The sequence below is a fragment of the Diaphorobacter sp. MNS-0 genome, assembly GCF_019602835.1.
In the GTDB taxonomy this organism is placed as follows: domain Bacteria; phylum Pseudomonadota; class Gammaproteobacteria; order Burkholderiales; family Burkholderiaceae_C; genus Diaphorobacter; species Diaphorobacter nitroreducens.
In genome coordinates this window covers 777,283-889,247 of sequence record NZ_CP080761.1, presented here as the reverse complement: position 1 = coordinate 889,247, position 111,965 = coordinate 777,283, and the positions used below count along the sequence as shown (strand labels likewise).

Here is a 111,965-nt window from a genome sequence, read left to right as displayed (position 1 = left end):
CAGCTGCCGTTCATATCGGTCACCCCGCAAAACCCCACGCCAAAGGCCGCAAACCCCAGCCGCGCCCGATCACGGCTGTAGTCCAGACAGTCATGGTGGTGGCCGTGGAACGCCTTGCCCACACGCAGGCTGCGCGCCAATTCGTCAATGGCCTCAAATCCATGCGGATGGGCGCTGGGTGCCTCGTGTATCACCAGAATGTCGGCGTGCTGTGAAACCAGGCGAAAGTAATCCTCCGGGAAGATGGAGCTGCGGTGCTTGCGCGGCAGCCCATCGCGCCAGCGATTGCCACTGCCGCAGCGCGCAGTGAACTCCTTGGAGCTCTCGTACAGCCAGTCCACCGGCGGCGTCCATACCTGCCCTCGGAACACACCGCCCAGCCCGGCAATGCGCACACCATCGACCAGGGCAACGCGCCCATGCAAGTTCCTGTCTGCCAAGGCCGATCCAAACAGGTGGTCGTATTCGGCATCGGAATCCGTGTCGTGGTTTCCATGGATGAACCAGACTTCGGTCATTCCCAGGATGGAGTCCAACTCGGCATCCAACGGGCGCTGTGCCTGCAAGTCGCCCAGGAAGACGATGGCTGCCGGGCGATCTCTGGAGACGATCTCCAGCACATGCCGGAAGTGGCCGTGGGTGTCGCCAAAGAAGTAAATCATTGCGCTCCCCTTGGCGGGACAACGTCCACGTTGACCAGCACTTCTCGCCGGGTCAATCCCCGAGGCAGAGCCTGGCCCACGTGCAGCAGCAGAGCGGCGATTTCATCCTGGCGCGCCATCTTCTGTGCGGGCGACCATTGGCTGGCATAGCCCATCTTGAGCAGCAGCGCCCACTCCTCACACAGGGCGTCTGCCTGCCTTTGGCTCATCGGCTGGGCATCGTTGGCTGTCATGTTGATCTCCGGCCAGGGATTGTTGTCACAAGCACGAGCTTGCATGGAGCGGCAATTTCATGGATAGTTAGTTTAACTAGTGTTGTTAATTAAACAAGCATGGCACGTCCACGAACCGGCAGGCGGTCGTCCGCCGAATACCAACGTCGCTACCGCGAGCGCAAGAAGGCCCAGGGTGCCATGGCGCAAACCAACTGGATGCTGGACGTGCGCCTGACGGATGCGATCCGGCACGAGGCCAAAGCTCGGGGCCTGCGCGAATCTGAACTCGCCACGGAAATCCTGGGCGAGTGGTACGAGGCCCGGTTTGGCGGCCGATTACCACCGGCGCAGGCCGTTCCGCCCCAAGACACCGCTGCGCCTCCCCCACCACCGACGCCCATAAACGCCACGGTCGAACTGTTGCTGGGCAAGCTGGAGGAGCTGGGTTTCGTCATTCCGCTGCAGGGCATGGCTACGCAGTGCCTGCATGGGGACGAACGCAATGGCCTGTGGGCCACGGTCTCCCTCAACGGGCTGGATGCCATCGAGTTCGGCCTGGTCGAGCGCACCGACAGCGTGGCGCAGAACATCCTGCATTGCGTAGTGGACACGGTGACACGCCATGCCTGGCTGACCAGTGACGTCTATGGCGAGCTGAACCAGGACAGGGACATCGGCACCAAGATCAACACAAAAGGCCTACAGGCGCTCGACGATGCATTTATGCAACTACGCGAGTTCATCATGGCCAAGCGCAAGCCACTGCACTATGAAGAAACGCTGGCCGCTCTGCCGGGCTATCTGGACCAGGAGCCGTCACGCTCGCTGCTGGCTCTGGCATTTCAGCGGGTGGGTCTGGAGCTGGTGCATGTGCCCTCTACCGATCTGGTGATTTCTGCGGCAGAGCCGCCGCAGAACATTGCGCTGCATGACCTGGAAGCACTGGCGCAGTACGTGCGGCAGGAGTTTTTGTGCATGGGGCGAACGATCTACACCGTCCCCCTCTGGGATGGCGGAGAACTCATCGCCTACGCACCCGAGGCCCGCGCCACCGTGTATGCAGGACTACGGATGCTCCCCTGATGCAGAGAAAGGACAGCCATGAACACCACCGAGGCCGCTGATCTGGCTGCCGAGCTGCGCAAAGCAGCGCAAGACCTGCTGCTGTGTGTCAACGCCATCGTGGGGCAGGAGCAATCCCTGGCCACTGATTTGCTGAGGCATTTTCCGGGACGATTGGAGTTGTTGGCCTTGCGTATCGCGCCACGCCCACAGGCCGATATGCCACCTGATTGGCCACAGTGGAATGCATCCGGTGAAGACCATTTTCAGGCCCTGCTGGAGCGCCAGCGGTGGCGGTTGCAATGTCGTTCGGAAAGGCGCGCTCTGTGAATCGGAATCTTCGCACCCTGCGCCACTGGATTGCTTGCGGCCTGGCCTTGTCTGGCGTTGGCCTCGCGTGTGCACAAATGCCCGTGCCGCTGCTCGATACCGCTGCCGCACCAGCCACAGTGCAGCAGCTCGAAGCCTTGCTTCAATGCAAGGCCGGAACGGTGTTGACGACCGATGAAGTGGAATCCAAGCTCCGCGCCATCGGCCTCATCAAAGGGGCGGATGGCTTCTTGATGCCTTCACAGAAAGGCCCTCTGCCATCGCTGTTCGGAGACGAGGTGGTGGCAGCGCTGGTCACAGCCGCTGACGGTGAAAACAGGGCAACCGTCTATCTGAAACGCCTGGCAGGCAAGCAGCTGGCCAAGCGGCTGGGCGTCAGCCAGATCGACGAACAGGCGGACACTAACGAGCCGTCGTACTTCAAGCAAACCAGCAAAAAGACGACCTTGCTGGTCGGCGCGGCATCTGAGGTTTTTGTGGGCATCGACGGCGTCAGGTACCAATCGGCGGTGGCTTGTCAGCAGGTCAGATGAACATCAACACGCACATATTGGATGCATAGACACTTCGGATTCCTCGCTCATTGGCTTAGTTTGCTAAAACGCAGATCAGGATCGACAGCCAGGGTCTTTCTGGATACCGAATTCACCGGGCTCGACTGGCGCTATCCACGTCGCCTGATTTCGATCGGACTGGTGGCCAGCGAGGAGAGTCTGGGCGAATGGTATGCAGAGGTCGATGGCTGGTCAGTGGAGGATGGCCCTGCCCGAAGTCTTGCGCGCGAGCCACGCCAAACCCTGGGCAGAGTGCGCCAACGATGCCGAGCGGCTGGACGTGTTCAACGGCTTCTTGCTGGTCGCCAATCTGGATGCGCTGTTCGACCGTTTTTTGATCAACTTTGACGACACGGGTCGGTTGGACGGCTTTCAAGAAGCCACCGTGAAACTGGCGCTGCAGCTCCGGCAAATGGGCAGATCTTTCCGCGAATACCTCAAGGGCCTGGTGTTGTAACACTGCGGCACCCTGCCGCGACACAGTCTGTCGCGGCTCACCAGACAATCCCCTCATTCAGCCCAAACAGGCTCTTGCGCGTGCCCCAAAAAGCGCAAGCAGCTATCAAGAGAGGAGTATTCATGCCCACAGGCGCGTTGCCCGACCCGCTATACCACCTGGCACGCCAGCACTTGCTATTCTCGGGTGACACCCGCATTTCCTCCCCGGCGGCCACCCAAACTCCCCCACTGATGGCCACCTCAAACTCCCCCACCTGAGTTGATCGGGGACAGGGGGTAAACGCCGGCGCCGCTGGCACCTGTTGGCAGGACAGTAGTTCTGGTCTTCCCCGAGGGGAGGCCAAGGAGTGAATGTCTTGAAACCCAACCAACGGGCCACCGTCTACACGCTGCTCGAGCGTGGCAGCACCCAGCGCGAGATCGCGCGCATCACCGGAATCGACCGCAAGACCGTCAGGAGTTACCAACGTCGCCGGCAGGCCGAGCAGTCAAATTCCCCCGGGGTGGCCACCGGCCCTGATGCCATGGCCGCTCACGTGGCCGCGCAAATTCCCCCACCCTGGCCACCGGCTCCCACGTCAGTGGCCGCCTCCCTATGCGAGCCGTACCGCGACTTCATCGAGGCCCAACTGCGTCTCAAGCGCAACGCCACGGCCATCTACCAGGACCTGGTCGATGTCCACGGCTTTGCCGGCCAGTACAACTCGGTCAAACGCTTCGTGGCCCGGCTGCGTCACAAGGAGCCCGAACAATTCGACCGCCTGTCCTTCCTGCCCGCAGAGGAGATGCAGGTGGACTACGGTGAGGGTGCACCCACCCGGGTGCCGGGCAGCAACCGGTACCGCAAACCGCGCCTGTTCGTGGCCACGCTGCGCTACTCGCGGGCCAGCTTTCGGCACGTGGTCTGGAAGTCCAGCCAGCAGGTCTGGGCCGAGCTGCACGAGCGCGCGTTTCGCCACTTCGGTGGCTGCCCGCAGTACGTGGTGCTGGACAACCTCAAAGAGGGCGTCATCAAACCCGACCTGTATGAGCCCGAACTCAACCCGGTCTATGCCGCCACCCTGGCGCACTACGGCGTGGTGGCCGACCCGGCCCGGGTGCGTGACCCCAACCGCAAGGGTACGGTAGAGCACGCCATCGGCCACACCCAGGCCACGGCCTTGAAGGGCCGGCGCTTTGAGTCCATCGAAGAGCAGAACACCTTCCTGGCGCAATGGGAGAAGAATTGGGCAGCCAAGCGCATCCACGGCACCGAGCGGCGCCAGGTGCAGGCCATGTTCGCGGAAGAACGCCCCCACCTCAAAGCTTTGCCACTGCTGGGCATGCAGTATTTCGAAGAGGTCCAGCGCACGGTGTGCGACGACAGCTGTGTGCGGGTGGAGCACAGCAGCTACGCCGCGCGCCCGGCGGTCATCGGATCGAAGGTGCGGGTGCGCATCTTCGCCCAGCGCATCCAGATCTTTGATCTGCAAACCGGCACCTTGCTGCGCAGTCACCCCAAGGCTGAACGCCCCGGCACCGTGGTGCTGCCCCAGGATGAGCGGGTGTTCAACCCCTCGCGTGAGACCCGCCTGATCCTGCGCCAGGCCGGCCAGATTGGCGAACACGCCGCCCGGCTGTGCCAGTTGCTCTTTGCCATCGAGGGCCGGGTGGGCCAGCGCAAGCTCTGGGGCATCGTCGGCCTGGTGCGCCGATATCCGGCGCATTGTGTCAACGCCGCTTGCGCCCAGGCTCTGGAGCAGGGCATCTACAGCTTCAAGCGCGTCCAGGCATTGACAGAGGCGCTCTTTGCCGATGCGCTTGAAGCCATCGAGACCCAGGCCGGTGGCGAGCATGTAACGCCCACCACGGCGACCCTGACCCAGCAGCACGAGCTGATCCGCGATGCCGATGAATACGGTGACCTGTTTGCCCACGCTGCGGCCACCGCCGCAGTTGGGAGCCAGCCATGAACATGGTCGAGATCGAGCGCGCGCTGCGCCAGCTGCGCCTGTCGGGTATTGCCGAGACCCTGTCGACCCGCGTGATGCAGGCCCAGGTCGCCCAGGAGCCATTTCTGCAGACCTTCGCCGCCATGCTTCAGGATGAGCTCGACCGGCGCCGATCGCGCCTGACAGAGCGCCGCTACAAGCGCTCGGGTCTGGACGAGAAGGTCAGCCTGGCCGACTTCGACTGGCGTTTCAACCCCAAGCTGCCCCGCGCGGCCTGCTTTGAGCTGCACACCCTGAAGTTCATCGCCGAGGGTTCCAACGCGCTCATCGTCGGTAAACCCGGCACCGGCAAGTCTCACATTGCCAAGGCCATCGCCTACCAGGCCACGCTGGGCGGCCACGATGTGCGTTACCTCGAGGCCGACGCCGAATTCGCCCGCTACGCGCTGGCAAGTGCCACCGAGCGCATCGGCCTGCTCAAGGAGTGGGTGGAGCCTGACCTGATCATCTTGGACGATCTGTTCCTGGCCAGGCGTATCAGCGAGCACGCCGCCGAGGTCCTGCAGGCCATCGTGCATCAGCGCTACAAGCTGCGCCGCGCCATCGTGGTGACCTCCAACCGCGTGGTGCAGGACTGGGGTCGCTATCTGGGCGACGCCACAATGGCGACCACCATCCTGGACCGCCTCATGCACCGCTGCACGATGCTGGAATTCGAGGGCAAGAGCTACCGGCTCAAAGAGGCCGCCGCACGCATCGCCATCGGCACTGAGTCGTCATAATCCAACCGGTCTTGCCTGGGGAATTTGGGGTGGCCACAGGTGGGGGAATTTGGACTGGCCATCGGGGCATTTCCTCTTTACAGCGACGGCTGCGCATAGGATACGAACACGCCCGTGCCCTACGTGAGGCTCTGCGAGGCGACGCATTGGACTACCACGCAGACACCGACACCTGGCATATCCATCCCAACGCCGACCGACAGACCGACTATCTGTTGGCCGACAAACTCCAACGCGCCGCACACTTGCTGCAAGGCTCCAGCGCGCTGATGATCGCTACCGGCGAGGGCATGGCTGCCGACAGCGGCCTGCCAGACTTGCGCGACGCAGCCACCTTTTCGCACACCTGGCCAGCGCTTGCCAGACAGGGGCTCGGCTTTGAAAAAATGACCTCGCCTCAAGCCTTCGATGAACACCCCGCCACGGCGTGGGGCATGTATGGCCAGCGGCTGAACCTGTGTCGCACCACAGAGCCCCACGCCGGATACACCCTGCTGCGCCAGTGGGGTCAGCGCATGCCGCACGGCTGCTTCGTGTTCACCAGCAACGCCGACGGGCACTTTCACAAAGCCGGTTTCCCGGCCGCCCGCATCTACGAATGCCTCGGCTCTATCCACCGGCTGCAATGCACAACGGCCTGCGGTGCCCACCCATGGCAGACCGGCCGCCTGCACCCACAGGTGGACAGCGCCACCTTGGAGTGGCAAGGCGATTTGCCTCACTGCCCCCGCTGCGGCGCTCTGGCACGGCCCAACCTGTTGATGATCGATGACGGGCAATGGAACCCCATCCGCAGCACCCAGCAACGGATGCTGCTGGACATGTGGCTCGACAGCACCCCCTCCCCGCTGGTGTTGGAGATAGGTGCCAGCCGTGCCGTTGCCACCGTACGCAACTTCACCCGGCGCATGCAGCGGCGCGGCAGCCCTCTGATTCGCATCAACCTGCACGAGGCGAACATCCACAACCCCGGCGACATCGAGCTGGCGCTGGAGGCCAAGGAGGCACTGGAAGCGATTGCGACGCACCTTCCTCAGGGCGGCTGAGCATGCCCCCAGACATTTTTCTGCAAAGCGTTCGGGCATTCACTCGGGCAGAACCGCCACCGATTCCTGCACCGGCCGTCACCACGATTCGATACGCTGCTGGATCAGCATCACATCCGTCCAAATTTTTCCAATGCCCAAGAGCGCGCCCCAGTCGTAGCCCAGAACATGATCGCAAAGGTCATGGAAAAGCCAGCAGTGGTATTCACCCTGCAAGGGGAGGCCATCCCATTGCGGGTATTCGTTCCAGTTGCGCCGGGGGTTGCCTTCGTCCAGGCAAGTCACCCACGAAAAGCGACACATTTTGTCGCAGCCACGCCGGATGATGCAGCCATACAAGGAGTTGAACCATGCCCCAACTGTTCCACACCATCGACCACATCGCCCGCACCTAACAGCGTAGCGTGCTGATGCTCTCGTTCCACGACCGCGCACTCAAGGAGCGCCATCCGCCAGCTAATCATCAGCTGGCTGAACGCCAAGGGCATTGCCTGGCAGCCCTGCGCGCCTTTCATGTCAAGCGGGGTGATGATGTGCGGCTACATGGGGGATATTTACCTTGACATTCCTTACGACAAGGATTTACCGCTATACCAAGAGTTGGAAGCATATTTGCAATACTCGGACGACCGCATGCGCTTCGACAATGTGATGTTCCGCTACATACCTCTGGAACTGGCAATGGAAAACGCCGAGCAGGATGAACCAGGCTTCCTTGACAATATGTGAAAGAAAGAAAAATGAGAAACCCCGAACGAATTCCTGCAATCCTTCATACGCTCCGAGAATTTTGGGAGAAACATCCTGACTGGCGGCTTGGCCAACTACTGGTCAACATCGCAAAACCCTCTGAGCCATGCCCTCAGATTTTCTACCTTGAGGATGACGTCTTCTTGGAGCGGCTCCAAGAAATGTCAAAATCTGATGACAGCAAATCCAAACTTTGAGACATGGGCCACATCCTATTCGGGCTGCGACGGCGGGGACATTGGCAATCCTGAACGGCGCGCCATATGGCTATGCGGCATCGAGTGGGGCGGTGCCTGCACCGCCGAGCAACTCCAGAACGAAATGCGGCGCGGCGAGCCCTGTCCGCCCAGAGGCTATGGCGATGCCTCGGAAAACCTGACTTACATTTTCAACCGGCAAGCCATGAAGATACTCGCTGCCATTCATGGCCGCCCCGTGTCTGAATACCGCGATTTTTGCCAACAGGCCAAACCATTTACCCAAGGTTCATCGGGTTACTTCAAGATTAATCTCTACCCCATCGCCTTTAAGGACACGAACCAGGCCCGGTGGCATTCCAATTTTGCAGAAGCGACCGGCTTGGAGAACAAATCCGACTATCTCGATTGGTGCAGAAAGCACCGTTTCCCACGCATGCGCCAGTGGGCTGCAACGGCACGGCCCAAGCTTATCCTGTGCCTTGGCAAGAGCTACCGAGATGACTTTCAAAAGGCGTTCCATGACAAAAACTCAACTTTCACTCACGAACCACCCATCGACGGTCGCGACCTGTGGTGGGGCGTCAATGCCGAGAGCACCCTGGTCGCTGTCATTCCTTTCATGGTCAACCGCTATGGGCTGACCCGCAACGACAGCATCCAAAAATTCGGCTACCGGATTGCACAACTGATGCAGCAGCATGGCTGCCGACAGGCGCAAATACCTGAACTCAATACATCAACGATCCTATGACCCCAGCACTTGACGCGCTTCTGTGCCAGCGGTACCCGCAGCTATTCCAGCACCGTCACGCCGAGCCGCAGACCTGCGCCATGAGCTGGGGCCTGCAATGCGGTGATGGCTGGTTCGACCTGATCGACATCCTGTGTGAAAGCCTGCAACAGGAAACCGAGCACGGCGACGCACCACAAGCGGTCGCCATGCAGGTCAAGCAAAAATGGGGACGGCTGCGCTTTTCCGTGGAATCCGCCTCCGAACGCCAGCAAGCCATGATCGACCTGGCCGAAGCGCTGTCCGCACGCCTGTGCGAGCAGTGCGGCAAGCCCGGCAAGATGCAATCCATCAAAGGTTTCCGCACTGTGCGCTGCGAAGAACATGCGTCGACTCAACCATGACGGGCGGGAGCTCACCCACTCGAGGGACCAATTGCAATCGTTCCCATGTATGAGCGTGATGGCCGACTGCTCCACGTTAGTCTTGAGGACGTTCCCCAGCCGGAGCTGTATCAGTTTTGGACGGCGCTGCGCGATCGCAGCGCAGTAGATGATGAGCCCATCACCACACCAGCCACACAATCTGCCATGCGCGTGCTGTCCAAATCCAAGCTATTGGCTTTTCGCCAATGCCCCAAGCGCCTGTGGCTCGAAATCCACCAGCCTGAGCGGCGCAAGGACTCCGGCGCCGCCTGGCCAGCTACGCCACGGGCCACCAGGTGGGGGACATTGCACGGCGGCTGTACAACCCGTTCGAGCAGGGTCAGTTAATCGACCCGCAGGCCGAAGGCTTCGATGCAGCTTTTGCCCGCACCCAGGTACTGCTGCGGTCCGCACAGCCAATCTTCGAGGCAGGTTTTCGTGCCGAGGGCGCACTGGCCTTTGCCGATGTGCTGCTGCCCACCGCCAAGGGCTGGCGCATGGTGGAGGTCAAGTCCAGCGCGAGCGTGAAGGACTACCACCGCGACGATGCCGCCGCGCAGTCCTTCCTGGCCCGTGCCAGTGGAGTGCCGCTCCAATCCATCGCTGTCGCACACATCGACAGCGGCTGGAGCTACCCTGGCGGCGGCGACTACCGGGGCCTGCTGATGGAGGTGGATGTGACTGCTGATGCATTGGGCCGCGACCATGAAGTGCGCAGCTGGATCGCCAGCGCACAGGCCGTAATGGCCCTCGAGAAAGCCCCACCCATCGCCACCGGCGGCCAGTGCCATGCGCGCCCTATGAGTGCGGCTTCATCACTCACTGCCAAAGCCAGGAGCCATCGGCGGAACACCCCATCCACTGGCTGCCGCGCCCCAGCAACACGCTCAAGACATACGTCGCGGAGCACGGCATCCGCGAACTGCGCGACGTGCCGGACGATCTGCTCAACCCCACGCAGCAGCGCGTGAAGGCTGCTACCTTGTCGAGCCAGGCGTATTTCGACCGTTGCGCTGCCGCGCAGGCACTGGCGGCACACAGACTGCCGGGTTATTTCATCGACTTCGAGACCATCCAGTTCGCTGTGCCGATCTGGGAAGGCACCCGGCCCTACCAGCAAATTCCCTTCCAGTTTAGCGTCCATCGCCTGGGGCGCACGGGACGGGCCACGCACCATGCGTTCCTCGACCTCTCTGGCGGCAACCCCGGACGTGCTTTTGCCCAAGCCCTCATCACCGCCTGCGGCGAATGCGGCCCTGTGTTCGTCTACAACGCCGCGTTCGAAACCACCCGCATCCGCGAACTGGCCGACCGCTACCCAAGCCTGGCCCCTGCGCTGCACGCCATCAACGACCGCGTGGTCGATCTGCTGCCCGTGGCACGCCAGCACTACTACCATCCCAGCCAGCAGGGCAGCTGGAGCATCAAGGCCGTTCTGCCAGCCCTATGCCCTGATCTGGGTTACGACCAACTCGATGGCGTGCAGGACGGCGGTATGGCCCAGCAGGCCTATCTAGAGGCCATCGCCTCCACCACCAGCGCGGGGCGCAAGGCCGAGCTGGAACGCCAGTTGCTCGCCTACTGCTGCCTCGACACCTGGGCCATGGTGCGCCTGTGGGCAGTCTTCACCAACACCCCCTTGAAAGGCTGACGCACTCCATGGCCAAGCGACCCGACACCCTGGACACCGCACTGCTCATGGTGGAGCTACTTCGCCGCATACCGCGCGGGCGCAAGATCACCACGGCAGAGCTGCACCAGCAGCTGCAGAGCGCGGGTTTTGAGCGCGATCTGCGTACCATCCAGCGCCAAGTGGAAACTCTGAGCGAGCATTTCGACATCGAGCGCGACGACCGCAGCAAACCCTACGGTTACCGCTGGCGCGAGTGCGCTCAGGGCCTAGCCGTGCCCCAACTGACCCCCCAGGAGTCGCTGCTGCTGCAACTGGCCGAAGAACACCTCAAACATCTGCTGCCAGCGCGGCTGATGCAGTCCATGGACGGCTTTTTCAGCCAGGCCCGGCGCAACCTGGGTGACAGCCACAACCAGCGCAGCGACACAGCGGCTCTGGAGCGTGAATGGCCACGCAAGGTGCGGGTTGTGGCCACAAGCCAGCCGCTGCTGCCGCCGGCCATCGCCCCTGGCGTGCTGGAAGCCGTGAGCGATGCGCTGTACGCCAACCGCTGGCTGCATATCGACTATCAAAACGCTGCAGGCAAGCGCCGCCAGGCAAAGGTCATGCCCCTGGGCCTGGCCCAACAAGGCCCGCGCCTGTATTTGGTGTGCCGCTACGAGGGTTTTGCCAACGAGCGCAGCCTTGCACTTCACCGCATTAACCAGGCCGAGGCATCCACTCTGGCTTTCGAGCGCCCTGCGGAATTTGATCTACAGAAGTACGACGAGGATGGGCGATTCGGCTTTGGCGAGGGGCAGAGGGTGCAGCTCACGTTCTGCATTGATAACGACGCCGGTTTCCATCTGCGGGAAACACCGCTGTCAAAAGACCAGCAGGTGCATGACCAGGAGGATGGCTGGATGAAAATTACCGCGACGGTGGTGGACAGTGCGATGCTGGACTGGTGGCTGCGCGGGTTTGGGCAAGCATTACGCGACGTGCAGAAAACGCCATTGACGACCAAGGAACAATGACCCGATGAGCTACAAACTCGAATACCGAACCATCTGCTTTGGTGTTGATTCAGCAAGCCGCCTGCCCACCCAGGGCATAGAGGGAACCTTCTTCATCCCCTCCTACCAACGCGGCTATCGCTGGACTGCGGACGAAGTCACCAAGCTGCTGGACGACATCTGGGAGAGCGCAGGCCAGCGCTACAGCCTGCAGCCTATCGTCGTGAAAAGCCTGGGCACCGGCGCATGGGAGCTGATCGACGGCCAGCAGCGCCTGACAACCCTGTGGCTGCTGCTGCGCTTCATGAACAAAGGTGAGCCCCGCTACCACCTGGAATACCAGACCAGGGCTGGCAGCCAGGCGTACCTGAGAGAACTTGATGCCGCGCAAGCTGAGGAAAACATCGACTACTTCCACATGCACCAGGCCTATGCAACGATTGCTGGCTGGTTCGCAAACAAGATGGGGCTGCAGTACCAACAATTTCTGGTCGATGAGATGTTCCGTTTTCTCTCGACCTCCGTGCGCATCATCTGGTACGAAGTTCCAGAAAACGAAGAGCCCATCCCACTGTTCACCCGCTTGAACCAGGGCCGCATTCCGTTGACCGATGCGGAGCTGCTCAAGGCGGTCCTGCTGTCGAAAGTGCAGGAAAAGCACCCTGGCCGCGAGACCGAGATCGCCGCGCAGTGGGACGGGATTGAGCGTGATTTGCAACGGCCGGATGTCTGGGCCTTCGTCACAGGCCAGGCAGCTGCACAGGGCCGCGTCACCCTGCAGCACGGCACGCGCATCGACCTGTTGTTCGATACCCTGGCAAAGAAGCCCGCCACGGGCGCGCCGGCGTATCACACCTTTGACCAATTGCGCCCTCAGGCCGAGGGCGATTCACTGGCCTTCTGGGCGAAAGTGGAAGCACTGCACGCGCAAATCCTGGGTTGGTTCGAAGAGCCGCTCTGGCACAACAAAATCGGTTTCCTGGTGACCTGTGGATTGTCCCTGCAGGCCATTTTCGACCTGGCCCAGGGGCAAGGCAAGAAGGCCTTCGACAATGCCCTTACCTCACGCATCAAGGCCACACTGAATACCCGCGCCGACGATCTCGACGGCACCCTGCACTACGAGAACAGCAGCCATAAAGTCACATTGCAGCGTCTGCTGCTATTGTTCAACATCGAGGTCCGCCGTGACCGCTTTCCATTCAAGGAGCACGTCGGCGCCACATGGTCCCTGGAGCATATCCATGCGCAGAACGCCCAGGACTTGATCCGCGCAGAGCAATGGGAGACGTGGCTTGCAGAGCATCGCCAGGCCTTGAGCGACATCCGGGCAACAGGCAACATGGCCGCTATTGACCCGTTGCTGGCCGACATCAACGCAGCTACTCCGCACCTGCATACCAAGCAGTTTGGTCTGGAAGAATTCAAGGCGCTGGCAGGGAGGGTTCTCGTGGAACTCAATGACGGCGTGGAAGAAGAGGCGGACCACAGCATTGCCAACCTGGCATTGCTATCCCTCGGCGCCAACGCCGCGCTGAGCAATGCAGTTTTTGAAGTCAAACGCAGCAAAGTGCTGGCGATGGACAGGCGCGGCGACTACATCCCGGCCGCCACGCGCAACGTGTTCCTGAAGTACTACGCGCCTGCAGACCGGCTGCAACCTCATTTCTGGGGAGACGCCGACAAAGACGCCTATCTCCGAGAAATCAAGAAAAAACTGGCCGCATACCTGCAATGACCGATACCCCCATGACCACACCGCCAGCACAAGGCGACGGCACCCTTACCAGTCTGGCACAACTGTTTTCCCGGCCCATCAATGGCACGCAAGTGCAAGCCATCGAGATCCCACTGTTCCAGCGCGACTACGCCCAAGGCCGCAAGAACGAGCAGGCACGCCAAGTGCGCGAACGCTTTATTGCCGACCTGTGTGCCGCGCTGGACAGCGATGGCAAGAGCCTTCACCTCGACTTCGTCTTTGGCGACGTAGTGAACAAGGAGGACGGCGGCAAGCAAATACCTACGCTGTACCCGCTGGACGGCCAGCAGCGCCTGACGACCCTCTTTCTGCTGCACTGCTATCTGGCCTGGCACCAGCCACAGAGCAGCGCAAGCGCGCAGCCGTGGCACGCATTTCAATACGCCACGCGCCCCGGCGCGCGGGCGTTCTGCCAGTTCCTGACCCAATGCAGGCCCCGCATGGATGCTCAGCCGGTTTCAGCATGGCTGTGCGACCAGGCCAACTACCTGCCCACCTGGAAGCACGACCCCACCATCCAGGGCATGCTGGTGGTGCTGGATGCTCTGCACCGGCACTACCAAGATCAACCCAGCGAACTCCTGCATGCCGCCTGGCTACGGCTGACCGACCCTGTAAACCCGGCGATCCGCTTCCTGCTGCTGCCCGTGGCCGCGCAAAAGCTCGACAACACGTTGTACGTGAAGATGAATTCACGCGGCAGGCCCTTGACCGGGTTCGAGAACTTCAAGGCCGACCTGGAAGCCCTGCTGCACAAGAACCCGGCACTGCTGGAAGCGGACGGCGCAGCCGTGAAGGCGTTCTCGCACAAGATCGACACAGACTGGGCCGACCTGTTCTGGCCCTACCGGGGCGACAACCACCTGATCGACGAAGAATGCGTGCGCTACCTGCGCTTTCTCTTCGAGGTGCGGGCGTGGAAACAAGGCCTGTCCGTGCAGACGAGCCTGGGCGACCTCAGCGCCCTTTCAGTTCTTTCGAAAGCTCTGCTGGGCAACCAGGCGTCAGCAGCCCACGACAACCTCGATTGGATTGCACGCGCACTCGATGTCTGGCTCACCGTGCAATCCGCTGGGTTGTCTGGCCCCCAAGCCATTGCCCCGCTGTTTACCAGCCTTTTTACCCGAGATACCGAGAGCATCGCTTCAACGCCCCTGCGCATCTTCAACTTCCGCGACTTCGGGGACGCCCCGGTGGGCGTGAACATGTTCCATGCCTGCTGCCGCCTGTATGGCACGCGCCCCTGGTCGCTGGCGCACACCGTGCTGCTGTATGGCGTGCTGCACGGCCTGATGCAGGGCACGCCGCTGGCAGACATGCACCACCGGTTGCGCATTCTGCGTAACCTGATCGAAGCCTCGCGCAGCGAAATCCGCGCCGACTCCACCCGCAACAATATGCCCGCTTTGCTCGCGGAGGTGGAAACCATCATGGCGGGCGGGCCGCTACATGCCGTGGAAACCTTCAATCAGGTTCAGGTTCGCAACGAGCAGGCCAAGCAAGCCCTGGTAGGGGCCCACCCCACGCTGCACGAATCCGTGTGCCAGCTCGAAGACCATGAACTGCTGCGCGGGGGATTGACAGTGTTCGACCTCAGCCCCGCACAGGATCCTCGCGCCTTTGCCAGCCGCGCAAGGCAGTTTTTCACGTTGTTCAAGCACCCTTACCACCAGGTCAGCGCCGCCCTTCTGGCCAAGGGCCATACAGGCAGAAGCCGCCAGCGCAGCTCGGGCCATCGCCTGACCTATATCGGAGCCCCGCGGCAGCGGCAGGCAGGGCTGTGGGAAAACCACTGGCGTATTCGCTACAACGAAGCCATCCACCCCAGCGCCGCTGCCCTGCAAGGCCTGCTGGACGACCTGGCCTTCGGACAAACACCGCAAGCCGTCATCGACACGTTCGTGCAAGCCCCTTCCACGCCAAAAGACTGGCGCTACTACATCGCCAAATACGAGGTAATGCGCGGTGCGAGCCTGGATTTCGCTGGCAACTACGTTCTGGGGCCCGGCCCAGGCTACGCCATCTGTATGCCCTTGAGCGACTCCTGCGACAACCGCAGCAACCACCATGACGCCTATTTGCTGGCTCTGGCCAACGAAGCGGGACTGCCCACATCAGACATTGGCAACCACGGTTGGCCGCGTTGCTTTCCAGGCCACGAAACCAATGAACGCCATCTAATACTACGACGCAGCGGGCTCAAGATCCGCTGTGTGGAAAACGGCTGGGCACTGAGCGATATCCCCAGCGAACCGGCACTGCGCAACGCCTTCGATACCGTGGCAAGCAAGTACGCCATTCAGGATGGCTTATTTGCCGTGCCGCAAACCCAGGGCATAGACATTGAAGACCGCATCATCATAGGCGCGCAGTTACTGCATGAGTTGATCGAAGCCGGACTTTGAGACTTGGCTTGCGCCCGAGAATACCCACCGACATGGCAAGCGCTACCAGCAAAAATTAAAGGAATGCTATAGGAACACCCTATAGGTATAGAGAAGGGGTAATCTAACGAACCGACAAGGGGCGATCTAACGAACCCCGCCCCAGCACGCAATCAGGGGCGATGTATCGAACCATCAAGGGGCGATGTAACGAGGACAACCCGAGCAGAACACAGCCTTGTCCACAGCCCAAGCAGCCGATCTACCCCAGCTTTTTCGCCAGGTCTTCGGCACGGGGATGGTAGTAACGCTTGAGCATGCGCAAATCCTTGTGACCTGTCACGGCAGACAACTCCAAGACGTTGCTCAGCTTTTCCGACAAACGAGACGCGGCTTCGTGGCGAGTGTCATGGAAATGGACATCCTCCAGAAAGCCGCGAACAGGCCGCTTTCCGGCTGCTCGGCAATCTTCCTTGTACTGCTGCTGGGCGCGTTCCAAAGCACGCTTGAATCCTTTGCGCAAAGCCATGGCCGTCGTGGGAAACACCGGCCCTTCAAGGACATCGCCTACACCAGCCAAAGTTTGCAGCTCCTGCAGGATAGCCACCGCCTTGCGTGACAAAGGCACCATGCGCGAATCGCCATTCTTGGTGTCTGGCAAAAAAGCTGTCTGCCGAGCCAGATTCACACACTCCCAGCGCAAGGCCAACAGCTCCCCCCGGCGCATCGCCGTCTCCACGGCTAATTCGACCAGGGGTTGCAACCATGGGTTGCGCGCCCCCTTGCTGAACGTGCCATCGGCCAGGTGCTCACCGCCCGTCAAGGCTGCGAGCAAATACACCATCTCCTCATCCGTAAAGCGCCTGTCCCTGGCTTTGGCCTTCTCCGGGCGGCGCACCAGGGGTACGGGGTTCTCGATATGGATGCCCCACTCACGCCGCGCGTGGTTGATTGCCGCCGACAGAACGTCGATTTCGCGGTTGACCGTCGCCCCACTGACCTGCTTGAGGCGACGGTCACGCCAAGCAGCGACAATCGAGCTGTTCAAAGCCGAAATCTTGATCTGGGTTAGAGCGGCATCCTTGAGCAAGACCTTGATCTTGGTGGACTCGATCACGGCTGACTTTTTCTGCGGCGTGACTTCCTGCTGGTACCGCAAGAGGATGTCGGCCAATGTGTTGCGTTCGGCCTCCCGACGGTCGATGAAGCCGGTTGTCTCCAGCTCTCGCTCCATCGCGCGAACCCAGCGTTCGGCATCCTCCTTGTAGGAGAAGGTTCTTGACTGAGCAGGGAAGCCACGGCGCCTGACCTTGGCTTGCCACTGCAGTTCTCCGCGTTTTGTGATCGTACCCACCGGCCCGTGTCCCCGAAGTGTCCCAAATAATGGATTTCATCATACAACCCATTGATTTCATTGGCAACGCAAAGGCGTTCGGGACGTAGAGGCCGGAGGTTCGAATCCTCTCACCCCGACCAGTTATTTTCATGCCCAAGCCCTGCATCGCGGGGCTTTTTTGCATCTGGACGCCGCCCGGAATGCCAAGGAACCGCAGATCTTTAATGCGGTTGCCCTCGCAGAGCCCATGCTGCCCTTAAGCCGCCGGCTGGGCAAATGTCACTCACACAACGCTTGCGCCATTAAGCCTGTACACACCTTGGGCGATCGGCGATGATTGAAGAGTTTCCCTTCCTTCCATAAGAATCCGCTAGTTACATGGCTGCTATCGACACACAGAAAGAAGCTCAACCCATTGCCCTACCCGGACTGGCGCGCGCGTTGATGTCTGTGGGCAAATTGGACCAAAAAGCGGCGGAAGAGATTTACAAAAAGTCACAAAATAGCCGCAGTAGCTTTATTGCAGAGCTCACGGAATCGAAAATCATCACGCCAAGTGATCTGGCCCATACGGTATCCACCGTATTCGGTGCTCCCTTGCTAGATGTCGATGCGATCGACCGGCAGCGCATCCCCAAAGACCTGTTGGACGTCAAACTTTGCCAGTCCTACAAAGTCATCGCTCTCAGTAAGCGCAATAACCGGCTCATCGTCGCCACCGCGGATCCGACATTTCAAGAGGCCGCAGAAAAGATCAAGTTCACCACACAAATGGGGGTGGACTGGATCATCGCGGAATATGACAAGCTGCTCCGCTTGATTGAGGCGAGCACGAAGAGCGGTACAGAAACGCTCGACGGCATTAACAGCAGTAATGATTTTGAGTTCGGCGATATTCCCGTTGATGAAGCTCCGGACGAGGACGCTGACAATCCCGCGGAAGTCGAGGATGCTCCCGTTGTCAAATTTCTGCACAAGATGCTGCTGGATGCTTTCAATATGCGTGCATCCGATTTGCATTTTGAGCCCTACGAGCACCATTACCGTGTCCGCTTCCGCATAGATGGCGAATTGCGCGAAATCGCATCGCCGCCAATTGCCATCAAGGAGAAGCTGGCCTCGCGCATCAAGGTGATCTCCCGCCTGGATATTTCGGAAAAACGCGTGCCCCAGGATGGCCGCATGAAGCTCAAGGTTGGGCCGGACCGGGTTATCGATTTCCGCGTCAGCACCCTGCCTACGCTCTTTGGCGAGAAGATCGTGATCCGTATTCTCGATCCGAGCAGCGCCAAGCTGGGTATTGACGCACTGGGATATGAGCCCGAGGAAAAGGAGCGTTTGCTGCAGGCCATCAACCGCCCTTATGGAATGATCCTGGTGACCGGACCCACGGGCTCCGGGAAGACCGTGTCGCTCTACACATGTCTCAATTTGTTGAACAAGCCCGGCGTCAATATTGCGACCGCTGAGGATCCCTCGGAAATCAACCTCCCGGGTGTGAACCAAGTCAACGTCAACGAAAAAGCCGGCCTCACGTTTGCCGTCGCGCTCAAGTCATTCCTTCGCCAAGATCCGGACATCATCATGGTGGGTGAAATCCGGGATCTGGAAACGGCAGACATTTCGATCAAAGCCGCGCAGACGGGTCACTTGGTGCTGTCCACCCTGCACACCAATGACGCCCCCACGACATTGACGCGCATGCGCAATATGGGTATCGCGCCCTTCAATATCGCATCCAGCGTGATTCTTATTACGGCGCAGCGACTGGCGCGTCGCTTGTGCCCCAATTGCAAGGCGCCCGTGGACATTCCACATGAGACGCTGCTGGAGGCCGGCTACCGGGACGAGGAGATCGACGGCTCATGGGTCACCTACCGACCGGTGGGCTGCTCCGCCTGCAATAACGGATACAAGGGGCGCGTGGGCATTTACCAGGTCATGCCGGTGTCCGAAGAAATCCAGCGCATCATCCTGCGCGATGGAAGCGCACTGGAAATCGCCGAACAGGCACGCCTGGAAGGCGTCCGTTCTCTGCGTGAATCCGGGCTTCACAAGGCAAAAATGGGATTGACCTCCTTGGAAGAGGTCTTGGCTGTCACCAACGAATAAACAATCGAGAGAGAAAACAATGGCGACCGTTGCATCGAGGGGCATCAAGGACTTTGTCTTCGAGTGGGAGGGCAAGGATCGTAGCGGCAAGATCGTACGCGGCGAAGTACGCGCCGCGGGAGAGAATCAGGTCAAGGCGACGCTGCGGCGGCAGGGCGTTCTGCCAACGAAGATCAAGAAGCGCCGGATGAGCGCGGGCAAAAAGATCAAGCCCAAAGACATCGCGCTGTTCACGCGCCAGATGGCCACGATGATGAAGGCCGGCGTTCCACTGCTTCAGGCATTTGATATCGTGGGCCGGGGTAATACCAATCCCAGTGTGACCAAGCTGCTCAACGATATCCGCGGCGATGTGGAGACAGGAACGTCCCTGAATGCCGCGTTCCGTAAATATCCGATGTACTTCGACAGCCTCTACTGCAACCTCGTAGAGGCCGGCGAAGCCGCCGGTATTCTGGAAGCGTTGCTCGACCGGCTGGCCCTGTACATGGAGAAGACCGAGGCCATCAAATCCAAGATCCGGTCGGCGCTGATGTATCCGATCTCAGTGATCATCGTTGCGTTTGTCGTGGTGACGATCATCATGATTTTCGTGATTCCCGCGTTCAAAGAGGTTTTCACCTCGTTCGGAGCCGACCTGCCCGCCCCTACCCTGTTCGTGATGGCCATCAGCGAATTCTTCGTGGCTTACTGGTGGCTGATATTCGGCGTCATCGGCGGGGGGTTCTACTTCTTCATGCAGGCCTGGAAGCGCAGCGAAAAAATGCAGCGTTTCATGGACCGTTTCCTGCTGAAAATGCCCATCTTCGGTGCATTGATCGACAAGTCCTGTGTTGCCCGTTGGACCCGCACCCTGTCGACCATGTTCGCTGCCGGTGTGCCATTGGTGGAGGCACTGGACTCGGTGGGCGGTGCATCGGGCAACTCGGTCTACGCCATCGCGACGGAGAAGATTCAGCAGGAAGTCTCCACAGGTACCAGCCTGACGGCCGCCATGGGGAATGCCAACGTATTCCCCTCCATGGTGCTGCAGATGTGTGCGATCGGCGAGGAATCCGGCTCCATCGACCACATGCTGGGCAAAGCCGCCGATTTTTACGAAGCCGAAGTGGATGAAATGGTGGCCGGCCTGTCCAGCCTGATGGAGCCCATCATCATCGTGTTCCTGGGCACGCTGATCGGTGGCATCGTGGTGTCCATGTACCTTCCGATCTTCAAGCTCGGGCAAGTGGTTTGATGTCAGGCTCGCTAGCAGTGGACGCCGTGCTGGTGGGCGTCCTGGGGATGCTGATCGGAAGCTTTCTCAACGTCGTGATCCACCGCCTTCCGCGCATGATGGAACGGCAATGGGCCGCAGAATGCCGGCAGTACGGGCAGGATGTAGGGCTGCTTTCCTCGGCGGCGCTTCCTGAGGCCGACAACGAGCCCCTCAGCCTGTCCAAGCCGCGTTCACGCTGCCCCTCCTGCGGCCACGCGATCCGCTGGTACGAAAACATTCCGGTCCTGAGCTATTTAGCCCTGCGAGGCCGGTGCGCGGGTTGCAGCACGCGCATCAGCCCCCGGTATCCGCTGGTGGAGCTGGCGACGGGTGCCTTGTTCTATGCATGCGCGCTCCGCTGGGGCTGGAGCCTCTCGACCGCCGCCTGGTGCGGTTTCTCGGCCGCGCTGGTCACGCTGGCATGCATCGACTGGGACACCACGCTTCTACCCGACGACATCACGTTGCCGTTGCTGTGGGCGGGCCTGCTTGCGGCCGTCTTGCGCTGGATTGAAGTGCAGCCCGTGGATGCCGTCATCGGCGCCGCGGCGGGCTACCTGTCCCTCTGGTCCGTGTACTGGGGGTTCAAGCTGGCCACAGGCAAGGAAGGCATGGGCTATGGCGACTTCAAACTGTTTGCCGCGCTGGGCGCCTGGTTTGGCTGGCAGGCGCTCGTGCCGATCATTCTGCTGGCCTCGGTCATCGGCGCCATCGTCGGTATCGCCATGAAGCTGGCCAGCACCCTGCGCGAAGGCAAGTACGTCCCCTTCGGCCCGTTCCTGGTGGGAGGAGGCATGGCCGCCATGCTGTGGGGCCCCGGGCGCATCATGCAGGCCGTCTTTTCCGTGCTGGGGCTCTAAGGTGGGCTCTGGGCAGGCCGGTCCCCGCTCGGTGAAACTGGGCGTGACGGGCGGCATCGGCAGCGGCAAAAGCACGGTGGCCGGCATGTTGCGACAGAACGGCGCGGCACTGATCGACGCCGATGCCATCGCCCGCTCGGTGACCGAGGCGGAAGGCGCCGCCATCGCGGCCCTGCGCGACGAGTTCGGCCCCGACTACATCACCGACGGCGCGCTGGACCGGGCACGCATGCGCACCCTCGTTTTCAGCGATCCCACGGCGAAGCAGCGACTGGAAGCCATCGTTCACCCCTTCGTGGGACGCGAGATCGCACACGCTGCGGCACAGGCGCACCGCGCGGGCCACGCACTCATCGTGTTCGACATTCCGCTGCTGACGGAGTCGCCCCGTTGGGCCCGGCAGCTGGACGCTGTCCTGGTCGTAGATTGCCGGGAGGAGACGCAGATCCAGCGTGTGCAGATGCGCAGCGGTCTGACCGCCGATGCCGTGCGCGCCATCATGGCCACACAGAGCCCACGCGCCACGCGCCGCGCGGCCGCCGACCTGGTGATCTACAACGACGGGTTGGCGCTGTCAGATTTGCAAACAAAGGCACGCGAGATCGCCGTATTCTTCGGGCTATGATGTGTTCGCACCGGCGTGGTGTGCAATGGTCTGCCGCAGCGCAGCGCTCGCACCCCGCCCCACACCGTGCGCACTCAGGAACCCCGTAGCGTGATCCTTTACGAATACCCTTTCAACGAACGCCTGAGAACCTATCTGCGGCTTGAGCAGCTGTTTCGCCGGCTGGGCGAGCTCATCGCGCGCCCGCATCCCCTGGACCATCACTATGCCCTCGTGACCATGTTCGAGGTCATGGACGTGGCGGCCCGGGCCGACCTCAAAGCCGACGTGCTCAAGGATCTGGAAAAGCACAAGCACCAGCTGGATGCCTATCGCGGCAACCCCTCCATCTCCGAGGAAGCCCTGGACGGCGTGATCGCCCAGCTCGACCAGTGCTTTGCCGCACTCAACGCGCAAAACGGCAAGGCCGGCCAGGCGTTGACCGAGAACGATTGGCTCATGAGCATTCGCAGCCGCGTGGGCATCCCCGGGGGCACCTGCGGCTTTGATCTGCCCGCCTACTACGCGTGGCAGCACCGTCCGCCCCAGGACCGCCAGCACGACCTGCACCACTGGGCCGCCACGCTGGGGCCGTTGGCAGAGTCCGTCTACGTGTTGCTGCGCCTGCTGCGTGATTCGGGGCTGCCGCAGAAAGTGGCGGCCGAGCGCGGGCAGTTCCAGCAGAACCTGCCCCAGGGCCGCACCTTCCAGCTGCTGCGCTTGGCAATCGACCCTGCACTGCAACTCATCCCGGAGATCAGCGGCAACCGCCTCATCGTTTCGGTGCGGCTGATGCGCCAGGAAGAAGGCGGCCGCCTGGTTCCCAGCACCGAGGACGCGGCATTTGAACTGACTCTGTGCGCCTGACACGACATGACCGGCACACCCTCCCGCTCCGACACACCTGCGCCCCAAGGCAAGCGAGTGCCTTGCCCGACCTGCGGCGGCCCGAGCCTGTACAGCCCGGCCAACCGCTTCCGCCCGTTTTGCAGTGAACGCTGCAAGCAGATCGATCTGGGGGCCTGGGCAGCCGAAGATTTCCGCATGCCGGCCGAGGCGCCGCCGGAGGATGCGGAGTTCGGCGATCCCAAGCGCCAGCCGTGATATTTGAAGAAAAGGCTGCTAGCGCTTATCCAGCAAGCGCAAGCAGCTATGTATTTTGAAGCAACGTCTCACGCCAGCAGCGAAGCGTCGAACACCTCGCCACGCTCCTCGGCCAGCCACTGCAGCACGGGGTAGGCGCCCGGCAGCACCGGCTTGACCTGCAGCGGCCAGTGCTGCCAGGCCATGGTCTGGCCCTCGCGCATTTCGAACGCACCGCTCCATTCGCGCACCTTGCACCAGTGCAGGCGCACGAGGGCATGCGGGTAGTCATGCTCGGTCACCTTCCAGGCCTCCACCGGGCCGATGGTCACGCCCAGTTCCTCGATGAGTTCGCGGCGCAGCGCCTGCTCCACGGATTCCCCGGCTTCGATCTTGCCGCCCGGGAACTCCCAGTAGCCCGCATAGGGCTTGCCCGGGGGGCGGGTGGACAGCAGCATCGCCCCGTCCTCCCGCAGCAGAATGCCCACGGCGACCTCGGTGTGCTTGCGCTGTGGCGTGCTGGTCGATTCGCTCATGCGCCCTCGCCCTCCCGCCCTGCGAAATCCCGGGCAAATTGATAGGCCACGCGGCCGCTGCGTGAGCCGCGCTCCAGCGCCCACACCAGCGCCTGCGGGCGCGCGGCCTCGATAGCCTGGGCGGGTACGCCCAGCGCAGCCAGCCACTGCGCCACGATGGCCAGGTACTCGTCCTGGCTGAACGGGTAGAAGCTCACCCACAGGCCGAAGCGCTCGGACAGGGAGATTTTTTCCTCCACCGCCTCGCCCGGATGGACCTCGCCATCGTCGGTGTGGGTGTAGCCCAGGTTCTCCTTCATGTATTCAGGGAGCAGGTGGCGCCGGTTGCTGGTGGCATACACCAGCACATTGGGCGTGGCCGCGGCGACCGAGCCGTCCAGGATCGACTTAAGGGCCTTGTACCCGGCCTCTCCATCCTCAAAGCTCAGGTCATCGCAGTAAACGATGAACTTCTCGGGCCGGCCGGAGACCACGTCCACAATGTCGGGCAGATCCGTCAGGTCCGCCTTGTCCACCTCGATCAGACGCAGGCCCTGGGGTGCATAGCTGTTCAGGCATGCCTTGATGAGCGAGGACTTGCCCGTGCCGCGCGCACCGGTCAGCAGCACGTTGTTGGCGGGCTTGCCTTCGACGAACTGCTGGGTGTTGCGCTGGATCTTTTCCTTCTGCGCATCGATCTCCTTGAGATCGGACAGCTGCATGGCGGCCACATGGCGCACCGGCTCCAGCACACCATGGCCGCCGCTGCGTTTGCGGTAACGCCAGGCGATGGAGGCCGCCCAGTCCGGCGCCGACAATGGCTGCGGCAAGACCGCCTCGATACGGGAGATGAGCTGCTCCGCACGCGCGATCAGCTGGTCGAATTTATCAGTCATTTTCGGCTCTAGCGCTTATCTAACAAGCGCTGACAGCTATCAAAAGGGAAGCATTCAAGAGCGGTAATCCGCGTTGATGGTCACGTAGTCGTGGCTCAGGTCGCAGGTCCACACCGTGTCCACCGCCGTACCGCGGCCCAGCACCACGCGCACGGTGATCTCGCTTTGCTTCATCACGCGCTGGCCGTCTTCCTCGCGGTAGGCCGGATTGCGCCCGCCCTGCACGGCCACATGCACGTCGTCCAGGAACAGGTCGATCTTGGTCTGGTCCAAGTCCGCAATGCCTGCGTAGCCCACGGCCGCCAGGATGCGGCCCAGGTTCGGGTCGCTGGCAAAGAAGGCCGTCTTGACCAGCGGCGAATGCGCGATGGCATAGGCCACCTGCCGGCACTCTTCGCCTGTCTGGCCGCCCTCTACGCGCACCGTGATGAACTTGGTCGCACCCTCTCCATCGCGCACGATGGCCTGTGCCAGCTTTTGCGCCACTTCCAGCAACGCGGCCTTGAGCGCACGGCCCTCGGCGCTGTCGAGCGAGGTGATGGGCGCGTGCCGCGCCTTGTGCGTGGCCATCAGCACGAACGAGTCGTTGGTGCTGGTGTCGCCGTCGATGGTCACGCGGTTGAAGGACTGGTCCGCCAGCTCGCGCACGAGCGGGCGCAGCAACTCGGGCGCGATGCAGGCATCCGTGGCCAGGAAGCCCAACATGGTCGCCATGTTGGGGCGGATCATGCCCGCGCCCTTGGAGATGCCGGTAATGGTCACTGTTGCACCGCCCAACTGCACCTGCGTGCTGAACGCCTTGGGCAGCGTGTCGGTGGTCATGATGCCTTCGGCCGCGCGCGCCCAGTGGCCGGGCTGTGCATCGGCCAGCGCGGCGGGCAGCGCGGCTGCAATGCGCTCGTGCGGCAGCGGCTCCATGATGACGCCGGTGGAAAACGGCAGCACCTGGCTGGCCGCCAGACCCAGGTGGCCGGCTAGTGCCTCGCAGGTGGCGCGCGCACGCGCGAGGCCGTCCGCGCCCGTACCGGCGTTGGCGTTGCCCGTGTTCACCACCATGGCGCGAATCGCCTGGCCGCCGTCCAGGTGCTCACGGCACACCTGTACCGGCGCGGCGCAGAAACGGTTCTGCGTGAACACGCCCGCGACGGTGGTGCCTTCGTCCAGCAGGAACACGGTCAGGTCTTTGCGCTGCGCCTTGCGCACACCGGCTTCGGTCACGCCGATGCGCACGCCGGCCACGGGGTGCAAATCCGATGCAAGAGGAGCGGAGAGATTCACGGGCATGCGTCGTATTCCTTCAGAAAGAGACGTCGGGGAAACAGGAGAAAAGGCACTGCCAAAGTGCGAACACGGGCCGCAGCCCGTGTTCTTCATTGTGCCGGCATCACGCCAGCTTGCCGTGGCACTGCTTGTACTTTTTACCGCTGCCGCAGGGGCAGGGGTCGTTGCGGCCCACGCGCACGCCGGCGGCGGCAGGCTGCGCGGCGGTGGCGGCATCGGCCACCGTCTCCACTTCGCCGGTCTCGGTGGGCGAGCTGTAGGTAACGTTGCTGATGCCCTCACCCCGGTCTTCCATGGCCTGCGTGGCCTCGTCCAGTTGGGCGCTGGATTGCACCTGCACGGTCATCATGAGGCGCGTGACTTCGTTCTTGACCTGGTCGATCAGCTGGCGGAAGAGCTCGAACGCCTCGCGCTTGTATTCCTGCTTGGGCTGCTTCTGCGCATAGCCGCGCAGGTGGATGCCCTGGCGCAAATAATCCAGCGCGGAGAGGTGATCGCGCCAGTTGGTGTCGAAGCTCTGCAGCAGCACCATGCGCTCGAACTGCGTGAAGTTCTCCGCGCCCACCTGCCCCACCTTGGCCTGGAAGGCCTCTCGGGCGGCCTGCTGCACCTTCTCCAGAATCTCTTCGTCGGTGATGGCGTCCGAGCCTTCCACCTCTTTCTGCAGCGCCAACGACACTTGCCAGTCGTTGGCCAGCGCCTTTTCCAGGCCTGCGAGGTCCCACTGTTCTTCCACGGACTCGGCAGGCACGTACTGGCGCACCACGTCGGCCAGGCAATCGTCGCGCATGGCGTCGATCAACACGCCCAGGTCGGGGGCGTCCAGGATTTCATTGCGCTGCTGGTAGATCACCTTGCGCTGGTCGTTGGCGACGTCGTCGTACTCCAGCAGCTGTTTGCGGATGTCGAAGTTGCGCGCCTCAACCTTGCGCTGCGCCGACTCGATGCTGCGCGTGACAATACCCGCCTCGATCGCTTCGCCGTCGGGCATCTTCAACCGGTCCATGATGGCCTTGACGCGGTCGCCCGCGAAGATGCGCATCAATTGGTCATCCAGACTTAGATAGAAGCGCGAAGAGCCCGGATCGCCCTGACGGCCCGAGCGGCCGCGCAGCTGGTTGTCGATACGGCGGGATTCATGGCGCTCGGTCGCGATGATGCGCAGGCCGCCGAGTGCCGTCACCTTCTCGTGGTCGAGCTTCCACTGCGCGCGCAGTTCCTGCACACGCGCGGCTCGCTCGGCTTCTGACAGCGACTCATCGGCCTCCAGCGCGGCGATCGCCTTTTCCACGTTGCCGCCCAGAACGATGTCGGTACCGCGGCCCGCCATATTGGTGGCGATGGTGATCATGCCGGGGCGTCCCGCCTGGGCCACGATATCGGCCTCGCGCGCGTGCTGCTTGGCGTTGAGTACCTGGTGCGGCAGGCCTGCCTTGTTCAGCAACTCGGCGATGATTTCCGAGTTCTCGATGGAAGTAGTACCCACCAGCACCGGCTGGCCACGCTCGTGGCATTCGCGGATGTCGGCAATCGCAGCCTCGTACTTCTCACGCGTCGTCTTGTACACGCGGTCGAGCTGGTCGTCGCGCTTGCTGGGCCGGTTGGGCGGGATCACCACGGTTTCCAGACCGTATATTTCCTGGAACTCATAGGCCTCGGTATCGGCCGTACCGGTCATGCCCGAGAGCTTGTTATAGAGGCGGAAGTAGTTCTGGAAGGTGATGGAGGCCAGCGTCTGGTTCTCGGCCTGGATGTTCACGCCTTCCTTGGCTTCGACGGCCTGGTGCAGGCCTTCGCTCCAGCGGCGGCCGGCCATCAGGCGGCCCGTGAACTCGTCCACGATCACGATCTCGCCGTTCTGCACGACGTAGTGCTGGTCGCGGTGATAGAGATGGTTGGCGCGCAGCGCCGCGTACAAGTGATGCACCAGCGTGATGTTGGCCGGATCGTAGAGCGACGCCCCTTCCGGAATCAGCCCCTGGCTGGCCAGGATGCGCTCTGCATTCTCGTGGCCCTGCTCCGTCAGGAACACCTGGTGCGTCTTTTCGTCGAGGGTGAAATCCCCCGGTTTGGTCACGCCCTCGCCCGTACGCGGGTCGGCCTCACCCTCCTGGCGCACCAGCAGGGGCACCACCTTGTTCATGGCCACATACAGCGCCGTGTGGTCCTCTGCCTGGCCGCTGATGATCAGGGGGGTACGCGCCTCATCGATCAGGATGGAGTCCACCTCATCGACGATGGCGTAGTTGAGGCCGCGCTGCACGCGCTCGCGCGCGTCGTACACCATGTTGTCGCGCAGGTAGTCGAACCCGTACTCGTTGTTCGTTCCGTAGGTGATGTCCGCCTGGTAGGCGGCCTGCTTTTCTTCGCGGGGCATTTGAGGCAGGTTGATACCCACCGTGAGGCCCAGGAAGTTGTACAGCCGCCCCATCCACTGCGCGTCACGGCCCGCAAGATAGTCGTTCACTGTCACCACGTGCACGCCCTGGCCCGACAGGGCGTTCAGGTAAACGGGCAGCGTCGCCGTCAGCGTCTTGCCCTCGCCCGTGCGCATCTCGGCGATCTTGCCGTAATGCAGCGCCATGCCACCCACCAGCTGAACGTCGAAGTGGCGCATTTTCATGATGCGCTTGGAACCCTCGCGCACCACGGCAAAGGCTTCGGGTAGCAGAGCGTCCAACGATTCGCCCTGTGCAATGCGATCCTTGAATTCCTGCGTCTTGCCCCGCAGCGCCTCGTCACTCAGCTTCTCATAGTCGGGCTCCATCGCATTGATGCGAGCAACCGTCTTGCGATACTGCTTGAGCAGGCGGTCATTGCGACTGCCGAATATTTTGGTGAGGAAGTTGGTGGCCATGCGAACACGACCGCACTACACGCCAACGAGCGGCAGAGCGACCGGAATCCCTGTGATGATGTGAATCCAGATGGAGACCCCCGTCCACCATTGCAAGTACCTGCAATCCGAGGTGGCGGGCCTGATCGAAAGATTCTACCTGTGCGCCAGGTGCCCAATGGCAGCGCGCCCCGTGAGGGCGTGTGGCATCGGTGCGGGCTCTCCCGCGAAGAGGAATTTCTGCGGATCCTGCGGCACGCCTTGCACCCACACTTCGAAATGCAAATGCGGCCCCGTGGAGCGGCCCGTACTTCCCACTTCCGCGATTTTCTGTCCCCGGCGCACGATGTCTCCCGCCTTCACCAGGGTTTTGGAGGCGTGGGCGTAGCGGGTGACGAGTTGGCTTCCGTGGTCTATCTCCACCATGTTGCCATAGGCGGGGTGGTACTCCTGGGCGATCACCACGCCGCCGGCCGCGGCCACGATGGGCGTGCCGGTTCCGGCCGAGAAGTCCAGCCCGGTATGCAACGCGGACTGGCCGGTAAAAGGATCAATGCGCCAGCCGAACGGCGAACCAACAGCCGTGTCGCGCACGGGAACCTGGGTCGGGATCAAGTGCTTGCGGATGTGCTGGTCAAAGAGGCGTGACTCTGCCACCGTCATCAAATCCGTCCGCCGGCCGGTGATGGCGACCAGGTCGTCCAAGGCCGCATTCAGTTCGTCGAGCCCCAGCGGGCGCCCAGCCACCAGCATGCCTCCACGGCCCGGCAGGCTCTGCACCTCGGACCCAGGCAGACCGGCCAGGCCTCGAACACGCTCACCCAGCGATTCCAGTTGGAGCACACGGGCTTGCATGTCTCCCAGCTTGCGCGCCATCGCATCGATGTTGGCGCGCATGAACCGCTCGCGCTGGGCTTGCTCATCCTGCACAGCCAGTCGTGCCATGGAGCCCACTACGGGCCAGCCCTCGCGCACGCCATGCATCAGCACCCAGTGTTATGCCATCACGGCCATGAACAGCAGTGCCATGAAAATCCCAGCTAGAGCGCAGATCAGTTGCACACCGCTGAGGTGTATGGCGCGGCTTCGCGCGAGCCACGCATCCGTAATAATCACCTGCACGTTTTTCCCTCGTCGCTGGTTGGACCAGTCTCTGTATGAATCGTCGTCACCACGCCATCTCACTCCAGCAAGCCTCGCAGGAGTCGCCGACGTTGGCGAAGCTGACCGCGCTCACCCAGGAGTCCAGTGCCCGGCTGAAAGCCATCGAGGGCTTGATACCCCCGATGCTGCGCCCCGCCATTCAGGCAGGGCCGATTGAAGGCGCTTGTTGGTGCCTGCTGGTCCGCAGCAATGCCGCCGCCGCAAAAGTCCGGCAATTGCTGCCCGCATTCGAGGCACATCTGCGCAGTCGGGGATGGGAGGTTAACTCCATACGCCTGAAAGTTCAAACCTGAGCACTCAGGCGAAAGACGCCAGCTGCGCCGCAGGCATGGCGTCGCAAAAGAAAAGGCCGCACGCAAAAGAAAAGCCGCATGTCCCTGCGAACATGCGGCCTGTGCAATGGTGCCGATTGTCGGATTCGAACTGACGACCTACCGCTTACAAGGCGGGTGCTCTACCAACTGAGCTAAATCGGCGAATTCCAGATTCTAGCGTTCAAAACGCACGGCTCAAATTGATGCACCTTGAAAGATGTCTCATTTGATGCGTTTGAGCGAAGGACGCCCTGCCCCCCCTGTGGGCGGAGGCGGTCGCGGCGCCTCCTCGTGCGCATCGCTCACAGAGCCGTCAACCGATTGCAACTGAACAGGTCCACGCTCGGAAACCGTGGAGGCCGGGACACCCGGTCCAGCGCCCGAGTCCTCGGCTGACACTACAGTAGCGGCCGGCGGCACGGACACTTCTTCTTCCAAGGGGAAGGCCATGCCCTGTCCGTTTTCACGGGCATAGATGGCGACGACCCGGCGCACCGGGACCATGATGTCGTGCGGCCTGCCGCCGAAGCGTGCCTTGAACTCGATGAAATCGTTGCCCAGTTGCAGCCCGCTCGTCGCGTCGTAGCTTGCGTTCAGGACAATCTCGCCGTTGTTGACGTACTCACGCGGTACCTGAACGGATTCGTTCACACGCACCACCAGATAGGGCGTGAAGCCGTTGTCCGTGCACCACTCATACAGAGCACGAATGAGATAGGGGCGCGTGGAGGGAAATTCCTGGGGCTTCATCGTACGCAAGCAAAAGAAAAAGGCGCAGCAGCTTACTTGCGCATGACTTTCTCGGAAGGCGTCAGCGCCTCGATATATGCCGGGCGGGAGAAAATGCGCTCGGCATATTTGAGCAATGGTGCAGCGTTCTTGCTCAACTCGATACCGTAATAGTCCAGGCGCCACAACAAGGGTGCAATGGCCACATCAAGCATGGAAAAACCCTCGCCCAACATGTATTTGTTCTTCAAGAACACCGGAGCGAGCTGCGTCAGCCGGTCGCGGATGTGCGTGCGCGCCTTCTCCAATGCCTTTTCATTTCCCTTCGTGGCGCGCGACTCCAGCGCGTTCACGTGAACGAACAATTCCTTCTCGAAGTTCAGCAGGAACAGGCGCACGCGCGCGCGGTCCACCGGATCACCCGGCATCAGTTGCGGGTGGGGGAAGCGCTCATCAATGTACTCGTTGATGATGTTGGACTCGTACAGGATCAAGTCGCGCTCGACCAGGATGGGAACCTGGCCATAGGGATTCATCACGCTGATGTCTTCGGGCTTGTTGTACAGGTCCACATCGCGGATCTCGAAATCCATGCCTTTTTCGAAGAGGACGAAACGGCAGCGATGGGAAAAGGGGCAGGTCGTACCCGAATAAAGCACCATCATGGTGAGCAGCTCCTAAAAATCAAAAGAGTGGGTGCCAGGGCACCCACTCTGTACATGCTCGGCAGCGCAGAAATGCGCGGCAAAGAACCTAGCGTTTACTTAACGTCTTTCCAGAAGGCGGCGTTGAGCCTCCATGCGATGAGCGTGAACACGCCAAGGAAGATCAACACCCATACGCCAATGCGAACACGTGTATTTTGCGCTGGCTCGCCCATCCACTGCAGATAATTCACGAGATCACCTACAGCTTGGTCGTATTGCAACGGCGTCATGCTGCCTGCAGTAACCTGCTCCCAGCCCTTGAGCACATGCTCGGTCTTGCCGTGGCTTTCACGCTCTTCGAAGATCGGGCGGCGCTCGCCTTGCAGTTGCCACAAGGCATGGGGCATGCCCACATTGGGGAACGCCAGATTATTCCAGCCCGTGGCCTTGGTGTCGTCCCGATAGAAGGTGCGCAGGAAGGTGTAGAGATAGTCGGCGCCCGTTCCGCCAGCGCCTGCACGCGAACGTGCAATCACCGTGAGATCGGGCGGGTTGGCGCCGAACCATACCTTGGCCTGCTTGGGATCGATGGCGGACTTCATGGTCTCGCCCACCTTATCGGTCGTGAACAGCAGGTTGTCCTTGATCTGCTGGTCCGTGAGACCGATGTCCTTCAAGCGATTGAAACGCATGAAGGCAGCCGAGTGGCAGTTGAGGCAATAGTTGACGAAGAGCTTAGCACCGTTCTGCAAGGACGCCGTGTCGCTGGTGTTGACAGGCGCCTTGTCCCAGGCCATGCCACCACCGGCGGCATGCGCCCCAGCCACCAGACCCAGAGCTGCAACCAACGTGAGGATGAGTTTTTTCATTGTTGTCGTCTCCAGCTCAGTGCGCAGCAAAAGTCACGCGGTCCGGCACGGGCTTGGGTGTACCCAAGCGGCTCCACCAGGGCATGAGCAGGAAGAAACCAAAGTAGAACAGCGTACCCACTTGCGAAACCCGCTCGCCGATGGGCGATGGCGGTTGCACGCCCAGGTAGGCCAGGATGACGAACACAACCACGAATACTGCGTACAGGTACTTGTGCCAGGTCGGGCGATAGCGGATCGAGCGTGCAGGGCTCTGGTCCAGCCAGGGCAGGAAGAACAGGATGATCACGGCACCACCCATCACCACCACGCCCCAGAACTTGGCATCAATAGCCAGCATGAGGGCGATGGCCACGGCGGCTGCCAGCGCTACGCCACCCTTGATGAGCGCAGGCAAACGGGCCTTGAATACACCGAAGCCCGCACCCAGCACCACACATGCGATCAACACGTACATCATCTCGGTGGTGATGGCGCGCAGCATGGAATAGAAGGGCGTGAAGTACCACACCGGGGCGATGTGGGCAGGCGTCTGCAGCGGATCGGCCGGGATGAAGTTGTTGTACTCCAGGAAGTAGCCACCCAGTTCGGGAGCGAAGAACACCACCGCTGAGAAGATGAACAGGAACACGCACACGCCCAGGATGTCGTGCACCGTGTAGTAAGGGTGGAAAGGTACGCCGTCCAGCGGGTGGCCATGCTCATCCACGGGCTTGCCGGGGCCCTTGATTTCGATGCCATCAGGGTTGTTGGAGCCCACGTCATGCAGCGCCAGCAAGTGCGCCACCACCAGGCCCAGCAGCACCAGCGGCACGGCGATCACGTGGAAGCTGAAGAAGCGGTTCAGCGTCGCATCGCCCACCACATAGTCGCCACGGATCAGCAGCGCCAGATCGGGGCCGATGAAGGGAATGGCGGAGAACAGGTTCACGATCACCTGTGCGCCCCAATAGGACATCTGGCCCCAGGGCAGCAGATAGCCCATGAACGCCTCGGCCATCAGCGCCAGGAAGATGGCGCAGCCGAAGATCCACACCAGTTCGCGCGGCTTGCGATAGGAGCCGTACAGCAGGCCGCGGAACATGTGCAGGTACACGACCACGAAGAAGGCCGACGCACCGGTCGAGTGCATGTAGCGGATCAGCCAGCCCCACGGCACATCGCGCATGATGTACTCGACAGACTCGAACGCCTTGGCAGCGTCGGGCTTGTAGTGCATCACGAGGAAGATGCCGGTGACGATCTGGATCACCAGTACCAGCAGCGCCAGCGAGCCGAAGATGTACCAGAAGTTGAAGTTCTTCGGAGCGTAGTACTCCGACATGTGCACCTTGTAGGCATCGAAAGCCGTGGGGAAACGGTTTTCCAGCCAGTTGGTGACCTTCACGCCCGCGGACGCGTTGGGCGAGACTTCCTTGAATTCGCGATAAGCAGCCATTTGTCAGTGCCTCCCTCAGGCCTTCTTGTCTTCACCGATCAGGAGCTTGGTCTCCGACAGGTACATGTGCGGCGGCACTTCGAGATTGTCAGGCGCAGGCTTGTTCTTGAACACACGGCCCGCCATGTCGAATGTGGAGCCATGGCAAGGGCACAGGAAACCACCCTTCCAGTCGTCAGGCAGGGAAGGCTGCGGGCCCGACGCGAACTTCTCCGTGGGAGAGCAGCCAAGGTGGGAGCAGATACCCACGGCCACGAGCACCTCGGGTTTGATGGAGCGCCATTCGTTGCGCGCATATTCCGGCGTGAGCTCCGCAGGGTTGCGCGCCGACTTGGGATCGGCAAGCTGCGCATCCAGCTTGGGCAGCTCGGCAAGCTGCTCGGGCGTGCGCTTGACAATCCAAACAGGCTTTCCACGCCATTCCACGGTGATTTTTTCGCCGGGCTTGAGACCCGAGATATCCACCTCGACGGCAGCACCTGCTGCCTTGGCCTTTTCAGACGGTTGGAAAGTGCTCACAAAAGGAACGGCAGTCGCCACGCCGCCCACCGCACCAGCGCAGCCGGACGCAATCAGCCACGTCCGCTTGCTGGAGTCGATCGGAGTTTCACTCATGGGGATCCTCGGTATGCTTCGCTAAGGGGTCAACCGCAAATTGTAGCGGAGTGAAAATGGTTATTCCAACGCTGCTGCTGGACTTAAGCTAGGCAATAGTTCAGTGTTTTCATCTATATCAAAGGAGAAACGAAATGGGCATTGCCAAAGAGTTTCGGGAGTTTGCCGTTAAGGGCAACGTCATTGACCTCGCGGTCGGCGTGATCATCGGTGGTGCCTTCGGCAAGATCGTCGACTCCGTCGTCAGCGACCTCATCATGCCGGTCGTGGGCTTGGTGTTCGGCAAGCTGGACTTCTCCAACCTGTTCATCGTGCTGGGCAGCGTGCCGGAGGGCACGCCCTATACGCTGGAGGCGATTCGCAAAGCGGGCGTGCCGGTACTGGCTTACGGCAATTTCATCACCGTCGCGGTCAATTTCGTGATCCTCGCGTTCATCATCTTCGTGATGGTCAAACAGATCAACCGGCTCAAGCGTGAGACACCCGTCGAGCCGCCCGCCCCGCCCGCCACTCCCGAGGACATCCAGCTGCTGCGCGAGATCCGCGACAGCCTCAAGCGCTGACAGCACGCCAGAGGGCGCGTAAAAAGGCCCACCGCCCTTCCCGGGGCGGCGGGCCTTTGCATTTCAGGGAGACGTTCAGGGCCGCGCCAACTGCCGCGCCATGCGCACGGCTTCGATCAGGCTCTCCGCATCCGCCGTCCCCTGCCCCGCGATGTCGAAGGCCGTGCCGTGGTCGGGGCTGGTGCGCACGAGCGGCAACCCGAGCGTGACGTTCACCCCCTTGTCCACGCCCAAGTACTTCACCGGGATCAGGCCCTGGTCGTGGTACATGGCCAGCACCACGTCAAACTCGCCGGCGCGCTGCGGCGTGGAGCGGGCGCGCATGAAAATGGTGTCGGGTGCAAACGGGCCGTGGGCATCGATCCCCTCACTGCGCGCCTGCGTCACGGCCGGCGCGATGATTTCGAGCTCCTCGCGGCCGAACAAGCCCCCCTCGCCCGCATGCGGATTGAGCCCCGCCACGCCAATGCGCGGAGCGCGCCCCAGGCTGCGCGAGAGCGCGGCATGGGTGATCCGCAGCGTCTGCAGCACGCTGTCCTGCGTCACCGCGGCGATGGCATCGCGCAGCGCGACGTGGATGCTGACGAGCACGGTGCGCAGCTCGTCATTCGCGAGCATCATGCGCACGGGCATCTGCTGCAAGGACACGCCCGCATGGACCGCCGCCTCGGCTTGCAGCAGTTCCGTGTGACCGGGATGGTGCACGCCCGCGGCCGCGAGCGCCTCCTTGTGCAAAGGCGCCGTCACCAGCGCCGCAACCTCGCCACGCAATGCAGCACGCGCAGCCCACACCACGCAGGCCGCCGCGGCTCGCCCGGCTTCGGCGCTCACCCGCCCCCAGGGCGCAGGGGCCACGCCCTCCAATTCCGGCAGTTGCCATACGGGCAGGCAGCGCGGCGGAATGTCGGCCAGGTCGACCGGCGCACGGTACGCATCCAGGCGCGCCACGGGCAAACTGGGCTGGCCCGGCCGCATGATGCACGACGCCGCGCGGCGCATGGTCGGCAGGTCTCCCACCACGAAGCAGCCGCGCAGCACCTGTGGCGCATCGCGAAACGCCTTGGCCACGATTTCCGGACCGATGCCTGCGGGATCCCCCTGGGTGATGGCAAGCGCGGGAAGTGCATTCATGAATAAGCCTATAGATCAAATAGGGCCCTAGCGCTCTACCATAAAGCGCAAGCAGCTATATTTTTAATAGCAAAAACTCAAGCAGGATTGTCGATATCGATGAAACGGTGCTCCAACCCCAACCGCTGCGCGACATGGGCCGCGAGCGCCGGCGCACCGTAGCGTTCGGTGGCATGGTGGCCGGCTGCGATGAAGGCCACGCCCGTCTCGCGCGCGAGGTGGGTCTGCTGTTCGGAGATCTCGCCGGTGATGAAGGCATCCGCCCCCGCGGCGATGGCGGACTCGAAGAACCCTTGCGCGCCGCCCGTGCACCACGCCACGCGGCGGATGTGGCGTACCTGCTCCGGCACCACCACCGTGGCCGCACGGCCCAGCGCCGCTTGCACGTGCGCGGCCAGCGCACCCACATCTGCGAAATCCGCCGGCGCGGCAAAGCCCAGGTCCTGCTCGCCAAAACGCTGGTCGGGCTCCCAGCCCAGCACGCGCCCCAGTTGTGCGTTGTTGCCCCACTGCGCATGCGCGTCCAGTGGCAAGTGGTAGGCAAACAGATTGATGTCGTGTGCCAGCAGGCGCTGCAGGCGCTGCTTCATCCAGCCGGTCACGCGGCCGTCCATGCCCCGCCAGAACAAGCCGTGGTGCACGAAGATGGCGTCGGCCCGCGCGGCAATGGCGGCATCGATCAGCGCGCGGCTGGCCGTGACTCCGCTGACGATGCGCGCGATCTCGCGCCTGCCTTCCACCTGCAGCCCATTGGGCCCGTAATCCTTGAAGCGTTCGGGCTGCAGTTCGGCATCAAAGGCCGCCAGCAGCGCTTCCCGGTCGGTATGCGAAGGATGAGACATGCGGCAATTGTCCGCGATGTGCCCCTGCGCTGACCCACATCAAACGTGTTTACCCATGCTTCACACTGCTTAAAAAATCCCGCGCAAACGCGCTCCTAGACTGCCTGGCAAACCACTATGACAACCAACAGGGAACTGGGATGAAACGCATCACGTGGGCCTTCTGGGCCTTCTTGCTCGGCCTCACCGCGCTGTGGCTGATGGCCGACACGCTATGGCCCGCGCAGCCGGGCTACTTCGCGCTGCGCACCGTCTGGGTGCAATACAGCGGCGTGCTGGTGATGGGCGCGATGTCGCTCGCCATGCTGCTGGCCGTGCGCCCCGTGTGGCTGGAGCGGCATTTGGACGGGCTGGACAAGATGTACCGTCTGCACAAGTGGCTGGGCATCGCCGCGCTCGCCTGCCGAGAACCTGGGCCTTGCCGAGGCCACGCTGCGCGATTGGCGCGGCCTCGCCGAAGGCGTGGGCGAGTGGGCGTTCTACGCAGCGGTGCTGCTCATCGTGCTGGCGCTGGTCAAGCGCTTTCCGTACCGGCTGTTCGCCAAGACGCACCAGTTGCTGGCCGTGGCTTACCTGGCGCTGGTCTTCCACACCGTGGTGCTGGTGCAGTGGAGCTACTGGTCGCAGCCGATCGGCTGGCTGCTGACCCTGCTGGTGGCCGCCGGCACGGTATCAGCCGTGCTGGTACTGACCCGCCGCGTGGGCGGGCGCCGCACCGTTCAGGGTCGCATCGTTTCATTGCAGCCGTATCCCGCGCTGCGCGTGCTGGAAACGCGCATCCGTCTCGACGGCCTCTGGCCGGGGCACCGCGCGGGGCAATTCGCCTTCGTCACCTCCGACCCCAAGGAAGGCGCGCACCCCTACACCATCGCATCGGCGTGGATGCCACAAGACCCGTGCGTCACTTTCATCACCAAGGCCCTCGGCGACCACACCAGCCGCCTGCCCGACCGCCTGCGCGTGGGCGACCACGTGACGGTGGAGGGGCCGTACGGCTGCTTCACATTCGACGACGCGCGTCCACGCCAGATCTGGATCGGCGCCGGCATCGGCATTACGCCGTTCATCGCACGCATGAAACAACTCGCACACGGGGGCTCCCACTCCGCCCGGCCCATCGACCTGTTCCACACCACCGCCGACCACGACCCGGTGGCGCTGGACAAGCTGCGTGTCGATGCGCAGGCCGCCGGCGTGCGCCTGCACCTCTTCGTGGATGCACAGGACGGGCGCCTGGACGGCGAGCGTCTGCGAGCGCTGGTGCCCGAATGGCGAAACGCCAGCGTCTGGTTCTGCGGCCCGATACCATTCGCCTCTGCCCTGCGGGCAGACCTGGCCGCGCACGGCCTGCCCACGCAGGCCTTCCACCAGGAACTGTTCCAGATGCGCTGATGCGACGCGAGGCAGGCCCCTCGCAACGCCAGGCCCGCAACTACATCCGTGGTGATTCGCTCCGCGCCGTCCCACGCCCCGAAACCGGGGCACACGCCTACAATTTGCGCTCGCCTTCCAACCGCATCACGCCCCATGAAACGCCTCTGGCTCCTGCTCTCCCAATCCGTCACCGTGCTGCTGGCTGCGTACTTCGTGGTGGCCACCCTGCAGCCCGACTGGCTGCAGCGCGGCGCCACACGCAGCGGCGCTGGCATTTCGCTCATCGAGGCGCCCTCCTCCACGTCCGCCCAGCCCGCGGCGGGCAGCTTCAGTGGGGCGGCGCGCAGGGCGGCGCCAGCGGTGGTCAGCATCAACACCAGCAAAGCCGTGCGCCACCCGCGCAGCAACGACCCGTGGTTCCAGTTCTTCTTTGGCGACCAAGGCACCCAGGCGCAAACCGGCCTGGGCAGCGGCGTGATCATCAGCCCCGACGGCTACATCCTCACCAACAACCACGTGGTGGAGGGCGCCGACGAGATCGAGGTGACGCTCACCGACAGCCGGCGCGCGCGCGCCACCGTGATCGGGACCGACCCTGAAACCGACCTGGCCGTGCTGAAGGTGGATCTCGACAAGCTGCCCGTCATCGTGCTGGGCGATTCCGACCAGCTCGCCGTGGGCGATCAGGTGCTGGCCATCGGCAACCCCTTTGGCGTGGGCCAGACGGTCACCAGCGGCATCGTGTCGGCCCTGGGCCGCAGCCAACTGGGCATCAACACCTTCGAGAACTTCATTCAGACCGACGCGGCCATCAACCCCGGCAACTCCGGCGGCGCGCTGGTGGACGTGAATGGCAACCTGATGGGCATCAACACCGCCATCTACTCCCGCTCAGGCGGCAGCATGGGCATCGGCTTTGCCATTCCCGTGTCGACGGCCAAGCTGGTGCTGGACGGTATCGTGCGCGACGGGCAGGTCACGCGCGGCTGGATCGGCGTGGAGCCCAACGAACTGTCCCCCGAACTGGCCCAGACCTTTGGCGTCAAGGCCACGGAGGGCGTGATCATCACCGGCGTGCTGCAGGGCGGTCCCGCGGCAGTGGCGGGGGTGCGGCCGGGCGACGTGATCCTGAGCGTGGAGGACAAAGCCACCAACAACGTGTCGCAACTGCTCACGGCGGTGGCGTCCCTCAAGCCCGGCTCCGCGGCCAGCTTTGCGCTGCAGCGCGGCGACGCGCGGCTGGAAGTATCGGTGGTGCCGGGCACGCGGCCCCGCGTGCAGCAGCGCCGCTGAACGGCATTGCTATCAAAAAAATAGCTTCCCGCGCTTGTCTACAAAGCGCGGGAAGCTATTTTTGTTTCCGCTCCTGAACGGTGCACCACCGGGCGCCGGCGCCCCCCGCAGCGCGGCGGTGGCTCAGCGCACGCTCACGGCGCGGATTCCTGCGGATCCTCGGGCGCCTTGGTATGGCGGATGAACAGCTGCGCCGCCCAGATCCCCAACTCGTAGAGCAGGCACATGGGAATCGCCAGCGCCAGTTGCGACACCACGTCCGGCGGCGTGACGATGGCGGCGATCACGAACGCGACCACGATGAAGTAGCCGCGGAAGCTCTTGAGCTTTTCCACGCTCACGACGTTCAGGCGCGCCAGCACCACCACGGCGATCGGCACCTCGAAGGCCAGGCCGAAGGCGAGGAACATGGTCATCACGAAGCCCAGGTAGGCCTCGATGTCCGGCGCGGCGGTGATGCTCTTGGGTGCAAAACCCTGGATGAAGCTGAACACCTGCCCAAACACGAAGAAGTAGCAGAACGCCACGCCGATGAAGAACAGCACCGTGCTGGAAACCACCAGCGGCAGCACCAGGCGCTTCTCGTGCGAATACAGCCCCGGTGCCACGAAGGCCCACACCTGCCACAGCACGAAGGGCAGCGCCACGAGGAATGCCGACATCAGCAGGATCTTGAGCGGCACCATGAAGGGCGAGATCACCGAGGTGGCGATCATGGTCGCCCCCTGCGGCAAGTGGGCCACCAGGGGCGCGGCCAGGAAGTCGTACAGCTGGCCGGGGCCGGGGTAGAAGAACAGGGCGGCCGCGACGACCCCCACCGCGATCATGGCCTTCACGAGGCGGTCGCGCAGCTCCATCAGGTGCTGCACGAAAGGCTGCTCGGTACCGGCGAGCTCGTCTTCTTGGTTCGGTGTTTCGGACATGGTGGGAGTGAGGGCGGGATCATGGCCCGCGCGGGCTGCGCGGGGCGCAGCCCATCAGGGGATCAATGGAATTTCTGGGGGCGGAACCGTGCCACGCGCGCCGCGCCTGACTGCACCCGCGTGCGCACGCCCGCGCGCGCCTTGTACCACTGGGGCATGGCACCGCGCTTGAGGCGCCAGTTCTTGGCTGGGTGCTTGTACGCCGGGACCACGGTGGACAGGCCTTGGTCCACCCCGTAGGTGCTGCCGGAAGCAGAGGCGTCGCCCAGGCTGTGCTCCATGTCCTTCTGGAAATCGCTGGCGCTGGTGTGGATGGTCTGCTCCACGTCGCGCGCCGCGTTCTCCACGGTGTCTTTCATCTTGCGCAGTTCGTCCAGCTCCATGGAGCGGTTGACCTCCGCCTTGACGTCGGCCACGTAACGCTGCGCCTTGCCCAGCAAGGTGCCCACCGTGCGCGCGACGCGCGGCAGCTTCTCGGGGCCGATGACGATGAGGGCCACGGCGCCAATCAGCGCCATCTTGGACAGGCCAATGTCGATCATGAGGAACGCTCAGGCAGGAAAGGCGTGGGCGTTCAGCTCTTGTGCTTGGCTTCGACGTCGATCGTGGTCTTGTCGGCAGCCGCGCTGTTGTTGGTCACCTGGCCCGCGGGCGCGCTGGTGGTGGCCGAGTCATCGGTGCTGGCGCCATCCTTCATGCCGTCCTTGAAACCCTTGACCGCGCCGCCCAGGTCGGAGCCGATGTTCTTGAGCTTCTTGGTGCCGAACACCATCACGACGATCAGCAGCACGATGAGCCAGTGCCAAATGGAAAACGAACCCATGAAAATCTCCTAACGAATACGGCCCATTCTAGACGGCGGATATGTCGGGCCCCTCATATCCCTAGCAACTTCACGGCGGCTGCAGGCGCGCCGACTTACCCCTTGAGCCAGGGACGGGGACCGCCGATCACGTGCATGTGCAGGTGGTGGATCTCCTGGCCGCCCTCGGAACCGGTATTTACCACGATGCGGAATCCTCCGTCCGGATAAGGGTTGCAGCCCTGCTCCTGCGCCAGCTTGGGCGCCAGCGTCATCATGTGCCCCAGCAGGTCCGCGTGCTCGGGCGTGACCGCCGCCATGGAGTGCAGATGGACCTTGGGCACCACGAGAAAATGCACCGGCGCCCAGGGGTGGATGTCGTGGAAGGCAAACACCCGCTCGTCCTCGTACACCTTCTTCGAGGGGATCTGGCCGGCGATGATCTTGCAGAAGAGGCAGTTCGGGTCGTGCTGCATGGCGGAGGGCGAAAAGGCGGTCAACAGGCAGTGGAAAGGTTACGCATTGTCGGCGATGTTGACCGTGGTGCGCACGCCCACGTCCGCCCGGTGGGCCTGCAGCCAGTCCTGGCCGGCCGCCCTGCCCAGGTCGAACAAGCGGCGCACGAAGGCCAGGTCCGCCCGCAGCTTGCTGGCGGCTCCGAACGGCTCGAGCACCGCGCCACCATCGATGCGGTGCATGCGCACGCTCTTGTAGCGGCGCGCGTCCAGCTTGCCTTCGGCCAGCAGCCGGCGCACGAACTCGATGGCGCGCAGCTCGGACAGCAGGGCGGCGTTGAAGGTGACTTCGTTCATGCGCTCCATGATCTCGCTGGCACTGTCGGGCACGCCTTGGTGCTCGATGGGGTTGATCTGCACCAGCAGCACATCGGCGCAGTCGGTCTTGTAGATCAGCGGGTGCAGCGCGGGATTGCCGGAATAGCCACCGTCCCAGTAATGCTCGCCGTCAATCTCCACCGCCTTGAACAGCAGCGGCAGGCAGGCCGAAGCCATGACGGCATCGGCGCTGAGCCGCTTGCCGGTGAAAATCTCCCCGCGCCCGGTGCGCACATTGGTCGCGCACACGAACACCTGCGGCACAGTGGTGGACTGCGGCACACGCGCAGAAGCCAGGGCCTCGAAGTCCACCTCGCGCTCCAGCACCCTCCGCAGGGGGTTGATGTCCAGCGGATTGGTCTGGTAGGGCGACAGCCAGTGGGACATCATGCCCAGCAGCGGCCCGGCACCGGGCAAGGGGATGCCCCAGGTCAGGCTGCCGAGTGTGCCCACGCCTTCCCACAGCCGCGCCAGCGTGGCGCGCGCCAGTTCGCAGCCGGCGCGGTGCGCCTCCAGCGGGTCTTTGTGTTCCCGCGCGGCCTGGGCGAATCCGTGGGCCAGCGCAACGGCATTCATGGCACCGGCGCTGGTGCCGCTCACGCCGTCGATGAGGAACTGGCCGTCTTCGAGCAACGCATCCAGCACGCCCCAGGTCAGCGCGCCATGCGAGCCGCCGCCCTGCAGCGCGAGGTTGAGCCGCTGCGGCGCGCCCTGCTCAGGCATCGATGGCCTGCCCCTTGTTCATGGCCACCATGCCGCGCACGATGCGGTAGAGGAACCAGATGGAGATCAGGCCCCAGGCGACCCAACCCGGGAAAAAGAAAACCAGCCACAGCGGCGCAGTGACCGCGTACAGCACGCCGGCCCAGATCACGGTGCGCACGCGCCAGGAGAAATGGCTGGCCTGCCAGGTACCCGCGGCATCGCTTTTCTTCACCAGGTCGATCACCAGCGCGACGATGAGCAGCGCGGCGCTAGGCTGCGCGCCCGGCAGCACCGCCGCCACGGCCACGATCAGGTGCAGGATGTAGCTGACCCATCCGACCGTCTTGAGGGATTCGGCCCGCTCGCTGGGCTCCACGTCGACGATATCGTTGTTCATCACGCACCTCCTTCTTCGCTGCTGCGGGCTGCGGCCTTGCGCAGGGCCTTTTCCTCGATGCCGCTAATGCCCTCGCGGCGCTCCAGCTCGGCAATCACGTCGGCGGGGGCAAGCCCGTAATGCGCCAGCGCGATCATCGAGTGGAACCACAGGTCGGCCACCTCGTACACCAGCTTGGCCTTGTCAGCGCCATGGTCCAAGTCCTTGGCCGCCATGACCACCTCGGTCGCCTCCTCGCCCACCTTCTTGAGGAAGGCGTCAGGCCCCTTGTGCAGCAGCCGCGCGACGTAGCTCTTGTCAGGGTCGCCGCCGTTGGCGGGCTTGCGGCTCTCGATGACGCCGGCCAGCCGCGCAAGCGCGTCCTGCGACAGAGGGGCATGGGTATCGGTGCGGGTCATGGCTTCTTATTTGTAGATGGATTCGGGGTCTTTCAAGACCGGATCGACAGCCTGCCACGCGCCATTGTGGAGGGCGTTGAAGAAGCAGCTGTGACGACCCGTGTGGCAGGCAATGCCGGGCTCGTGGCCCAGCTGCGTCACCTTCAGCAGCACCACGTCGCTGTCGCAGTCCAGGCGAATGTCGTGCACCTGCTGCACATGGCCCGACTCCTCGCCCTTGAACCACAGCTTGCCGCGCGAGCGGCTGTAGTACACGGCGCGGCCCAGCTCGGCGGTCTTGGCCAGCGCCTCGCGGTTCATCCAGGCGAACATCAGCACGTCGCCCGTGGCGGCCTCCTGCGCAATCACGGGCACCAGGCCCTGCGCATCCCATTTCACTTGATCAAGCCAGTTCATGGTGTCCATTGTCGGTCATCGGCAGCTACAACGCCCATGTTCGCTACTTTTTTTATAGCTTACAGCGCTTGCTGGAAGCGCGCTACAGGCCTTTTTGGCATCCATTCGCGGCGTCAGAGCCGCACGGGGATGCCGCGCTCGCGCATGCGCTCCTTGGCCTGGCGCACGGTGAACTCGCCGTAGTGGAAGATGCTGGCCGCCAGCACCGCATCCGCGCCGCCCTGCTGCACGCCATCGGCCAGATGGTCCAGGTTGCCCACGCCGCCCGAGGCGATCACGGGCACGCCCACGGCGTCGCTCACCGCACGGGTGAGTTGCAGATCAAACCCGCTCTTGGTGCCGTCGCGGTCCATGCTGGTCAGCAGGATCTCGCCCGCACCGCGGCGCGCCATCTCCACGGCCCACTGCACGGCGTCCAGGCCGGTGTTCTTGCGCCCGCCGTGGCTGTACACATCCCAGCCCTCGCCGCGCTCGGCCACTTCCGCGCCCTGGCGGCGCTTGGCATCGATGGCCACGACGATGCACTGCGCGCCGTACTTGGCCGAGGCCTGGCTGATGACGTCGGGGTTGGCGATCGCGGCGGAGTTGAAGCTGGTCTTGTCCGCACCCGCATTGAGCAGGCGGCGCACGTCTTCCACGGTGCGCACACCGCCGCCTACGGTCAGGGGGATGAAAACCTCGCTGGCCACGGCCTCGATGATGGGCAGGATCAGGTCGCGCTCGTCGCTGGTGGCGGTGATGTCCAGGAAGGTGAGCTCGTCGGCGCCCTGCGCGTTGTAGCGCGCGGCGATCTCCACCGGATCGCCCGCGTCGCGCAGCTCGACAAAGTTGACACCCTTGACGACACGGCCACCGGTCACGTCAAGGCAGGGAATGATGCGTTTGGCAAGCATGGGAATCGTTCTACGGCTGGGGCGCGCAAGATACCACGGCTCACGCCGGCTGCAGCGTGCGCGCCACGCCGTCCTGCCAGCGCCAGGCATCCTGGCACATGGCCTGCACGTCGCGCGTGGCGCGCCAGCCCAGCAGCCGCTCGGCCAGGCCCGGGTCGGCCCAGCATGCCGCCACGTCGCCCGGGCGGCGCTCGGCGAGCCTGTAGGGCACGGGGCGGCCACTGGCCTGCTCGAAGCCGCGCACCATCTCCAGCACCGACACGGGCCGGCCCGTGCCCAGGTTCACCGTCAGCAGGCCCGGGTGCTCGCGTAGGTAGCGCAGCGCCGCCACGTGGCCCTCGGCCAGGTCGCAGACATGGATATAGTCGCGCAGCCCCGTGCCGTCGGGCGTGGGGTAGTCGCTGCCCCAGACGTTCAGGAACTCGCGCTGGCCGGAGGCCACCTGCGCCACATAGGGCATGAGGTTGTTGGGCACGCCCTGCGGGTCCTCGCCGATCAGGCCACTCTCGTGCGCGCCCACGGGGTTGAAGTAGCGCAGCCGCGCAATGCGCCACTGGCCGGGCTCGCTCGCGTCCACGTCGGCCAGCACCTGCTCCATCATCAGCTTGCTCCAGCCGTAGGGGTTGGTGGCCGAGAGCGGGCAGTCCTCGCGTATCGGCAAGGAGGCCGGGTCGCCATACACCGTGGCGGACGACGAGAACACCAGCTGGCGCACGCCCGCCTGCCGCATGGCCTGCAGCAGCGTGACCGTGCCCGCGACGTTGTTGTCGTAGTACGCCAGGGGCTCGCGCACCGATTCGCCCACCGCCTTGAGCGCGGCGAAGTGGATCACCGCCGTGAATTCGTGGCGTGCAAACAACTGCTGCAGCAGCGCCGCGTCGCGCACGTCGCCCCGCACGCATTCGGGCTCGCGCCCCGTGATGCGCCCGATGCGCTCCAGCACCGAGGGGCGGCTGTTGCCAAAGTTGTCCAATACCAGGAACGGCTCGTTCGCCTGAGCCAGCGCCACACACATGTGCGAGCCGATGTAGCCCGCGCCTCCGGTCACCAAGATCACAGATCCCTCCTATATGCGTACAAGTCTGGTCGGGATTGTGGCAAACGCAGTGTTAACAAACGTGACAATCCGATGGATTGGGAAATCAATCGATACGATTCTGCACCCAATACAATTCGAATTTTGGGTACGCAAGCCCTCCAAAACCCTATTGGCAGCCCCTTCCGGTCCCATGGCCTTCCGCTTCCTTTTGCAGTTGTTGCAGTTGTGCACGCGCCTGGCATGGGGGCTGGCCTTGCTGCCGCTGGCCTGGAGCGCCCAGGCCGCCACGCCCGCGGTGGCGCTGTACTACGGCCATGAAATCCCCCTGGGCGAGTTCCGCGCCTTCGATCTGTTGGTGGTGGACCCCGACCACGAGGCGGCGCGCCAGGCCCGCGCGCTGGAGCCCGCCACCAAGGTGTAGCCTATGTCTCGGTGACCGAAGTGCAGCCCTCGCGCGGCTACCACGCGGACATCCCGGCGGACTGGAAACTGGCGCGCAACCAGGACTGGCAGTCGGAGGTCATCGACCAGAGCGTGGCGGCATGGCCCGATTTCTTCGCCAGCCGCGTCGTCGCCCCCCTGTGGGAGCGGGGCTTTCGGGGGTTCTTCCTCGACACGCTGGACTCCTACCGCCTGGCGGGCACGTTCGACGAGCAGGCCCAGCAGCAGGGGCTTGTGCGGGTGATCGAGACACTGCACCAGCGCTTCCCCGGCATCCGGCTCATCCTCAACCGGGGTTTCGACATCCTGCCGCAGGTGCGGGGCATGGTCGAGATGGTGGCCGCCGAATCGCTCTACCAGCGCTGGAATGCCAAGACCCGGCGCTACGAGGAAGTGCCCAACCAGGACCGGCAATGGCTCATGGACCAGCTGCGCACCGTCCGGCAGCGCGACGGCCTGCCCGTGCTGGTGATCGACTACGTCTCGCCGCACGACCGGGCGCTCACGCGCGCCACAGCCCAAAGGATCCTGCAGGATGGCTTCATCCCCTGGGTCACCGACGCGCAGTTGGCGACCATCGGCATGGGCAGCATCGAGCCGGTGCCGCGGCGCGTGCTGGTGCTCTACAACGGCGGCGAATCGCCCGCGCTCAACTACGCCAACGCCCACCGCTTCCTGCAGATGCCGCTCAACCACATGGGCTACGTGACGGACTACGTGGACGTGCGCGACAGCCTGCCCGGCCTGGTGGCGCGCGACCGCTATGCCGGCGTGGTGAGCTGGTTCTCCGGCTACGTGCCTGCGGCGAAACGCGCCGGCCTGAGCCAATGGCTGCAGGCGCGCATCCACGAAGGCATGCCGCTGGCGGTGGTGGGCGACTGGGGCATGGCGCCCGACCGCGTCCTCACGCGTAGCCTGGGGCTGGCGCTCGACAGGGCCGAGCCCCAGGGCGCATTGCGCCAGGTGCAGCTCGCCCCCATGATGGGGCTGGAGAACCCGCTCCCCCTGCCCTCCCGGCAGACCGAACTGGTGCAGCTGGCGCCCGACATGGCGCGCCAGGCCCAGCCCCTGGTGGAGCTGCGCGACGCCCGCGGCCGCACCTTCGTTGGCGGCGCCATCACCCCCTGGGGCGGCTTCATTCTCGACCCCAACGTGCTGTTCGAGATCCCCGGAACGGAGGACGCGCGCTGGCTGGTCGATCCCTTCGCCTTCCTGCAGCAGGCCCTGCGCCTGCCCGCCATTCCGGTGCCCGACACGACCACGGAGAACGGCCGCCGCCTGTTGCTGGCCCATGTGGACGGCGACGGCTTTCCCTCGCTGGCGGAGTTCCCCGGCAGCCCGCTGGCCGCCCAGGTGCTGCTCAAGGAGATATTCGAGAAGTACCGCATCCCCCAGACCATGTCCGTCATCGAAGCCGAGGTGGCCCCCGACGGCCTGTACCCCGGCCTGAGCCCGCGCATGGAGGAAGTGGCGCGCAAGATGTTCCGCCTGCCCCACATCGAGGTCGGCAGCCATACCTATAGCCACCCCTTCCTGTGGGACGCGAACGTGCAGCACGGTCTTTTCAAGGAGAACCCGGAGGCGGCGCAGTCCCTGGTGGTTCCCGGCTACACCATGGACCTGGAGCGCGAGATCGTGGGCTCAAGCCACTACATCAACGAGCGCCTGGCGCCCAGCGGCAAGCCCGTCAAGGTCCTGCAATGGACGGGCGACACGGCGCCCAGCGCCCGTGCGCTGGAGATCACCCACCGCGCCGGGCTGCTGAACATCAACGGCGGCAACACCTCCATCAGCCGCGCCAACCCCTCGCTCACGGCCGTGGGGGCGCTGGGCATCCGCAAGGGCGGGTTCTTGCAGGTCTACGCCCCCATCACCAACGAGAACATCTACACCAACCTGTGGACGGGGCCGTACTACGGTTTCGAGCGCGCCATAGAGACCTTCGAGATGACGGACAGCCCCCGGCGCATCAAGCCCGTGGGCATCTACTACCACACCTACTCGGCCAGCAAGCCCGCCGCGCTCAAGGCGCTGAAGAAAGTCTACGACTGGGCCCTCGCGCAGCCCCTGCACCCCGTACACGCCTCCGAGTTCGTCACCAAGGTGCAGGACTTCTACGACTACGCCATGGCCCGCGATGGCGAGGGCTGGCGCCTGCGCAGCAGCAATGGCGCCCTGCGCACCGTGCGGCTGCCCCCGGCGCTGGGGCTGCCCCGGCTAGGCGCCAGCCAGGCCGTGGCGGGCTGGCGCCGGGGCGGCGAAGGCCTGTACGTGCACCTGAGCGGACCGTCCGCCTTCCTGCAAACGGACGGCCGCGAGGCCGCCACCCCCTACCTGCACGACGCCAACGCCCGCCTGGTCGACTGGCAGGCCGAGGGCGATGGCCGGCGCGTGCAATTCACGCTCCAGGGCCATGTGCCGCTGGAGTTTGCCCTGGCCAACACCCAGGCCTGCCAGGTGCGCGCCGGCCAGCGCACCCTCACCGCCCTGCGCCCTGCCGCACAGGACCGCACCGCAGTGCAACAGTTCAAGCTGCCCGATGCCGCCGCCCAGATCCAGATCCTCTGCCCAGAGCGTTGAGCGGCCCATCCTTGCGCCCAACTGGCTCGTCGCGCTGCTCACCGCCATGGCGTGCGGCGCGCTGTGGCTGCTATACCCGCGCCAGGACCTGGAGCAGCGCCTGGCGACGAGCGGCGAGACCGAGCTGTCCACCGCCTACCTGAACAACCTGCTGCGCAGCGACCCCGACAACCCGCGCCTGCGCCTGCTGCTCGCGCAGCGCCAGATCGCCCATGGCGACACCGCCAGCGCGCGCACGACGCTGCAGCCCGCCCTGGACTCGGCCGACCCCGCATTGCGCAAGGAAGCGCTGTGGGCGCAATGGGACCTGCTCCACTCCGAGTACCGGCATGTCCCGGACCGCGAGCCTGACAGGCGGCTCGCGCTGCTCGATGGGCTGCGGCGGCACATACGCCAGCTGGCGCAGGAAGGCTGGCCCCAGGAGCGGCAGGATAGGCTGGCAGCCTTGGCCAGTCAGTTCGGCGAGCAGGAGATCGCCCTGGCACTCAGTCGCCGGGAAGCCCCGCAGGACCCGCGCGAGGCCGCCCTGTACTACGAGCGCGAAGCCAGGGAAGCGCTGGCGCGCGGCGACTACGAGGGCTGCGCGCAGCTCTACCTGTCCGCGCGCGACAGCACCCCCGACCCAGCCCAGGCCAAGGCGTACTACGGCGCGGCCATTGCCGCACTGCGGTCGGGCAACCAGACCGCGGCCGCCCTGGAGCTGGCCGAGCGCGAGCTGGGCCCCCTGGCCGACGACCCGCAGACCCTGTTCATGCTCACGCAGCTGGCACGCGCCGCAGGCCGCCCCGACGTGGCCGAGCACTACGTGCGCCGCCTGCTGCGCATGGCGCTCGAACGGCAGGCCACCCAATGGGCCAGCGCCGAGCAGGACTTCGCGCTGCGGCCCGTCGCCTGGCGCCCGCAGCCGCCTGCCGCGCTGGCGGGGCCGGTGTTCGACGATGGCGCCGACCTGCTCGTGCATCCGGCCCTGCGCCTCGCGCAGCAGGTGGCGGACAAGGCCTCCGCCCGGCCTTCGCCCGCCCTGCCCTTCGACGACAAGACCTACACCCTGGGCTACGAGGTGTTCCTGGAAAACCGCAAGCTCGAGGACGCCTGGACCATCGCCAACGCCGCGGTGCGCCAGAACCCCGCCGACATGCGATGGCGCGAGCGCCTGGCACAGGTGTCTGAGTGGACGCAGCGCCCCGGCATCGCGCTGGAGAACTGGCTCGTCCTGGCGCGCCAGACGAACCAGGACGCCGCCTGGCAGGCCGTGTTGCGGCTGGCGCCGGGCCAGTTCGACGATGCAGCGCTGGTGCAGGCGCTGCGCCACCAGCTGCGCAGCCGCTCCGGCGACCCACGCCTGATGCGCGCCCTGGTCGATGCGCAGGAACGCCTGGGTGAACCCCAGCCCGCCATCGACTACCTGCGCCAGCACGCGCAGGACCCCGAGGCGCTGGAGCTGCTGGCGCAGCTGGCCGAACGCGCAGGCCAGCCCGATCTGGCCCTGCAGACCTGGCGGCAACTGCTGGCCGACCCTGCACAGATCACCCCCGAGCGCGCCATGCATGCCGCCGTGCTGGCCCTGCAGCACCGCCAGCCCGAACTGGGCCTGCAATGGCTGCAGGCCGTGCAGGACCACCCTCCTGCGTCCGCTGAAGCGGCCGCCGAGCTGTGGCGCTTCACGGGCGACCTGGCCAGGAGCCGGGCGCGCGACCAGCTCGCCATTGCCGCCTACCGCAAACTGGTGGACGCGCAACATGCCGACGTCGCGGACTACGACGCACTCATCGGCCTGCTGCAGCAGGACCAGCCCCTGGAGGCCGCCAAGGTGGCACTGCTGGCCTGGCAGCAGCACGATGAGCCGCGCCACCTGATCGAGGCCCTGACCCTGTACTCCAGCCGCAACCAGTGGAACGAATTCGCGCACGCCCTGGATCAGCTCGACCCCACCCCCGACGCCGCGCGCCATTCCCTGGCCCGAATGCGCCGCTCGGGGCAATTCCTGCGCCTGGTGGGCGGCTACCACCACAACGCCGGGCGGTTCGCAGAGGCGCGGCAGTACTACGAAGAGGGGCTGGCCATCGATCCGGCGTCCTCCGACATGCGCCAGGCACTGCTGTGGCTGCTCATCGACAGCAACGACGCGGCCTCGATCCGCCGGCTGCTGGCCGCGCACGAACAGGCCTGGAGCGCGGACGAGGACCTGCATGAGGCGCTGGCGGCCGCCTACCAGGCCTTGTCGCTGCCCCAGGTGGCGCTGCACCGCTACCTCAGCCCCCATGTGGCCGAACGCGAAGGCGACTTCCTCTGGCTCATGAACTACGCCGATGCCCTGGAGCAGAACCAGGAGGCGGATCGCGCCTGGCGCCTGCGCCGCCACCTGCTGTCGCAACAATGGCAGGAGGGGCGGAACGGCCGGCGCCTGACTCCCGCGCAGGCGCGCCAGCGCTGGCTCACCGAGGAAGGGCTGGAGGCCACGCAGCGCGTCGCCCGCGCGCGCCTGATCCTGCTGCAAAGGCCCGGCGACCCTGCACAGGAGGTGCTGCGCGAGCTACTGCGCCTGGATCGCGATGCCCAGGGCGGCTACTCCAACGCCGCGGCCGAAACCGCCATAGGTTGGCTGCAGGACGCCGGCGAATACACGGCCGAACGCGGCTTCCTGTGGCACCAGTACGCGCGCAGCCGCAGCCTGCGCACCAATCGCCCGCTGTGGGCCGAGATCACCGTGGCCCTGGCCGAGGACGACAAGGCCGCCGCGGGCCAGCTGCTGCAGGAATTCGACGAGCGCCTGCCGCGCTACGACCGCGTCAATACCGCTGCCGCGGTGGGCGACATCCGCCTGGCGCAGAGCGCCGCCTTCGAGACGCAGGAAAGCCAGCCCGACGACAACCCGCTGCACCTGCAGCTCACGGACAACCTGCTGGCCTTCAGCGACCACGCCGGCATGCTCTCGCGGCACAGCGACCTGGGCGCCATCGACGAAGATCAGGCCGAGGCCCGGCTGCACCTGGCCATCAGCCCGCGCCTGTCGCTGGACCTGGACGCGAGCCGCATCCAGCGCCGCGTCACGGCGCCCGACCAGCTGCGCGACGCACCCGGCGAGGACATCGCGGGCGCGCTGCTGCGCTGGGGCCATGCCGACGGCGAGACCCGGCTGCGCGTGGCCAGCCGCCGGGGGTACGCGGACACCACGCCCCTGTCCATCGAGCACGAGCAGCGCCTGGACAACCGCCTGTCCCTGCGCGGCGAACTGGGCTGGCACCTGCCCAGCGAGGAAAGCCTGGCGCTGCGCCTGGGCGGCATGAAGACGCGCGTGGCCGCTCACCTGCGCTACCAGGCCACGCGCCAGGACAGCCTGCTGCTGTCGCAGTGGAGCGAGCAGTACCGCCTGCAGACGGGCGCCGAGGTGGGCCGCGGGCGCCACACCGCGATCGAATACTCGCACGCCTACCGCCAGGACGCGCCCACGTGGGAATGGGGCGCCTTCTGGTCCACCCACCGCTTCGAGCGCCGCCACCCCTTCTTCCTGGGCCAGCAGGGCCAGGACTTCCTGCAGCGCTTCGCGCCCGCGGGCGTCACGAGCCTGGGCCTGGACTACTTCCTGCCCGAGAGCTTCCAGTTCTACGGCGTGCGGCTGTCCACCAACATGCGCTTCGAGCAGGACCACACGCGCGCGCTGCGGCCCTTCGCGAGCGTAAGCCTCACCCGGCACAGCCTGCTGGGCGCGGGCTACGACCTGCGCCTGGGGCTGGCCGGCAGCGTGCTGGGCCCGGACCATTTGCGCCTGAGCTTCGGCCTGGGCAAGTCAGGCGTGCAGTCCCTGGGACTCACGCGCGTGCTGGAACTGTCGTACCGGCTTCATTTTTAAGACCATCGAGGAGAACCCTTCATGCTCCACCGCCGCCCCTCTCGTGCACGCCAGCTGGGACTGCTGCTGGCCACGGGCGCGATCGCCCTTCTCAGCGCCTGCTCCACCCTGGACCAGAGCCACCCGCCGCAGCTGGCCCGCCAGGCGAGCTGGGTGGTGCTGCCCTTCGCCAACCACACCGAGACCCCGCTGGCGGGCCAGCGCGCCGAGGCCATCGCCCAGGCGCTGCTGAGCGCGCAGGGCGTGGGCCAGGTGCGCCGCACTCCCGCCACCACGCAGCAGGAAGCGCTGTTCGGCGCCGGCGACGCGCAGCGCTCCGAAGACGCGCTGGCCTGGGCGCGCGAGCAGAAGATCCGCTACGCCCTCGCGGGCAGCGTGGAGGAGTGGCGCTACAAGGTGGGCGTGGACGGTGAGCCCGCCGCAGGCGTCACCCTGCAGATTCTGGACGTGGCCACGGGCGACACCCTGTGGAGCGGCTCGGGCGGCCAGAGCGGCTGGAGCCGCGAGGCGCTGTCGGCGGTGGCGCAGAAGCTGATCCGCAAGCTGTTGCAATCCGGCCTGGCCGGCAGCCGCTGAACGCCGCATGCCAACACCCTCCGACAGCCCCGGCGCACGCCGCCAGACGGCCGGTGAAAACGCCCGTCCACGGGCGCTCCCAGGCACGGGCCTGCCCAGGCATCTGCTGGGCAGGCTGGCCATCGCGGCCACCCATCCCGCCGTCACCGTGGGCGAGACCCTGCTGCTGCCCCTGCTGGCCGTCGCACTGGGCCTGGCCTGGGCGCCACAGGACCCGCTGCAGATCCAGGCCACATTCCCATGGCCCTGGCTGGCGCCCGTGGTGCTGGCCCTGCGCTACGGCCCCATGGCGGGCCTGGGCGGCGCCAGCGTGCTGCTGGCCTGCTGGCTGGGGCTCAACGCGGGGCACTGGGGCAACTTCCCCCAGCTGTACTTCCTGGGGGGCTTGATCCTGGTGATGCTGGTGGGCGAGTTCTCCAGCCTCTGGCAGGCGCGCACGCGCCGCGCCGAGACCCTGCAGCTGTACCTGGACCAGCGCCTGGAGCACCTGGTGCGCCAGCATTACCTGCTGCGCCTGTCGCACGACCGCCTGGAGCAGGAACTCATCGCCCGCCCCATGTCCATGCGCGACGCGCTCGCGGCGCTGCGCCACGCCGGGAGCGAGGACGGCGGCGACGCCCTCGCCCCGCAGGCGCTGCTGCGGCTGCTGTCGCAGTACTGTCAGCTGGAGTGCGCGGCCATGCACGCGGTGTCCGACGGGCACGCCGCCGCCCGGCCCAGCGCCAGCATAGGCGCCTACGACGGACTGCACGCCGACGACCCGCTGGTGCGCCAGGCCCTGCAAACGGGCCAGCTGTGCCACGTGAGCCAGGCCGTGACGGCGCAGCAGGACACGCGCTACCTGGTCGCTGCGCCGCTGCTCGATCTGGCGGGCGACATGTACGGCCTGCTGGTGGTACAGGACATGCCCTTCTTCGCCCTGCAGGAGGAAAGCCTGCAGACCATACAGCTGCTGCTGGGCTACTACACCGACGGCCTGTCCATGAGCCAGCTGGCCCAGCCCATCGTGCAGCAGTTCCCGGACTGCCCGCCGCTCTTCGCCTTCGAGCTCCAGCGCCTGGCCCACATCCACAGAAGCACCCAGGTGCCCAGCATCGTCGTGGCCCTGGAGCTCCAGCAACGCGCGCTGGAGCAGGACCTGCCCCCGCAGATCGAGCGCCTCAAGCGCGAGCTCGACGAGGTCTGGCGGATCGAGGCGCCCGGACGCCAGGTGCTGGCCGTGCTCATGCCGCTGGGCAACGCCACCACGGCCGAGGGCTACATCCACCGCCTGGAGGGCTGGATGCAGCACAAGAGCCAGCAATCGCTGGCCCAGGCCGGCATCTTCCCGCACGTGGTGCAGCCCGACAGCGCGCAGCCCGTGCGCACCGTGCAGCGCCTGCACGCCATCGCCCATGCTTAACCTCAAGCTAGGCCTGTCGGCACTGGGGCTGGAGGTCAGCGCCTGGAGCGGCGCATGGCTGCTGGCCGAGCGCTCGGACGCGGCCCTGGCCAGCTATCTGCTGTTGCACGCCGCGGCCAGCGTGCTGCTGTCGCTGTCGCTGCTGCCGCTGCTGCCGCCGCGCCTGTCCAAGCCGCGCTGGGCCACCCTGCTGCTCATGACGGCCTGCAGCTACGCCGTGCCCGTGGCGGGGTTCCTGGGCGTGATAGCGGCCTTCGTCATCCTGCGCCTGTACCGCCGCAGGTCGCTCCCGGAAGACTTCGATGCGGTGCAGCTGCCCGAATTCGACCAGCACCAGCGCCGGCAGAGCCAGTTCCGCCACGCCGGCCTGCACTCGTTCCTGACCAACGCCCAGGTGCCGGTACAGGCGCGCATGCGCGCCATGGCCGCGCTGCAATACGCCTCGGGGCGCACGGCCTCGCCGCTCCTGCGCAGCGTGCTCGGCGACGCGAGCGAAGACCTGCGCCTACTGGCCTACGGCATGCTCGACAACCTGGAGAAACGCATCAACCGCGCCATCGACAGCGAGCTCGACGCCCTGCAGGCCGCGCTCCCGGACAGCAGCCAGCAGCTGCAAAGCGCGCACCGCCTGTCCGACCTGTACTGGGAGCTGGTGTACCAGGCGCTGGTGCAGGGCGACCTACACGCGCACGCCATCCAGGAATCCCTGCGCTACTGCCAGTTGGTGCTGCAGCGGCAGGAAGGCAACGCCGCCATGCACCTGCGCCGCGGGCGCCTGCTGCATGCGCTGGGCCGCACCCAGGAAGCGGAACACGCCTACGACAAAGCCCGCGCCCTGGGCCTGCCCGCGACCCGGGTGCTGCCCTACCTGGCGCAGCTGGCCTTCGAGCGGCGCGACCACGCGCAGGCGCAGGCGCTGATGCGCGAGCTCAGGCAATGGGGAGCGCTGCCGCGCCTGCGCCCCGTAATCGACTACTGGAGCCAGCGGCCATGAACCACCCCAAGGCACAGTCGGCCGACATCGCCCTGATGCTGGAGGGCACGTTCCCCTACGTGAGCGGCGGAGTGTCGAGCTGGATCAACCAGATCATCCGCGCCTACCCCGAGTACCGCTTCGCCATCGTCTTCCTGGGCAGCCGGCGCGAGGACTACGGCGGCTTCAAGTACCCGCTGCCCGACAACGTGGTGCATTTCGAGGAGCATTTCCTGCACGAGCAGGCCCACTGGCACCCGCAGCCGGCCGCGCGCAGGGGCGACGCGCAGGGCCAGGCGCTGGTGCAGCGCCTGCTGGACGCCTTCGACCAGGGCCCGGCGGCTCCCCGAGCCATGGAGGCATTCCGCGAAGTGGCGCAGCAGATGATGCCCGGCGGGTCCGTGCAGCTCGGGGATTTCCTCTACAGCAAGCGCGCCTGGGACATCATCTGCGGCATCTACCGCGCACATTGCGCCGACCCCTCGTTCGTCGATTTCTTCTGGACCGTGCGCCTCATGCTGCAGCCGCTGTGGCTGCTGGCGCGCGTGGCGCGGCAGCTGATCCCCGTGCGCGCGGTGCACTGCGCCTCCACCGGCTACGCGGGCTTCCTGGGCGCGCTGCTGGCGCAGACGCGCGGGGTGCCGCTCATCCTGTCGGAGCACGGCATCTACACCAAGGAACGCAAGATCGACCTGTTCAAGAGCGAGTGGATACGCGACAACCGCAACATCTTCCAGCGCGACCCGACCGAGCTGTCGTACTTCCGCCAGATGTGGATCCACTTCTTCGAGTGGCTGGGGCGCTACTGCTACGCGCATGCCGATCCCATCCTGGCCCTGTACGAGGCCAACCGGCTGCGCCAGGTGCAGGACGGCGCCGCGCCCGAGCGCACCGCCAACATCCCCAACGGCATAAAGCTCGAACGCTTCGCCCCGCTGCGCGCGCAGCGGCCGCTTGAGCCGCCGCCGGTGCTGTGCCTGATAGGGCGCGTGGTGCCCATCAAGGACATCAAGACCTTCATCCGCGCCATGCGCCGCGTGGTCAACCAGCGCCCCGACGCCCAGGGCTGGATCGCCGGCCCCGCCGAGGAAGACCCGGCCTATGCCGAGGAATGCAGTAACCTGGTGCGCAGCCTGGGCCTGCAGGAGCATGTGCGCTTCCTCGGCATGCAGCGCGTGGAGGACCTGATGCCGCGCATCGGCCTGGTGGTGCTGTCCTCCATCAGCGAAGCCCTGCCCCTGGTGCTGCTCGAAGGCTACGCGGCCGGCGTGCCTGCCGTTTCCACCGACGTGGGCTCGTGCCGCCAGCTCCTCGAAGGGCTCGACGAGGAAGACCGCGCGCTCGGGCCTTCTGGCGCGGTGGTGCCGATCGCCGAGCCGCAGCAGTTGGCCGATGCCGCCCTGCAGCTGCTGGGTGACACCGCCGCCTGGCAGGCCGCCAGCCGCGCGGCCATCGCCCGCGTGGAGCGCTACTACACCGACACCCTGATGTTCGACCGCTACCGCCAGGTCTACGAACGCGCCCTGGCACGCACCCCGGGAGCAGCCTGATGGCCGGCATTGGATTCGAACTGCGCCACATGCTGCGCAAGAACACCCTGCTGAGCCTGGTGCAGGCCTACGCCTACGCGGGCGTGATCGGCTCGGGGCCCTGGGTGCTGTCCATCGTCGGCATCCTGCTCGTCGGCATCTTCAGCGCCAGCGTGGTCGTGCCGGCCACCCTGGTGACGCAGTTCCAGACCTCGGTCACCTACCTGGTGGCCAGCAGTCTGATCTACACCAGCCTGGTGCAGCTCGCGTTCACCCGCTTCATCTCCGACCGCCTGTTCGAGAAGCACAAGCACCTGGTCATGCCCAACCTGCACGGCCTGATGATGATCGTGCTGCTGGGGGCGGGTGTCCTGGCCACGCTGGCGCTGTTCATCGTGCTGCCGGGACTGGGCCTGGCATACCGGATGCTCATGCTGGCGGGCTTCATGCTGATGAGCGGCGTATGGGTGCTCACGGTGCTGCTGTCGGGCATGAAGCGCTACAAGGCCATCGTCGGCCTGTTCGGCCTGGCCTACGGGCTGATCGTGGCCAGCGCCCTGCTGCTGCGCCCCTGGGGCCTGGAGGGGCTGCTGGGCGCCTTCGTGCTCGGCCACTTCGTGCTGCCGGCGGGCATGTGGCTGCTGGTGGTCAAGGAGTTCCATCCCGCGCGGCGGCTGATCTCCTTCGACTTCCTGCACCCCGACAAGCTCTACCCGTCGCTGATGGCGGTAGGCCTCCTCTACAACCTGGGCATCTGGGCGGACAAGTTCATGTTCTGGTTCTTCCCGCCCACCTCGCAGCCCATCATCGGCCACCTGCGCGCCTCGCTGATCTACGACCTGCCGGTGTTCCTGTCCTACCTGTCCATCATCCCCGGCATGGCGGTGTTCCTGGTGCGCATAGAGACCGACTTCGTCGAGTACTACGACAAGTTCTACGACGCGGTGCGCGGCGGCGGCTCGCTCGAATACATAGAGGCCATGCGCGACGAGATGGTCTACGCCATCCAGCAGGGCCTGGGCGAGATCGCCAAGATCCAGACCCTGGCCGTGCTCGTGACCTTCGTGGCCGGCCCCTGGCTGCTCGACACCCTGGGCATCTCGCGCCTGTACCTGCCGCTGCTGCACGTGCAGGTGGTCGGCGCCGGCCTGCAGGTGGGCCTGATGGCCGTGCTCAACGTGTTCTTCTACCTGGACCAGCGGCGCACCGTGCTGCTGCTGTGCGCCATGTTCGTGCTGCTCAACGTGGCGCTCACGGGCCTGACCCTGGCGTTCGGCGCCGCCCTGTATGGCTACGGCTTCGCCCTGGCCACCCTGCTGACCCTGGCCGCGGGCCTGCTGCTGCTGTCGCGGCGCCTGCATCGGCTGGAGTACCAGACTTTCATGCTGCAATAGAACGATTCGGGAACCGGCGCCGTGGGCACAATCGCCGCTGCCAGTCCCGCAAGCACTCCCCAAAACGCCATGCATCTCCGTTCGCGCCCCTCCCATCCCCTTGCAGCATCCCTGCTGACCCTGGCCGCGGCCTTGACCGGCTGCGGCGGCGGATCGGGCCAGGGGAGCGACTCCGGCTCTTCGCCCGCCGCATCCAGCGCCGAGGTGGCCTTCACCGCCCCTGCCGAAGCCGACAACGTGCACACCGTCAACACTCCCGTGCAACTGCAGCTGAGCGTCAAGATCGCCGGCGCGGCGGCACCCGACGGCACGGCCATCACCCTGAGCGGCCCGGCCGGCGCCAGCTTCGCGCCCGTGCAGCCACAGACCCGCGGCGGGGTGGCCACCTCCAGCCTGACCGCCGCGCAGGCCGGCGAGATGCAGCTGCAGGCCCTCGCGGCGGCAACGCAGGACAAGGCCGGCGCCGCCACGCGCACGCTGTACATCCGCCCGCAGCCCCAGCCGCTGGAGCTGCTGGTCCCGGCCTACTTCAGCGCGGGCCCGGGTTCGGATTGGGAAAAGCTGGCCAGCGGCGCGCAGAGTTATCCGGCGGTGCCCATCACGGCCATCCTGAACCCGAGCAATGGCGTCTTCACCAAGGAAGACCCCCTGTTCACGGCGGCCATCACCGCCTTCCGGCAAAACGGCGGAAAGGTGCTGGGCTACGTCTACACCCGCTATGGCACGGGAGCGCGCTCGGTCGCCGACATCCAGCGCAACATCGACAACTACCGCAAGATCTACGGCGCGCAGGTCGATGGCTTCTTTCTCGACGAGATGGACGCGACCAGCAAGCAGCTGGGCTTCTACCGCGAGATCTACCGGTACATCAAGGGCCTGGACTCCCGGTTGCGCGTGGTGGGCAACCCCGGCACCTACCCGGTCGCCGATTCCGCCAGCGTGGTCGATGCCCTGGTGAGCTTCGAGGGCCAGGCCGTCGACTACCGCAACGTCAACCCCCAGCCCGCAAACAAGTGGGTCTACAACCTGGCCAACGGCGCGCAGGCGGCGCTGGTGCATGACGCGGCGAATTGCGGCGCCATGCAGGAGGTGCTGCGGTCCGCCAACACGCCTCAGCGCAACACCGGCCTGGTCTACGCCACGGACCGGCACTATGACTACCCCACGAACACGGGCAACCCCTGGGCCACGCTTCCGGCCTATTGGGAGCAGATGCTGGGCACGGCGGACGCCATCAACAAGGGCCGCGCCCTGCCCGGCTGCTGAGCTTTCCTACGCGCCGGCCAGCTCGTCGGCGCGCGCCTGGGCCGCGGCGAAGTCCAGGTCGCCCGAGTAGATGGCGCGCCCGCAGATGACGCCTTCCACGCCTTCGTTTTCGACTTCGCAGAGCTTCTCGATGTCCGCGATGCCGGCCAGGCCGCCCGAGGCGATCACTGGGATGGTGAGGGCCTGGGCCAGCTTCACCGTCGCCTCGATATTGATGCCCGAGAGCATGCCGTCGCGGCCGATGTCGGTGTAGATGATGGATTCCACGCCCCAGTCCTGGAACTTGCGCGCCAGATCGACCACCTCGTGGCCGGTGAGCTTGCTCCAGCCGTCGGTGGCCACCTTGCCGTCCTTGGCGTCCAGGCCCACGATGATGTGGCCGCCAAACGCGCTGCACGCATCCTTGAGAAAGCCGGGGTTCTTCACCGCGGCCGTGCCGATAATGACGTACCGCAGCCCGGCGTCGATGTAGCGCTCGATGGTGTCCAGGTCGCGGATGCCGCCGCCCAGCTGCACCGGAATGTCGGCGCCCACCTCGGCCAGGATGGCCTTGATGGCTGCCTTGTTCTTGGGCTGGCCGGCAAACGCACCGTTCAGGTCCACCAGGTGCAGGCGGCGCGCGCCCGCATCCGCCCACTTGCGGGCCATGGCGGCGGGATCTTCGCCAAAGGTGGTCGATTGGTCCATGTCACCTTGCTTGAGGCGTACGCAGTGGCCGTCCTTGAGGTCGATGGCGGGGATGAGCAGCATGATGGTGAGCGGGGAATGGGGCGGGCCGCACAAGGCCCGGCCCTGCCGGGTTGAAGAATCAGGGCTTCCAGTGCAAGAAGTTGCGGTACAGCGCCAGGCCGTGCTCGGCGCTTTTCTCCGGGTGGAACTGGGTAGCAAAAATATTATCGCGTGCGATGGCCGCAGCAAAGGGGCCGCCGTAGTCAGCCTCGCCGGCGCAGTGCAGCGGGTTGGCCGGGCGCGCGTAGAAGCTGTGCACAAAGTAGAAGTAGCTGTCGTCGGGCACCCCTGCCCATACCGGGTGCGCCACGCCGCCGTGGCGCGCCTGGCGCACGCGGTTCCAGCCCATCTGGGGGACCTTGTAGCGGCTACCGTCGGGCTGGGTGCGCCCGGCCAGGTCGAACTTGAGCACCTCGCCCGGGATCAGGCCCAGCCCGGGGGTGTCGCCCTCGGCGCTGTGGTCCAGCAGCATCTGCATGCCCACACATACGCCAAACAGCGGCTTGGACGCGGCAGCCTCCAGCACGGATTCGAGCAGGCCCGACTCCCGCAACTCGCGCATGCAGTCCGGCATGGCGCCCTGGCCGGGCAACACCACACGGTCGGCCGCGCGCACCTCATCGGGGTGCGCGGTGACCATTACCCGGAAACCGCTGCCCTGCGCCGCGACCTGCACGGCCTGCGAGACGGAGCGCAGGTTGCCCATGCCGTAGTCCACGACCGCGACGGTTTTTGCTTCACTATTCATAGCTGCTTGCGCTTGATGGATAAGCGTTACAGGCCAATTTGGCTTGAATTTTACAGGGAACCCTTGGTGGAGGGGATCACGCCTGCGGCGCGCGGGTCGCGCTCCAGCGCGGCGCGCAGCGCGCGCGCGAAGGCCTTGAACACCGTCTCGCACTGGTGGTGGGCGTTGATGCCCTTCAGGTTGTCGATGTGCAGCGTCACGCCCGCATGGTTCACGAAGCCCTGGAAGAATTCGTAGGTGAGCTGCGTGTCGAAACCGCCAATGCTCCCGGCGGTGAACGGAATGTGCAGGTGCAGCCCCGGGCGGCCCGAGAAATCCACCACCACGCGTGACAGGGCTTCATCGAGCGGCACGTAGGCATGGCCGTAGCGGCGGATGCCCTTCTTGTCGCCCACGGCCCGCGCGAAAGCCTGGCCCAGCGTGATGCCCACATCTTCCACCGTGTGGTGGCCGTCGATGTGCAGGTCGCCGTCGCAGTCGATCTGCAGGTCGATCAGCCCATGGCGCGCGATCTGGTCGAGCATGTGGTCGAAGAAGCCGATGCCGGTGTGCAGGCTGGCCACGCCGGTGCCGTCGAGATTCACGCGCACGGTGATGCGCGTCTCGGCCGTCGTGCGGCTGACCTCGGCCGTGCGGTCGGGGCAGAGTTCTGCGGAAGAAGGAACGAGTGCGGAGGAAGTCATAGGGATGCCTGGAGCGCTGTGAGCATCTGGGCGTTGTCGGCACTGCTGCCCACCGTCAGACGCAGGCAGCCTGCCAGCAATGGATGCATTGTAGAAACGTTCTTGACGAGCACCTTGCGGGCCTTCATGCCCTCATAGGCGCGGGCGGCATCGGGCACACGCACCAGCACCATGTTGGCCTGGCTGTCCCACACGCGCTCAATGCCGGGCATGGCGCGCAGCGCGGCCAGCAGCTCGGTGCGCGCGGCACGCAGCTCGTCGGCCTGGGCGGCGAACACGTCGGCATGTTCCAGCGCGAACAGGGCGGCCTCGGTGTTCAGCACACTCACGTTGTACGGCGGGCGCACCTTGTCGACCTCGGCCACCAGCGTGGCGGGGCCGATCATGTAGCCCAGGCGCACGCCGGCCAGGCCGAACTTGGAGAGCGTGCGCATCAGCAGCACATGGCCGTTGCGCTCGGGCTGCGCGCGCATGCGCTCGATCCAGCTGCGGCTGGCAAAGGGCTGGTAGGCCTCGTCCATGACCACGATGCCGCCCTGCGCGCCGGCAGCGTCGATGATGCGCTGCACCACGGCCTCGTCCCACAGCGTGGCCGTGGGGTTGTTGGGATAGGCCAGGAAGGTGATGGCCGGGCGGTGCTGGGCGATCGCGGCCAGCATCGCGGCCTCGTCCAGCTCGAAGTCCGCCGTCAACGGCACGCCCACGAAGCCCAAGCCCTGCAGCTGCGCGCTCATCGCATACATCACGAAGCCCGGCACGGGCGCCAGCACGGTCGCCTGCGCACGCGCGCAGGCCAGCGCCACGAGGGAAATGAGCTCGTCGGAACCATTGCCCAGCAGCACGGCCGAGCCTGCCGGCGCCCCGGCGTAGGCTGCCAGCGCAGCCTTCAGGTCGTTCTGGCGCGTACCGGGGTAGCGGTTGAGCGCGAGTTGCCCCAGGCGCTGCCCCAGCGCGGCCTGCAGCGCGGGCGGCAGGCCGAAGGGGTTCTCCATCGCGTCCATCTTCAGGTAGCCGGTGGCATCGGCCACGACGTAGGCCTGCATGGCGCGCACGTCGTCGCGGATGCGCGCCAGCGCGGGCAGTTCGGCAGAAGGGGTTGTCATGCGTTCATCACTCCATTCGATCGGGCGGCGCCGCCACATCAGGGGACAGCCAACGCGCAATGCAGCGGATGCAGCACCTCTACGCCGCCATACTGCGCGCCCTGCGGCAGACTCAGCGACAGCAGGCTCGCGCAGCCGCTGTGCTGCGCGGAGGCCAGCGCCAGGCAGTCGCCCCAGGCCAGTTGGTGCCGCGCCTCCAGCGCCCAGGCGGTCTCCAGCGTGGCAGCATCGATCTGCCAGGGCGTCCAGCTGTGGTAGCGGCGGATGGCCGCGCGTGCATCGCCGTGCGGCATGGGCGCGCTGGCGGCGCGCGTCACGGTGTCGTAAAACTCGGCCAGCACCTGGCTGCTGACGCGCCCCAGGCGCTCGCGCCACAGCAAGTCCAGACAGGCCAGCACCGGGGCTTGCAGGGCGGCTTCGGCGCCGTCCTCGGCGGCGACCAGCACGGCCGTGTCCACAAACACGGGTTGCTCCAGGCTGCGCTGCAGTGGCTGTGGCGCCTCACCTACGTGGGCAGGACTGCGCTCGAAACCGTGGATACGCCGCGCTGCGGCGCCCGCGCGCCAGGTGCGCTCGTCCGTGCGCCAGGCGAGGTAGGCACGCTCATAGGCGTCCTCGCGGCGCTGCATCTCGCCTAGAAAGTCCCCCACCATGCGCGACACGCTGGTGCCGCGCCGCGCCGCCTCGATCCGGGCCCATTCGAGCACCGGATCGTCCACGGTGATGGTGACGTTCTTCATGCGTTCATCGTACACGAATTTCGTGTCACACGAAATTCGTGTTTGTTGAGTTCGCTGTGTTTTTCGCTTTTAAGGCTTGTTCATTCAGCGCCACGCGCTCTCATTTTTGAAAAGACAAAGCCACCTCGCAAGGTGGCTTGGTAGGCGTACAGGCTGTCGGAGCGGTCAGAACTTGAGCCGCATCTCCGCCGCCCGTGCATGCCCCTGCAGCCCCTCGCCATGCGCCAGCACGCTGGCGATACGGCCCAGGCTCTGCGCACCCTGCTCGCTCACCTCGATGATGCTGCTGCGCTTTTGGAAGTCGTACACGCCCAGCGGCGACGAGAAGCGTGCCGTGCCGCTGGTGGGCAGCACATGGTTGGGCCCGGCGCAATAGTCGCCCAGCGATTCGCTGGTGTAGGCGCCCAGAAAGATCGCGCCCGCGTGGCGCAGCAGCGGCTCCCAGCGGTGCGGCTCGCGGCTGCTCACCTCCAGGTGCTCGGGAGCGATACGGTTGCTGATCTCACACGCCTCTTCCATGCTGCGCGTGTGGATGAGCGCGCCGCGCCCGGTGAGGCTCTTGGCGATGATCTCGGCGCGCGGCATCTGGGGCAGCAGACGGTCGATGGCGGACTGGACCTGGTCGATGTAGGCCGCATCGGGGCACAGCAGGATGGACTGGGCCAGCTCGTCGTGCTCGGCCTGCGAGAAGAGGTCCATCGCCACCCATTCCGCCGGCGTGCTGCCGTCGGCCAGCACCAGAATCTCGCTGGGGCCGGCAATCATGTCGATGCCCACGGTGCCGAACACATGCTTCTTGGCGCTGGCCACGTAGGCGTTGCCGGGGCCGGTGATCTTGTCCACCTTGGGAATAGTCTGCGTGCCATAGGCCAGCGCCGCCACGGCCTGCGCGCCGCCGATGGTGAAGGCGCGCGTGACGCCCGCCACATGCGCCGCGGCCAGCACCAGCGGGTTTTTGGTGCCCTGTGGCGTGGGCACGACCATGATGATGTCCTGCACGCCCGCCACGTGCGCGGGAATGGCGTTCATGAGCACGCTGCTCGGGTACGCGGCCTTGCCGCCCGGCACGTAGATGCCCACGCGGTCCAGCGGCGTGACTTTCTGGCCCAGCAGGGTGCCGTCGTCGTCGCGGTAGCTCCAGCTTTCGCCATTGGCCTTTTTCTGCGCCTCGTGGTAGCGGCGCACGCGGGCGGCGGCGGCCGTCAGCGCATCGCGCTGCGCCGCGGGCAGGCCGTCGAAGGCGGCTTGCAGTTCGCTGGCCTTGAGCTCCAGCGACGGCAAGCCCTGCGCATGCAGGCCGTCGAAGCGCTGCGTGTACTCCAGCACTGCGGCGTCGCCGCGCTCGCGCACGTCGGCCAGGATGCCCGCCACGCGCTGCTCGATGGCCGCATCCGTGTCCGCCGACCAGTGCAGGCGTGCGGAAAACTCCACCTCGAAAGTGTCGTCAGCGGTGGACAGGCGGACGGGAGCAGCTACGAATTGCATAGTGGACCTACTCAGAATGTACGAAAGGAATCGGCGCGCCGTTGCGGAAGCCGAGGGGTGCCCGGCCACGATGTTCTCACCATAACTCGGGCCACGGCGCGCGGTTGCAACGCCGGGCGATGGACGCGGAACCAAAGCGGCGCAGACGCAGCCCTGCGCACCCCTCAGCCCTGCGGCACGGCGGAGGCGAATGCGTCGATGATGCGGCGCAGCGGCGCCTGCTTCAGCTTCAGCGCGGCCTGGTTCACCACCAGGTGCGAACTGATGTCCATGATCTGCTCGACCTCCACCAGGTTGTTGGCCTTGAGCGTGTTGCCAGTGGAGACCAAGTCCACGATGGCATCGGCCAGGCCGGTGAGCGGCGCCAGTTCCATGCTGCCGTAGAGCTTGATGAGGTCCACGTGCACGCCCTTGCTGGCGAAGAAATCGCGCGCGATGCTGGTGTATTTGGTGGCCACCTTCAGGCGCGAGCCCTGGGTGACGGCCTCGCGGTAGTCGAAATCGGCGCGCACGGCCACGCTCACGCGGCACTTGGCAATCTTCAGATCCAGCGGACGGAACAGCCCCTGGCCGCCGTGCTCGATGAGCGAGTCCTTGCCGGCCACACCCAGATCGGCGCCGCCGTATTGCACGTAGGTCGGCACGTCGGTGGCACGCACCAGCACCACGCGCACCTCGGGGCGGCTGGTGGGCAGGATGAGCTTGCGCGACTTCTCCGGGTCTTCCAGCACCTCGATGCCGGCAGCGGCCAGCAGAGGCAGGGTTTCTTCGAAGATGCGGCCCTTGGACAGGGCGAGTGTGATCTGCTGCGTCATTGAATTCTCTCGATGTCGGCCCCCAGGCCGCGCAGTTTGGCTTCCATGCAGTCGTAGCCGCGGTCCAGATGGTAGATGCGGTCCACCAGCGTTTCCCCGTCGGCCACCAGCCCTGCGATCACCAGGCTGGCCGAGGCGCGCAGGTCGGTGGCCATGACGGTGGCGCCCGATAGCCGCGCGCCCGCAGGCGCCGCGCCGCCCAGCCCCTCGATCACCGCTACGCGGCCATCCGTGGTCTGGATTTTCGCGCCAAGGCGCAGCAGTTCGTTGACGTGCATGAAACGGTTCTCGAAGATCGTCTCGGCCACCGTGGCGGTGCCCTGGGCCACCACGTTCAGCGCCATGAACTGCGCCTGCATGTCGGTGGGAAAGCCCGGGTACTCAGTGGTGCGAAAGCCCTGCGCCTTGAGCTGCGCCGCGCCAGGGCTGCGCACGCGGATGCCACCCTCTTCCGGCGCCACCTGCACGCCCGCGTCGCGCAGTTTGTCGATCACGGCGTCCAGGTGGTCGGCACGCCCGTGGCGCAGCAGCGCATCGCCGCCCGTGGCGGCCACGGCGCACAGGAAGGTGCCGGCCTCGATGCGGTCGGCCACGACGGCGTGCTCGCAGCCGTGCAGCCGCTCGACACCCTGGATGCGAATGCGGCTGGTGCCATGGCCCTCGATACGCGCGCCCATCTTGATGAGCATCTCGGCCAGGTCCGCCACCTCGGGTTCCTGCGCGGCGTTCTCCAGCACGGTCTCCCCCTCAGCCAGCGTGGCGGCCATGAGCAGATTCTCGGTGCCGGTCACCGTGACCATGTCGGTGGTGATGCGCGCCCCCTTGAGTCGCGTGCACCCCTGCGGCAGCCTGGCGATCATGTAGCCGTGCTCGACCACGATCTGCGCGCCCATGGCCTGCAGCCCCTTGATGTGCTGGTCCACCGGACGCGATCCGATGGCGCAGCCGCCCGGCAGCGACACCGTGGCCTCGCCGAAACGCGCCAGCAGCGGCCCCAGCGCCAGTACCGAGGCGCGCATGGTCTTGACCAGATCGTAGGGCGCCTCGGGCGTGGACAGGCCGCCCGCGTCCAGGCGCACTATGCCGGCCGCATCGGCCACGGAACAGTCGGGGTTAGCGATGCGGTCCACCTGCACGCCCATGTTCCGGATGAGCCGCAGCATGGTGGCTACGTCCTGCAGGCGCGGCACGTTGTGCAGGGTGACCGGGTCGGTCGTGAGCAGCGCGGCGCACAGCTCGGGCAGCGCGGCGTTCTTGGCGCCGGAAATCGGCACCTCGCCCACCAGGGGGCGGCCACCGCGAATCAGGAGTTTGTCCATGGGTTTGCCGGTTGCTGCATTCAGTGCCAAAAATGGCTCTAGCGCTTATCTATCAAGCGGTAGCAGCTATTAAAAGAATAGTGCGCGACTTCTTTGGGGGAACGCCGCGCGACGGTGTATGCGCCCATCCACCGGCGAGGACCGGGGCATGACGCCCATGCCGCCCCCGCGCCGGGGCACGGTCCCGGCCGCACGGCCATCTTGCGAAGGACGGGGCCGTATCAGTCGCCCGCCTGGGCCTGCGCCCACTCGGCGGGGGTGAAGGTCTTCATGGACAACGCATGCACCTCGTCCGACTGCATGCGTGCGCCCAGTGTGGCGTAGACACGCTGGTGGCGCTGGATGGGGCGCTTGCCCTCGAACTCGGACGACACGATGGTGGCGTACCAGTGGCGGCCGTCGCCCTCCAGCGTGATGTGGTCGCAGGCCATGCCCGCGCTGATGATGTCCTTGAGTTGGTCTGCAGTCATGTCAGTTCCTGATTTTGTAGCCCGTGCGCAGCAGGTGCAGCGCCAACAAGCTGACCAGCGCCCATGCCAGGCTGACGACGCCCAGGCTGAGCCAGGGGGAGACGTCGCTCACGCCGAAGAAGCCGTAGCGGAAGCCGTCGATCATGTAGAAGAACGGGTTCAGGTGGCTTGCGCCCTGCCAGAACGGCGGCAGCGATTGCACCGAATAGAACACGCCCGACAGGAAGGTCATGGGCACGATGATGAAGTTCTGGAATGCCGCCATCTGGTCGAACTTGTCGGCCCACAGTCCCGCGATGACCCCCAGCGTGGCCAGCAGCGCCGCGCCCAGCAGCGCGAACGCAAGAATCCACAGCGGCGCGGCGAACTGCGGCGTGGCGAACGCCAGCGTGACGATGAACACACCCAGGCCCACCACCAGGCCGCGCACCATGGACGAGCCCACGTAGGCCGCGAACCAGGCACGGTGCGACAGCGGCGTGAGCAGCACGAACACCAGACTGCCCATGATCTTGCTCTGGATCAGGCTGGACGAGCTGTTGGCAAAGGCGTTCTGCAGCACGCTCATCATCACCAGGCCGGGCACCAGGAAGGCGGTGTAGCTCAGCCGGTCATAGACCTTGACATGGTCTTCGAGCACATGGCCGAAGATCAGCAGGTACAGCACCGCCGTGAGCACCGGCGCCGCCACGGTCTGGAAGCCCACCTTCCAAAAGCGCAGCACTTCCTTGTAGAACAGGGTCTGCCAGCCGATCATGCGTGCTCCTCCTGCTCGGCCGCCATGACATTGAGGAACACATCCTCCAGGTCGGCCTTGCGGATCTCCACATCCTCCACGCGCACGCCGGCGGCGCGCAGCCGGGCCAGCAACTGCTCGATCTCCTGCGCGTCCTGCGCGGGCAACTGGGCCACGCGGCCGGTCACGCGCGCCAGCGCTGCCAGGTCGGCCGGCAGCGTATCGTCGGTCTTGAACCGCAGGACGTTGGTGGAGGCCGCCTGCAGCAGCTCGGACGTGCGCGCCAAGGCCACGACGCGCCCGCGCTTGAGCATGGCCAGCCGCGTGCACAGCGCCTCGGCCTCTTCAAGGTAATGGGTGGTCAGCAGCACCGTGTGGCCCTGCTTGTTGAGGCGCGCCACAAACTGCCACAGCGTCTGGCGCAGCTCCACGTCCACGCCGGCCGTAGGCTCGTCCAGCACGATGATGGGCGGTTTGTGCACCAGCGCCTGGGCCACGAGCACGCGGCGCTTCATGCCGCCCGAGAGCTGGCGCATATTGGCCGTGGCCTTGTCGGCCAGCCCCAGGTTCTCCAGCAGCTCATCGATCCAGGCGTCGTTGTTTTTCACACCGAAGTAGCCGGACTGGATGCGCAGCGTCTCGCGCACGTTGAAGAACGGGTCGAACACCAGTTCCTGCGGCACCACGCCCAGCAGCCTGCGCGCGTCGGCAAACTGGGTTTGCACGTCATGGCCCAGCACGCTGACGCGGCCGCTGGTGGCGCGCGCCAGCCCGGCGAGGATGCTGATCAGCGTGGTCTTGCCGGCGCCGTTGGGGCCCAGCAGGCCGAAGAACTCGCCCTCCTCGATGTCCAGACTGACATCCTGCAGCGCCTGGAAAGGCCCTCGGGGAGTGGAAAAGCTCTTGGAAATGGATTGGAAGGAGACGGCGGGCATGGAAGAGCGGCATTCTAAAGGGGGGCTCTTGCGCGCGTGTCCGCAGGGGTTTGGCCGGCAGGCAACCCGCAGGTGCGGGCAGCCCCGCAGGCCGCCGCTACAGGGCGGGCAGCAGTTCCTGCACCCCGTACAGCCCCGCCAGGCTGGACAGCGCCGGCGGCAGGGCCTTGACCACGAAACCGCGGTTCTCGAACACCGCTGCGCGGCGGCACTCCAGCAGCACCGCGAGTGCGGAGGAGTCGAAGGCCGTCAGCGCACCGGCATCCACCACCACCAGCGATTCGTCCTGGGCCTTGAGCCCTTGCAGCAGCATGCGCAGGGTGGCGCCAGCGTGGCGGTGGGTGAGTTCAGCGGGCAGCACCAGCATGCACAGGCCTTTCGGTTCTTTCTGTTCTGGTTACTTGGCGCTGGAGGCGGCGTTGGCCTTGTTGCGCGCCACCAGCGCCTCGATCAGGCCATCCACGCCCTTGGCGTTGATCTCCTGCGCGAACTGGCTGCGGTAGGTTTCCACCAGCCACACACCCATAACGTTGAGGTTGTAGATTTTCCAGCCCGCACCCTCGCCCGGCGTCTTCTCCAGGCGGTAGTCCAGTTGTATCGGGTCGCCCCGGCCGCGGATTTCGGTGCGCACGAGCACGTCCTTGTCTTCGGCGGCTGCGCGCAGCGGCTTCACAACGATGCTCTGGTCCGTGACCTGGCTGAGCGCGCCCGCGTAAGTGCGCACCAGCAGTGTCTTGAACTCGTCCTGCAGGCGCGCCTGCTGCTCCGGCGTGGCCTTGCGCCAGCCCGGCCCGACGGACGCTGCCGTCATGCGGCGGAAGTTCACGTGGGGCAGGATGGTCTTGTCCACCAGCGCCATGATGCGGTCCACGTCGCCGGCCTTAATGGATTTGTCTTTGCGCAGCGTCTCCAGCACATCGACCGAGAGGCGCTTGACGAGGGCATCCGGCGCCTCGTCGGCCGCCAGCGCGGCCTGGGGCACGGCCACCCACGTGGCCACCGCCATCGCGGCGGCGGCATGGATCAGGGTACGGCGGTTCATCATAGTGAGGCTCCTTGCGTGCAGCGCCACGCCGTGCGCTGCCATGTCTGGTTTCGTTGGGTAGATTGTGGAGGGCGCCCCGCGCTGCACATGCGTCGCCACCGTGCAGGGATGCAAGCAACTGCAACCGCGCCTGTCAGCCAGGGGCCCGAGTGCTTGTCAGGCCGGCCTTTGCGGGTTTTCAGTACTCGTCGTCAGGCAGCTTGCCCCCGTTTTCCTCATAGGCGCCCTCGTCGCGTGCGCCTGACACGCCACTACGCACCTTGAGGTACACGTCGCGCGTGAAGCTGTAGGGGTCCAGGGCCGCCGTATCCAGCACCGAGCCCGCGCGCAGCAAGCTAGCGCGCTTATCGACAAGGCGCAGGCCGTACAGGGAATTGCGGACCTCCACCGGGTCGAGCTGGCCCAGCGGGTTGCCCCAACTGTCTACCGGCAAAGCGGCCGTGTCGCGCACGGTGGACGGCCCCAGCAGCGGCAGCACGAGATACGGCCCCGTGGGCACGCCCCAGCGGCCCAGCGTCAGGCCAAAGTCCTGCTTGTGCCGCTCGATGCCTGCCTCGCTGGCAATGTCCAGTACGCCGCCCAGCCCGAAGAAGGTGTTGGTGGTGAAGCGCACGAGGCTCTCGTAAGCCTCCAGCCCGCGGAACTGCAGCAGGTTGTTGACGAACGACCAGGCATCGCCCAGGTTGCCAAAGAAGTTGCTCACGCCCGTACGCACCGGCTGCGGCGTCACGTCGCGGTAAACGGTGGCGACGGGTTTGAGCACCGCCTTGTCCACACTGTCGTTGAACGAATGCACGCCGCGGTTGAAGGGTTCGAACGGATCTGCGGGGTTGGCGTTGGGGCCCGTGGCGCAGCCGCTCATGAGGGCCGCGCCGAGCAACAGCGCCGCCCAGCGGGCAGTCCAGCCCGTGAAGCGAGGTTGATTTGTCATTTCTTGGTACCTCCATTGGACGAAGCACCTTCTTCGGCCTTGCCATACAGGAACTGGCCGATCAGGTTTTCCAGCACTACCGCGGATTGGGTGGCGGTCACCATGTCGCCCTCGGCCAGGTTGTTCTCGTCGGCACCCGGCTCGATGCCGATGTACTGGTCGCCCAACAGGCCGCTGGTCAGGATCTTGAGCGAACTGTCCTTGGGGAACACATAGCGCTTTTCCAGCTCCAGTGTCACGCGCGCCTGGTAGGTCGTGACGTCGAAGCCAATGGACTGCACGCGCCCCACCACCACGCCGGCGCTGCGCACCGCGGCCTTGGGCTTGAGCCCGCCGATGTTGTCGAAACGCGCCGTCACGGTATAGCCCGAGCGGAAGTTCAGGTTCAACAGGTTGGCCGACTGCAGGGCCAGGAAGACCAGCGCCGCGCCGCCCAGCAGGACGAACAGCCCCACCCAGAAATCGTTTTTGGAATGCTGCATGGTGAATTTCCTCAAGACAGACGCATGGTCGCCGTCAGATACTGAACATCAAGGCGGTGAGGACGAAGTCCAGCCCCAGCACGGACAGCGACGCCATCACCACCGTGCGCGTGGTAGCGCGCGAGACGCCTTCCGGCGTCGGCTTGGCCACGAAGCCCTGCAGCACCGCGATGAAGGTGACGGCCACGCCGAACGCGAGGCTCTTGACGATGCCGTTGCCCACGTCCTTCCAGACGTCGACACCGCTTTGCATCTGGCCCCAGAACGCCCCGCCGTCCACGCCGATGAGCACCACGCCGACCAGCCAGCCACCGATCACACCCACCGCGTTGAACACCAGTGCCAGCAGCGGCATGGCGATCACGCCGCCCCAAAAGCGCGGCGCCAGGATGCGGCGCACCGGGTCCACGGCCATCATTTCCATGGCCGACAGCTGTTCGCCGGCGCGCATCAAACCGATCTCGGCCGTGAGCGACGTGCCCGCGCGTCCGGCAAACAGCAGCGCCGTGACCACCGGCCCCAGCTCGCGCACCAGGCCCAACGTGACCACCAGGCCCAGTGAGTTGGCCGAGCCATAGAGCTGCAGCACGTTGTAGCCCTGCAGCGCAAGCACGAAGCCCACAAACAGGCCCGACATGGCGATGATGGACAGCGAATAGTTGCCCAGGAAGTGCACCTGGTCACGCACCAGGCCAGGGCGGCGCATCACATCGCCGAACAGCCCCAGCAGCCGCGCGAACAGGCGCGCGCCCATGCCCACATCGGCCAGCTTCGTGCGCACGGCGTAGCCTACGTGCGTGGGACGCCACCAGCTCATGGGGTACCTCCGCTGGCGTGGGCGTCCACGCTGGGCGAGCGCAAGGGGCCGAAATCGTCGGCCACGCTGGGGCCGGGGTAGTGAAACGGCACCGGCCCGGTAGGCAGCGCGTGCACGAACTGGTGCACCAGCGGATCCGTGCTGGCGCGCACCTCTTCGGGCGTGCCCTGGGCGGCCACCGTGCCGGGTCCCAGGATGATGACGTGGTCCGCCAGGCGGAAGGTCTCTTCCAGATCGTGCGAGACGACGATGGTGGTCAGCCCCATGGCATCGTTGAGTTGGCGAATGAGTTGCGCAGCAGTACCCAGCGAGATCGGGTCAAGCCCGGCGAACGGCTCGTCGTACATGATGAGCTCGGGGTCCAGGGCAATGGCCCGTGCCAGGGCAACCCGCCGCGCCATGCCGCCGGAGATCTGGCTGGGCATCAAGTCCCGCGCTCCCCGCAAGCCCACGGCATGCAGCTTCATGAGCACGATGTCGCGGATCAGGTCCTCGGGCAGATCGGTGTGCTCGCGCAGCGGAAAGGCCACGTTCTCGTACACGCTCATGTCGGTGAACAATGCGCCGAACTGGAACAGCATGCCCATGCGTCGGCGCGCGGCATACAACTGCGCGGTATCCATGCGCCCTACGTCCTGGCCGCCCACCAGCACCTCGCCCTGCTGGGCGCGCTGCTGGCCGCCAATGAGGCGCAGCACCGTCGTCTTGCCCCCGCCCGAAGCACCCATCAGCGCCGTGACCTTGCCACGCGGCACGGCCAGCGACAGGTCGCGCAGGATCACCCGCTCGCCGTACCCGAAGGTGACGTTGCGCAGTTCCACGAGGGCGTCGCCCGGCGATGAGGGTGGGGAGGACATGGTGTATGCAGATACGCCCAGCTCTACGACAGAGCGCGAGGCTAACCCGGCATCATAGGGGAAACCCCTCTGCTCGGCTGCGCCTCTCATTAAAACCTGTGGTTTGCATATGACGTTTGGCTATACTTGTCGGTTCTTAAGAAATGTCCCGCCCGACCCTCCGGGCGGATTGCTTGTCAGCGTTGCTGCATGGGCGTCATCGACGCACAACGGAACGAAGGCGCGGCAATGTGCCTGCGACATTCCCTTTTCTTCCGTTGCGCGTCTGCCTCCCGGCAGCGTGCTGGTCGGTACCCGGCGGACGGCGTCCGACCGCGGCGCCGTTTCCTGCCACCCCCGCAGAAAGAGAAAAGGCTCCAGATAATGAAGAATCTCCAGTCCGTCGTTCCCATCCCGGCTCCTGTCCCCCAGCGCCAGGCCACGGGCCTGCACCTGATCGGCGACCTGTATGGCTGTCTCTGCGACAGCCGCCTGATGTTGGACGCCGCGCACCTGGAATCGTTCTGCAAGGAGCGCGTGGCCGCCGCCGGGCTGACCACCGTGGGCAGCCTGTTCCACAGCTTTGGCGAAGGCGGCGGCGTCACCGGCGTGGTGGTGTTGGCCGAGTCGCACCTGTCCATCCACACCTGGCCCGAGGCGGGCTACGTCACGCTGGACGTGTACGTGTGCAACTACACCGAGAACAACCGCCCCAAGGCGCAGAAGCTCTTCGACGACCTGCAGGCCGCCTTCAACCCGGCCGATCCGCACCTGCACCGCGTCGACCGCGCCTGATGAGCGGCGCCCCCACCGCGCAGGCCACGCGCTACGTGGCCGAGCGCCTGAACGCCGACTTCGGCTTTTACCTCAGCGACCGCCGCCTACTGGCCGAACGCCAGTCGGCCTGGCAGCACATCGAGGTCTTCGACAACCCGCAGTTCGGCCGCGTGATGCGCATCGACGGCTGCTTCATGACCAGCGAGCGCGACGAATTCTTCTACCACGAGCCGATGGTGCACCTGCCGGCCATCGCCCACCCCGGCGTGCGCCGTGCGCTGGTCGTGGGCGGGGGGGACGGCGGCGCCGCCGAGGAGCTGCTGAAGCTGCCCGGCATCGAGCAGGTGGTGCTGGCCGAGCTGGATGGCGAGGTGATTGCCATGGCCCGCGATTGGCTGGGCCAGATCCACCGTGGCGCCTTTGACGACCCGCGCCTGGAGGTGCGCCTGGGCGACGCGCGCGCCTTCATCGGCCAGACCGAGGAGCGCTTCGACCAGATCGTCCTGGACCTGACCGACCCCTTCGGCCCTGCCGTGGAGCTGTACACCATGGAGTTCTACGCCGCCTGCCGCCGCGCGCTGAACCCCGGCGGCGTGCTGTCGCTGCACCTGGGCTCGCCCGTGCACCTGCCCGAGAGCCTGGGGCGCATCGCCGCCTCGGTGCGCGCGGTGTTTCCCATCTTCCGCCCCTATCTGCAGTACGTGCCGCTGTACGGCACGTTGTGGTGCATGGGCATGGCATCGGACAGCACCGACCCCGCCCGGCTCAGCGCCGACGAGGTGGACGCACGCATCGCCGCGCGCGGCCTGGGCGATCTGCAGCTGTACAACGGGGCCGTGCACCATGCGCTACTGGCACAGCCGAACTTCGTGCGTGCGCTGCTGGATCGGCCTGCGCTGCCGCTGCACAGCGGGGATATGCTGGAAGAAGTGCGGGACCCAGCAGAGTTGCCGGAGGTGGTGGTGTCCGCTGCCGCGTAATGTCTAGCCCAATCGCCGTCCAGCGCTTGCTGGGCGAGCGCTGGCAGCTATCTTTTTTAAGCCCCTGCGCAGGATTGGATGTCGCTGGCCGAGGCCGTCCCCGCCTGCGACACAGAATCCCATTAGCTACCAAAAGCATAGCTCACAGCGCTTATTCCATCGCCGCTAGAGCCCAATTCGGCGCTAGACCTTCAAAGCATGTGCTGCAAGAACGCCCGCGCCCGCTCATGCCCGGGATCGGCAAAGAACTCCCCGGCCGGACGCGCCGCGATGAGTTCACCCTGGTCCATGAAGGCCACGGTATTCGCCACCTCGCGCGCAAAACCCATCTCGTGCGTGACGACCAGCATGGTCATGCGCTCCTCGGCCAGCTCGCGCATGGTGCGCAGCACCTCGCCCGTGAGTTCGGGGTCCAGCGCCGAGGTGGGCTCGTCGAACAGCATGATGTCGGGCTCCATGCACAGCGCACGCGCGATCGCCACGCGTTGCTTCTGGCCGCCCGACAGGCGCGAGGGATAGTTGTCCCGCTTCTGCGCCAGGCCCACCTTGTCCAGCAGCGCCTCGGCGCGGGCGATGGCCGCGTCGCGCGCCAGGCCCTGCACCACCATGGGCGCCTCGATCAGGTTCTCCAGCACCGTGAGGTGCGGGAACAGGTTGAAATGCTGGAACACCATGCCGGTCTTGGCGCCGATGCGGCGCACTTCGGCATCGGGCGCGTAGGCGCAGCGCCCCTGCGCGTCGGTCGTGGCCAGGGTTTCGCCTTCGATGGCGATGTGGCCGCTGTCGATGGTTTCCAGGTGGTTCAGGCAGCGCAGAAAGGTGCTCTTGCCGGAGCCCGAGGGACCGATCACCGCCACCACCTCGCCACGGTGCACCGACAGCGACACGCCCCGCAACACCTGCACATGGCCGAAGGCCTTGCGCACGTCGCGCGCCTCGATCATCTGCGTGGCGTCACTGGTCAAACTTGGCATAGCGTTTCTCCAGGCGCTGGAAGCCCCAGGTGAGCACCAGGGTCATGACGAGATAGAAGGCGGCGGCGACGATGAAGGGCGTGGTCGTGAAGTCGCGCTGCACGATGCCGCGCGCGGCGCGCAGCAGATCGTTCAGCGCCAGCACGTAGATGAGGGACGTGTCCTTGACCAGGGTGATGGTCTCATTGCTCATGGGCGGCAGGATGCTGCGCACCATCTGCGGCAGCACGATGCGGCGCATGGTCTGGCCGTAGCCCATGCCCAGCACCTTGGCTGCCTCGTACTGGCCACGGTCCACCGACTGGATGCCGGCGCGGAAGATCTCGGCGAAATAGGCCGCGTAGTTCAGTGCGAAGGCCGCCACGGCGGCGGGGAAGTCCGGCAGGCGCACGCCGATCACCGGCACGAAGGGCAGCGCGAAGTAGATGAACAGCATCTGCAGCATGAGCGGCGTGCCGCGCATGAGCCAGATGTAGCCGTTCACCGCGCCCGACAGGGCCTTCCAGCGCGACAGCCGCATGAGCGCCAGCGCCAGGCCCAGCGGCACGGCCAGCACCAGCGTGATGAAGAACAGCTTCAGGGTGACGGTGGCGCCCTGCGCCAGCGGCCCCAGGAGGGAGAGTAGGTAGTCCATGGGGTCACGAGAATTCAGTGCCTTGCACAGCACGCAACCGTCGAAACTGGCGCGCCCCAGGCCAGCGGACGCCGCGCAAGGGCCGCCCCGCCGCGCTGGCGTCGTCCCCCTTCCCGAATTGCGCAGCAATTCGAGAGAAGGGGGAAGGAGCGAAGCGACACAGGGGGTTGTTCGCTATTACTTGATGATGTTCTTGCCGAACCACTGCTCGGCAATCTTGGCGGCGCTGCCGTCCTGCTTCATGTCGGCCAGCGCCTTGTCCAGCTTGCCGTGCAGTTCGGTGTCGTCCTTGCGCACGCCCACGCCGTACTCTTCGGTGCCGAAGTTGTCGTCCAGCACGGCGTACTGGTCAGGCTTCTTGGCCACGTAGTAGCGGCCCACCACCTCGTCCACCACCACGGCTTCCAGGCGGCCGGTGGTCAGGTCCATCAGGGCGGTCACGTTGTCGCCGAAGGTCTTGAGTTCCTTGAACGACTTGAAGACAGCCTCTTCCTTCTTGATGGCGTCCACGGCGCTGGAGCCTTCCTGCGCACCGACGACCTTGCCGGCCAGATCGGCCTTGGCCTTGATGGCGGAGCCTGCGGGCACCACGATGATCTGGTGGTTCTCCATGTAGGGCGCGCTGAACAGGATGTTCTGCTTGCGCTCCTCGGTGATGGTCAGGCCGTTCCACAGCGCATCCACGCGCTTGCCGGACAACTCGGCTTCCTTGGCGCTCCAGTCGATGGGCTTGAACTCCACCTCCACGCCCAGGCGCTTGGCGGCTTCCTTGGCCATGTCGATGTCAAAGCCCACCAGCTCGTTCTTCTCGTCGCGGAAGCCCATGGGCGGGAAGTTGTCGTCCAGGCCCACGACGATCTTCGTGACGGCGGCCGGGGTGGGTGCAGGCGCGGCTGCGGGGGCGGCGGGTTCCTGCTTGGAGCAACCCACCAGCACGGCGCCCAGGGTCAGCAGGGCAACGGCGGCAAACTTCTTCATGGTGTAGCGATTCTTGAAAAGAACAGTCGGAACGAACAACCGGCCCGGGCACGCCGCTCGACCAGGAAGGTCGCGCAGCAAGCCCATGACCGGGCAAACCCTGAATTGTCCCACCGATGCGGAGACTGCGCCCACTCGCAGCGCTGGAACGGGGGATTTGATGCCAATAACTGCCGCAGCGCCCGTCCAGCAAGCGCGAGCAGCTATCAAAAAATAAGCACAACGGCGCCCAGGGCGCCGTTGTGCGGGTAGACGGGTAAGCAGACTGCGGCTGCGACCGCCTTCTGTAATTGGCCGATACCGAGGGATTCCCGCCTCAGCGCGGCAGACTGCTTTCCCCCATCAGGAATTCATCCACCGCACGCGCGGCCTGGCGGCCTTCGCGGATGGCCCAGACCACCAGCGACTGGCCGCGGCGCATGTCGCCGGCGGCGAAGACCTTGGGCGCGCTGGTCGCATAGCCGCCGGTGAAGTCCGTCGTGGCCTGGGCATTGCCCCGCGCATCCTTGTCCACCCCGAAGGCGTCCAGCACGGCAGCCACCGGGCTCACGAAACCCATGGCCAGCAGCACCAGGTCGGCCTGGTATTCCTTCTCGGTGCCGGGGACCTCGATGAACTTGCCATCCTTGAACTCCACCTGCACGGTCTTGAGGCCCGTGACCTTCTTGCCGTCGCCGATGAACTCCTTGGTGGCGATGGCGAACGCGCGCTCGCAGCCCTCCTCGTGGCTGGAGCTGGTACGCAGCTTGTACGGCCAATAGGGCCACACCAGGGGCTTGTTCTCTTGGCTTGGCGGCATGGGCATCAGCTCGAACTGCGTGACGCTGGCCGCGCCATGGCGATTGCTGGTGCCCACACAGTCGCTGCCCGTGTCGCCGCCGCCGATGACGATGACGTGCTTGCCGTCCGCGCGGATCTGGCCCTTGAGCTTGTCGCCCGCGTTGACCTTGTTCTGCTGCGGCAGGAACTCCATCGCGAAGTGAATGCCGTCCAGTTCGCGCCCCGGCACGGGCAGGTCGCGCGACTGCTCGGCGCCACCCGTCAGCAGCACGGCGTCGAAGTCCTTGCGCAGCTGCTCGGGCGTGATGGTTTCCTTGGACCAGTTGGTGACCTTGCTGCCTTTGCCCAGACCGTCCTTGGCCGCGCCGATGAAGACGCCGGTACGGATCGTCACGCCCTCGGCCACCAGTTGCTCCACGCGGCGGTCGATGTGCGCCTTGTCCAGCTTGAAGTCGGGGATGCCGTAGCGCAGCAGGCCGCCCACGCGGTCGTTCTTCTCGAACAGCGTGACGTCATGCCCGGCGCGCGCCAGTTGCTGCGCGGCCGCCAGGCCCGCCGGGCCGGCGCCCACCACGGCCACTTTCTTGCCCGTCTTGCGGGCAGCCGGCTGCGGCTGCACCCAGCCGTGCTCCCAGGCGCGGTCGATGATGGCGTGCTCGATGCTCTTGATGCCCACCGCGTCGTCGTTGATGTTCAGCGTGCAGGCGGCCTCGCAGGGTGCGGGGCAGATGCGGCCGGTGAACTCGGGGAAGTTGTTGGTGCTGTGCAGCACCGCGATCGCGCTCTTCCAGTCCTGGTGGTAAACGAGGTCGTTGAAGTCCGGGATGATGTTGTTCACCGGGCAGCCGTTGTGGCAGAACGGCGTGCCGCAATCCATGCAGCGGGCGCTCTGCAGCTTGGCCTGGGCGTCATCAAGGCCGATGACGAATTCCTTGTAGTGCTTGAGGCGCTCGCCAACGGGCTTGTAGCCCTCCTCGATGCGCTCGTATTCCATGAAACCTGTGGTCTTGCCCATGATCGTGGTGTCCTGTCTTTGTGCATGCTGCCGCAGCGGGGCCCCAGGCCCCGCCCGCGCGAGTTACTTGGCGGCTACCGCTTCCGTTTTAGGAGCTGCTACCGCAGGTGTAGCCTGCTCTTCCAGCACTTTTCTTTCATAGATTTCCGACAGGGCACGCTTGTACTCGGTCGGGAAGACCTTGACGAATTTGCTGCGCGACGCGGCCCAGTTGTCCAGGATCTCGCGGGCGCGCTTGCTGCCCGTCCAGCGGCTGTGGTCCTCCAGCAGCTTCTTGAGCAGGGCCTCGTCCGTCTGGTCGCGGTGCCAGATGCCGCGGCCCATGTGGACCGCCTGCTCCTCGCCCGGAAGGATGCGCTCCAGCGTCACCATGGAGAGGTTGCAACGCGAGTCGAACTTGCCGTCCTCGTCGTAGACGTAGGCAATGCCGCCGCTCATGCCCGCCGCGAAGTTGCGGCCCGTCTTGCCCAGCACCACCACGGTGCCGCCGGTCATGTACTCGCAGCCGTGGTCGCCCACGCCCTCGACCACCGCCGTGGCGCCCGACAGGCGCACCGCGAAGCGCTCGCCCGCCACGCCGGCGAAGAACGCCTCGCCGCTGGTGGCGCCGAACATCACGGTGTTGCCGACGATGGTGTTGCCCACGGCCTCACCGCGGAACTCATGGCTGGGGCGCACGATCACGCGGCCGCCCGACAGGCCCTTGCCGGTGTAGTCGTTGGCCTCGCCCGTCAGGTTCAGCGTGACGCCCTTGCACAGGAATGCGCCGAAGGACTGGCCGCCCGTGCCCTCGAAGTGGATGCGCACGGTGTCGTCCGGCAGCCCTTCGGGATGCACCTTGGTCACCGCGCCCGACAGCATGGCGCCCACCGAGCGGTTGACGTTCTTGGCCACCTCCATGATGCGCACGCTCTCGCCGCGCTCGATGGCGGGGCGGCAGCGCTCGATGAGCTTCACATCCAGCGCCTTGTCCAGCTTGTGGTCCTGCGTTTCCACGTGGTAGCGCGGCACATCGGCAGGCACTTGCGGCTGGGCGAACAGGCGCGAGAAGTCGAGACCCTGTGCCTTCCAGTGCGCGATGCCCTTGCGGGTGTCGAGCAGGTCCGTGCGGCCGATCAGCTCGTCGAACTTGCGGACGCCCAGCTGCGCCATGATCTGGCGCACTTCCTCGGCGACGAAGAAGAAGTAGTTCACCACGTGCTCGGGCTTGCCGGTGAACTTCTTGCGCAGCACCGGGTCCTGCGTGGCCACGCCCACGGGGCAGGTGTTGAGGTGGCACTTGCGCATCATGACGCAGCCTTCGACCACCAGCGGCGCCGTGGCGAAGCCGAACTCGTCGGCACCCAGCAGCGCGCCGATGACGACATCGCGGCCCGTCTTCATCTGGCCGTCGGCCTGCACGCGGATACGGCCGCGCAGACGGTTGAGCACAAGGGTCTGCTGGGTTTCGGCCAGGCCGATTTCCCAGGGCGAGCCCGCATGCTTGATGGACGACCAGGGCGAGGCGCCCGTGCCGCCGTCATGGCCTGCGATCACGACGTGGTCGCTCTTGCACTTGGCCACGCCCGCGGCGATCGTGCCCACACCCACTTCGGACACCAGCTTGACGGAGATGTCGGCATGCGGCGCGACGTTCTTCAAATCGTGGATGAGCTGGGCCAGGTCCTCGATCGAATAGATGTCGTGGTGCGGCGGCGGGCTGATGAGGCCCACGCCCGGCACGCTGTGGCGCAGTTGGCCGATGTAGTCAGATACCTTGCCGCCGGGCAGCTGGCCGCCCTCGCCAGGCTTGGCGCCCTGGGCCATCTTGATCTGGATCTGGTCGGACGAGGCCAGGTACTCCGCCGTCACGCCGAAGCGGCCCGATGCCACCTGCTTGATCTTGGAGCGCAGCGAGTCGCCATTGAGCAGCGGGATGTCGGCCTGCACCTTGTCGCTGCCGATGATGGACGACAGCGTCTCGCCCTGCTGGATCGGAATGCCCTTGAGCTCGTTGCGGTAGCGCTTGGGGTCCTCGCCGCCCTCGCCAGTGTTGCTCTTGCCGCCAATGCGGTTCATGGCAACGGCCAGCGTGGCATGCGCCTCCGTGGAGATGGAGCCCAGCGACATGGCACCGGTGGCGAAGCGCTTGACGATGTCCTTGGCGGGTTCGACCTCTTCCACCGGGATCGCCTTGGCCGGATCGAACTTGAACTCGAACAGGCCGCGCAACGTCATGTGGCGCTTGGCCTGGTCATTGATGATCTGCGCGTATTCCTTGTACGTGCTGAAGTTGTTCGCACGCGTGGAGTGCTGCAGCTTGGCGATGGCGTCGGGCGTCCACATGTGCTCCTCGCCGCGCGCACGCCAGGCATATTCGCCGCCGGCGTCCAGCATGGTCTCCAGCACCGGGTCGTCGCTGAACGCGGCCAGGTGGGTGCGGATGGCTTCCTCGGCGATCTCGAACACGCCGATGCCTTCCACGCGGCTGGCCGTGCCCGTGAAGTACTTCTGCACTGTGTCGCTGTTCAGGCCGACGGCTTCGAACAGCTGCGCGCCGCAGTAGCTCATGTAGGTGGACACGCCCATCTTGGACATGATCTTGGACAGACCTTTGCCCACCGCCTTGACGTAGTTGTAGATGGCCTTGTCGGCAGACAGATCGCCGCTGAGCTCCTGGTGCATGTCCACCAGCGTCTCCAGCGCCAGGTAGGGGTGCACCGCCTCGGCGCCGTAACCGGCGAGCACCGCGAAGTGGTGCACTTCGCGCGCCGTGCCGGTCTCCACCACCAGGCCGGCCGTGGTGCGCAGGCCCTCGCGCACCAGGTGCTGGTGGATGGCCGACAGCGCCAGCAGCGCAGGGATCGCCACCTGCGTAGCGCTCAGGTTGCGGTCGCTGATGATGAGGATGTTGGCGCCGCCCTTGATCTCATCGACGGCCTGCGCGCACAGCGAGGCCAGCTTGGCCTCCACGCCCTGCTTGCCCCAGGCCAGCGGGTAGGTGATGTCGATGGTGGCGCTCTTGAACTTGCCGTGCGTGTGCTGCTCGATCTGGCGCAGCTTGGCCATGCCCTCGAAGTCGAGGATGGGCTGGTGCAGCTCCAGGCGCATCGGCGGGTTCACCTGGTTGATGTCCAGCAGATTGGGCTTGGGGCCCACGAAGGACACCAGGCTCATCACGATGGCCTCGCGGATCGGGTCGATCGGCGGGTTGGTCACCTGCGCGAACATCTGGCGGAAGTAGTTGTACAGCGGCTTGTTCTTGTCCGACAGCACGGCGAGCGGGCTGTCGTTGCCCATGGAGCCCACGCCCTCCTCGCCGTTCTTGGCCATGGGCGCCAGCAGGAACTTGATGTCCTCCTGCGTGAAACCAAACGCCTGCTGGCGGTCCAGCAGCGGCAGCGCGGACGCGGCCGGATGCACGGCCGATTCGCCCACCTTCACGTCATCGAGCTTGATGCGCAGATTCTCGATCCACTGCTTGTAGGGCTTGGTGTTGACGATGTTGGCCTTGAGCTCGTCGTCCTCGATCAGGCGGCCCTGCTCCAGGTCGATCAGCAACATCTTGCCCGGCTGCAGGCGCCATTTGCGCACGATCTTGCCGTCCGGCACGGGCAGCACGCCGGCTTCGGAGGCCAGGATCACCAGATCGTCGTCGGTCACCACGTAACGCGAGGGGCGCAGGCCGTTGCGGTCCAGCGTGGCGCCGATCTGGCGGCCATCGGTGAACACGATGGAGGCCGGGCCATCCCAGGGCTCCAGCATGGCGGCGTGGTACTCATAGAACGCGCGGCGGCGCTCGTCCATGGATTCGTGCTGCTCCCAGGGCTCCGGGATCATCATCATCACGGCCTGGCTGATGGGGTAGCCGGCCATGGTCAGCAGTTCCAGGCAGTTGTCGAAGGTGGCGGTGTCGGACTGGCCGGCAAAGCTGATGGGGTACAGCTTCTTCAGGTCTTCGCCCAGCACGGGCGAGGCCATCACGCCTTCGCGTGCCAGCATCCAGTTGTAGTTGCCGCGCACGGTGTTGATCTCCCCGTTGTGCGCCACATAGCGGTAGGGGTGGGCCAGCGGCCACTCGGGGAAGGTGTTGGTCGAGAAGCGCTGGTGCACCAGGCCGATGGCGGAGACGCAGCGCTCGTCCGCCAGGTCGAGGTAGTACACGCCCACCTGGTCGGCCAGCAGCAGGCCCTTGTAGACCACGGTGCGGCTGCTCATGCTAGGCACGTAATATTCTTTGCTGTGCTTGAGCTTCAGGCCCTGGATGGCGGCGCTGGCCGTCTTGCGGATCACGTAGAGCTTGCGCTCCAGCGCATCCTGCACGATCACGTCCGAACCGCGACCGATGAAGACCTGGCGCAGGATGGGCTCCTTCTCGCGCACGGTGGGCGACATCGGCATGTCCAGATTCACCGGCACGTCGCGCCAGCCCAGCAGCACCTGGCCCTCGGCCTTGATGGCGCGCTCCATCTCCTGCTCGCAGGCCAAGCGGCTGGCATGCTCTTTGGGCAGGAAGATCATGCCCACGCCGTATTCACCGGCGGGGGGCAACTCCACGCCCTGACGCGCCATTTCCTCGCGGTAGAGCTGGTCGGGAATCTGGATCAGGATGCCCGCGCCGTCGCCCATGAGCTTGTCGGCCCCCACGGCGCCGCGGTGGTCCAGGTTCTCCAGAATCTTGAGCGCGCCGGTCACGATGTCGTGCCGCTTCACGCCCTTGATATGGGCCACGAAGCCCAGGCCACAGGCGTCGTGTTCATTGCTGGATGCATACAGGCCGTGCTGTTGCAGATGCTGGATTTCGGCAGCCTTGGTCATGGCGCGCTTCCTCAAAGATTCGCAGGGAACGCAAGCGTAGTGCAACGCAACATGGCCACGCAAGCATTTTAATTGGGGTCAGATACCAAAAAGTTGACGCACTTTATTGGTGCATTTTTATTAGGGACATATCAAGTTCAGGAGCAGAAAACCCAGTCATTACAAAGGAAGTGCAGGCCAATTACGGTTTGGGTGGAACCACGGAAGCGGGACGCCCCGCGCGTGCTCGGGTGAGCCGACGGGGGGTCAGCTGTTGCAGAGCCTGCACAAACCCGTCATCCCCCAGGGCCCAACCGTTCAGGCCCGACTGCGTCAGTGCCGCCTGTTCGCTGGCGGAAATCCCCGCCTGCACGAGTGCGGCATAGGCCGCTTCGCGGGCAAAGGGGGTGTTGCCCAAGGCCCAGTAGAGGGCATGCGGCGTGATGAGACGATCACTGCGCAGGCCGATGTAGTGGCCGTGGCTGGACCACCGGAAGTCCGCCGCCGCTACGCACAGGCCCGCGCGCACGGGGTTGAGATCCAGATATGCCATGCAGGGCAGCAGATAGCGCTCGGCCTGCAATACGGCGCTGCGGTAGCGCCCTTCCCATAGCGTGCCCGAACGCCCATGGCGCTGGTTGAAGCGCCGCACATAGCTGCGCCCCACGGCTTGCATCATCAGAGGCAGCGATTTGCCCTCCTGCGGCGTGGCCAGCAGGTGGAAATGGTTGTCCATGAGCACATAGGCGTGCACCGCCACCTGCTGCTGCCGCGCATGCTCGACCAGCAACGACCACATGAGCTCCCGGTCCGCGGCATCCAGGAAAATCGGCTGGCGGTTGTTGCCGCGCTGGATGATGTGGTGCGGGTAGCCAGCGAGGGCGAGGCGGGGAAGGCGGGCCATGAAACCGTCTTGGGACCGTTCAATTGCTCTTAAATCTATAGCTTCTAGCGCTTCATTGGCGGGCGCTCGAGGCTTAGATGGCTCATATCGCCACCGACCCGGCGCCATCCAGGCCGAAGCGCGACCCCAGGGCTTGCGCCAACCCGAACTCTTCGAGTATGGCCGCCAGCCGCTCACGCGCGCTGCGCTTCTTTTGGCCGGTGTAGCGCGCCAGGATCAGCTCGTTCTTCATGCTGTGCTCCCAGCCCACCAACTCCGTCACCGTGACCTGGTAGCCGCTGGCTTCCAGATGCAGGCACCGCAACACATTGGTGATCTGGCTGCCCATCTCGCGCGTGTGGATCGGGTGGCGCCACAACTCGGCCAGCGGCGTGCGCGACAGGCTCAGCGCCTTGGTGCCGCGCAGGCAGGCCGCCACCTCGGCTTGGCAACAAGGCACCAGCACCATGGCACGCGCCTGCTTGCGCAGGCCGAAGGCAATCGCATCATCAGTCGCCGTGTCGCAGGCATGCAGCGCAGTCACGATGTCAAAGCGCTCGGGCAGCTCTGCCGCGCCCGCAGCATCCGCCACCGCCATGTCCAGGAAGTGCATGCGTGCGAACCCCAAGCGCTGCGCCAATTCACGTGAACGCTGCACCAATTCCGCGCGCCACTCGATACCGTAAATCTCGCCACGTCCGAGCTGCTTGAAGAACAGGTCGTAGAGAATGAAACCCAGGTAGGACTTGCCCGCGCCATGGTCGGCCAGCAGTGGCGCGTGGCCATCGGCGGACAGCTCGGCGAGCAGTGGCTCGATGAACTGGTAGAGGTGATAGACCTGCTTGAGCTTGCGGCGCGAGTCCTGGTTGAGCCGTCCCTCGCGCGTGAGGATGTGCAGTTCCTTGAGCAACTCCACGGATTGGCCTGGCCGCAGTTCGGCCAGCACCGCAGCGTCGGCGGCGCCCGTCTGCTGCGTGCCCGACTTGGCACGCGCACTGCGGTGCGGTTGCCCGGTGGTGGTGGAGCGGCTCATACTTGCGGAGCACCCTTCGCAGCCGCGCCCTCTGGCCAGTGGGGCCCCACGTCCAGATCGGCCCATCCGGCCGCGCCCAGGCGCTCCAGCAGTTCAATGTTGCGCTCGAAGATCTCTTGCGCCTCGGGAAACACTTCCACCGCGCGGTCGATGCTTTCCTCGCGCAGCAAATGCAGCGTGGGATAAGGCGCGCGGTTGGTGCAGTTGGTCACATCGTCAGCGAGGGTGCCCTCGAACTGGAAGTGCGGGTGGAACGACGCAACCTGCAGGATGCCCGCCAGGTCCATGGATTCGACGAGCTCGTCGGCCAACTCCAGGAAGTCGTTGAAATCCAGAAAGTCCGGCATGGCCAGCGGCGCGATGAGCAGCGTGGTGTCCCGCTTTTCGGGAGAGGCTTCGGCCAGCGCCTCCAACTCGGCAGCCAGGTCTTGCAACAGTTCACGCGCATCCGTGGCATGGCTCACCACGTAGTGGATCTGGTCCTTCACATGCACGCTTTTGGCGAACGGGCACAGGTTGAGTCCGATGACGGCACGCTCGAGCCAGCGCACCATGTCCGCCACCACCACGTTGTCATCGCAGGCGGCTGCATCCTCGCGGGGCTGGTCGGGCATAGGGCTGGTGGTCATGGCAGGCGTGGTCTGAAGAGGGCTCGCATTGTATGTCTCTGCCCTGCCGCACAGGCGGACCGGGGCTGGCGCGTCAGGCCAGCAAGCGCTGACCGGTCAAGCGTTCGTGCTCTCGGGCGGCGAACCGGTCCGTCATACCTGCGATGAAATCCGCCACCGTGCGCGCACGGCGTGCATCGTCGCCATCCAACGCCCAGCCGGCCTGCGCAGGTGGCATTTGCCGCGGGTCCGCCTGGTAGATGGCGAACAGGTCGCGCACCACCTGACGGGCACGGTCCGTGGTCTGCATGACCTGGGGATGGCGGTACAGCGACTGGAACAGAAACCGCTTGAGCACCTGCGACTGCGCGCGCATGGCCTGCGAGAAGCCGACCAGGGCCGGCAGCCGGCGCACCGCTTCCACATCAGCGGGCGCATGTTCTGCCAGCGCTGCGCGCGTGGCATCGATCACGTCGTACACCTGCTCGCTGAGCATGCGACGGATGGCCTCGCTCAGTAAACGGCGCCGCCCTTCGGACTGCGCGAGATGCGGGTAGTCGTTCTGCGCTTGTGCGCGGTAGCGGTCGAACAGCGGTACGTCGCGCAACTGCTCCAGCGTAATCAGGCCCGAGCGCACACCATCATCGATGTCATGGGCGTTGTAGGCAATCTCATCGGCCAGGTTGCACAGCTGCGCCTCCAGGCTCGGCTGCTGGCCGAGGAGGAAACGCCGCCCCACACCGCCGGGTTCGCGCGCCTCCAATTGCTCGGCGTTGCGCCGCGAGCAGTGCTTGAGGATGCCCTCGCGCGTCTCGTAGGTCAGGTTGATGCCATCGTAGGCGGGGTAGCGGTCTTCCAGCGTGTCCACCACACGCAGGCTCTGCAGGTTGTGCTCGAAGCCTCCATGGTCCGCCATGCACTCGTTGAGCGCGTCCTGCCCTGCATGGCCGAAGGGCGTATGTCCCAGGTCGTGCGCCAGGCAAATGGCCTCGACAAGGTCCTCGTTCAGCCTCAGCGACCGCGCGATGGAGCGCCCCAACTGCGCAACCTCCAGTGAATGCGTGAGCCGCGTACGGAACAGATCGCCCTCATGGTTGAGGAATACCTGGGTCTTGTAGACCAGCCGCCGGAACGCGGTGGAATGCACGATGCGGTCGCGGTCCCGCTGGTATTCCGTACGCGTAGGCGCCGGCGCCTCGGGATGGCGCCTGCCTTGAGTGCACGCCGAATGACAGGCATACGACGCCAAATGCGTCTCAAGCACCAAACAGCCCCATAACGCCCACCAGAAAAGCGCAATCAGCTACTATTTTTATAGTAAACATTAGGATGCGCAGCACTGGTCGATGACTTCGCGCACCAGCGCATCCGGCGCGGCGCGCATGATGGCTTTGCCGGGTCCGTCGATCAGCACGAAGCGGATCTCACCGCCTTCTGCCTTCTTGTCCACGCGCATGAGTTCCAGATAGCGCCCCGCATTGTCCTGCGCGTCAAGCACCGGCCCCCGTGTGGGCAGACCGGCGCGCTCGATCAGGCGCGTCAGGCGTTCAACGAAAGAGCCGTCCACCAAACCCAGCCGCTGCGATAGATGCGCGGCCATCACCATGCCTGCGGCAACCCCTTCGCCATGCAGCCACACGCCGTAGCCCATGCCCGCCTCGATGGCATGGCCAAAGGTATGGCCGAAATTCAAAATGGCACGCAGCCCGGCTTCGCGTTCATCCGCGCCTACCACCGCCGCCTTGATCTCGCAGCTGCGCTTGACCACATGGGCCAGCGCGCCGCGCTCCCGCGCGACGAGCGCGTCCATGTGGGCCTCGAGCCAGGCAAACAACTCCATGTCTGCGATTGGCCCGTACTTGATCACTTCAGCCAGCCCGGCAGACAGCTCGCGCGCGGGCAACGTGTCCAGCGTGGCCAGGTCGCACACCACCATCCGCGGCTGGTAGAACGCGCCGACCATGTTCTTGCCCAACGGGTGGTTGATGGCGGTCTTGCCGCCCACACTGGAATCCACCTGCGCGAGCAGCGTCGTCGGCACCTGCACGAACGGCACACCGCGCATGTAGCACGCGGCGGCAAAGCCCGTCATGTCGCCGATCACGCCACCGCCCAAGGCGAACAGCACCACCTTGCGGTCGCAGGCGTGGCCGAGCAGTTCGTCGAAGATGCGCTGCAGGGTCTGCCAGTTCTTGTGCTCCTCGCCATCGGGCAGCACTACCGTGTGTACGGCCGGATAGCGCTTGGCCAGCGCAGCCGCCAGCGCGGGGCCGTAGAGGGGCTGCACCGTGTCATTGGAGACGATCAGGGCCGCCGTGCCCTCAGGCAACGCCGCGTGATCGGCCAGCCCGGCGAACAGCGCGGCGCCGATGTCGATGGCGTAGCTGCGGTCGCCCAGATCGATGCGGACATGCTGTGTGGCGGTGGATGGATTCATCGAACTGATTTTCCGATTGGCAAAAAAATCCCCAGACGCGCTGGGGAGGGCTTGTGAAGCCACAGATTGGCCCCTGGGCGGCCCGGAGTGAGCATAGTACTCCGGGCACTGGGGCCAAGCGGTCAAGGGCAAGTCACTTTCACCGATACCTGACGCGTCACGCTTGTGACGCCCTTCGTTGCTGTGACGAAGAAGGGGTAAGTGCCCTCATCACCCGGATCACGCGGCGTAGCAGTGTGATCACATTGAGCGGTCCTGCCAGAGACGTAGCCGGTAGAGCCCGTGGTGCCGTGCTGGAGCCAGTCTGGCAAACCAGCGAACGACCATGTCACTCCAGAGACAGAAGCGGTAAAGGCATACGCGAAGGTTTCCCCACTGCCAACCTCACCCAGAGGGCAGACCTGATCCAAATTGCAATTGGCAATCGCGAAGTCCTCCGGCTTCACGGCTCCGACCAGTTTCAGCTTGATCGTGCCCGAGGCCGAGAGCTTGTTCTTGTCCCTGACCGTCACCGTTGCCCGGTATTCGCGCTCGACATCATCCGGGGTGCCGCTGAGCAGGCCCGTCGCCGCATCGACGCTCAGCCCCTTCGGCAGGCCGGTGGCCGACCATGTGAGGGGCGGCAGGCCACCCGTAGCCGTCAAGAGATGGGTATAGGGGATGGTATTGGTCACATCGCCCAAGTCTTCGTCGGTAACTGCCGGCGCGGCGGTGAGTGTTTCCAGCACCGGTATCACGTCGATGATGGAAATCGGATCCTGGATGCCGTTGCCGACGTTGTTGTCAGAGCGATCCGCCGTGAACTCCAGGAAGATGGGGCCCGTGTCCGTGCCGCTGAGCAGCGAGAACTGTGCCAAGCCGCCGATTGATGGCAACTGCAGCACGCCGCCGCTCAGGCTGCCCGCCACCAGACGCGCGCCAACGGCCGCATCGGTTCCGGGGAGGATGCGCACCTGCACGTTCGCGCCGGAACTGCTGGACACCGGCTGGATGGCGTCATCGTGCACCTGGGCCTGCACGGCAATGGTGCTGGGGAGGTTGCGAGTATCTATATTCCCCTTCGTTCCCATGAATTGCTGGGGGGTAATCATGCGCAGGCTCGCGGGCTTGCCGGTGGTGCCTCCGACAGCGATTTCCACAGCGGCGGAATGCACCTTTTTATCCCGAGGGTCTGTCACCGTGCAGACAATGCGCGCAGTACCCGCCTGATTGCTGGCATGGAAGTGGAAGGAATTGCCACCCGAATTGGAACCCAGCGTGATGCTGCGGTAAGCCAGGGGGACTGTTATCTCTCCGCCATTTCCGTCATCCACGTCTTCTTCGTGTGCCGGATCACCGTCGAGGTAATACAAAGACCCGGAATCGAGCCCGCCCGCCATGTTGCAGGCGAAGATATCTTCACCGCCCGGAATAGGCCGCCCCCCCTCCTTGCCCTCTACATACAGCGTCGTGGAGAAAGGTGCATACACACCCTGCCCGACCCCGTAGTTACTGACATTGAGGGGCAGTTGTGTTTTTTCAGCACGCAATGTGATGCTGTATGGCGAATGAGATTCACCTCCACTGCCGCCGCCGCCGCCGCATGCAGAAAGAACGCCAGCCATAGCTGCCGATACCATCATCGTTCTAGATATCTTCATGATTTTTCCACCTTCAAACATTCAACGCACAGGCCCGCGATCGGTAATGACCTTGGGCGTAATGAAAACAAGCATTTCCCGCTTCATGGACTCCTTGGTGCGGCTCTTGAACAAGTTTCCGAGTACCGGCACATCACCCAGCATCGGTATTTTGTTTTCTTGATTGGTTTCCTCTATCTCAAAGATGCCGCCAATTACCACAGTCCCGCCATTTTCCACAAGCACCTGAGTCTTGATGTGCTTCGTATCAATGGCTACGCCCTGCTCGGTAATCTCGCCACGGCTGTCCTTGTTGACGTCAAGGTCGAGGATGATATTGCCTTCTGGTGTGATCTGAGGCGTGACTTCGAGCTTGAGCACTGCTTTCTTGAAAGCGATCGTCGTGGCGCCATTCGGTGCCGTGACCGAATAGGGATATTCCGTACCCTGCTCGATCAGCGCCTTGGTCTGGTCGGCGGTGATGAGGCGCGGACTGGAAACGATCTTGCCTTGGCCATCGGCCTCCATCGCGGACAACTCCAGCGAAAGGAAACGATTCGCAGCCGAGTTGAAAATGGACAAGGCGAATGTGCCAGACCCCGCCACGTTCGACAGTTGCGCGGGCAGGTTCACAAAGCTGCCATCCGTCAAACTGCCACCGACCAGGCCCGAATTGGTAGCGTTGCCATAGTTGGTGCCCCATGCCAGGCGGTTTCCACCACCGATGCTGTAGCCGCCGTCGCCACCACGCTGAGCGCGCAAATCTCCGCCGCCCAGGCGCACCCCCAATGCACGGCCAAACGTGTCGCGTGCCTCGACGATACGCGCCTCAATCATGACTTGCCGCACCGGCACATCCAACGTCAGCAGCAGTTGGCGCACCTCTTCCAGTTTGGCAGGAGTGTCTGTCACGAAAAGCTGGTTGGTCCGTGGTTCGGAGATGGCGCTGCCACGTTCAGAGAGAAAGCGCGTGGAATGCCCGCTGCCACCAGATGACCCCCCGCCAGTAGCAGTGGAAAGTTGCACCACCATGTCTGCAGCCTTGGCATAGTTCAACTGGTAAGCTTGGGTACGCAGAGGCTCAAGTTTCTGAATCGCCAGCGCCGCCTCGTAATCTTTCTTGGTGCGTTCGTCGATTTCATCCTTGGGCGCGATCCACAGGACTGTCCCAGACTTTCGCATGCCCAACCCCTTGGCATCCATGATGATCTGCAGGGCTTGGTCCCACGGCACATCTTTGAGCCGCAGCGTCAAGGCGCCGGTCACTGTATCCGAGGTGACGATATTGAAGTTCGTGAAATCAGCAATGACCTGCAGCAGGGAGCGCACTTCAATATTTTGGAAGTTCAGCGACAGCTTCTCGCCCGAATAATTCGGCCCCTGGGTGAGTTTGCTGAGATCAACCTTTTTCGGGCGCACTTCAACCACGAATTGATTGTCGCTCTGGTAAGCACTGTGCTCCCACTCGCCCACCGGTTCGATCGACATGCGCACACGCTCACCATGTTGGGTTGCGGTGATCATTTGTATGGGAGTGCCAAAGTCGGAGACATCCAGACGACGGCGCAATCCTTCAGGCAGAGATGAGCGTAGAAACTCCACCACCAATCCCTTGCCTTGCTGTTGCAGGTCCACGCCTACCTGATTGCTACCCAAACCCACCACGACGCGACCAGAACCATCGGCTCCACGGCGAAAATCCAGATCCCTCAGGGGTAAAACGTCAGACGTCTGGCTTTCGGCGAAGACCGTAGGGGTCGCGCTCGGCACCATAGCGCCCCCCGTGACAGGCTCCAGCAGAACCACCACTGTCTTGCCCTGTATTTCGGCCCGGTAAGGAGCCGGCTGCTTGAGGTTGAGCACCACGCGCGAGCGCTCCCCCGCCTGGACGATATTGGCCGACTTGATGTTGCCTTGGTTGACATCGATCAACGAGCGGCCTGTGGCATTGACCACGCCAGGAAAATCAAGAGCGATGCGGGCAGGACTCTGAATGGAAAATCCTGTCGGGACTTCGTTGGGTGTTTCCGAGAGTTCAATGCGCAGCACCTCCGCACCACCCTGCAAGAATCCGGAAATAGATTCGATCGCTCCCTTGGCATGCGCAACCGACGTACTCAGCAAAGCAAGAAGTACAGCGCCTGCAGCCCACAGACGCTGACGTAAGCGAGTATTCCTTTGAATCATTTCTTCACCTCTGTGCCCTCTTGCAGGTCAAGTGTAGTCATGCGCTCCACCCAGTCGCCTGAGGGATCCTGGACAATTTCCCGCAGTCGCATATTTGTTTCTGTAATACCTACGATTTTCCCGTAGTTCTGCCCAAGGTAGTTGCCAACACGCACCTGGTACAAAAGCTTGTCCACACTCAACAGGGCAGTGGGTGTGCCGGTCTTGTTCAAGCTGCCAACCATTTTTACGGCATCGAGTGGATAGGCTTCGAGAGGCTCCTTGCGCCGCGCCATTTCTGGCGCGATCAAGGAAGCGTTGGCCACCCCCTGAGACGATTCACGCCGAAGTGCCTGCGTCAGCTTCATCGGATTGAAAGGATCTACCCCATTCTCCGCCGTGTAGTCCTGAGGAAAGAACTGTTTGGGCTCGGTCAGCGGCGTCACCCGCGGCTTGGTAGTGGCGCGCAACTCCGACATCCATTGGCGCAATTCATCCTCACCGCTGGGCCCACACCCTCCCAGAACGATCACGCCCGCGGCAATGAGCCATCTATGTAGACGCATCATTTCTTGCCCTTCCCTGCGGCAGCAGCTTTTTGCGCCTGGATTTCTTCCTGGTCCAGGTAGCGGAAAGTGCGCGCGGTCGCCTCCATGGTCAAGTTGCCCGCGGCGTCCTTTTGCGGAGGCGCAATTGCTACGTTATTCAACGTCACGATGCGGGACAGGTTGGCGACGTCCGAAGCAAAAGCGCCTATATCGTGGAATTTACCTACCACCCGAATAGAAATTGGCAATTCCGCATAGTAGTCTTTAACGACCACTTGTCCCGGCCGGAACAATTCGAATTGCAGGCTACGGCCCAGGCCAGCCTGATTGATATCGGAGAGCAAAGCAGACATTTCTGCTTTGCTGGGCAATTGCTTCTCCAGCTGAATCACATATTGCTGGATTTGCTCGCGCTGCTTCTTGAGCGCGTCCAGGCTGACGGCCTTGATCAGCTTCTGCTGATAATCATTGCGCAGCGTTTGCTCCGTGTTCTGCTCCGCCACCAGCTCATCCTCGAATTCGGACAGCTTGAAGAACCACAGAAAGGTAGCTACGCCCGCAGCGATCAGCACGCACAACAGAGTACGGGGCAAAATCGGCCACAGGGATGGGTCCTTAGGGTCCAGATTCTGGAATTGGCGCTGCAGATTACTCTGCAGCTTCGCGAAATCGACTTTCGGCGCCTTGTCTTTAGTTCTGGCCATGGCTTACTTCCCCGCAGCCGCGCTGGCGGCATCCATCGCCTTTTGCGCCTCGGCACTGCGTACCAGCCGGAAACGCAGGTTGAACGACGCCACCCGGCGCTGATCCTTCGGCGTCAGCGCAACATTGGCCGCAACGATCTCGACCAGTTCCGGCTTCGAAAACCAGGGCGTGTTGCTGGCGAGATTTCTCAGCATCTCGGAAACGCGCTCGTTCGACTGTGCCATGCCCTGCATGGTGACGACCTGATCGGTCTGCTTGAGGCTGGTGATGTATACGCCGTCCGGCAATTGCATGACCAACTCGTTGAGCATGTGGACGGGCAAATTTCTGTCGGACTGCAGGTCCTCCACCGCCTTCTGGCGTGCGCGCAATGCCGCGATCTCTTCCTCGATGGTCGCGATTTCCTTGATCTGGCCTTCCAGGACTCGGATTTCACCGCGCAGGAAGTTATTCCGCGCCTGCTGGTTGTCGATCATCATCTGGTACCACCAGTAGATGGCCCCGGCGATGGCCAAGCCCACGAGGGCCGAAGCCACCATGACCGCCTGAAATGTTTCCCGCCGGCGCTTGCGCGCGGCCTCCCGGTGCGGGAGCAGGTTGATGAGAATCACTGCAGGAACCTCCGCATCGCCAGGCCGCACGACGTCAGGTAGGACGGCGCCTCGCGCACCATCTTCTTGAGCCGTACCGCGCCGCCGATTTCCATTCCTTCGAAAGGATTGATGGCGCTGCAGGCGGAGCCCGTGTGCTGGGTCACCGCCTCTGTCAGCCCAGGCAGGGGAGCCGAGCCGCCCGCCAGCATGATGTGGTCCACCCGGTTGTAGGGCGTGCTGGAGAAGAAGAACTGCAGGGCGCGGGCTACTTCTTGCGCCATGCTGTCCACGAAGGGACGCAGCACGGCCGATTGGTAGTCTTCCGGGAGATCGCCGTTGCGCTTCTTGCTTTCCGCTTCTTCCTGGGAAAAACCGTACTGGCGGACGATGAGCTGCGTCAGCTGCGCGCCGCCAAAGGCCTGGTCACGGTCATAGAGGACATCGTCGTTGCGCAGGACCTGCATGCTGGTGGTCAGAGCCCCGACCTCGAACAGCGCCACCACGGCATCCACGCCGCTGTTGGGCAAGGCTTCTATGAGACGGCCGGCCGCCAGGCGGGCCGCATGCGACTCGACATCTACGACGATGGGCTTGAGCCCGGCCGCCTCTGCCAAACCCTGGCGGTCCTGGACCTTTTCCTTACGCGAGGCGGCAATGAGCACCTCCACATCGCCCGGGGCGTTCTTGCTGGGGCCGATCACGCAAAAATCCAGGCTCACTTCGTCCAGAGAGAATGGGATGTACTGGTTGGCCTCGGACTCGACCTGCACCTCAAGCTCCTGCTCGGTCATGCCTCCGGGCAGAGTGATCCGCTTCGTGATGACGGCAGACGACGGCAGCGCCAGGGCCACGTTCTTGGTCTTCGTGCCACTCTTCTTCACGACCCGGCGCAGCGCCTCAGCCACTTCGTCGAACTTCTCGATGTTGCCATCTGTGATCCAGCCCCGTTCCAGCGGCTCGATCGCGCACCGTTCCAGCACCAGCGTGCCCGCCTTATCACGCCCCAACTCGACAAGCTTGACGCTGGAAGAACTGATGTCCACACCCAGCAATGGGGCAGACTGACGACTGAACAACGACCCCATTGAGATCAAGGTGCCCCTCCGCTACTTATATCTATATGACGCAACAAAACTTAACAGGCCGTTGAAAAAGTGCTTTTCGAACGCATCAGGGACGCTGAGTGCGAAGACACGAGCTGCCCAGACGCGTCTGCGCAGCGATTGCAACGGCCCATCTGGCCGGTTTGCAGGCCCTCCCGCCCATTTCGGGCGCACGTATCCCTGGGCTCACGCATGATGCGCGTCCCACCAGCCGCCGATGCTGCCCATTCGCACAAGGTTGTAGGTGGCAAAGCACAGCAGCGCCTGGCCCGTGAGCTTGGCCTGACCGATCAGCTTGGTCTTTGCCAGACCACCGACGGTCTTGATCCAGCCAAAGGCCTCTTCGATGCGCTTGCGCACCTTCAGGCTGGTCTTGTAGCCCTCGTGCCGTGTCACTCGCGCATCCACCGCCGAGTGTTTGTCCTTGGCCGCCACGTGGGGCGTGACTTTGAGCTTTCTGCAGCCTTTGATGAAGGCCTTGCTGTCGTAGCCCTTGTCGGCACCGACCGTGGCCCGTTTGTTCCTGTTGCCCCGACGCTCCAACATGGCCAGCGCCGCCTCGCGCTCGGCCGTGCCGCTGGCGTGGGTGATCTCGACATCCACGATCAGCCCGTTGCGGTTCTCCATGAGGATGTGCCCCATGTGGCACAGGCGGGATTTGTCGCCCTGGCTCTTCTTGAACAGCCGGGCATCGGCGTCCGTGGTGCTCTCGTGGGTGTCGTTGCAGCGCTCCTGCCCCTTGAAGTCCACCTCGGGGTTGCGCCCAGGCGGCGTGCCGCTGTCGTCGTCTTTGCGCTTGAAGCTCTTGTGCGAGGCCCAGGCGTCAATGAGCGTGCCGTCCACGCTGAAGTGCTCGTCGCTGGCGAGCTTGCCCCACTGGGCACTGAGCTTGACGCGCTCGAAGAAGGCGCGGGCGAGGTCTTCGTTGAACAGACGTTCGCGGTTGGCGCTGAAAGTGGAGTGGTCCCAGACCTTGTCTTCGATGTTCAGGCCCACGAACCAGCGGTACAGCAGGTTGTAGTTGATCGCTTCGACCAACTGGCGCTCGCTGCGGATGGAGAACAGGATCTGCAGCAGCAAGGCCTTGAGCAGCATCTCCGGTGGCACCGATGGGCGGCCACGGCGGGCGTACACCGCTTCGAACTCGCGGTTCATGGTTGCCAGCAGCGCATCAACCACCGCGCGCAACTTGCGCAGCGGGTGTGCCTGCGGCACGCGCTCTTCAAGGCTGATGTAGCTGAACATCGCCCCCTGGAAATCTTGACTGCCTCTCATCGTCCTCGTCTGGGTCGTTCACCGATGGCTTCAGATCGTAGCGGCCAACGCGGGCGTCGGCGGGGGATTTTTCAACGGCCTGTTAACACTTCACATGAATGCTATCAGTAAGGTTCTTCACCAGCCAAGAGTTTTACCTTTCTCACACAAAAGCGGCGTTGTCAAAAGCAGACGATTTTCAGGTGCTATCGCTGAATCGTCGGTCCTATTTTTCGCGCGGTGACCAAGGCAAGGCGTCCCAGCCAAGCCGAAACGCCAAGATTTTTATAATGACGGGTTGCCTCGTATCGAGACCCTATGCCACAGCCTCCCGACAGAACATCTTCCCCGCCCACATCCTCAATGCCACGCGCCGTGCGCTGGCTTCTGCTGGGGTTCACGTGGATCCTTGGCCTGGGCGTCGCCGCAACGTTGACCGGTGCTCTCGCCATCGGACTGGGCCTTGCGGTGGCATATCCCAATCTGCCTGATGTGTCCGATCTGGCGGACTACCGCCCTAAGCTACCCCTGCGGGTGTACTCCGCAGAAGGCGCATTGCTGGGAGAGTTCGGTGAGGAGCGGCGCAACTTGACGCCCATCCAGGACATCCCCCCTGTGATGACCAATGCAGTGTTGGCGATCGAAGACGCACGCTTCTTCCAGCACGGTGGCGTGGACTACAAAGGGGTGTTGCGCGCTGCGCTGGCCAATCTAGGACGCGTAAAAAGCCAGGGTGCTTCCACTATTACCATGCAAGTGGCGCGAAATGTTTATCTTTCCTCCGAAAAAACATTTACCAGAAAAATTTACGAAATATTGCTCACATTTAAGCTCGAGCATCTGTTAACAAAGAACCAGATTCTCGAGATCTACATGAACCAGATTTATCTGGGAAATCGCGCCTATGGATTTGCAGCAGCCGCAGAAACTTATTTTGGCAAGCCGCTGAAGTCCATATCCATTGCCGAAGCAGCCATGCTTGCTGGCCTTCCGAAGGCCCCGTCCGCTTACAACCCCATCTCTAACCCCAAGCGCGCAAGGATCCGGCAGCTGTACATCATTGATCGCATGCTGGAAAACGGCTTCATCACTGCCGAGGAAGCCACTGCTGCAAAGCAAGAAGATCTCAAGCTGCGCTCGTCGACGGACTCGACCCGCATCCATGCGGAGTACGTGGCCGAGATGGCGCGTCAACTCATCTACGCGCAGTACGGCCCCGAGGCATACACGCGCGGATTGAATGTGTACACCACGCTGAATGCCGGCGAGCAGGAGACAGCCTACACCGCGTTGCGCAAGGGCATCATGGACTACGAGCGCCGACAGCATTACCGCGGGCCTGAGCGGTTTGTCAGCCTACCCTCCGCGTCTGAGGAGACCGAAGACGCCATCGACGACGCTCTGGCCAACCACCCGGATAACGGCAATGTGCTCGCCGCGGTCGTGCTGGAGGTCAACGCCAAGAGGATTCTGGCGGCCCGCGCCGATGGCGAACAGATCCAGATCACGGGCGAAGGCCTCAAGCCCGCGCAGTCCGGACTCAGCGAGAAAGCCCCGCCCAACATCAAACTGCGCCGGGGCGCGGTCATCAGGGTCGTACAAACACCCAAGAAGACTTGGGAAATCACCCAGCTTCCTGAGGTGGAAGGTGCTTTCGTGGCCATCGATCCGCGTTCCGGTGCCATCCGTGCCCTGGTGGGCGGCTTTGACTTCGACAAGAACAAGTTCAACCATGTCACCCAGGCCTGGCGCCAGCCAGGTTCGGCATTCAAGCCGTTCATCTACTCCGCCGCTCTGGAAAAGGGCTTCACACCTGCCACGGTGATCAACGATGCTCCCCTGTTCTTCAGTGCGGGCGTGACAGGCGGGCAACCCTGGGAGCCCAAGAACTACGATGGCAAGTACGACGGTCCCATGACCATGCGCGCAGGGCTTGCCCGCTCCAAGAACGTCGTTTCCATTCGCATCCTGCAGGCTGTGGGCCCCAAGAACGGGCAGGACTGGGTGACCCGTTTCGGATTCGAAGCCGACAAGCATCCCCCCTATCTGACGATGGCGCTGGGCGCAGGCTCTGTCACCCCGATGCAGCTTGCTTCGGCCTACGCGGTGTTTGCCAACGGCGGCTACCGCATCAACCCCTATCTCATCACCCGTGTCACGGACCACAAGGGACGCATCCTGTCGGATTTCCAACCTCCCGCCGTCACAGACAACCCCCGCGCCATTGAGCCACGCAACGCGTTCATCATGAACAGCATGCTTCAGGAAGTCGCGCGCTCCGGCACGGCGGCACGTGCACAGGCCACGCTCAAACGCCCCGATATCTATGGCAAGACAGGAACGACCAATGACGCAGTCGATGCGTGGTTTGCGGGCTTCCAGCCCACGCTGGCGGCTGTGACGTGGATCGGTTACGACACGCCGCGCAACCTCGGAAGCCGTGAGACCGGTGGCGGACTCAGTCTGCCGGTCTGGATCAGCTTCATGGAAAAAGCGCTTAAGGGCGTCCCTGTGGCAGAGCCCACCGTACCCGCAGGCGTCGTGAACGTGAGTGGCGAATGGTTCTACGAAGAATATGCACGCAACGCGGGCGTCGCCAGCCTGGGTATGGAGAGCGCCACCCCCACCGACGGTGCGCCGGCTCCGGGAACACCGCCTCCACCCGAAGAGCGCAACCGCATCCTCGACCTATTCCGTAATTAATGAAGAGGCGGGCCTGTGCGCCCGCGCAATCATTTGCGCAGCCCTTCGCTTGTGGATCGAGCCGCGCTGTCGCCGCTAATCGGTGAACTGGAGCGCTTGCCCCGCTTGCAAAGTGGCGTTGTGGCTGAGCGCTGCAAAGAACTCACCGGCACCCTTGGTATCCATCCACGACGTCCCGTCATGGCGGAAGTGATATCCGCCGGATTGCGCCGCCATCCATATCTCGTGCAGCGGCTTTTGAAGGTTGATCACGATCTGGCTGCGGTTGCGGAAAGTGATGGTCACCATGCCCCCCGTACGCTGGCCATCCAGATCGGCGTCAGTAGTGTCGTTGATACGGTCGCAGCTTTGTTCCACCGCCAGCAGCAGCTTTTCTGCACGGTCCATGAATTCGAGGTCGGTCATTACAATTTGCGTATGTTCAGAGCTCGTCAAATTCTAGTCAGGACGATTGTCCTTGCTGTGAGCACGGCAGCCTTCGCGGCCTGTGGCCAACGGGGTCCGCTTTACCTGCCCACGGACCCGGCTGCCGCGCAGCGCGCCACACTCCCTGAAACCCTCAACCCCGCCGCCTCGCGGGCTCCCGCCTCGTCGCCAGCCGATTCCGCTTCCACCACCCGTCCATGACCCATCCCGTTCTGCCCGGCCACCCCCACTTGCACTACCACGACCAAGCGCTTCAGTTGGAGGGCCTTCGCCTTGCCGACCTGGCCCGGGAGTTCGGCACGCCCCTCTACGTCTATTCCCAGGCAGCCATGATGGACGCCCTGGGGGCCTACCAGCGCGGGTTCGCTGGGCGCAAGGTGCAGATCTGCTATGCCATGAAAGCGAACTCGTCGCTCGCTGTCCTGCAGCTTTTCGCACGCCATGGCTGCGGCTTCGACATCGTTTCTGCCGGCGAACTGCAACGCGTGATTGCAGCCGGCGGCGACCCGGCGAAGGTGATCTTTTCCGGCGTAGGCAAGACGCGCGCAGAAATGCGCCAGGCGCTGGAGGTCGGCATTGGCTGCTTCAACGTGGAGAGCGAGGCAGAACTCGACGTGCTGAGCGAAGTGGCCCAATCCATGGGATTGCGCGCACCGATCAGCATTCGTGTCAATCCCAACGTGGACGCCAAGACCCACCCCTACATTTCCACGGGCCTCAAGGGCAACAAGTTCGGTATCGCCCATGAACGCACGGTTGCCACCTACCAGCGCGCAGCCGCCCTGCCCGGCTTGCGCGTGGTGGGCATCGATTGCCACATCGGCTCCCAGATCACGGAAGAGAGCCCGTATCTGGACGCCATGGATCGCATGCTGGACCTCGTGCAAGCCATCGAGGCCGCAGGCATCGCGATCCACCACATCGATTTTGGCGGTGGTCTGGGCATCGATTACAACGGCGACACGCCACCACGGGCCGACGCGCTGTGGGCCAAGCTGTTGGCCAAGCTGGACGCGCGCGGCTACGGTGACCGCCAATTGATGATCGAGCCCGGTCGCTCCTTGGTGGGCAACGCCGGTGTTTGCCTGACGGAGGTGCTCTACCTCAAGCCCGGCGAGCAAAAGAACTTCTGCATCGTCGATGCGGCCATGAACGATTTGCCGCGGCCGGCGATGTACCAGGCCTACCACGCCATCGTGCCCCTGCAGGCGGCCACCCCGACGGCCGTGTCGCACGTGTATGACGTCGTCGGCCCGATCTGCGAAAGCGGGGACTGGATCGGCCGTGACCGCAACCTGGCGGTCGTAGCGGGCGATATGCTGGCGGTGCTGTCCGCCGGGGCGTACTGCAGTTCCATGGGGAGCACCTACAACACCCGCCCCCGACCCGCCGAGGTGCTGGTGGACGGAGCGCAAGCCCACCTCATCCGCACGCGCGAAAGCGTGAACGACATCTTCCGCAGCGAAAAGCTGGTACCGCAGGGCAACCCTTGATAACTATCAAGGAATAACCATTTCGCCCTGAGTACTATTGCACTTTCATTGCGGAGTCACGTGCATGCCTCAGGAACCTCTTGAACTCTACCGGGACAAGAACCACGCTTGTCTGATGTTCTCGGACCTTGTCGAGGAGGATGGGCAGGCGGTTCAGGCCAACCAGTTCCTGATCGTGGACGACGACACGGGCGCCATCATCGACCCGGGCGGCAATCTGGCGTTCAACGAGTTGTTCATGGGCATGTCCAAGCACTTTCCGCCCCACAAGCTGTCCTACCTGATTGCGTCGCACGCCGACCCCGACATCATCGCCTCGCTGGACCGCTGGTTGAGCAGCACCAAGGCGACGCTGGTCATCTCACGCATCTGGGAGCGCTTCGCACCGCACTTCACCAAGCTCGGCAAAACCGAGAACCGCATCATCGGGGTGCCCGACAGCGGCGGCCGCCTGCCGCTGGGCCGGCACGAACTGGTGCTGCTGCCGGCGCATTTCATGCATTCCGAAGGCAACTTCCACTTCTACGACCCGGTCAGCCGCATCCTGTTCACGGGCGACCTGGGCGTGTCCATGACCTCGGGCGCCGACGCACGCGTGCCGGTGACCCATCTGGCACCGCACATTCCACGCATGGAAGGCTTTCACCGCCGCTACATGGTCTCCAACAAGATCCTGCGCCTGTGGACGCGCATGGCGCGGCAACTCGACATCGCCATGGTGGTTCCGCAGCACGGCGCGCCCATCATGGGCAAGCCGGCCATCGACGACTTCTTCCAATGGCTCGACAGCCTGATGTGCGGCATCGACCTGTTTGACGACCGCGCCTACCAGATCCCCACGGGTCACATCGATCCTGTCACCCGCCAGGTGCGCCCTGCGCTGCAGGCCGTGCGCGCCTGAAGGTTTGATAGAAAATCGGCTCTAGCGCTTACCCAGAAAGCGCTATCAGCTATCTAATTAATAGCAATCAGACGGCACGGCGGCGCCGGCGCAACCAAGGCCGAGCGAGCAGCAACGCCGCCAGGATGGCGGCATAGACCGCCACCTCGGCAAAGTCGTTCTTGCCCGACCGCATCCAGAAAAAGTGCAGGATCGCCGGCCCCGCGGCCAGGTACACGCCGCGGTGCAGTTGCTGCCAGCGCCGCCCGCCCATCCAGCGCATGGCCCGGTTGAACGACGTGGCCGCCAGCGCCAGGAGCACCGCAAAGCAGCCCATGCCCACCAGGATGAAGGGGCGCTTGAGCACGTCACGAAGGATTTCCGGCACATCCAGCCCCATGTCGAACCAGCTGTAGCACAGCAAGTGGAGTGCCGCGTAGGCGAAGGTGTACAGCCCCAGCAGGCGCCGAAAGCGTGCCAGCGGCGGCTGGGCCAGCGCCAGCCTCAGGGGTGTGACTGCCAGGGTGAGGCACAGCATGCGCAGCGTCCAGTCGCCCGTGGAGCGGATCAGGGCTTCGGCAGGGTTGGCGCCCAGGCGATCGGCGACCGCCCCATACACCAGCCAGGCCAGTGGTAGCAGGCACAGCACAAACAGCACCGGCTTGGCTGCCGGGTGCAACAACACGCGCGCACCCCAGCCGCGACCCGCCAGCGCGGGAGTACTACCCGAAAGGCGTGCATGCGCCATCAGTAGAACTTGCGCAGATCCATGCCCGCGTAGAGCTGTCCCACCTGGGCCTCGTAGCCATTGAACAGCAGGGTCTTGCGCTTCTTGGCGAACAGTCCGCCCTCGCCGATACGCCGTTCGGTGGCCTGGCTCCAGCGCGGGTGGTCCACATCCGGATTCACGTTGGAATAGAAGCCGTACTCCTGCCGTGCAGCCTTGTTCCACGCGGTACCAGGCTCCTTCTCGACGAAGCGGATCTTGACGATGCTCTTGGCGCTCTTGAAGCCGTACTTCCACGGCACGACGATGCGCACCGGTGCGCCATTCTGATTGGGCAGCACCTCGCCATACATGCCGAAGGCGAGCAGCGTGAGCGGATGCATGGCCTCGTCCAAGCGCAGGCCTTCGGTGTAAGGCCAGTCCAGCACACGCGAGCCCACGTAAGGCATGGTGGCTTTGTCCGCCAGCGTGACGAACTCGACGTACTTCGCACTGCCCTGCGGCTCCACCCGCTTGATCAACTCTGCCAACGAGTACCCCACCCAGGGGATCACCATGGACCAGCCCTCGACGCAGCGCAGGCGGTAGATACGCTCCTCCTGCGCGCTGAGCTTAAGCAGCTCGTCGATATCGAAGCGCCGTGGCTTGTTGACCAAGCCTTCCACTTCCACGGTCCAGGGGTGGGTTTTCAGGGTATGGGCATTGCGCGCGGGGTCGCTCTTGTCCGTGCCGAATTCGTAGAAATTGTTGTACGTGGTGGCGTCCTGGTACTCGGTGACCTTCTCCATGGTCACCGCGCCCGGCACGGCGGACGGCGCACCCGGCAGGGGTGCGAGCCGCCCCGGGCGGCGGACTTGGTCAGCGAGGGCGACACGCCCTGCCCAGCCGGCCATCGCCGCGCCACCCGCACCCGCTGCCAGCAGGCGGAGCATGGCGCGTCGCTGCTCATAGACGGCGCGCGGCGTGATCTCGCCGGCGCAAGGGTGGATATAACCGTTGTCTCGGGTAGGAATCAACATGGGGGTCCTTCTGGCAGCCGCATCTGCCACAGTCTGCATGGGACACAGACTGCCCGCAGGGCCCGCAGGTTCCCCCCTTGGACGCCGAGGGTTACAAGGTTCCGTAGCTGTGCAGCCCGCTCAGGAACATGTTCACGCCCAGAAAGGCGAAGGTGGTCACCGCCAGGCCCACCAGCGCCCACCACGCCGACATGGTGCCGCGCAAACCCTTCATCAGCCGCATGTGCAGCCATGCCGCGTAGTTGAGCCACACGATCAGCGCCCAGGTTTCCTTGGGGTCCCAGCTCCAGTAACCGCCCCAGGCCTCCGCGGCCCACAGCGCTCCCAGGACCGTGGCGATGGTAAAGAACGCAAAGCCCACGGCGATGGACTTGTACATCACATCGTCCAGGATCTCGAAGGACGGCAACCGCTCGGCAATGCGCCGGCGCGCCAGCAAGATGCCCGCCACGATCAGCGCAGAAACACCGAAATACACCATCCAGTAGCCACCGCCGTTGTCGGCCGCGCCCTGGCGAAAGACGATGGGCTCAAAGCACAGCACCACGCCCAACAGCCACAGCGGTGCCAGTTTCCACCAGCGCGTTTCGCTCGCCTGCTGTTTGATCAGGTAGGCAAAGGCCACCATGGCCGACAGCGCGAAGGTGCCGTAGCCGATGAAGTTGGCCGGCACATGCAGCTTCATCCACCAGCTCTTGAGCGCGGGCACCAGCGGCTGGATCTCATGCGCCTCGCGCACGACCGTGTACCACAGCAGAAAGCCCACGGCGGCGCTCACCACCAGCATCACGAAGCCGCCGAGCGCGCAGGTTTCGTACTGCTCCTCGTAGTACAGGTAGAACACGGCCGTCATCCAGCAGAACATGACGAACACCTCGTAGAGGTTGCTCACCGGGATGTGGCCGATATCCGGGCCGATCTGGTAGCTTTCGTACCAGCGCACCATGGTGCCAATCAATGCCAGCGCCACGGCCACCCACGCAATGCGCGAGCCGATGCGCATCATCGTCTGCCCTTGACCGCGCGAGAGCATGCCCACCCAATAGAACGCGGTGCTCATGAAGAACAGCATGCTCATCCACAGGATGGCCGACTGGCTCGACAGAAAGTACTTGAGTCCGAAGACCGTGTCCGCGCGCGCCAGGTCGCCCGCGCCATTGTTCTGGTACAGCCCGATGGCCAGCAGCGAGCACGCGGCCACCATCAGCATCAGTGTGCTCAGCGGGCGCCAGAACCAGCCCAGCCAGATCACGCTGGGAATGGAGCCCAGCAAAATGGCCTTCTCATACACATCCATGTACGCCGCATAGCGCTGCAGCGCGAAAACGCCCCCCGCGACCACCAACAACGCAAACAGCCAGTCCCACCAGCTGCGGCGTGCGAAATACCCTTCGCTCAACGTGAGCGTGGTCGTGGCTGTATTCATGAGGCACCTCCGTGCGGGGATGTTCCGATCAATTGGGTGGTGAGCTGCGCGAATTCACGATCCGCGTCCAGCGTCTTGCGGTTGGTGGACAGCGCCATCGTCGCGCGAGCGCCAGTCTCCTGGGGTGCCAGCCATACCCATACGCGGCGTTCACGCACGTAGAGCATGGCAAACACTCCGATGATCAGCAGCGCGCAGCCCAGGTACACCACGTTCTTGCCCGGCGCGCGCGCCACCTGGAACACGCTGGCCTGCACCTGCTTGAAGTCACGCAGCTCGAACGCCAGGGGCACCGGATAGGCCTGTGCATCGCTCAGGCTCAACACCGCCTGCGTCATGAACGCCTGCGTTGCGCCATTCTGTGGCAAGGGGGCCAGGCCTGCACGTTCGCGGGTGATCTGCGCCAGTTCGAACAAGGCGCCGTTGAGGATGCGCACCAGCACCTCGCTGGCGCGGTTGCGCTCGTCTTCGGGCACATTGGCCTCCATGAAGTCCGAGATCGCCTGCAGCCCGCCGCGCGGCCGGCCGCCCGCCGCAGCAGGCTCGTCGATCGCACCGGCGAACAGCGCGAGCGCGCGCCCCGCCGACTGCGCGAGTTGCTCGGCCAGCTCGGGGCGCGCCCCATCCACGGCCGCTGCCGCGTAGCGACGCACCGCCAGCTCGCGCATCTGCGGATCGGCCAGTGCCAGGCGCATGCGCAAGAAGCCGTCCATGCCACCCTCGGCATCCACCGGCACGCGCAGGTAGCGGAAGGGCTCCGCGGGGGTCTCACGCACACCCAGCAAATACATGGGCTGACCGTCGCCCGTGTCCACGGGCAGCATGAAATTGTGGAACTCCCGCGCCTGGCCCGCGGCATCGCGCAGCTTGTAGGTGATGCTGGGGCCTACGTTGCGCAGTTCGCGCTTGCTCACGGTCTTGTTGCCGGCACCCAGGCGCGATTCGATCGATTCGCGCAGATCCACCTTGCGCACGTCGGCGCCCGAACCGCTGGCGCCGGTATCGCCGAAGTTCTCCACATTGAGTACCCGCAGCCCCGTGAACTCCAGCGTCATGCCTTCGCCCGAGCCCGAGTGCGTGAGGCGCGTGGAGCCGCCGATCACGCCTTGCACATCGAAGGGCTCCGCGCCCGGCGCCATGGGACGCGCACGCAGGTGCACTTCGGAGCCGCCATCGTCAAAGCTGGATTGGTAGATTTCGATGCCCCGGTAGCTCACGGGATGGTTGACCTCCACGCGCGCCGGCGTGGCCTCGCCCGTGGCGCGGTCGTGGATCACGATCTCGCTGGCGAACAGCTTGGGCATACCGGTGGAGTAATGCTCCACGATGAACTTCTTGAGCTCGACGGCAAACGGCAGTTCCTGCAGCAGTACGCCGTCGGACTGGCTCAGGATGGCGGTGCCGGACTGCGTGCCCTCGGCCACCACAAGATTGCCGCGGAACGTGGGATTGCGCTCGGACAGCCGGTGTTCGGGCTTGACCTCGGAGATCAGGCCAGAGCCCGCATAGGGCGTCTTGCCACCAAACCACATCTGTGCCCGCACGACGAGATCGCCGTCCAGCAGGCCGCCCAGGCACACCAGCACGATGGCGCTGTGCGCGGCGATGTAGCCCAGCTTGTTGGCGGCACCGGTCTTGGCGGCCACCATCCAGCCGTCACCTGCCGGGGTCTGGCGCTGCTGCAGGCGCACCTTCCAGCCTTTGGCAACCAGTTGCTGGCCCACGCGGCGCGCGGCCGCCTCGGGCGTTTCGGCCGCCAGCTCCGCGCTGGCCTTGTGGTGGAACGCCTGCAGGCTCTTCTCGCGGATGTCTTCCTTGTAGGTGCGCAGGTCGGCCAGATACTTGGGCGCATGCCGGGCAATGCACAGCGAGGTGCTGACCACCAGAAAGCCCAGGATCACGAGGAACCACCAGGCGCTGTAGACCGCGTTCAGCTTGAGCGCCAGGAACACCTCCGCCCAGAACGGACCGAACTGGTTCACATAGTTGACGGCCGGCTCGTGCTGCTTGAGCACCGTGCCGATCACCGAGGCAATGCAGATCACGGTCAGCAACGCGATCGCGAAGCGCATGGACGCCAGCAGCTCGGTCATCGACCGCATGGCGTGCGTCCGGGGGGCGCTGCTAGGACCGAAAGTGGTGTCAGACATGAAAGACGCGAAGGCCGGGAGGAATCCACCTACGCCAGTCAACCCTGCGTGCGTAGGCCCATGAGAAAGGGCGGGCCATCCGTTCAGATGAGCCCGCCCGTCTTGGGTGCGATTATCGGCGGTAGGTTCCAAAGGCGCATCGGAGCACCCCTGGAAATTTGACGTGAATCAACGCAAACCGGCAATGTAGTCAGCCACGGCCTTGATCTCGCGGTCGTTGAGCTTGGCGGCCACGTCGCGCATCTGCACGTTGTTGCCACGCTTGCCGTCGCGGAAGTCCACCAGTTGCTTGACCGTGTAGTCGGCATGCTGGCCCGACAGGCGCGGGTACTGGGCAGGAATGCCGGAACCGTTGGGGCTGTGGCAACCGGCGCAGGCGGCAATGTTGCGCTCCTGGATGCCGCCGCGGTAGATGCGTTCGCCCATGGCGACCAGATCCTTGTCCTTGGCAAAGCCTTCCTTGGCTTGCTTGGAGGCCAGCCACCACGACACGTTGCGCATGTCGTCCTCGGAGAGGATGGCGGCCATGCCTTGCATGATGGGGTCAGCGCGCTTGCCGGCCTTGAACTCCTGCAACTGCTTGACCAGGTATTCCGGGTGCTGCTGCGCCAGCTTGGGGTTGGCTGCGATGGTGGAATTGCCGTCGGCGGCGTGGCAGGCGGCGCACACGGCGGCGTAGCTGGCCTCGCCCTTCACGAGATCAGGCTTCGCTGCCTTTTGCGGCGCCGGGGTTTCGCCTGCGGCAAGGGCCGAGGCAGCGGGGACTGCCAGTGCGGCAGCCATCAGCAGGGAGGCGAGCAACTTCATATCGGGGGATCTTGTGTTATGAGCGCAAAACCCCGCGATTCTACAATGCCCCCTGTTTCGCCCTATCCCTTGGAAAACCCATATATGCCGACCACATCACATGCGCCAGTTGCTGGCTCCCTCCCGCCAGCGCCGGACGCCAAGGTCGCCATGGGGTGGATGCACACCGCGCGCTTCCTGACGACGGCCGCGCAGTTGCACCATTTGCCCGCCATCGAGGTGCCCGAGATCGCCTTCGTGGGCCGCTCCAACGCAGGCAAATCCACCTGCATCAACACCCTCACCCAGCAGCGCCAACTGGCGTTTGCATCCAAGAAGCCCGGACGCACCCAGCACATCAACCTGTTCGCGCTGGGCAAGCAGGGCGCGACGGACGCGGTGCTGGCCGATCTGCCGGGCTACGGCTACGCGGCCGTGTCGCGCTCGGACAAGCTGCGCTGGCAGCAGGTGATGCTGAGCTACCTGGTGAGCCGCGAAAGTCTCACCGCCATCGTGCTGCTGTGCGACCCGCGCCTGGGCCTGACCGAGCTGGACGAGGCGCTGCTGAACGCCGTGCGGCCGCGCGTGGAGGCAGGGCTCAAGTTCCTGGTGCTGCTCACCAAGGCCGACAAGCTCACGCGCGCCGAGCAGGCCAAGGCACTGTCCATCACGCGACTGCAGGCCGGCGGCGGTGAGGTCAGGATGTTCTCCGCGCTCAAGAAGCAGGGCGTGGACGAAGTGGCGCAACTGCTGTGGCAGTGGGCCCACCCCGTCCAAAAAGAGGATGCGGCCGTGGAAGCCCTGCCGCCATTTGAAGACCAAAACTGACGCCAGCGCCCGTCCATCAAGCGCTGGCAGCTATGAAAGGCGTAGCGTATGGCGGAGACGATCACCCACACACTGCCGCACGGCATCACGCTGCACTGCCGCGTGGCCGGCATGCCGGGGCGCCCGGTGCTGCTGTTCCTGCACGGCTTTCCCGAAGGCGCGTTTATCTGGGATGCGCTGCTGGGCCATTTCGCCGATCCGGCACACGGCGGCTACCGCTGCGTGGCGCCCTGGCTGCGCGGCTATGCACCCTCCAGCGCGCCGGCTGCAATAGAGGCCTACCGCCCCAAACATCTGGTGCAGGACATCGCCGCGCTGATCGCCCAGGAAGCCGGTGCCGGCACGCCGCTGGCGGCGCTGGTGGCACACGACTGGGGCGGGGCCGTGGCCTGGAACCTGGCCAACCAGCATCCCGGACTGCTCAAGCGCCTGATGGTCATCAACGCGCCTCACCCTGGCGCCTTCTTGCGCGAGTTGCAGGGCAGTGCCGCGCAGCAGGAGGCCAGTGCGTACATGCACTTCCTGTGCCGCCACGATGCCGAGTCGCTGCTGGCCGAGAACGATTTCGCGCGCCTGTTCGGCTTCTTTCGCCGCGCCGATGGCAGCGCGCCCGGCTGGCTCACCCCTGCACTGCGCGCGCACTACCGCGCGCAGTGGGCTGCGGGGCTTGCCGGGCCTTGCAACTACTACCGTGCCAGTCCGCTGCGGCCGCCGCGCCCCGCGTCTGCCCGGGACGACGGAACGCCGGACATCCGCTCCCTCACGCTGCCCGCCGACATGCTGCAGGTGTCCGTACCCACGCAAGTGCTGTGGGGCATGGATGACCCCGCGTTGCTGCCCGGTCTGCTGCAGGGGCTCCAAGCCTGGGTGCCACGCCTGCAGGTGCAGCAGGTGCCGGGCGCCACGCACTGGGTGGTGCACGAGCAGCCGGGGCTGGTGCGCGACAACCTGGCGGATCTTCTTCGCCAGGCACTATGATTTTCGTAGCTGCTAGCGCCTACCAGATAAGCGCCAGAGCCATTTTTACTGATACACCGAATCCTGCCCCTCCGGGCGGGTCTTGAAGCGCTTGTGCACCCAGTAGTACTGCGCGGGCATGGTGCGGATGGCGGCTTCCAGCTCGCGGTTCATGCGCGCCGTGTCGGCCACATGGTCCTCGGTGGGAAAGTGGTCCCAGGCGGGGGTCAGCTCGGCCACGTAGCCCTCGGGCGTCATGCGGCTGTACAGCGCCACCACCTTGGCGCGCCCCAGGCGCGCAAAGCGCGACAGTGACGGGATGGTGGCCGCGTCCGGCATGGCGAAGAAGGGCACGAACACCGAGTCGTTCCTGCCGTAGTCCATGTCGGGCAGCAGGTACAGCAGCCCGCCCTTGCGCAGGCACGAGATGATGGGTTTCACGCCGTCGGCGCGGTTGAGCATGCGCACGTTGCCAAAGCGCTGGCGGCCCGCCATGAACCATGCGTCCAACACCGGGTCGGGGTTGGTGGCGAAGATCGAGGTGAACTCGCGCCGTGTGTTCAGCGGCAAGGCGAGGCCGCCTGCGTCCATGCTGTAGAAGTGCGGCGCGAAGACGATGGTTGGCGTGTCGCCTTCCAGCTCGTGCAGCGCGCCCACCAGCTTCACGCGACTGCGCACCAGCGCCTCGGAGCCCGACCACAACCAGCCGCGGTCCAGGAAGGTCTGGCAGAACACCACGAAGGACTCGCGCGCCCACGC

General features: G+C 64.7%; 109 protein-coding genes, 1 tRNA gene and 2 pseudogenes (2 of these 112 only partly in view). 42 read left to right on the top strand and 70 right to left on the bottom strand.

What is annotated here, in order from left to right:
- A protein-coding gene (locus tag K2L43_RS04285; protein ID WP_220638574.1) for a metallophosphoesterase crosses the window boundary here: on the bottom strand, nucleotides 1–662 show its 5' portion. 49 nt of this gene lie to the left of the window's left edge; only the first 662 of its 711 coding nucleotides appear in the window; it begins with the start codon at nucleotides 660–662; the stop codon falls past the left edge of the window.
- Nucleotides 659–895, bottom strand: coding sequence for a hypothetical protein (locus K2L43_RS04280; protein ID WP_255580530.1), 237 nt, complete (start codon nucleotides 893–895; stop codon nucleotides 659–661). The genes K2L43_RS04285 and K2L43_RS04280 overlap by 4 nt, the downstream gene beginning before the upstream one ends.
- Nucleotides 896–994: 99 nt before the next feature.
- On the opposite strand from K2L43_RS04280, the gene K2L43_RS04275 reads away from it, so the two are divergent.
- The 7 genes from K2L43_RS04275 (at nucleotide 995) to K2L43_RS04245 (ending at nucleotide 7,041) form a co-directional block, all read left to right on the top strand.
- Nucleotides 995–1,960, top strand: coding sequence for a hypothetical protein (locus tag K2L43_RS04275; RefSeq protein ID WP_011804267.1), 966 nt, complete (start codon nucleotides 995–997; stop codon nucleotides 1,958–1,960).
- 18 nt (nucleotides 1,961–1,978) lie between these two features.
- Nucleotides 1,979–2,269 carry a hypothetical protein gene (locus K2L43_RS04270; protein ID WP_041835896.1) on the top strand — a complete coding sequence of 97 codons (291 nt, stop codon included), beginning with the start codon at nucleotides 1,979–1,981 and terminating at the stop codon, nucleotides 2,267–2,269.
- Complete coding sequence (locus K2L43_RS04265) at nucleotides 2,242–2,802, top strand: hypothetical protein (RefSeq protein ID WP_011804265.1); 561 nt, start codon at nucleotides 2,242–2,244, stop codon at nucleotides 2,800–2,802. Before K2L43_RS04270 ends, K2L43_RS04265 begins: the two co-directional genes overlap by 28 nt.
- Nucleotides 2,803–3,025: 223 nt before the next feature.
- Entirely contained in the window at nucleotides 3,026–3,280 is a 255-nt protein-coding gene (locus K2L43_RS18995; protein ID WP_041835894.1) for an HNH endonuclease, read from the top strand.
- 349 nt (nucleotides 3,281–3,629) lie between these two features.
- On the top strand, nucleotides 3,630–5,234 hold the full coding sequence (istA, locus tag K2L43_RS04255; RefSeq protein WP_034303860.1) for an IS21 family transposase: 1,605 nt from the start codon (nucleotides 3,630–3,632) through the stop codon (nucleotides 5,232–5,234).
- Nucleotides 5,231–5,995, top strand: coding sequence for an IS21-like element helper ATPase IstB (gene istB / locus K2L43_RS04250; protein WP_011804279.1), 765 nt, complete (start codon nucleotides 5,231–5,233; stop codon nucleotides 5,993–5,995). The genes istA and istB overlap by 4 nt, the downstream gene beginning before the upstream one ends.
- A gap of 146 nt (nucleotides 5,996–6,141) precedes the next feature.
- On the top strand, nucleotides 6,142–7,041 hold the full coding sequence (locus tag K2L43_RS04245; protein ID WP_049756452.1) for a Sir2 family NAD-dependent protein deacetylase: 900 nt from the start codon (nucleotides 6,142–6,144) through the stop codon (nucleotides 7,039–7,041).
- 78 nt (nucleotides 7,042–7,119) lie between these two features.
- On the opposite strand, the gene K2L43_RS04240 is transcribed toward K2L43_RS04245, so the two are convergent.
- Nucleotides 7,120–7,326: a hypothetical protein gene (locus tag K2L43_RS04240; protein WP_196995937.1), complete on the bottom strand. Its 207-nt coding sequence runs from the start codon at nucleotides 7,324–7,326 to the stop codon at nucleotides 7,120–7,122.
- Between the two features lie 228 nt (nucleotides 7,327–7,554).
- Here K2L43_RS04240 and K2L43_RS04235 point away from each other — a divergent pair, with 228 nt between their 5' ends.
- The 8 genes from K2L43_RS04235 (at nucleotide 7,555) to K2L43_RS04200 (ending at nucleotide 15,938) form a co-directional block, all read left to right on the top strand.
- Nucleotides 7,555–7,770 carry a hypothetical protein gene (locus K2L43_RS04235; RefSeq protein ID WP_049756451.1) on the top strand — a complete coding sequence of 72 codons (216 nt, stop codon included), beginning with the start codon at nucleotides 7,555–7,557 and terminating at the stop codon, nucleotides 7,768–7,770.
- A gap of 153 nt (nucleotides 7,771–7,923) precedes the next feature.
- Nucleotides 7,924–8,742 carry a hypothetical protein gene (locus tag K2L43_RS04225; protein ID WP_011804261.1) on the top strand — a complete coding sequence of 273 codons (819 nt, stop codon included), beginning with the start codon at nucleotides 7,924–7,926 and terminating at the stop codon, nucleotides 8,740–8,742.
- Complete coding sequence (locus tag K2L43_RS04220) at nucleotides 8,739–9,125, top strand: hypothetical protein (protein ID WP_011804260.1); 387 nt, start codon at nucleotides 8,739–8,741, stop codon at nucleotides 9,123–9,125. Before K2L43_RS04225 ends, K2L43_RS04220 begins: the two co-directional genes overlap by 4 nt.
- Nucleotides 9,126–9,442: 317 nt before the next feature.
- Nucleotides 9,443–10,117 carry a hypothetical protein gene (locus K2L43_RS18990; RefSeq protein ID WP_255580529.1) on the top strand — a complete coding sequence of 225 codons (675 nt, stop codon included), beginning with the start codon at nucleotides 9,443–9,445 and terminating at the stop codon, nucleotides 10,115–10,117.
- Entirely contained in the window at nucleotides 10,078–10,797 is a 720-nt protein-coding gene (locus K2L43_RS18985; protein ID WP_255580528.1) for a DUF2779 domain-containing protein, read from the top strand. The genes K2L43_RS18990 and K2L43_RS18985 overlap by 40 nt, the downstream gene beginning before the upstream one ends.
- Nucleotides 10,798–10,805: 8 nt before the next feature.
- Nucleotides 10,806–11,795: a YafY family protein gene (locus K2L43_RS04210; RefSeq protein WP_011804258.1), complete on the top strand. Its 990-nt coding sequence runs from the start codon at nucleotides 10,806–10,808 to the stop codon at nucleotides 11,793–11,795.
- A 4-nt stretch (nucleotides 11,796–11,799) separates the two neighbouring features.
- A complete protein-coding gene (locus K2L43_RS04205) occupies nucleotides 11,800–13,512 on the top strand; it encodes a DUF262 domain-containing protein (RefSeq protein ID WP_220638573.1) in 1,713 nt (570 codons plus the stop codon).
- Nucleotides 13,509–15,938, top strand: a complete 2,430-nt coding sequence (locus tag K2L43_RS04200; RefSeq protein ID WP_135148427.1) for a DUF262 domain-containing protein — start codon at nucleotides 13,509–13,511, stop codon at nucleotides 15,936–15,938. The genes K2L43_RS04205 and K2L43_RS04200 overlap by 4 nt, the downstream gene beginning before the upstream one ends.
- 241 nt (nucleotides 15,939–16,179) lie before the next feature.
- Here K2L43_RS04200 and K2L43_RS04195 read toward each other — a convergent pair whose 3' ends face one another.
- A complete protein-coding gene (locus K2L43_RS04195) occupies nucleotides 16,180–17,271 on the bottom strand; it encodes a site-specific integrase (protein WP_220638572.1) in 1,092 nt (363 codons plus the stop codon).
- 360 nt (nucleotides 17,272–17,631) lie between these two features.
- Here K2L43_RS04195 and pilB point away from each other — a divergent pair, with 360 nt between their 5' ends.
- The 6 genes from pilB (at nucleotide 17,632) to K2L43_RS04165 (ending at nucleotide 23,191) form a co-directional block, all read left to right on the top strand.
- Nucleotides 17,632–19,365 carry a type IV-A pilus assembly ATPase PilB gene (gene pilB, locus K2L43_RS04190; RefSeq protein WP_012655751.1) on the top strand — a complete coding sequence of 578 codons (1,734 nt, stop codon included), beginning with the start codon at nucleotides 17,632–17,634 and terminating at the stop codon, nucleotides 19,363–19,365.
- Between the two features lie 19 nt (nucleotides 19,366–19,384).
- Nucleotides 19,385–20,602, top strand: a complete 1,218-nt coding sequence (locus K2L43_RS04185) for a type II secretion system F family protein (protein ID WP_088887536.1) — start codon at nucleotides 19,385–19,387, stop codon at nucleotides 20,600–20,602.
- Nucleotides 20,602–21,483 carry an A24 family peptidase gene (locus tag K2L43_RS04180; RefSeq protein WP_220638571.1) on the top strand — a complete coding sequence of 294 codons (882 nt, stop codon included), beginning with the start codon at nucleotides 20,602–20,604 and terminating at the stop codon, nucleotides 21,481–21,483. Before K2L43_RS04185 ends, K2L43_RS04180 begins: the two co-directional genes overlap by 1 nt.
- A gap of 31 nt (nucleotides 21,484–21,514) precedes the next feature.
- Nucleotides 21,515–22,108 carry a dephospho-CoA kinase gene (gene coaE, locus K2L43_RS04175; RefSeq protein ID WP_253940107.1) on the top strand — a complete coding sequence of 198 codons (594 nt, stop codon included), beginning with the start codon at nucleotides 21,515–21,517 and terminating at the stop codon, nucleotides 22,106–22,108.
- A gap of 90 nt (nucleotides 22,109–22,198) precedes the next feature.
- On the top strand, nucleotides 22,199–22,954 hold the full coding sequence (zapD, locus tag K2L43_RS04170; protein WP_011804250.1) for a cell division protein ZapD: 756 nt from the start codon (nucleotides 22,199–22,201) through the stop codon (nucleotides 22,952–22,954).
- Between the two features lie 6 nt (nucleotides 22,955–22,960).
- Complete coding sequence (locus K2L43_RS04165; protein WP_011804249.1) at nucleotides 22,961–23,191, top strand: DNA gyrase inhibitor YacG; 231 nt, start codon at nucleotides 22,961–22,963, stop codon at nucleotides 23,189–23,191.
- A gap of 68 nt (nucleotides 23,192–23,259) precedes the next feature.
- Here K2L43_RS04165 and K2L43_RS04160 read toward each other — a convergent pair whose 3' ends face one another.
- The 5 genes from K2L43_RS04160 to K2L43_RS04140 all read right to left on the bottom strand — a co-directional run bounded on the left by K2L43_RS04160 (nucleotide 23,260) and on the right by K2L43_RS04140 (nucleotide 29,682).
- Nucleotides 23,260–23,706 carry an NUDIX domain-containing protein gene (locus K2L43_RS04160; protein ID WP_220638570.1) on the bottom strand — a complete coding sequence of 149 codons (447 nt, stop codon included), beginning with the start codon at nucleotides 23,704–23,706 and terminating at the stop codon, nucleotides 23,260–23,262.
- Nucleotides 23,703–24,581, bottom strand: coding sequence for an ATP-binding protein (locus K2L43_RS04155; RefSeq protein WP_011804247.1), 879 nt, complete (start codon nucleotides 24,579–24,581; stop codon nucleotides 23,703–23,705). Before K2L43_RS04155 ends, K2L43_RS04160 begins: the two co-directional genes overlap by 4 nt.
- A gap of 54 nt (nucleotides 24,582–24,635) precedes the next feature.
- On the bottom strand, nucleotides 24,636–25,865 hold the full coding sequence (argJ, locus tag K2L43_RS04150) for a bifunctional glutamate N-acetyltransferase/amino-acid acetyltransferase ArgJ (RefSeq protein WP_220638569.1): 1,230 nt from the start codon (nucleotides 25,863–25,865) through the stop codon (nucleotides 24,636–24,638).
- A gap of 100 nt (nucleotides 25,866–25,965) precedes the next feature.
- Entirely contained in the window at nucleotides 25,966–28,719 is a 2,754-nt protein-coding gene (gene secA / locus K2L43_RS04145) for a preprotein translocase subunit SecA (RefSeq protein WP_220638568.1), read from the bottom strand.
- A gap of 135 nt (nucleotides 28,720–28,854) precedes the next feature.
- On the bottom strand, nucleotides 28,855–29,682 hold the full coding sequence (locus tag K2L43_RS04140) for a M23 family metallopeptidase (RefSeq protein ID WP_255580582.1): 828 nt from the start codon (nucleotides 29,680–29,682) through the stop codon (nucleotides 28,855–28,857).
- Nucleotides 29,683–29,855: 173 nt separating this feature from the next.
- Between K2L43_RS04140 and K2L43_RS04135 the strand changes: the two genes are divergently transcribed.
- Nucleotides 29,856–30,155, top strand: a complete 300-nt coding sequence (locus K2L43_RS04135) for a hypothetical protein (RefSeq protein WP_220638567.1) — start codon at nucleotides 29,856–29,858, stop codon at nucleotides 30,153–30,155.
- A 107-nt stretch (nucleotides 30,156–30,262) separates the two neighbouring features.
- On the opposite strand, the gene K2L43_RS04130 is transcribed toward K2L43_RS04135, so the two are convergent.
- The 6 genes from K2L43_RS04130 to petA form a co-directional block, all read right to left on the bottom strand.
- A tRNA-Thr gene (locus K2L43_RS04130) sits at nucleotides 30,263–30,338 on the bottom strand.
- A gap of 60 nt (nucleotides 30,339–30,398) precedes the next feature.
- The gene (locus K2L43_RS04125) at nucleotides 30,399–30,926 is read right to left on the bottom strand and encodes a ClpXP protease specificity-enhancing factor (protein WP_220638566.1); all 528 of its coding nucleotides are present in this window, start codon (nucleotides 30,924–30,926) and stop codon (nucleotides 30,399–30,401) included.
- A gap of 32 nt (nucleotides 30,927–30,958) precedes the next feature.
- Nucleotides 30,959–31,570, bottom strand: coding sequence for a glutathione S-transferase N-terminal domain-containing protein (locus K2L43_RS04120; RefSeq protein ID WP_011804241.1), 612 nt, complete (start codon nucleotides 31,568–31,570; stop codon nucleotides 30,959–30,961).
- Between the two features lie 95 nt (nucleotides 31,571–31,665).
- Nucleotides 31,666–32,421 (bottom strand): cytochrome c1, encoded by a 756-nt coding sequence (locus tag K2L43_RS04115; protein WP_011804240.1) that lies wholly within the window; start codon nucleotides 32,419–32,421, stop codon nucleotides 31,666–31,668.
- Nucleotides 32,422–32,437: 16 nt separating this feature from the next.
- Nucleotides 32,438–33,859: a cytochrome bc complex cytochrome b subunit gene (locus K2L43_RS04110; RefSeq protein WP_012655738.1), complete on the bottom strand. Its 1,422-nt coding sequence runs from the start codon at nucleotides 33,857–33,859 to the stop codon at nucleotides 32,438–32,440.
- A gap of 15 nt (nucleotides 33,860–33,874) precedes the next feature.
- Complete coding sequence (gene petA, locus K2L43_RS04105; protein WP_012655737.1) at nucleotides 33,875–34,474, bottom strand: ubiquinol-cytochrome c reductase iron-sulfur subunit; 600 nt, start codon at nucleotides 34,472–34,474, stop codon at nucleotides 33,875–33,877.
- A gap of 134 nt (nucleotides 34,475–34,608) precedes the next feature.
- On the opposite strand from petA, the gene mscL reads away from it, so the two are divergent.
- Nucleotides 34,609–35,037, top strand: a complete 429-nt coding sequence (gene mscL, locus K2L43_RS04100) for a large conductance mechanosensitive channel protein MscL (RefSeq protein ID WP_011804237.1) — start codon at nucleotides 34,609–34,611, stop codon at nucleotides 35,035–35,037.
- A gap of 75 nt (nucleotides 35,038–35,112) precedes the next feature.
- Here mscL and pdxA read toward each other — a convergent pair whose 3' ends face one another.
- The 3 genes from pdxA to K2L43_RS18980 all read right to left on the bottom strand — a co-directional run bounded on the left by pdxA (nucleotide 35,113) and on the right by K2L43_RS18980 (nucleotide 37,368).
- Entirely contained in the window at nucleotides 35,113–36,168 is a 1,056-nt protein-coding gene (pdxA, locus tag K2L43_RS04095) for a 4-hydroxythreonine-4-phosphate dehydrogenase PdxA (RefSeq protein ID WP_220638565.1), read from the bottom strand.
- A gap of 77 nt (nucleotides 36,169–36,245) precedes the next feature.
- Nucleotides 36,246–37,010 carry a Nif3-like dinuclear metal center hexameric protein gene (locus tag K2L43_RS04090; protein WP_255580527.1) on the bottom strand — a complete coding sequence of 255 codons (765 nt, stop codon included), beginning with the start codon at nucleotides 37,008–37,010 and terminating at the stop codon, nucleotides 36,246–36,248.
- Nucleotides 37,011–37,242: 232 nt separating this feature from the next.
- Complete coding sequence (locus tag K2L43_RS18980; RefSeq protein WP_255580526.1) at nucleotides 37,243–37,368, bottom strand: hypothetical protein; 126 nt, start codon at nucleotides 37,366–37,368, stop codon at nucleotides 37,243–37,245.
- A 104-nt stretch (nucleotides 37,369–37,472) separates the two neighbouring features.
- Here K2L43_RS18980 and K2L43_RS04085 point away from each other — a divergent pair, with 104 nt between their 5' ends.
- Nucleotides 37,473–38,402 (top strand): ferredoxin reductase family protein, encoded by a 930-nt coding sequence (locus tag K2L43_RS04085; RefSeq protein WP_255580525.1) that lies wholly within the window; start codon nucleotides 37,473–37,475, stop codon nucleotides 38,400–38,402.
- Nucleotides 38,403–38,537: 135 nt separating this feature from the next.
- Complete coding sequence (locus K2L43_RS04080) at nucleotides 38,538–39,677, top strand: S1C family serine protease (protein WP_012655733.1); 1,140 nt, start codon at nucleotides 38,538–38,540, stop codon at nucleotides 39,675–39,677.
- Nucleotides 39,678–39,811: 134 nt separating this feature from the next.
- Here K2L43_RS04080 and tatC read toward each other — a convergent pair whose 3' ends face one another.
- The 10 genes from tatC to galE all read right to left on the bottom strand — a co-directional run bounded on the left by tatC (nucleotide 39,812) and on the right by galE (nucleotide 46,081).
- Nucleotides 39,812–40,600: a twin-arginine translocase subunit TatC gene (gene tatC, locus K2L43_RS04075; protein ID WP_047349954.1), complete on the bottom strand. Its 789-nt coding sequence runs from the start codon at nucleotides 40,598–40,600 to the stop codon at nucleotides 39,812–39,814.
- A gap of 62 nt (nucleotides 40,601–40,662) precedes the next feature.
- Nucleotides 40,663–41,142 (bottom strand): Sec-independent protein translocase protein TatB, encoded by a 480-nt coding sequence (tatB, locus tag K2L43_RS04070; protein ID WP_012655731.1) that lies wholly within the window; start codon nucleotides 41,140–41,142, stop codon nucleotides 40,663–40,665.
- 32 nt (nucleotides 41,143–41,174) lie between these two features.
- Nucleotides 41,175–41,423, bottom strand: a complete 249-nt coding sequence (gene tatA, locus K2L43_RS04065) for a Sec-independent protein translocase subunit TatA (protein WP_012655730.1) — start codon at nucleotides 41,421–41,423, stop codon at nucleotides 41,175–41,177.
- 95 nt (nucleotides 41,424–41,518) lie between these two features.
- The gene (locus K2L43_RS04060; RefSeq protein ID WP_012655729.1) at nucleotides 41,519–41,878 is read right to left on the bottom strand and encodes a histidine triad nucleotide-binding protein; all 360 of its coding nucleotides are present in this window, start codon (nucleotides 41,876–41,878) and stop codon (nucleotides 41,519–41,521) included.
- A gap of 39 nt (nucleotides 41,879–41,917) precedes the next feature.
- Complete coding sequence (locus K2L43_RS04055) at nucleotides 41,918–42,958, bottom strand: patatin-like phospholipase family protein (protein WP_011804228.1); 1,041 nt, start codon at nucleotides 42,956–42,958, stop codon at nucleotides 41,918–41,920.
- A complete protein-coding gene (locus K2L43_RS04050; protein ID WP_011804227.1) occupies nucleotides 42,951–43,337 on the bottom strand; it encodes a membrane protein in 387 nt (128 codons plus the stop codon). The genes K2L43_RS04055 and K2L43_RS04050 overlap by 8 nt, the downstream gene beginning before the upstream one ends.
- Nucleotides 43,337–43,735 (bottom strand): phosphoribosyl-ATP diphosphatase, encoded by a 399-nt coding sequence (locus tag K2L43_RS04045; protein WP_011804226.1) that lies wholly within the window; start codon nucleotides 43,733–43,735, stop codon nucleotides 43,337–43,339. Before K2L43_RS04045 ends, K2L43_RS04050 begins: the two co-directional genes overlap by 1 nt.
- Before the next feature lie 6 nt (nucleotides 43,736–43,741).
- The gene (gene hisI, locus K2L43_RS04040; RefSeq protein ID WP_199856220.1) at nucleotides 43,742–44,140 is read right to left on the bottom strand and encodes a phosphoribosyl-AMP cyclohydrolase; all 399 of its coding nucleotides are present in this window, start codon (nucleotides 44,138–44,140) and stop codon (nucleotides 43,742–43,744) included.
- A gap of 104 nt (nucleotides 44,141–44,244) precedes the next feature.
- Nucleotides 44,245–45,024, bottom strand: coding sequence for an imidazole glycerol phosphate synthase subunit HisF (hisF, locus tag K2L43_RS04035; RefSeq protein ID WP_220638564.1), 780 nt, complete (start codon nucleotides 45,022–45,024; stop codon nucleotides 44,245–44,247).
- A 40-nt stretch (nucleotides 45,025–45,064) separates the two neighbouring features.
- The gene (galE, locus tag K2L43_RS04030) at nucleotides 45,065–46,081 is read right to left on the bottom strand and encodes a UDP-glucose 4-epimerase GalE (protein WP_013721471.1); all 1,017 of its coding nucleotides are present in this window, start codon (nucleotides 46,079–46,081) and stop codon (nucleotides 45,065–45,067) included.
- Nucleotides 46,082–46,253: 172 nt separating this feature from the next.
- Here galE and K2L43_RS18975 point away from each other — a divergent pair, with 172 nt between their 5' ends.
- The 9 genes from K2L43_RS18975 (at nucleotide 46,254) to K2L43_RS03990 (ending at nucleotide 60,074) form a co-directional block, all read left to right on the top strand.
- Complete coding sequence (locus K2L43_RS18975) at nucleotides 46,254–46,484, top strand: hypothetical protein (RefSeq protein ID WP_255580524.1); 231 nt, start codon at nucleotides 46,254–46,256, stop codon at nucleotides 46,482–46,484.
- Nucleotides 46,485–46,495: 11 nt separating this feature from the next.
- Entirely contained in the window at nucleotides 46,496–49,084 is a 2,589-nt protein-coding gene (locus K2L43_RS04025; RefSeq protein ID WP_255580523.1) for a bifunctional glycoside hydrolase 114/ polysaccharide deacetylase family protein, read from the top strand.
- Nucleotides 49,044–52,934 (top strand): tetratricopeptide repeat protein, encoded by a 3,891-nt coding sequence (locus K2L43_RS04020; protein ID WP_246867474.1) that lies wholly within the window; start codon nucleotides 49,044–49,046, stop codon nucleotides 52,932–52,934. Before K2L43_RS04025 ends, K2L43_RS04020 begins: the two co-directional genes overlap by 41 nt.
- 21 nt (nucleotides 52,935–52,955) lie before the next feature.
- Nucleotides 52,956–53,510: a hypothetical protein gene (locus tag K2L43_RS04015; protein ID WP_011804220.1), complete on the top strand. Its 555-nt coding sequence runs from the start codon at nucleotides 52,956–52,958 to the stop codon at nucleotides 53,508–53,510.
- Between the two features lie 7 nt (nucleotides 53,511–53,517).
- Nucleotides 53,518–54,912 (top strand): PelD GGDEF domain-containing protein, encoded by a 1,395-nt coding sequence (locus tag K2L43_RS04010; protein ID WP_011804219.1) that lies wholly within the window; start codon nucleotides 53,518–53,520, stop codon nucleotides 54,910–54,912.
- Nucleotides 54,905–55,906: a membrane protein gene (locus K2L43_RS04005; protein ID WP_011804218.1), complete on the top strand. Its 1,002-nt coding sequence runs from the start codon at nucleotides 54,905–54,907 to the stop codon at nucleotides 55,904–55,906. The genes K2L43_RS04010 and K2L43_RS04005 overlap by 8 nt, the downstream gene beginning before the upstream one ends.
- A complete protein-coding gene (pelF, locus tag K2L43_RS04000) occupies nucleotides 55,903–57,435 on the top strand; it encodes a GT4 family glycosyltransferase PelF (RefSeq protein ID WP_220638563.1) in 1,533 nt (510 codons plus the stop codon). Before K2L43_RS04005 ends, pelF begins: the two co-directional genes overlap by 4 nt.
- Nucleotides 57,435–58,808: an exopolysaccharide Pel transporter PelG gene (gene pelG, locus K2L43_RS03995; protein ID WP_220638562.1), complete on the top strand. Its 1,374-nt coding sequence runs from the start codon at nucleotides 57,435–57,437 to the stop codon at nucleotides 58,806–58,808. Before pelF ends, pelG begins: the two co-directional genes overlap by 1 nt.
- Nucleotides 58,809–58,877: 69 nt before the next feature.
- Nucleotides 58,878–60,074: a spherulation-specific family 4 protein gene (locus tag K2L43_RS03990; RefSeq protein WP_220638561.1), complete on the top strand. Its 1,197-nt coding sequence runs from the start codon at nucleotides 58,878–58,880 to the stop codon at nucleotides 60,072–60,074.
- 6 nt (nucleotides 60,075–60,080) lie between these two features.
- Here the strand turns inward: K2L43_RS03990 and hisA are convergent, their stop codons facing one another.
- The 18 genes and pseudogenes from hisA to K2L43_RS03905 all read right to left on the bottom strand — a co-directional run bounded on the left by hisA (nucleotide 60,081) and on the right by K2L43_RS03905 (nucleotide 73,969).
- Nucleotides 60,081–60,824 (bottom strand): 1-(5-phosphoribosyl)-5-[(5-phosphoribosylamino)methylideneamino]imidazole-4-carboxamide isomerase, encoded by a 744-nt coding sequence (gene hisA / locus K2L43_RS03985; protein WP_220638560.1) that lies wholly within the window; start codon nucleotides 60,822–60,824, stop codon nucleotides 60,081–60,083.
- 58 nt (nucleotides 60,825–60,882) lie between these two features.
- Nucleotides 60,883–61,551: an imidazole glycerol phosphate synthase subunit HisH gene (hisH, locus tag K2L43_RS03980; protein WP_011804213.1), complete on the bottom strand. Its 669-nt coding sequence runs from the start codon at nucleotides 61,549–61,551 to the stop codon at nucleotides 60,883–60,885.
- Between the two features lie 50 nt (nucleotides 61,552–61,601).
- Nucleotides 61,602–62,234: an imidazoleglycerol-phosphate dehydratase HisB gene (gene hisB / locus K2L43_RS03975; protein WP_220638559.1), complete on the bottom strand. Its 633-nt coding sequence runs from the start codon at nucleotides 62,232–62,234 to the stop codon at nucleotides 61,602–61,604.
- A complete protein-coding gene (gene hisC, locus K2L43_RS03970; RefSeq protein WP_220638558.1) occupies nucleotides 62,231–63,337 on the bottom strand; it encodes a histidinol-phosphate transaminase in 1,107 nt (368 codons plus the stop codon). Before hisC ends, hisB begins: the two co-directional genes overlap by 4 nt.
- Before the next feature lie 38 nt (nucleotides 63,338–63,375).
- Nucleotides 63,376–63,795 (bottom strand): PIN domain-containing protein, encoded by a 420-nt coding sequence (locus K2L43_RS18970; protein ID WP_255580581.1) that lies wholly within the window; start codon nucleotides 63,793–63,795, stop codon nucleotides 63,376–63,378.
- Nucleotides 63,796–63,891: 96 nt separating this feature from the next.
- Nucleotides 63,892–64,077: pseudogene (locus tag K2L43_RS19185) on the bottom strand (hypothetical protein); the annotation flags it as partial.
- 165 nt (nucleotides 64,078–64,242) lie between these two features.
- Nucleotides 64,243–65,562, bottom strand: a complete 1,320-nt coding sequence (gene hisD / locus K2L43_RS03960; RefSeq protein WP_220638556.1) for a histidinol dehydrogenase — start codon at nucleotides 65,560–65,562, stop codon at nucleotides 64,243–64,245.
- Nucleotides 65,563–65,726: 164 nt separating this feature from the next.
- A complete protein-coding gene (gene hisG / locus K2L43_RS03955; RefSeq protein WP_011804208.1) occupies nucleotides 65,727–66,377 on the bottom strand; it encodes an ATP phosphoribosyltransferase in 651 nt (216 codons plus the stop codon).
- Nucleotides 66,374–67,696 (bottom strand): UDP-N-acetylglucosamine 1-carboxyvinyltransferase, encoded by a 1,323-nt coding sequence (gene murA, locus K2L43_RS03950; protein ID WP_172206274.1) that lies wholly within the window; start codon nucleotides 67,694–67,696, stop codon nucleotides 66,374–66,376. Before murA ends, hisG begins: the two co-directional genes overlap by 4 nt.
- Before the next feature lie 221 nt (nucleotides 67,697–67,917).
- Complete coding sequence (locus K2L43_RS03945) at nucleotides 67,918–68,166, bottom strand: BolA family protein (RefSeq protein ID WP_047349912.1); 249 nt, start codon at nucleotides 68,164–68,166, stop codon at nucleotides 67,918–67,920.
- A gap of 1 nt (nucleotide 68,167) precedes the next feature.
- Nucleotides 68,168–68,923, bottom strand: coding sequence for an ABC transporter permease (locus tag K2L43_RS03940; protein WP_011804205.1), 756 nt, complete (start codon nucleotides 68,921–68,923; stop codon nucleotides 68,168–68,170).
- Nucleotides 68,920–69,837 carry an ABC transporter ATP-binding protein gene (locus K2L43_RS03935; RefSeq protein ID WP_103737812.1) on the bottom strand — a complete coding sequence of 306 codons (918 nt, stop codon included), beginning with the start codon at nucleotides 69,835–69,837 and terminating at the stop codon, nucleotides 68,920–68,922. The genes K2L43_RS03940 and K2L43_RS03935 overlap by 4 nt, the downstream gene beginning before the upstream one ends.
- A 97-nt stretch (nucleotides 69,838–69,934) precedes the next feature.
- Nucleotides 69,935–70,216, bottom strand: a pseudogene (locus tag K2L43_RS03930) (lipid asymmetry maintenance protein MlaB); the annotation flags it as partial.
- An 18-nt stretch (nucleotides 70,217–70,234) separates the two neighbouring features.
- Nucleotides 70,235–70,882 carry a phospholipid-binding protein MlaC gene (locus tag K2L43_RS03925; RefSeq protein WP_220638555.1) on the bottom strand — a complete coding sequence of 216 codons (648 nt, stop codon included), beginning with the start codon at nucleotides 70,880–70,882 and terminating at the stop codon, nucleotides 70,235–70,237.
- Nucleotides 70,883–71,060: 178 nt separating this feature from the next.
- Nucleotides 71,061–71,813 carry a VacJ family lipoprotein gene (locus K2L43_RS03920; RefSeq protein WP_011804201.1) on the bottom strand — a complete coding sequence of 251 codons (753 nt, stop codon included), beginning with the start codon at nucleotides 71,811–71,813 and terminating at the stop codon, nucleotides 71,061–71,063.
- Nucleotides 71,810–72,295 carry an outer membrane lipid asymmetry maintenance protein MlaD gene (gene mlaD / locus K2L43_RS03915; RefSeq protein ID WP_011804200.1) on the bottom strand — a complete coding sequence of 162 codons (486 nt, stop codon included), beginning with the start codon at nucleotides 72,293–72,295 and terminating at the stop codon, nucleotides 71,810–71,812. The genes K2L43_RS03920 and mlaD overlap by 4 nt, the downstream gene beginning before the upstream one ends.
- A gap of 34 nt (nucleotides 72,296–72,329) precedes the next feature.
- Complete coding sequence (gene mlaE / locus K2L43_RS03910) at nucleotides 72,330–73,112, bottom strand: lipid asymmetry maintenance ABC transporter permease subunit MlaE (protein ID WP_011804199.1); 783 nt, start codon at nucleotides 73,110–73,112, stop codon at nucleotides 72,330–72,332.
- Nucleotides 73,109–73,969 carry an ABC transporter ATP-binding protein gene (locus K2L43_RS03905; protein ID WP_088887558.1) on the bottom strand — a complete coding sequence of 287 codons (861 nt, stop codon included), beginning with the start codon at nucleotides 73,967–73,969 and terminating at the stop codon, nucleotides 73,109–73,111. Before K2L43_RS03905 ends, mlaE begins: the two co-directional genes overlap by 4 nt.
- 363 nt (nucleotides 73,970–74,332) lie before the next feature.
- Here K2L43_RS03905 and speD point away from each other — a divergent pair, with 363 nt between their 5' ends.
- Nucleotides 74,333–74,743 carry an adenosylmethionine decarboxylase gene (gene speD / locus K2L43_RS03900; RefSeq protein ID WP_011804197.1) on the top strand — a complete coding sequence of 137 codons (411 nt, stop codon included), beginning with the start codon at nucleotides 74,333–74,335 and terminating at the stop codon, nucleotides 74,741–74,743.
- Nucleotides 74,743–75,705, top strand: a complete 963-nt coding sequence (speE, locus tag K2L43_RS03895) for a polyamine aminopropyltransferase (RefSeq protein WP_220638554.1) — start codon at nucleotides 74,743–74,745, stop codon at nucleotides 75,703–75,705. The genes speD and speE overlap by 1 nt, the downstream gene beginning before the upstream one ends.
- Before the next feature lie 191 nt (nucleotides 75,706–75,896).
- Here speE and K2L43_RS03890 read toward each other — a convergent pair whose 3' ends face one another.
- The 17 genes from K2L43_RS03890 to K2L43_RS03810 form a co-directional block, all read right to left on the bottom strand.
- Entirely contained in the window at nucleotides 75,897–76,679 is a 783-nt protein-coding gene (locus K2L43_RS03890) for an amino acid ABC transporter ATP-binding protein (RefSeq protein ID WP_287953191.1), read from the bottom strand.
- Entirely contained in the window at nucleotides 76,660–77,313 is a 654-nt protein-coding gene (locus tag K2L43_RS03885) for an amino acid ABC transporter permease (protein WP_220638553.1), read from the bottom strand. Before K2L43_RS03885 ends, K2L43_RS03890 begins: the two co-directional genes overlap by 20 nt.
- A gap of 177 nt (nucleotides 77,314–77,490) precedes the next feature.
- The gene (locus tag K2L43_RS03880; RefSeq protein WP_220638552.1) at nucleotides 77,491–78,291 is read right to left on the bottom strand and encodes an amino acid ABC transporter substrate-binding protein; all 801 of its coding nucleotides are present in this window, start codon (nucleotides 78,289–78,291) and stop codon (nucleotides 77,491–77,493) included.
- Nucleotides 78,292–78,607: 316 nt separating this feature from the next.
- On the bottom strand, nucleotides 78,608–80,086 hold the full coding sequence (locus K2L43_RS03875) for a glutamate synthase subunit beta (protein ID WP_011804192.1): 1,479 nt from the start codon (nucleotides 80,084–80,086) through the stop codon (nucleotides 78,608–78,610).
- A gap of 63 nt (nucleotides 80,087–80,149) precedes the next feature.
- Nucleotides 80,150–84,883, bottom strand: coding sequence for a glutamate synthase-related protein (locus tag K2L43_RS03870; protein ID WP_220638551.1), 4,734 nt, complete (start codon nucleotides 84,881–84,883; stop codon nucleotides 80,150–80,152).
- A gap of 181 nt (nucleotides 84,884–85,064) precedes the next feature.
- Complete coding sequence (locus K2L43_RS03865) at nucleotides 85,065–85,766, bottom strand: transposase (protein ID WP_172206254.1); 702 nt, start codon at nucleotides 85,764–85,766, stop codon at nucleotides 85,065–85,067.
- Between the two features lie 82 nt (nucleotides 85,767–85,848).
- Nucleotides 85,849–86,778 (bottom strand): SAM-dependent methyltransferase, encoded by a 930-nt coding sequence (locus tag K2L43_RS03860; protein WP_255580522.1) that lies wholly within the window; start codon nucleotides 86,776–86,778, stop codon nucleotides 85,849–85,851.
- Nucleotides 86,775–87,407: a DUF1415 domain-containing protein gene (locus K2L43_RS03855; RefSeq protein ID WP_103737820.1), complete on the bottom strand. Its 633-nt coding sequence runs from the start codon at nucleotides 87,405–87,407 to the stop codon at nucleotides 86,775–86,777. The genes K2L43_RS03860 and K2L43_RS03855 overlap by 4 nt, the downstream gene beginning before the upstream one ends.
- A gap of 73 nt (nucleotides 87,408–87,480) precedes the next feature.
- Nucleotides 87,481–88,653: a deoxyguanosinetriphosphate triphosphohydrolase gene (locus K2L43_RS03850; RefSeq protein ID WP_370633096.1), complete on the bottom strand. Its 1,173-nt coding sequence runs from the start codon at nucleotides 88,651–88,653 to the stop codon at nucleotides 87,481–87,483.
- A 57-nt stretch (nucleotides 88,654–88,710) separates the two neighbouring features.
- Entirely contained in the window at nucleotides 88,711–89,823 is a 1,113-nt protein-coding gene (gene aroB / locus K2L43_RS03845; protein ID WP_220638550.1) for a 3-dehydroquinate synthase, read from the bottom strand.
- 122 nt (nucleotides 89,824–89,945) lie between these two features.
- Nucleotides 89,946–91,463 (bottom strand): Ig domain-containing protein, encoded by a 1,518-nt coding sequence (locus tag K2L43_RS03840; RefSeq protein ID WP_220638549.1) that lies wholly within the window; start codon nucleotides 91,461–91,463, stop codon nucleotides 89,946–89,948.
- 21 nt (nucleotides 91,464–91,484) lie between these two features.
- On the bottom strand, nucleotides 91,485–93,629 hold the full coding sequence (gene pilQ / locus K2L43_RS03835) for a type IV pilus secretin PilQ (protein WP_220638548.1): 2,145 nt from the start codon (nucleotides 93,627–93,629) through the stop codon (nucleotides 91,485–91,487).
- Nucleotides 93,626–94,174, bottom strand: coding sequence for a pilus assembly protein PilP (locus K2L43_RS03830; RefSeq protein ID WP_370633108.1), 549 nt, complete (start codon nucleotides 94,172–94,174; stop codon nucleotides 93,626–93,628). The genes pilQ and K2L43_RS03830 overlap by 4 nt, the downstream gene beginning before the upstream one ends.
- Nucleotides 94,174–94,860 carry a type 4a pilus biogenesis protein PilO gene (locus K2L43_RS03825; RefSeq protein WP_220638546.1) on the bottom strand — a complete coding sequence of 229 codons (687 nt, stop codon included), beginning with the start codon at nucleotides 94,858–94,860 and terminating at the stop codon, nucleotides 94,174–94,176. Before K2L43_RS03825 ends, K2L43_RS03830 begins: the two co-directional genes overlap by 1 nt.
- 3 nt (nucleotides 94,861–94,863) lie before the next feature.
- Nucleotides 94,864–95,472, bottom strand: a complete 609-nt coding sequence (locus K2L43_RS03820) for a PilN domain-containing protein (RefSeq protein ID WP_220638545.1) — start codon at nucleotides 95,470–95,472, stop codon at nucleotides 94,864–94,866.
- Complete coding sequence (locus K2L43_RS03815; protein WP_370633095.1) at nucleotides 95,469–96,539, bottom strand: pilus assembly protein PilM; 1,071 nt, start codon at nucleotides 96,537–96,539, stop codon at nucleotides 95,469–95,471. The genes K2L43_RS03820 and K2L43_RS03815 overlap by 4 nt, the downstream gene beginning before the upstream one ends.
- Before the next feature lie 204 nt (nucleotides 96,540–96,743).
- Nucleotides 96,744–97,832, bottom strand: a complete 1,089-nt coding sequence (locus K2L43_RS03810; protein WP_011803559.1) for an IS5-like element ISDisp1 family transposase — start codon at nucleotides 97,830–97,832, stop codon at nucleotides 96,744–96,746.
- 342 nt (nucleotides 97,833–98,174) lie between these two features.
- Between K2L43_RS03810 and K2L43_RS03805 the strand changes: the two genes are divergently transcribed.
- On the top strand, nucleotides 98,175–100,514 hold the full coding sequence (locus tag K2L43_RS03805) for a penicillin-binding protein 1A (protein ID WP_370633094.1): 2,340 nt from the start codon (nucleotides 98,175–98,177) through the stop codon (nucleotides 100,512–100,514).
- Between the two features lie 75 nt (nucleotides 100,515–100,589).
- On the opposite strand, the gene cyaY is transcribed toward K2L43_RS03805, so the two are convergent.
- Nucleotides 100,590–100,919, bottom strand: a complete 330-nt coding sequence (cyaY, locus tag K2L43_RS03800; RefSeq protein WP_011804179.1) for an iron donor protein CyaY — start codon at nucleotides 100,917–100,919, stop codon at nucleotides 100,590–100,592.
- A gap of 12 nt (nucleotides 100,920–100,931) precedes the next feature.
- Between cyaY and K2L43_RS03795 the strand changes: the two genes are divergently transcribed.
- From K2L43_RS03795 to K2L43_RS03785, 3 genes are all read left to right on the top strand, one after another.
- The gene (locus tag K2L43_RS03795) at nucleotides 100,932–101,141 is read left to right on the top strand and encodes a lipoprotein (RefSeq protein ID WP_088887569.1); all 210 of its coding nucleotides are present in this window, start codon (nucleotides 100,932–100,934) and stop codon (nucleotides 101,139–101,141) included.
- Nucleotides 101,138–102,433: a diaminopimelate decarboxylase gene (lysA, locus tag K2L43_RS03790; RefSeq protein ID WP_220638542.1), complete on the top strand. Its 1,296-nt coding sequence runs from the start codon at nucleotides 101,138–101,140 to the stop codon at nucleotides 102,431–102,433. Before K2L43_RS03795 ends, lysA begins: the two co-directional genes overlap by 4 nt.
- Before the next feature lie 64 nt (nucleotides 102,434–102,497).
- Nucleotides 102,498–103,334, top strand: coding sequence for an MBL fold metallo-hydrolase (locus tag K2L43_RS03785; RefSeq protein ID WP_011804166.1), 837 nt, complete (start codon nucleotides 102,498–102,500; stop codon nucleotides 103,332–103,334).
- Nucleotides 103,335–103,401: 67 nt separating this feature from the next.
- On the opposite strand, the gene K2L43_RS03780 is transcribed toward K2L43_RS03785, so the two are convergent.
- The 5 genes from K2L43_RS03780 to K2L43_RS03760 form a co-directional block, all read right to left on the bottom strand.
- Nucleotides 103,402–104,061: a sulfite oxidase heme-binding subunit YedZ gene (locus tag K2L43_RS03780; protein ID WP_220638541.1), complete on the bottom strand. Its 660-nt coding sequence runs from the start codon at nucleotides 104,059–104,061 to the stop codon at nucleotides 103,402–103,404.
- A complete protein-coding gene (msrP, locus tag K2L43_RS03775) occupies nucleotides 104,061–105,059 on the bottom strand; it encodes a protein-methionine-sulfoxide reductase catalytic subunit MsrP (protein WP_172206239.1) in 999 nt (332 codons plus the stop codon). Before msrP ends, K2L43_RS03780 begins: the two co-directional genes overlap by 1 nt.
- 91 nt (nucleotides 105,060–105,150) lie before the next feature.
- Nucleotides 105,151–106,485, bottom strand: a complete 1,335-nt coding sequence (ccsB, locus tag K2L43_RS03770) for a c-type cytochrome biogenesis protein CcsB (protein ID WP_220638540.1) — start codon at nucleotides 106,483–106,485, stop codon at nucleotides 105,151–105,153.
- Complete coding sequence (locus tag K2L43_RS03765; protein WP_220638539.1) at nucleotides 106,482–108,635, bottom strand: cytochrome c biogenesis protein ResB; 2,154 nt, start codon at nucleotides 108,633–108,635, stop codon at nucleotides 106,482–106,484. Before K2L43_RS03765 ends, ccsB begins: the two co-directional genes overlap by 4 nt.
- A 168-nt stretch (nucleotides 108,636–108,803) precedes the next feature.
- A complete protein-coding gene (locus K2L43_RS03760) occupies nucleotides 108,804–109,442 on the bottom strand; it encodes a c-type cytochrome (RefSeq protein WP_012655688.1) in 639 nt (212 codons plus the stop codon).
- A gap of 84 nt (nucleotides 109,443–109,526) precedes the next feature.
- Between K2L43_RS03760 and yihA the strand changes: the two genes are divergently transcribed.
- The gene (gene yihA, locus K2L43_RS03755; RefSeq protein ID WP_220638538.1) at nucleotides 109,527–110,249 is read left to right on the top strand and encodes a ribosome biogenesis GTP-binding protein YihA/YsxC; all 723 of its coding nucleotides are present in this window, start codon (nucleotides 109,527–109,529) and stop codon (nucleotides 110,247–110,249) included.
- Nucleotides 110,250–110,297: 48 nt separating this feature from the next.
- On the top strand, nucleotides 110,298–111,227 hold the full coding sequence (locus K2L43_RS03750) for an alpha/beta fold hydrolase (RefSeq protein ID WP_220638537.1): 930 nt from the start codon (nucleotides 110,298–110,300) through the stop codon (nucleotides 111,225–111,227).
- Between the two features lie 45 nt (nucleotides 111,228–111,272).
- On the opposite strand, the gene K2L43_RS03745 is transcribed toward K2L43_RS03750, so the two are convergent.
- On the bottom strand, nucleotides 111,273–111,965 hold the 3' portion of the coding sequence (locus K2L43_RS03745) for a lysophospholipid acyltransferase family protein (protein WP_011804158.1). The gene runs 180 nt beyond the window's last position; the window shows 693 of its 873 coding nt (coding positions 181–873); its start codon lies off the right edge, out of view; the stop codon is at nucleotides 111,273–111,275.

Excerpts from the sequence above, each read along its gene's own strand:
- K2L43_RS04280 (WP_255580530.1), bottom strand. The coding sequence starts at position 895 with ATGACAGCCAACGATGCCCAGCCGATGAGCCAAAGGCAGGCAGACGCC.
- K2L43_RS04275 (WP_011804267.1), top strand. The coding sequence starts at position 995 with ATGGCACGTCCACGAACCGGCAGGCGGTCGTCCGCCGAATACCAACGT.
- K2L43_RS04270 (WP_041835896.1), top strand. The coding sequence starts at position 1,979 with ATGAACACCACCGAGGCCGCTGATCTGGCTGCCGAGCTGCGCAAAGCA.
- K2L43_RS04265 (WP_011804265.1), top strand. The coding sequence starts at position 2,242 with ATGTCGTTCGGAAAGGCGCGCTCTGTGAATCGGAATCTTCGCACCCTG.
- K2L43_RS18995 (WP_041835894.1), top strand. The coding sequence starts at position 3,026 with ATGGCCCTGCCCGAAGTCTTGCGCGCGAGCCACGCCAAACCCTGGGCA.
- istB (WP_011804279.1), top strand. The coding sequence starts at position 5,231 with ATGAACATGGTCGAGATCGAGCGCGCGCTGCGCCAGCTGCGCCTGTCG.
- K2L43_RS04235 (WP_049756451.1), top strand. The coding sequence starts at position 7,555 with ATGTCAAGCGGGGTGATGATGTGCGGCTACATGGGGGATATTTACCTT.
- K2L43_RS04225 (WP_011804261.1), top strand. The coding sequence starts at position 7,924 with ATGACGTCTTCTTGGAGCGGCTCCAAGAAATGTCAAAATCTGATGACA.
- K2L43_RS04220 (WP_011804260.1), top strand. The coding sequence starts at position 8,739 with ATGACCCCAGCACTTGACGCGCTTCTGTGCCAGCGGTACCCGCAGCTA.
- K2L43_RS04210 (WP_011804258.1), top strand. The coding sequence starts at position 10,806 with ATGGCCAAGCGACCCGACACCCTGGACACCGCACTGCTCATGGTGGAG.
- K2L43_RS04205 (WP_220638573.1), top strand. The coding sequence starts at position 11,800 with ATGAGCTACAAACTCGAATACCGAACCATCTGCTTTGGTGTTGATTCA.
- K2L43_RS04200 (WP_135148427.1), top strand. The coding sequence starts at position 13,509 with ATGACCGATACCCCCATGACCACACCGCCAGCACAAGGCGACGGCACC.
- pilB (WP_012655751.1), top strand. The coding sequence starts at position 17,632 with ATGGCTGCTATCGACACACAGAAAGAAGCTCAACCCATTGCCCTACCC.
- K2L43_RS04185 (WP_088887536.1), top strand. The coding sequence starts at position 19,385 with ATGGCGACCGTTGCATCGAGGGGCATCAAGGACTTTGTCTTCGAGTGG.
- K2L43_RS04180 (WP_220638571.1), top strand. The coding sequence starts at position 20,602 with ATGTCAGGCTCGCTAGCAGTGGACGCCGTGCTGGTGGGCGTCCTGGGG.
- K2L43_RS04165 (WP_011804249.1), top strand. The coding sequence starts at position 22,961 with ATGACCGGCACACCCTCCCGCTCCGACACACCTGCGCCCCAAGGCAAG.
- K2L43_RS04160 (WP_220638570.1), bottom strand. The coding sequence starts at position 23,706 with ATGAGCGAATCGACCAGCACGCCACAGCGCAAGCACACCGAGGTCGCC.
- K2L43_RS04155 (WP_011804247.1), bottom strand. The coding sequence starts at position 24,581 with ATGACTGATAAATTCGACCAGCTGATCGCGCGTGCGGAGCAGCTCATC.
- argJ (WP_220638569.1), bottom strand. The coding sequence starts at position 25,865 with ATGCCCGTGAATCTCTCCGCTCCTCTTGCATCGGATTTGCACCCCGTG.
- secA (WP_220638568.1), bottom strand. The coding sequence starts at position 28,719 with ATGGCCACCAACTTCCTCACCAAAATATTCGGCAGTCGCAATGACCGC.
- K2L43_RS04140 (WP_255580582.1), bottom strand. The coding sequence starts at position 29,682 with ATGCATGGCGTGCGCGAGGGCTGGCCCGTAGTGGGCTCCATGGCACGA.
- K2L43_RS04135 (WP_220638567.1), top strand. The coding sequence starts at position 29,856 with ATGAATCGTCGTCACCACGCCATCTCACTCCAGCAAGCCTCGCAGGAG.
- K2L43_RS04125 (WP_220638566.1), bottom strand. The coding sequence starts at position 30,926 with ATGAAGCCCCAGGAATTTCCCTCCACGCGCCCCTATCTCATTCGTGCT.
- K2L43_RS04120 (WP_011804241.1), bottom strand. The coding sequence starts at position 31,570 with ATGATGGTGCTTTATTCGGGTACGACCTGCCCCTTTTCCCATCGCTGC.
- K2L43_RS04115 (WP_011804240.1), bottom strand. The coding sequence starts at position 32,421 with ATGAAAAAACTCATCCTCACGTTGGTTGCAGCTCTGGGTCTGGTGGCT.
- K2L43_RS04110 (WP_012655738.1), bottom strand. The coding sequence starts at position 33,859 with ATGGCTGCTTATCGCGAATTCAAGGAAGTCTCGCCCAACGCGTCCGCG.
- petA (WP_012655737.1), bottom strand. The coding sequence starts at position 34,474 with ATGAGTGAAACTCCGATCGACTCCAGCAAGCGGACGTGGCTGATTGCG.
- mscL (WP_011804237.1), top strand. The coding sequence starts at position 34,609 with ATGGGCATTGCCAAAGAGTTTCGGGAGTTTGCCGTTAAGGGCAACGTC.
- pdxA (WP_220638565.1), bottom strand. The coding sequence starts at position 36,168 with ATGAATGCACTTCCCGCGCTTGCCATCACCCAGGGGGATCCCGCAGGC.
- K2L43_RS04090 (WP_255580527.1), bottom strand. The coding sequence starts at position 37,010 with ATGTCTCATCCTTCGCATACCGACCGGGAAGCGCTGCTGGCGGCCTTT.
- K2L43_RS04080 (WP_012655733.1), top strand. The coding sequence starts at position 38,538 with ATGAAACGCCTCTGGCTCCTGCTCTCCCAATCCGTCACCGTGCTGCTG.
- tatC (WP_047349954.1), bottom strand. The coding sequence starts at position 40,600 with ATGTCCGAAACACCGAACCAAGAAGACGAGCTCGCCGGTACCGAGCAG.
- tatB (WP_012655731.1), bottom strand. The coding sequence starts at position 41,142 with ATGATCGACATTGGCCTGTCCAAGATGGCGCTGATTGGCGCCGTGGCC.
- tatA (WP_012655730.1), bottom strand. The coding sequence starts at position 41,423 with ATGGGTTCGTTTTCCATTTGGCACTGGCTCATCGTGCTGCTGATCGTC.
- K2L43_RS04060 (WP_012655729.1), bottom strand. The coding sequence starts at position 41,878 with ATGCAGCACGACCCGAACTGCCTCTTCTGCAAGATCATCGCCGGCCAG.
- K2L43_RS04055 (WP_011804228.1), bottom strand. The coding sequence starts at position 42,958 with ATGCCTGAGCAGGGCGCGCCGCAGCGGCTCAACCTCGCGCTGCAGGGC.
- K2L43_RS04050 (WP_011804227.1), bottom strand. The coding sequence starts at position 43,337 with ATGAACAACGATATCGTCGACGTGGAGCCCAGCGAGCGGGCCGAATCC.
- K2L43_RS04045 (WP_011804226.1), bottom strand. The coding sequence starts at position 43,735 with ATGACCCGCACCGATACCCATGCCCCTCTGTCGCAGGACGCGCTTGCG.
- hisI (WP_199856220.1), bottom strand. The coding sequence starts at position 44,140 with ATGGACACCATGAACTGGCTTGATCAAGTGAAATGGGATGCGCAGGGC.
- hisF (WP_220638564.1), bottom strand. The coding sequence starts at position 45,024 with ATGCTTGCCAAACGCATCATTCCCTGCCTTGACGTGACCGGTGGCCGT.
- K2L43_RS18975 (WP_255580524.1), top strand. The coding sequence starts at position 46,254 with ATGGCCTTCCGCTTCCTTTTGCAGTTGTTGCAGTTGTGCACGCGCCTG.
- K2L43_RS04020 (WP_246867474.1), top strand. The coding sequence starts at position 49,044 with ATGCCGCCGCCCAGATCCAGATCCTCTGCCCAGAGCGTTGAGCGGCCC.
- K2L43_RS04015 (WP_011804220.1), top strand. The coding sequence starts at position 52,956 with ATGCTCCACCGCCGCCCCTCTCGTGCACGCCAGCTGGGACTGCTGCTG.
- K2L43_RS04010 (WP_011804219.1), top strand. The coding sequence starts at position 53,518 with ATGCCAACACCCTCCGACAGCCCCGGCGCACGCCGCCAGACGGCCGGT.
- K2L43_RS04005 (WP_011804218.1), top strand. The coding sequence starts at position 54,905 with ATGCTTAACCTCAAGCTAGGCCTGTCGGCACTGGGGCTGGAGGTCAGC.
- pelF (WP_220638563.1), top strand. The coding sequence starts at position 55,903 with ATGAACCACCCCAAGGCACAGTCGGCCGACATCGCCCTGATGCTGGAG.
- pelG (WP_220638562.1), top strand. The coding sequence starts at position 57,435 with ATGGCCGGCATTGGATTCGAACTGCGCCACATGCTGCGCAAGAACACC.
- K2L43_RS03990 (WP_220638561.1), top strand. The coding sequence starts at position 58,878 with ATGCATCTCCGTTCGCGCCCCTCCCATCCCCTTGCAGCATCCCTGCTG.
- hisA (WP_220638560.1), bottom strand. The coding sequence starts at position 60,824 with ATGCTGCTCATCCCCGCCATCGACCTCAAGGACGGCCACTGCGTACGC.
- hisH (WP_011804213.1), bottom strand. The coding sequence starts at position 61,551 with ATGAATAGTGAAGCAAAAACCGTCGCGGTCGTGGACTACGGCATGGGC.
- hisB (WP_220638559.1), bottom strand. The coding sequence starts at position 62,234 with ATGACTTCCTCCGCACTCGTTCCTTCTTCCGCAGAACTCTGCCCCGAC.
- hisC (WP_220638558.1), bottom strand. The coding sequence starts at position 63,337 with ATGACAACCCCTTCTGCCGAACTGCCCGCGCTGGCGCGCATCCGCGAC.
- hisD (WP_220638556.1), bottom strand. The coding sequence starts at position 65,562 with ATGCAATTCGTAGCTGCTCCCGTCCGCCTGTCCACCGCTGACGACACT.
- hisG (WP_011804208.1), bottom strand. The coding sequence starts at position 66,377 with ATGACGCAGCAGATCACACTCGCCCTGTCCAAGGGCCGCATCTTCGAA.
- murA (WP_172206274.1), bottom strand. The coding sequence starts at position 67,696 with ATGGACAAACTCCTGATTCGCGGTGGCCGCCCCCTGGTGGGCGAGGTG.
- K2L43_RS03945 (WP_047349912.1), bottom strand. The coding sequence starts at position 68,166 with ATGACTGCAGACCAACTCAAGGACATCATCAGCGCGGGCATGGCCTGC.
- K2L43_RS03940 (WP_011804205.1), bottom strand. The coding sequence starts at position 68,923 with ATGATCGGCTGGCAGACCCTGTTCTACAAGGAAGTGCTGCGCTTTTGG.
- K2L43_RS03935 (WP_103737812.1), bottom strand. The coding sequence starts at position 69,837 with ATGCCCGCCGTCTCCTTCCAATCCATTTCCAAGAGCTTTTCCACTCCC.
- K2L43_RS03925 (WP_220638555.1), bottom strand. The coding sequence starts at position 70,882 with ATGATGAACCGCCGTACCCTGATCCATGCCGCCGCCGCGATGGCGGTG.
- K2L43_RS03920 (WP_011804201.1), bottom strand. The coding sequence starts at position 71,813 with ATGACAAATCAACCTCGCTTCACGGGCTGGACTGCCCGCTGGGCGGCG.
- mlaD (WP_011804200.1), bottom strand. The coding sequence starts at position 72,295 with ATGCAGCATTCCAAAAACGATTTCTGGGTGGGGCTGTTCGTCCTGCTG.
- mlaE (WP_011804199.1), bottom strand. The coding sequence starts at position 73,112 with ATGAGCTGGTGGCGTCCCACGCACGTAGGCTACGCCGTGCGCACGAAG.
- K2L43_RS03905 (WP_088887558.1), bottom strand. The coding sequence starts at position 73,969 with ATGTCCTCCCCACCCTCATCGCCGGGCGACGCCCTCGTGGAACTGCGC.
- speD (WP_011804197.1), top strand. The coding sequence starts at position 74,333 with ATGAAGAATCTCCAGTCCGTCGTTCCCATCCCGGCTCCTGTCCCCCAG.
- speE (WP_220638554.1), top strand. The coding sequence starts at position 74,743 with ATGAGCGGCGCCCCCACCGCGCAGGCCACGCGCTACGTGGCCGAGCGC.
- K2L43_RS03890 (WP_287953191.1), bottom strand. The coding sequence starts at position 76,679 with ATGCCAAGTTTGACCAGTGACGCCACGCAGATGATCGAGGCGCGCGAC.
- K2L43_RS03885 (WP_220638553.1), bottom strand. The coding sequence starts at position 77,313 with ATGGACTACCTACTCTCCCTCCTGGGGCCGCTGGCGCAGGGCGCCACC.
- K2L43_RS03880 (WP_220638552.1), bottom strand. The coding sequence starts at position 78,291 with ATGAAGAAGTTTGCCGCCGTTGCCCTGCTGACCCTGGGCGCCGTGCTG.
- K2L43_RS03875 (WP_011804192.1), bottom strand. The coding sequence starts at position 80,086 with ATGGGCAAGACCACAGGTTTCATGGAATACGAGCGCATCGAGGAGGGC.
- K2L43_RS03870 (WP_220638551.1), bottom strand. The coding sequence starts at position 84,883 with ATGACCAAGGCTGCCGAAATCCAGCATCTGCAACAGCACGGCCTGTAT.
- K2L43_RS03865 (WP_172206254.1), bottom strand. The coding sequence starts at position 85,766 with ATGGCCCGCCTTCCCCGCCTCGCCCTCGCTGGCTACCCGCACCACATC.
- K2L43_RS03860 (WP_255580522.1), bottom strand. The coding sequence starts at position 86,778 with ATGAGCCGCTCCACCACCACCGGGCAACCGCACCGCAGTGCGCGTGCC.
- K2L43_RS03855 (WP_103737820.1), bottom strand. The coding sequence starts at position 87,407 with ATGACCACCAGCCCTATGCCCGACCAGCCCCGCGAGGATGCAGCCGCC.
- aroB (WP_220638550.1), bottom strand. The coding sequence starts at position 89,823 with ATGAATCCATCCACCGCCACACAGCATGTCCGCATCGATCTGGGCGAC.
- K2L43_RS03840 (WP_220638549.1), bottom strand. The coding sequence starts at position 91,463 with ATGAAGATATCTAGAACGATGATGGTATCGGCAGCTATGGCTGGCGTT.
- pilQ (WP_220638548.1), bottom strand. The coding sequence starts at position 93,629 with ATGATTCAAAGGAATACTCGCTTACGTCAGCGTCTGTGGGCTGCAGGC.
- K2L43_RS03830 (WP_370633108.1), bottom strand. The coding sequence starts at position 94,174 with ATGCGTCTACATAGATGGCTCATTGCCGCGGGCGTGATCGTTCTGGGA.
- K2L43_RS03825 (WP_220638546.1), bottom strand. The coding sequence starts at position 94,860 with ATGGCCAGAACTAAAGACAAGGCGCCGAAAGTCGATTTCGCGAAGCTG.
- K2L43_RS03815 (WP_370633095.1), bottom strand. The coding sequence starts at position 96,539 with ATGGGGTCGTTGTTCAGTCGTCAGTCTGCCCCATTGCTGGGTGTGGAC.
- K2L43_RS03810 (WP_011803559.1), bottom strand. The coding sequence starts at position 97,832 with ATGAGAGGCAGTCAAGATTTCCAGGGGGCGATGTTCAGCTACATCAGC.
- K2L43_RS03805 (WP_370633094.1), top strand. The coding sequence starts at position 98,175 with ATGCCACGCGCCGTGCGCTGGCTTCTGCTGGGGTTCACGTGGATCCTT.
- cyaY (WP_011804179.1), bottom strand. The coding sequence starts at position 100,919 with ATGACCGACCTCGAATTCATGGACCGTGCAGAAAAGCTGCTGCTGGCG.
- K2L43_RS03795 (WP_088887569.1), top strand. The coding sequence starts at position 100,932 with ATGTTCAGAGCTCGTCAAATTCTAGTCAGGACGATTGTCCTTGCTGTG.
- lysA (WP_220638542.1), top strand. The coding sequence starts at position 101,138 with ATGACCCATCCCGTTCTGCCCGGCCACCCCCACTTGCACTACCACGAC.
- K2L43_RS03785 (WP_011804166.1), top strand. The coding sequence starts at position 102,498 with ATGCCTCAGGAACCTCTTGAACTCTACCGGGACAAGAACCACGCTTGT.
- K2L43_RS03780 (WP_220638541.1), bottom strand. The coding sequence starts at position 104,061 with ATGGCGCATGCACGCCTTTCGGGTAGTACTCCCGCGCTGGCGGGTCGC.
- msrP (WP_172206239.1), bottom strand. The coding sequence starts at position 105,059 with ATGTTGATTCCTACCCGAGACAACGGTTATATCCACCCTTGCGCCGGC.
- ccsB (WP_220638540.1), bottom strand. The coding sequence starts at position 106,485 with ATGAATACAGCCACGACCACGCTCACGTTGAGCGAAGGGTATTTCGCA.
- K2L43_RS03765 (WP_220638539.1), bottom strand. The coding sequence starts at position 108,635 with ATGTCTGACACCACTTTCGGTCCTAGCAGCGCCCCCCGGACGCACGCC.
- K2L43_RS03760 (WP_012655688.1), bottom strand. The coding sequence starts at position 109,442 with ATGAAGTTGCTCGCCTCCCTGCTGATGGCTGCCGCACTGGCAGTCCCC.
- yihA (WP_220638538.1), top strand. The coding sequence starts at position 109,527 with ATGCCGACCACATCACATGCGCCAGTTGCTGGCTCCCTCCCGCCAGCG.
- K2L43_RS03750 (WP_220638537.1), top strand. The coding sequence starts at position 110,298 with ATGGCGGAGACGATCACCCACACACTGCCGCACGGCATCACGCTGCAC.